Origin of the sequence: Frondihabitans australicus, from assembly GCF_003634555.1 — a bacterium.
Lineage (GTDB): Bacteria > Actinomycetota > Actinomycetes > Actinomycetales > Microbacteriaceae > Frondihabitans > Frondihabitans australicus.
Map to the genome: position 1 here is coordinate 3,952,159 of NZ_RBKS01000001.1, position 84,565 is coordinate 4,036,723.

At 71.9% G+C, this 84,565-nt stretch carries 73 protein-coding genes (1 of these 73 cut by a window edge); 35 read left to right on the plus strand and 38 right to left on the minus strand.

All coding sequences use genetic code 11. The features are described 5' to 3' along the window. A protein-coding gene (locus C8E83_RS18760) for a glycerol-3-phosphate dehydrogenase/oxidase (protein WP_121371586.1) crosses the window boundary here: on the plus strand, positions 1-792 show its final stretch. 999 nt of this gene lie to the left of the window's left edge; only the last 792 of its 1,791 coding nucleotides appear in the window; the start codon falls outside the window, past its left edge; its stop codon occupies positions 790-792. Positions 793-928: 136 nt separating this feature from the next. On the opposite strand, the gene C8E83_RS18765 is transcribed toward C8E83_RS18760, so the two are convergent. Then, positions 929-2,443: a SulP family inorganic anion transporter gene (locus tag C8E83_RS18765; protein ID WP_121371587.1), complete on the minus strand. Its 1,515-nt coding sequence runs from the start codon at positions 2,441-2,443 to the stop codon at positions 929-931. A gap of 109 nt (positions 2,444-2,552) precedes the next feature. Next, positions 2,553-3,116 (minus strand): helix-turn-helix domain-containing protein, encoded by a 564-nt coding sequence (locus C8E83_RS18770; RefSeq protein ID WP_121371588.1) that lies wholly within the window; start codon positions 3,114-3,116, stop codon positions 2,553-2,555. Positions 3,117-3,166: 50 nt separating this feature from the next. Between C8E83_RS18770 and C8E83_RS18775 the strand changes: the two genes are divergently transcribed. Further along, positions 3,167-4,180, plus strand: coding sequence for an NAD(P)/FAD-dependent oxidoreductase (locus tag C8E83_RS18775; protein WP_121371589.1), 1,014 nt, complete (start codon positions 3,167-3,169; stop codon positions 4,178-4,180). Positions 4,181-4,312: 132 nt separating this feature from the next. Here the strand turns inward: C8E83_RS18775 and C8E83_RS18780 are convergent, their stop codons facing one another. After that, positions 4,313-5,860 carry an MFS transporter gene (locus tag C8E83_RS18780; RefSeq protein ID WP_121371590.1) on the minus strand — a complete coding sequence of 516 codons (1,548 nt, stop codon included), beginning with the start codon at positions 5,858-5,860 and terminating at the stop codon, positions 4,313-4,315. A gap of 145 nt (positions 5,861-6,005) precedes the next feature. Next, complete coding sequence (locus tag C8E83_RS18785; RefSeq protein WP_121371591.1) at positions 6,006-6,578, minus strand: hypothetical protein; 573 nt, start codon at positions 6,576-6,578, stop codon at positions 6,006-6,008. 147 nt (positions 6,579-6,725) lie between these two features. Here C8E83_RS18785 and C8E83_RS18790 point away from each other — a divergent pair, with 147 nt between their 5' ends. Further along, on the plus strand, positions 6,726-7,244 hold the full coding sequence (locus C8E83_RS18790) for a DinB family protein (RefSeq protein WP_121371592.1): 519 nt from the start codon (positions 6,726-6,728) through the stop codon (positions 7,242-7,244). Positions 7,245-7,280: 36 nt separating this feature from the next. On the opposite strand, the gene C8E83_RS18795 is transcribed toward C8E83_RS18790, so the two are convergent. Then, positions 7,281-7,748 (minus strand): NUDIX hydrolase, encoded by a 468-nt coding sequence (locus C8E83_RS18795; protein WP_121371593.1) that lies wholly within the window; start codon positions 7,746-7,748, stop codon positions 7,281-7,283. Positions 7,749-7,958: 210 nt separating this feature from the next. On the opposite strand from C8E83_RS18795, the gene C8E83_RS18800 reads away from it, so the two are divergent. From C8E83_RS18800 to C8E83_RS18825, 6 genes are all read left to right on the plus strand, one after another. Continuing rightward, complete coding sequence (locus C8E83_RS18800; RefSeq protein WP_121371594.1) at positions 7,959-8,429, plus strand: hypothetical protein; 471 nt, start codon at positions 7,959-7,961, stop codon at positions 8,427-8,429. Between the two features lie 43 nt (positions 8,430-8,472). Then, the gene (gene cysE / locus C8E83_RS18805; protein WP_121371595.1) at positions 8,473-9,000 is read left to right on the plus strand and encodes a serine O-acetyltransferase; all 528 of its coding nucleotides are present in this window, start codon (positions 8,473-8,475) and stop codon (positions 8,998-9,000) included. 118 nt (positions 9,001-9,118) lie between these two features. Further along, positions 9,119-10,378 carry an acyltransferase family protein gene (locus C8E83_RS18810; protein WP_121371596.1) on the plus strand — a complete coding sequence of 420 codons (1,260 nt, stop codon included), beginning with the start codon at positions 9,119-9,121 and terminating at the stop codon, positions 10,376-10,378. 3 nt (positions 10,379-10,381) lie between these two features. Beyond that, on the plus strand, positions 10,382-11,698 hold the full coding sequence (locus tag C8E83_RS18815) for an aminotransferase class V-fold PLP-dependent enzyme (RefSeq protein WP_245981832.1): 1,317 nt from the start codon (positions 10,382-10,384) through the stop codon (positions 11,696-11,698). Then, positions 11,698-12,150 (plus strand): Fe-S cluster assembly sulfur transfer protein SufU, encoded by a 453-nt coding sequence (sufU, locus tag C8E83_RS18820; RefSeq protein ID WP_121371597.1) that lies wholly within the window; start codon positions 11,698-11,700, stop codon positions 12,148-12,150. Before C8E83_RS18815 ends, sufU begins: the two co-directional genes overlap by 1 nt. A 45-nt stretch (positions 12,151-12,195) precedes the next feature. Beyond that, positions 12,196-13,587, plus strand: a complete 1,392-nt coding sequence (locus C8E83_RS18825) for an FAD/NAD(P)-binding protein (protein WP_147430251.1) — start codon at positions 12,196-12,198, stop codon at positions 13,585-13,587. Positions 13,588-13,603: 16 nt separating this feature from the next. Here C8E83_RS18825 and C8E83_RS18830 read toward each other — a convergent pair whose 3' ends face one another. Beyond that, complete coding sequence (locus tag C8E83_RS18830) at positions 13,604-14,665, minus strand: LLM class flavin-dependent oxidoreductase (RefSeq protein ID WP_121371599.1); 1,062 nt, start codon at positions 14,663-14,665, stop codon at positions 13,604-13,606. A gap of 2 nt (positions 14,666-14,667) precedes the next feature. Further along, on the minus strand, positions 14,668-15,990 hold the full coding sequence (locus tag C8E83_RS18835) for an O-acetylhomoserine aminocarboxypropyltransferase/cysteine synthase family protein (protein WP_121371600.1): 1,323 nt from the start codon (positions 15,988-15,990) through the stop codon (positions 14,668-14,670). A 96-nt stretch (positions 15,991-16,086) separates the two neighbouring features. Between C8E83_RS18835 and C8E83_RS18840 the strand changes: the two genes are divergently transcribed. Then, positions 16,087-16,845 carry an alpha/beta hydrolase gene (locus C8E83_RS18840; RefSeq protein WP_211331735.1) on the plus strand — a complete coding sequence of 253 codons (759 nt, stop codon included), beginning with the start codon at positions 16,087-16,089 and terminating at the stop codon, positions 16,843-16,845. Positions 16,846-16,948: 103 nt separating this feature from the next. Next, complete coding sequence (locus C8E83_RS18845) at positions 16,949-18,334, plus strand: LCP family protein (RefSeq protein WP_121371601.1); 1,386 nt, start codon at positions 16,949-16,951, stop codon at positions 18,332-18,334. Positions 18,335-18,353: 19 nt separating this feature from the next. On the opposite strand, the gene coaBC is transcribed toward C8E83_RS18845, so the two are convergent. Next, a complete protein-coding gene (gene coaBC / locus C8E83_RS18850; protein ID WP_121371602.1) occupies positions 18,354-19,580 on the minus strand; it encodes a bifunctional phosphopantothenoylcysteine decarboxylase/phosphopantothenate--cysteine ligase CoaBC in 1,227 nt (408 codons plus the stop codon). A 49-nt stretch (positions 19,581-19,629) separates the two neighbouring features. On the opposite strand from coaBC, the gene C8E83_RS18855 reads away from it, so the two are divergent. Further along, on the plus strand, positions 19,630-20,406 hold the full coding sequence (locus C8E83_RS18855) for an NRDE family protein (RefSeq protein WP_170160015.1): 777 nt from the start codon (positions 19,630-19,632) through the stop codon (positions 20,404-20,406). A gap of 32 nt (positions 20,407-20,438) precedes the next feature. On the opposite strand, the gene C8E83_RS18860 is transcribed toward C8E83_RS18855, so the two are convergent. Further along, the gene (locus C8E83_RS18860) at positions 20,439-21,827 is read right to left on the minus strand and encodes an MFS transporter (protein ID WP_121371604.1); all 1,389 of its coding nucleotides are present in this window, start codon (positions 21,825-21,827) and stop codon (positions 20,439-20,441) included. Positions 21,828-21,948: 121 nt separating this feature from the next. Here C8E83_RS18860 and C8E83_RS18865 point away from each other — a divergent pair, with 121 nt between their 5' ends. From C8E83_RS18865 to C8E83_RS18875, 3 genes are all read left to right on the plus strand, one after another. Then, positions 21,949-23,310 (plus strand): LLM class flavin-dependent oxidoreductase, encoded by a 1,362-nt coding sequence (locus C8E83_RS18865; RefSeq protein WP_121371605.1) that lies wholly within the window; start codon positions 21,949-21,951, stop codon positions 23,308-23,310. A 66-nt stretch (positions 23,311-23,376) separates the two neighbouring features. Further along, positions 23,377-25,086, plus strand: coding sequence for a glycosyltransferase family 39 protein (locus C8E83_RS18870; RefSeq protein ID WP_121371606.1), 1,710 nt, complete (start codon positions 23,377-23,379; stop codon positions 25,084-25,086). 33 nt (positions 25,087-25,119) lie between these two features. Further along, entirely contained in the window at positions 25,120-26,598 is a 1,479-nt protein-coding gene (locus C8E83_RS18875) for an MFS transporter (protein ID WP_245981835.1), read from the plus strand. 262 nt (positions 26,599-26,860) lie between these two features. Here the strand turns inward: C8E83_RS18875 and C8E83_RS20120 are convergent, their stop codons facing one another. Further along, a complete protein-coding gene (locus tag C8E83_RS20120) occupies positions 26,861-27,262 on the minus strand; it encodes an antibiotic biosynthesis monooxygenase family protein (RefSeq protein ID WP_121371607.1) in 402 nt (133 codons plus the stop codon). Positions 27,263-27,363: 101 nt separating this feature from the next. Further along, positions 27,364-28,554, minus strand: a complete 1,191-nt coding sequence (locus C8E83_RS18885; protein WP_121371608.1) for a Gfo/Idh/MocA family protein — start codon at positions 28,552-28,554, stop codon at positions 27,364-27,366. 186 nt (positions 28,555-28,740) lie between these two features. On the opposite strand from C8E83_RS18885, the gene C8E83_RS18890 reads away from it, so the two are divergent. After that, complete coding sequence (locus tag C8E83_RS18890) at positions 28,741-29,706, plus strand: SMP-30/gluconolactonase/LRE family protein (protein WP_121371609.1); 966 nt, start codon at positions 28,741-28,743, stop codon at positions 29,704-29,706. A gap of 63 nt (positions 29,707-29,769) precedes the next feature. Here the strand turns inward: C8E83_RS18890 and C8E83_RS18895 are convergent, their stop codons facing one another. Further along, positions 29,770-30,393, minus strand: coding sequence for a superoxide dismutase (locus C8E83_RS18895; RefSeq protein ID WP_121371610.1), 624 nt, complete (start codon positions 30,391-30,393; stop codon positions 29,770-29,772). Positions 30,394-30,488: 95 nt separating this feature from the next. On the opposite strand from C8E83_RS18895, the gene soxR reads away from it, so the two are divergent. Continuing rightward, positions 30,489-30,938 (plus strand): redox-sensitive transcriptional activator SoxR, encoded by a 450-nt coding sequence (gene soxR / locus C8E83_RS18900; RefSeq protein ID WP_121371611.1) that lies wholly within the window; start codon positions 30,489-30,491, stop codon positions 30,936-30,938. A gap of 54 nt (positions 30,939-30,992) precedes the next feature. Next, positions 30,993-31,445, plus strand: a complete 453-nt coding sequence (locus C8E83_RS18905) for an acyl-CoA thioesterase (RefSeq protein ID WP_121371612.1) — start codon at positions 30,993-30,995, stop codon at positions 31,443-31,445. 29 nt (positions 31,446-31,474) lie between these two features. Here C8E83_RS18905 and C8E83_RS18910 read toward each other — a convergent pair whose 3' ends face one another. The 4 genes from C8E83_RS18910 to C8E83_RS18925 form a co-directional block, all read right to left on the minus strand. After that, positions 31,475-32,383: a cation diffusion facilitator family transporter gene (locus C8E83_RS18910; RefSeq protein ID WP_121371613.1), complete on the minus strand. Its 909-nt coding sequence runs from the start codon at positions 32,381-32,383 to the stop codon at positions 31,475-31,477. A 128-nt stretch (positions 32,384-32,511) separates the two neighbouring features. After that, the gene (aroD, locus tag C8E83_RS18915; RefSeq protein WP_121371614.1) at positions 32,512-33,288 is read right to left on the minus strand and encodes a type I 3-dehydroquinate dehydratase; all 777 of its coding nucleotides are present in this window, start codon (positions 33,286-33,288) and stop codon (positions 32,512-32,514) included. 9 nt (positions 33,289-33,297) lie between these two features. Continuing rightward, positions 33,298-34,140 (minus strand): shikimate dehydrogenase, encoded by an 843-nt coding sequence (locus tag C8E83_RS18920; protein ID WP_121371615.1) that lies wholly within the window; start codon positions 34,138-34,140, stop codon positions 33,298-33,300. A 32-nt stretch (positions 34,141-34,172) separates the two neighbouring features. Then, positions 34,173-35,045: an alpha/beta hydrolase gene (locus tag C8E83_RS18925; protein WP_121371616.1), complete on the minus strand. Its 873-nt coding sequence runs from the start codon at positions 35,043-35,045 to the stop codon at positions 34,173-34,175. A gap of 114 nt (positions 35,046-35,159) precedes the next feature. Between C8E83_RS18925 and C8E83_RS18930 the strand changes: the two genes are divergently transcribed. The 5 genes from C8E83_RS18930 to C8E83_RS18950 all read left to right on the plus strand — a co-directional run bounded on the left by C8E83_RS18930 (position 35,160) and on the right by C8E83_RS18950 (position 41,036). Next, positions 35,160-35,885 (plus strand): NUDIX hydrolase, encoded by a 726-nt coding sequence (locus tag C8E83_RS18930; protein ID WP_121371617.1) that lies wholly within the window; start codon positions 35,160-35,162, stop codon positions 35,883-35,885. Between the two features lie 70 nt (positions 35,886-35,955). Further along, positions 35,956-37,263, plus strand: a complete 1,308-nt coding sequence (gene nadA / locus C8E83_RS18935; protein ID WP_121371618.1) for a quinolinate synthase NadA — start codon at positions 35,956-35,958, stop codon at positions 37,261-37,263. 77 nt (positions 37,264-37,340) lie between these two features. Next, complete coding sequence (gene nadB / locus C8E83_RS18940; protein ID WP_245982016.1) at positions 37,341-38,987, plus strand: L-aspartate oxidase; 1,647 nt, start codon at positions 37,341-37,343, stop codon at positions 38,985-38,987. Then, the gene (gene nadC, locus C8E83_RS18945) at positions 38,974-39,864 is read left to right on the plus strand and encodes a carboxylating nicotinate-nucleotide diphosphorylase (RefSeq protein WP_121371620.1); all 891 of its coding nucleotides are present in this window, start codon (positions 38,974-38,976) and stop codon (positions 39,862-39,864) included. Before nadB ends, nadC begins: the two co-directional genes overlap by 14 nt. 11 nt (positions 39,865-39,875) lie before the next feature. After that, positions 39,876-41,036 (plus strand): cysteine desulfurase family protein, encoded by a 1,161-nt coding sequence (locus C8E83_RS18950; RefSeq protein ID WP_121371621.1) that lies wholly within the window; start codon positions 39,876-39,878, stop codon positions 41,034-41,036. Between the two features lie 4 nt (positions 41,037-41,040). Here C8E83_RS18950 and C8E83_RS18955 read toward each other — a convergent pair whose 3' ends face one another. The 3 genes from C8E83_RS18955 to C8E83_RS18965 are packed head-to-tail and all read right to left on the minus strand — an operon-like array spanning position 41,041 to position 44,942. Continuing rightward, entirely contained in the window at positions 41,041-43,140 is a 2,100-nt protein-coding gene (locus C8E83_RS18955) for a PTS fructose transporter subunit IIABC (protein WP_121371622.1), read from the minus strand. A 48-nt stretch (positions 43,141-43,188) separates the two neighbouring features. After that, positions 43,189-44,157, minus strand: coding sequence for a 1-phosphofructokinase family hexose kinase (locus C8E83_RS18960; RefSeq protein ID WP_121371623.1), 969 nt, complete (start codon positions 44,155-44,157; stop codon positions 43,189-43,191). Then, positions 44,154-44,942, minus strand: a complete 789-nt coding sequence (locus C8E83_RS18965) for a DeoR/GlpR family DNA-binding transcription regulator (RefSeq protein WP_121371624.1) — start codon at positions 44,940-44,942, stop codon at positions 44,154-44,156. The genes C8E83_RS18960 and C8E83_RS18965 overlap by 4 nt, the downstream gene beginning before the upstream one ends. Positions 44,943-45,085: 143 nt before the next feature. Here C8E83_RS18965 and C8E83_RS18970 point away from each other — a divergent pair, with 143 nt between their 5' ends. Both C8E83_RS18970 and C8E83_RS18975 read left to right on the plus strand, forming a co-directional pair. Next, complete coding sequence (locus C8E83_RS18970; RefSeq protein ID WP_245981836.1) at positions 45,086-45,769, plus strand: hypothetical protein; 684 nt, start codon at positions 45,086-45,088, stop codon at positions 45,767-45,769. Positions 45,770-45,778: 9 nt separating this feature from the next. After that, positions 45,779-46,141 (plus strand): VOC family protein, encoded by a 363-nt coding sequence (locus C8E83_RS18975; protein WP_121371625.1) that lies wholly within the window; start codon positions 45,779-45,781, stop codon positions 46,139-46,141. A gap of 12 nt (positions 46,142-46,153) precedes the next feature. Here the strand turns inward: C8E83_RS18975 and C8E83_RS18980 are convergent, their stop codons facing one another. Together C8E83_RS18980 and C8E83_RS18985 are read right to left on the minus strand one after the other, a co-directional pair. Next, positions 46,154-46,879, minus strand: a complete 726-nt coding sequence (locus C8E83_RS18980; protein ID WP_121371626.1) for a fumarylacetoacetate hydrolase family protein — start codon at positions 46,877-46,879, stop codon at positions 46,154-46,156. Beyond that, positions 46,876-47,829 (minus strand): D-2-hydroxyacid dehydrogenase family protein, encoded by a 954-nt coding sequence (locus tag C8E83_RS18985; RefSeq protein WP_121371627.1) that lies wholly within the window; start codon positions 47,827-47,829, stop codon positions 46,876-46,878. The genes C8E83_RS18980 and C8E83_RS18985 overlap by 4 nt, the downstream gene beginning before the upstream one ends. A gap of 241 nt (positions 47,830-48,070) precedes the next feature. Between C8E83_RS18985 and C8E83_RS18990 the strand changes: the two genes are divergently transcribed. From C8E83_RS18990 to C8E83_RS19005, 5 genes are read left to right on the plus strand one after another with little or no spacing between them, the layout of a single operon-like run. Further along, positions 48,071-51,166, plus strand: a complete 3,096-nt coding sequence (locus tag C8E83_RS18990) for an oligosaccharide flippase family protein (protein WP_121371628.1) — start codon at positions 48,071-48,073, stop codon at positions 51,164-51,166. Next, on the plus strand, positions 51,163-52,539 hold the full coding sequence (locus tag C8E83_RS20065) for a glycosyltransferase family 4 protein (RefSeq protein WP_121371629.1): 1,377 nt from the start codon (positions 51,163-51,165) through the stop codon (positions 52,537-52,539). Before C8E83_RS18990 ends, C8E83_RS20065 begins: the two co-directional genes overlap by 4 nt. Continuing rightward, a complete protein-coding gene (locus C8E83_RS19690) occupies positions 52,536-54,782 on the plus strand; it encodes a hypothetical protein (protein ID WP_170160016.1) in 2,247 nt (748 codons plus the stop codon). Before C8E83_RS20065 ends, C8E83_RS19690 begins: the two co-directional genes overlap by 4 nt. Further along, positions 54,782-55,696 carry a PIG-L family deacetylase gene (locus tag C8E83_RS19695; RefSeq protein WP_245982018.1) on the plus strand — a complete coding sequence of 305 codons (915 nt, stop codon included), beginning with the start codon at positions 54,782-54,784 and terminating at the stop codon, positions 55,694-55,696. The genes C8E83_RS19690 and C8E83_RS19695 overlap by 1 nt, the downstream gene beginning before the upstream one ends. Before the next feature lie 41 nt (positions 55,697-55,737). After that, positions 55,738-56,739 (plus strand): LLM class flavin-dependent oxidoreductase, encoded by a 1,002-nt coding sequence (locus C8E83_RS19005; RefSeq protein WP_121371630.1) that lies wholly within the window; start codon positions 55,738-55,740, stop codon positions 56,737-56,739. Here C8E83_RS19005 and C8E83_RS19010 read toward each other — a convergent pair. The 6 genes from C8E83_RS19010 to C8E83_RS19035 all read right to left on the minus strand — a co-directional run bounded on the left by C8E83_RS19010 (position 56,736) and on the right by C8E83_RS19035 (position 66,911). Beyond that, complete coding sequence (locus C8E83_RS19010; RefSeq protein ID WP_121371631.1) at positions 56,736-57,800, minus strand: LLM class flavin-dependent oxidoreductase; 1,065 nt, start codon at positions 57,798-57,800, stop codon at positions 56,736-56,738. The two genes, C8E83_RS19005 and C8E83_RS19010, sit on opposite strands and share 4 nt — an antisense overlap. Before the next feature lie 90 nt (positions 57,801-57,890). Beyond that, a complete protein-coding gene (locus tag C8E83_RS19015; protein WP_147430253.1) occupies positions 57,891-60,323 on the minus strand; it encodes an FUSC family protein in 2,433 nt (810 codons plus the stop codon). Between the two features lie 174 nt (positions 60,324-60,497). Continuing rightward, on the minus strand, positions 60,498-64,442 hold the full coding sequence (locus tag C8E83_RS19020; protein ID WP_211331736.1) for an ABC transporter ATP-binding protein: 3,945 nt from the start codon (positions 64,440-64,442) through the stop codon (positions 60,498-60,500). Beyond that, positions 64,439-64,879, minus strand: a complete 441-nt coding sequence (locus tag C8E83_RS19025; protein ID WP_121371633.1) for a MarR family winged helix-turn-helix transcriptional regulator — start codon at positions 64,877-64,879, stop codon at positions 64,439-64,441. Before C8E83_RS19025 ends, C8E83_RS19020 begins: the two co-directional genes overlap by 4 nt. Positions 64,880-64,940: 61 nt before the next feature. Continuing rightward, on the minus strand, positions 64,941-65,624 hold the full coding sequence (locus C8E83_RS19030; protein WP_121371634.1) for a hypothetical protein: 684 nt from the start codon (positions 65,622-65,624) through the stop codon (positions 64,941-64,943). A 45-nt stretch (positions 65,625-65,669) separates the two neighbouring features. Next, positions 65,670-66,911 (minus strand): beta-ketoacyl-[acyl-carrier-protein] synthase family protein, encoded by a 1,242-nt coding sequence (locus C8E83_RS19035; protein WP_121371635.1) that lies wholly within the window; start codon positions 66,909-66,911, stop codon positions 65,670-65,672. 176 nt (positions 66,912-67,087) lie between these two features. Here C8E83_RS19035 and C8E83_RS19040 point away from each other — a divergent pair, with 176 nt between their 5' ends. Then, positions 67,088-67,651 (plus strand): hypothetical protein, encoded by a 564-nt coding sequence (locus C8E83_RS19040; protein ID WP_121371636.1) that lies wholly within the window; start codon positions 67,088-67,090, stop codon positions 67,649-67,651. 3 nt (positions 67,652-67,654) lie between these two features. Here the strand turns inward: C8E83_RS19040 and C8E83_RS19045 are convergent, their stop codons facing one another. From C8E83_RS19045 to C8E83_RS19075, 7 genes are all read right to left on the minus strand, one after another. Beyond that, positions 67,655-67,957, minus strand: coding sequence for a hypothetical protein (locus C8E83_RS19045; protein ID WP_121371637.1), 303 nt, complete (start codon positions 67,955-67,957; stop codon positions 67,655-67,657). Positions 67,958-68,053: 96 nt separating this feature from the next. Beyond that, positions 68,054-68,674, minus strand: a complete 621-nt coding sequence (locus tag C8E83_RS19050; protein ID WP_121371638.1) for a TetR/AcrR family transcriptional regulator — start codon at positions 68,672-68,674, stop codon at positions 68,054-68,056. Positions 68,675-68,790: 116 nt separating this feature from the next. Continuing rightward, the gene (locus tag C8E83_RS19055) at positions 68,791-70,389 is read right to left on the minus strand and encodes an inositol monophosphatase family protein (RefSeq protein WP_121371639.1); all 1,599 of its coding nucleotides are present in this window, start codon (positions 70,387-70,389) and stop codon (positions 68,791-68,793) included. Continuing rightward, positions 70,386-71,483 carry an ABC transporter ATP-binding protein gene (locus C8E83_RS19060; protein WP_121371640.1) on the minus strand — a complete coding sequence of 366 codons (1,098 nt, stop codon included), beginning with the start codon at positions 71,481-71,483 and terminating at the stop codon, positions 70,386-70,388. The genes C8E83_RS19055 and C8E83_RS19060 overlap by 4 nt, the downstream gene beginning before the upstream one ends. Before the next feature lie 7 nt (positions 71,484-71,490). Then, entirely contained in the window at positions 71,491-72,327 is an 837-nt protein-coding gene (locus C8E83_RS19065; RefSeq protein ID WP_245981839.1) for an ABC transporter permease, read from the minus strand. Further along, complete coding sequence (locus C8E83_RS19070; RefSeq protein ID WP_121371641.1) at positions 72,327-73,277, minus strand: ABC transporter permease; 951 nt, start codon at positions 73,275-73,277, stop codon at positions 72,327-72,329. The genes C8E83_RS19065 and C8E83_RS19070 overlap by 1 nt, the downstream gene beginning before the upstream one ends. After that, complete coding sequence (locus tag C8E83_RS19075; RefSeq protein WP_121371642.1) at positions 73,274-74,446, minus strand: extracellular solute-binding protein; 1,173 nt, start codon at positions 74,444-74,446, stop codon at positions 73,274-73,276. The genes C8E83_RS19070 and C8E83_RS19075 overlap by 4 nt, the downstream gene beginning before the upstream one ends. A 166-nt stretch (positions 74,447-74,612) precedes the next feature. Between C8E83_RS19075 and C8E83_RS19080 the strand changes: the two genes are divergently transcribed. After that, positions 74,613-75,704 (plus strand): LacI family DNA-binding transcriptional regulator, encoded by a 1,092-nt coding sequence (locus C8E83_RS19080; RefSeq protein WP_121371643.1) that lies wholly within the window; start codon positions 74,613-74,615, stop codon positions 75,702-75,704. Here the strand turns inward: C8E83_RS19080 and C8E83_RS19085 are convergent. The 3 genes from C8E83_RS19085 to C8E83_RS19095 all read right to left on the minus strand — a co-directional run bounded on the left by C8E83_RS19085 (position 75,701) and on the right by C8E83_RS19095 (position 79,072). Beyond that, positions 75,701-77,707, minus strand: a complete 2,007-nt coding sequence (locus C8E83_RS19085; RefSeq protein WP_121371644.1) for a S53 family peptidase — start codon at positions 77,705-77,707, stop codon at positions 75,701-75,703. The two genes, C8E83_RS19080 and C8E83_RS19085, sit on opposite strands and share 4 nt — an antisense overlap. Positions 77,708-77,888: 181 nt before the next feature. Further along, a complete protein-coding gene (locus C8E83_RS19090) occupies positions 77,889-78,173 on the minus strand; it encodes a hypothetical protein (RefSeq protein ID WP_121371645.1) in 285 nt (94 codons plus the stop codon). A 308-nt stretch (positions 78,174-78,481) separates the two neighbouring features. After that, positions 78,482-79,072, minus strand: coding sequence for a TetR/AcrR family transcriptional regulator (locus C8E83_RS19095; protein WP_121371646.1), 591 nt, complete (start codon positions 79,070-79,072; stop codon positions 78,482-78,484). Positions 79,073-79,204: 132 nt separating this feature from the next. On the opposite strand from C8E83_RS19095, the gene C8E83_RS19100 reads away from it, so the two are divergent. Then, complete coding sequence (locus C8E83_RS19100; RefSeq protein ID WP_121371647.1) at positions 79,205-80,692, plus strand: MDR family MFS transporter; 1,488 nt, start codon at positions 79,205-79,207, stop codon at positions 80,690-80,692. 143 nt (positions 80,693-80,835) lie between these two features. Next, positions 80,836-82,998: a glycosyltransferase family 39 protein gene (locus C8E83_RS19105; RefSeq protein WP_121371648.1), complete on the plus strand. Its 2,163-nt coding sequence runs from the start codon at positions 80,836-80,838 to the stop codon at positions 82,996-82,998. 6 nt (positions 82,999-83,004) lie between these two features. On the opposite strand, the gene C8E83_RS19110 is transcribed toward C8E83_RS19105, so the two are convergent. Then, positions 83,005-84,147, minus strand: coding sequence for a YhgE/Pip domain-containing protein (locus tag C8E83_RS19110; protein WP_121371649.1), 1,143 nt, complete (start codon positions 84,145-84,147; stop codon positions 83,005-83,007). Between the two features lie 80 nt (positions 84,148-84,227). Here C8E83_RS19110 and C8E83_RS19115 point away from each other — a divergent pair. Continuing rightward, positions 84,228-84,565, plus strand: a 338-nt coding sequence (locus C8E83_RS19115) for a MarR family transcriptional regulator (RefSeq protein WP_170160018.1), incomplete at its 3' end; no start/stop codon positions are given.

An 84,565-nucleotide genomic window follows, 5' to 3' on the forward strand; every position in this document is an offset into this window, starting at 1 on the left:
ATCTGCACGGAGGAGGAGGTCGACTACTTCTTCGACCTCGTGAAGCACGTGTTCCCGACGATCACGATCACGCGCGACGACATCGTGTACCGCTACTCGGGCGTGCGCCCGCTGCCGAAGCACGACGATCTCGCCGCCGGCTTCGTCTCGCGCGACTACCGCATCGTCGAGACCGCCGTGCCCGCGCTCGGTCAGTCGAAGGTGCTCTCGCTCGTCGGCGGCAAGTGGACGACGTTCCGCGCCCTCTCGACCCACCTCTCGACCGAGGCCACGACCCGTCTCGGCGTGGCGCGCACGGTCGACACGGCCGGCATGCCCATCGGCGGCGGCAAGGACTTCCCGGTGCTTCCGGGCGACCGCGCCCGCTGGATCACCGACCACGCCGACGGCCTCTCGCGCGACCAGGTCGACCGCCTCCTGACCCGCTACGGCACCCGTGCCGCGGACGTGATCCAGGTGCTTCTCGACCAGCCGTCCGAGACGCTCGCCCACGACGCCGACTTCACGGCCTCCGAGATCGCCTACTTCGCCGAGCACGAGGACGTCGTGCACCTCGTCGACGTCGTGCTCCGCCGCACCAACCTCGCGTTCGTCGGCGGCGTCACGATCGAGCTCCTCGAGGAGCTCGCCGGGATCCTCCAGCCGGTGCTCGGCTGGAGCGACGACGACCGCGCCGCCGAGGTGGCGAACACGGTGTCGATCCTCGCGACCTTCCACGGGGTCGACGTCGCGTCGGCACCGGCCTCGACCGAGGCGGTGGCCGCCGAGGCCGCCGACCTCGCGAAGGCGTAGCCGCACACACTCGCGGCCGGGCATTCGGGTGCTCGACCACCGGCCAGGGCGCCTGGCCTCAGCGACTGCAACCGCTGGGGCCGGCGCCCTTTTCCGTGCTCGGGCTGCCCCGTGCCCTGGCTGCCTCGGGGGCGCCTCAGGCCGAGAGACGCCCGCTCAGCCGCCGGTGGAACGCCGAACTGCGCTCGTCGAGCCCCTCGAACGTCGCCTCGACGCCGAGCGCCCGGTACTTCGCCTCGATCGAGTCGAGCGCGGCCACCGTCGAGGCGTCCCAGATCTGCGCGTGCGTGAGGTCGATCACCACGCCGCCGGCAGGCGCGATGGCGGCGTCCTCGACGTAGGCGAAGTGCTCGACGAGGTCGTTGCTGGAGCCGAAGAAGAGGGGGCCGCGGACTTCGTAGCGCAGGGTGTCGCCGGCTCCTGCGCCCTGACGGGTCACGCCGATCACGTGGGCGACCCGACGGGCGAACAGGATCATCGCCAGCACCACCCCGACGAGCACGCCCAGGGCGAGGTTGTTCGAGACGACGACCACGATGACGGTGACGGCCATGACGATGGTCTCGGGCAGCGGCATGCGCCGGAGGGTGGACGGCCGCACCGAATGCCAGTCGACGGTCGTGATCGCCACGATCATCATGACGGCGGCGAGCGCGACCATGGGGATCTGCGCCATCACGGCCGACAGCCCCGTGACGAGCGCCAGCAGGAACAGGCCCGCGACGAACGTCGAGACGCGGGTGCGGGCCCCGCCGGTCTTCACGTTGAGGATCGTCTGCCCGATCATGGCGCAGCCCGCGATGCCGCCGTAGAAGCCGGCGGCGATGTTCGCGACGCCGAGCGCCCACGACTCGCGGCCCTTGCGGGACGGCGTCTCGGTGAGGTCGTCGACGAGCTTCGCCGTGAGCAGGGTCTCCATGAGGCCGACGAACGCGACCGAGATCGCCGTGGGCCAGACGATCTGCAGCGTCTGGACGTCGAGCGGGACCGCGAGCCTGGTCAGGCCGGGCAGGCCGCCGCCGAGAAGGCCCTCGTCGCCCACGTTCGGCACGGAGACGTGACCGACGATGACGATCGCCGTGACCAGCACGATCGCGACGAGCGGCGCCGGCACGACCCGCGTGAAGCGAGGCAGCAGGATCACGACGGCCAGCGTGAGCGCGAAGAGCACGTACGCGATCCACGGCACGCCGATCACGTGGCGGACCTGCGCCGTGAAGATGAGCACGCCCAGGGCGTTGACGAAGCCGATCATGACGCTGCGGGGGATGAACCGCATGAGCCGGGCGAGTCCGGCGAGACCGAAGACGAGCTGCACGAGACCGGCGAGGATCACGGTCGGGAGCACGTACTCGACCCCGTGCGCCGACACGAGGGGTGCGATCACGAGCGCGACGGATCCTGCGGCCGCCGTCACCACGCCGGGTCTGCCGCCGAGCACCGACATCACCAGGCAGAGCACGATCGAGGCGACGAGGCTCACCAGCGGGTCGACGCCGGCGACGATCGAGAACGAGATGACCTCGGGCACGAGCGCGAGCGTGGTGACGATGCCGGCGAGCGCCTCACGGGTGAGAAGCCGCGGCGAGCGGAGCACGGCGGCGACGGTCAGGGCGGGCGAGGGGGCGGGCAGCGGCGGGGCGGCGGTCATCGGGCTTCCGGGTCGGAGAGGGGCGGCCGCAGGAGCCCGGGAACGCTCGCGCTCGGCCGCGGGGCCGGCGCGTCGTCGCACCGGGCTCCACGCTAGTCGACCCGGCGGGTCAGCTCCGCACGTGCATCCGCTCGCCCTGCCGCCCGAACAGGCTGAGGAACTCCACCGCCCGGTCGTCCACCCGCCCGAACCAGTGCGGCGTGGAGGTGTCGAACTCCGCCGCCTCGCCGGCCTCGAGCACGAGGTCGCGCGGGCCGAGCACGAGCCGCAGCCGCCCCCGGATCACGTACAGCCACTCGTGCCCCTCGTGAGTGCGCGGATCGGGCCGCGTGCGATCGGTGCCCGCGGGCAGCACGTTCTTGAACACCTGCATGCCGCTCGCGCCGCGCGACAGCGGCAGGATCGTCATGCCGTGCGCCTTCACCGGCTTCACGTGGATCCGCGGGTCGCCCGTGGCCGGCGCCCCCACGAGGTCGTCGAGCGGCACGGCGTACGCCTGGGCCAGAGGCAGCAGGAGCTCGAGGGTGGCCCTGCGCCCTCCCGACTCGAGCCTCGAGAGGGTGCTGCTCGAGATCCCCGTCTCGGCGGAGAGGTCGGCCAGAGTGATGCCCCGGCGCTGCCGGAGGGATCGCAGTCGCGGGCCGACGCCCGAGAGGATGTCGTCGTGTGCCATACCGGCAAGAATAGTTGCCGAATCGGGGAGTCGCGCCGGATCCTGTGGCCATGACAGAGAACTCAGCCCAGCCAGGCCTGCTCGACGTCGTCGTGATCGGAGGCGGCGCGGCCGGCCTCAGCGCGGCGCTGACCCTCGCCCGTGCCCGGCGCAGCGTGGTCGTGGTGGACGACGGCACGCCCCGGAACGCCCGGGCCTCGGGTGTGCACGGTTTCCTCTCGCGCGACGGCATCGATCCGCGCGAGCTGCTCGACCTCGGGCGCGACGAGGTGCGGCGCTACGGCGGCGTCGTCCTCGACGGGCGCGTGGACGACGTGCGGCGCGGCGGCCCGGTGCGTGCGGCGATTCCGGAATCGGGCGCGGCGACGCCCGCGCCGACGTTCGAGGTCGTGCTCGGCGACACTCGGATCCTGCAGTGCCGACGCGTGCTCGTCGCCTCCGGCCTCGCCGACGAGCTCCCCGACGTCGAGGGCCTGGCCGAGCGCTTCGGACGCGACGTCGTGCACTGCCCCTACTGCCACGGCTGGGAGGTGCGCGAGCGGCCGATCGCCGTACTCGGCACCACCCCGTTCGCCGTGCACCAGGCGCTGCTCTTCAGCCAGTGGTCCGACGAGGTCGCGCTCGTGGTGAGCGACCCGGCCGCGGCGCCGTCGCCGGCCGAGCTGACACGCCTCCAAGCGCGCAGGATCCGGGTGGTCGCCGGCCGCGCCCGCCGCGTCGTGGTCGCGGTCGATGCCGTCACGGGTGTCGAGCTCGACTCGGGCGAGGTCGTCCCCGCGGCCGCGATCGCGGTCACCACGTCGACCCGTGCACGCTCGTCGCTCGTGGACGCCCTCGGGGTCGAGGTGGCGGCCCACCCCGTGTCGGGCGCTCCGCGCATCATCGCGGACCCGATGGGCCGGACCTCCGTGCCCGGGGTCTGGGCCGCGGGCAACGTCGTCGACCCGATGCTGCAGGTGGTCGCGGCGGCCGCAGCGGGCGTCGGCGCGGCCGCGATGCTGAACATGGACCTCATCGAGGAGGAGACGGACGCCGCGGTCGCGGCGCTGGCCGCGCGGGCGTAGCGAGGCGCCGGCGCCCGGCGTCCACCCGCCCCGGACGGGAAACGGGCCGACCAGACGCGGAACTGGCCGCCCCGAGCGCGGAACGGCCCGCCCACCGGAGGGTGAGCGGGCCGTTCGACGGAGCAGGGCGGGCTAGTGCAGCCCGGCCGGGATCTCGACGGGGCCGGTGACGGCGCCGGTCGTGTTCGCCGCCGCGGCGAGGCGCTGCTGGCGGTCGCCGTGGCGACGAAGCAGGGTGCCGCCGACGATGGCGATGATCACGAAGATGCCGACGGAGACCCAGAACGACAGGTGGTACCCGGCGAGGGTGGCGTTGGCCTGGTCGAGCTTCGACGTTCCGTGAGCCGTGATGTACGACGTGACGGCGTTCGCCGACAGGGTCGACAGCAGCGCGGTGCCGATCGAGCCGCCGATCTGCTGCATCGTGTTCACCGTCGCCGACGCGACGCCGGCGTCTTCACGGGCGACGCCCGAGGTCGCGGTGTTCATCGCCGACGAGAAGATGAGGCCCATGCCGAGGCCCATGACGATGAGGCCCGGCAGGACGACCGTCGCGTACGACGAGTCGAGGCCGATGCGCGTGAAGAGCGTGAGGCCCGCGGCGCCGAGGAGGCCGCCGATGAAGATCAGCAGGCGCGGCCCGACGCGCGGCAGCAGTCGGCTGCCGAACACGGTCGCGCTGAGCATGATCGAGAGCGGCATCGGCAGGAACGCCACGCCGGTCTTCAGCGACGAGAACCCGAGGGTGAGCTCGAGGTAGTACGTGAGGAAGAGGAACACGGCGAACATGCCCACGGCGGCGAGGCCGATGACGAGGTACGAGCCACCGCGGTCGCGGTTGAGGATGATGCGGAGCGGCAGCAGCGGGTGCGCGACGCGCATCTGCAGGACCACGAAGACCACGAGCAGCACGAGGCCGGCGGCGAGGCAGACGATCGTGAGCGGGGCGCTCCAGCTGTCGGTCTCGGCGTTCGAGAAGCCGTAGACGATGCCGACGAGGCCGGCCGTGACGGTGATGACGCCGGGGATGTCGACGTGGTGCTGCACTCCGCCCGCGGCCTTCGCCTTGAGGAACGCGAGCGCGCCGATGAGGGCGAGCACGGCGAAGACGACGTTCACGAAGAGGCAGAAGCGCCACGAGGTGTACTCGGTGAGGACACCGCCCAGGAGCAGGCCGACGGCCGCACCCGAACCCGCGATCGCGCCGAAGATGGCGAACGCCTTGCTGCGCTCCTTCGGGTCGGAGAACGTGGTCGTCATGATGCCGAGGGCCGACGGGGCGAGGAGGGCGCCGAATGCGCCCTGGAGGGCGCGCGCCGCGACCAGCATGCCGAACGACTGCGAGGCACCGCCGAGCACGGAGACCAGCGCGAAGCCGATGAGGCCGATGATGAACGTCGTCTTGCGGCCGAAGATGTCGCTGAGGCGGCCGCCGAGCAGCAGGAGGCTGCCGAACGCGAGCGAGTACGCGGTGACGACCCACTGGCGGTTGTCGTTCGTGAAGCCGAGGTCGGCCTGGGCGCTGGGGAGCGCGATGTTGACGATGGTGGCGTCGAGCACCACCATCAGCTGGGCGAGGCCCACGGTGGCGAGGAGCAGCCACTTGTGGTCGCGGCCGGCCGGCGCTGCGGAGCGCCTGGTCGGGAGCGAGCCCGTGACGGGGGACGTGGTCGTTGACATGGGGTCCTGACGATCGATCGATGGGAAGAGGAGACAACCATCGCGTTCGTCGTTGGACGCGGAGAGGGCCGGATGGCGGCGACGCCGACCGGCCCAACGTAGCAGCGGGCACCGACATTCCCGGCCCGCGGAAAAGAGGGCGGGACTAGCCGCGCGCCGACGCCAGGAGCTCTTTGAGGTCGATGTCGACGAGGTCGCGGAGGCGGAACTCACGACGCTCCTCGTAGTCGCCCTCGTCGACGACGACGTTCGTCACGCGGCTCATGATCGCCCCGCCGATGTCGTGCCAGGCCCGGTCGCGGGCGGCGAGGACGATCTCGTCGACGTAGGCGTCGTCGCCCTTCAGCTCCTCCAGCCGCTGCGCGATCGTCGTCGAGATGGTCTCGCGCAGCAGCAGCGGCTCGTCGTCCTCGCGGCGGTAGTCGAACTGGTGGCGCGAGCGGCCGCGCGACTTCACGGCCTTCGTGCGGGTGGACGCGAGTCTCGACGCGAGCTCCGTCTGCTCCTGCGCCAGCTTGGTCAGCTCGTCGCGCACCCAGGTCTCGGCCACGGCCTGGTCGAAGTCGCGGTTCTCGCGCAGGGCCCCGACGATGATGTCGTTCGCGACCGCGATCGCCGCGGCCTGGCGGGCGATGAGGAGGCCGTCGTCGACCGGGCCCTCGACCTGGGCGGGGTCGACGGACTCCGCCTTCCTGGCCTCGCGCTTCGACTTCCTCACCCCATGAATCTAGCGCGGCGCGGCGCCCGCCGCAGGCGCGCCGGAGCGCGGCGCGGGCAGGCGGGAGCGCCACGGTTGGCGGTTTCCCGGCGCACGGTGGCAGTCGCAGCTCTCGGCGATCCTGCGACCCGGCTCTACGCTCGCCACATGCCGATCACGCCCGACACGAAGAACTGGACCTGGGTCCTCGAGAAGCCCTGCACCGAGTGCGGGTACGACGCAGCGAAGGTCGCCTTCCGCGACGTCCCGGGGCTCGTCCGCGAGAACGCGGCGCAGTGGCCCGCCCGCCTCGCCGAGCCCGACGCGCGCCTCCGACCCGACGACGACACCTGGTCGCCGCTCGAGTACGGCGCCCACGTACGCGACGTGTTCCGCATCTTCGACACGCGCCTGGCGCTCATGCTGGGCGAGGACGCCCCGACCTTCGCCAACTGGGACCAGGACGCCACCGCGATCGACGACGACTACGCCTCGCAGGAGCCACGGGTCGTCGCCGACGAGCTCGTCGAGGCCGCAGAGACGGTCGCCGCCGCCTTCGAGCGCGTCGACGACGCCGACCTCGGCCGCACCGGCCTGCGCTCCGACGGCAGCGGCTTCACCGTCGACACCCTGGCCCGCTACTTCGTGCACGACCCCGTCCACCACCTGCACGACGTCACGCGCTAGCTCACGCGCCAGCCGCGCGGGTCTTAGCCGCAGGCGTCAGGATCCGAAGGCCGCCGCGACCTCGTCGCTCAGCGCCGCCGCCACCCGCGCCCCCATGTCGGGAGCCATCTCGGGCAGCTCGTCGCGGCCGAACCACCGCGCCTCGGTGTTCTCCCCGTCGGCCGGGAACGGCTCGCCGGCGACGTACTCGAAGAGGAACGTGAGGTCGAGGTACTGCGACACGTCGCCGTTGCCGTAGACCACGGGAGCGGTCACGTCGACCATGGCGAGGCGGACGGGGCGGGCGGTGATCGACGCCTCCTCGAGGACTTCGCGGGCTCCTGCGACCGCGGGGTGCTCGCCCGGGTCGATGATGCCCGTGACGGGTGTCCACGCGCCCGTGTCGGAGCGCTTGACCATGAGCACGTCGTCGCCGCGGACGACCACCGCGGTGACGCCGGAGAGCCACAGCGGGGCGTTGCCGATCTTCTCGCGGAGGGCCAGGACGAAGTCGGGGGTCGGCATGGCGGCAGGCTATCAGCGAGCGCCTCGCGGACATCGGGCGAGGAATTCTCGAGAAAATCGTCGAAAGGGGTCCCCCAAATGCCCCACAAAGACATATAATCGGCCCCTGAACTGGGGTAATGGCGCCCCGGACGGGGGCCTCCCGTCCCCCAGCGCTCCCCGCCACGATTGCAAGTGAGCCCGAGGGTCGGGCCAGGGGAGTTCCACACCGTGTCCATCATCAATCCCACCGCCGCGAACGCGCTGCGCGAGATCGAGCTGCCGCGCGAGACGCTGCGCTGCGGCAACGGCCGCGGACTTCCCCTGCGTCGCTACTCGATGCTCGACTCGACGCTGCTGCTCACCGCCGTGCAGTCGATCGTGATCGCCGCCCTCCTGCCGCTTCCCCTGGCCGCCAAGCTCGTCGTCGTCGCGGCCGCCGTCGCCTTCACCGTCGTCGCTCTCGTCATCAGCCGCCGCCGCGCCGTCCGCACCCGCGCGGTCCGCGACGAGCGCGCCGCGATCATCCGCTGGCTCGCGATCCACACCTCGCTGGACCACCGCGGCCGCCTCGCGCTCGCCTGGGCCGAGCCGCAGGAGATCGGCGACCGCCAGTACGAGTTCCGCACCATGAGCGACGGCCGACTCCTGTCGCTGATCATCGACCTCGACATCCAGGTCGCGTCGCTCGCGACCCTCTGACGCACTGACCCCTAAGTCGCCGACGCGGCCCTAGACTTTCCGGGTGCGACTCCTGGCGCGACTGCGCGACGACATCCGGGCGGCGAAGCGGCAGGATCCCGCCGCACGCTCCTCCCTCGAGGTCGCCGTGGCCTACTCGGGCCTCCACGCCGTCTGGGCGTATCGCGTCACGACCCGTCTCTGGTACGGGGCCACGTGGCCCGGCGCGCGCTTCGTCGCACGACTCCTCTCGCAGCTCGTCCGCTCGGCGACCGGCGTCGAGATCCACCCCGGCGCCCGCATCGGCGAGCGGCTCTTCATCGACCACGGCATGGGAGTCGTCATCGGCGAGACCGCGGTCGTCGGCGACGACGTGCTCCTCTATCACGGGGTGACGCTCGGCGGTCGCGGGCGCGGAGACTCCCTGCGACGGCACCCCACGCTCGGCGACGGCGTCGTGGTCGGTGCCGGGGCCGCGATCCTGGGCCCGGTGACCGTCGGCGCCGGGGCGAGGGTGGGAGCGAACGCCGTCGTGACGCGCGACGTGCTGCCCGGAACGACCGTCGTCGGGGTGCCCGCGAAGCCGCTCTGAGCCGTCGCGAGACCCTGCTCCCTCGCGCGAACGGGGTACACACCGAACCGGATGGTTCTGATCTGTTTCTTATGCTCCCGCTCAGGAACATCAAAGGTTGGCTGGTTGACTGTCTCGAATGGCAACGACGACGACCCTCACCGCGCCATCGCCCGCCCCTGCCCGTTCCGGCGCCGCGAGCGCCGAGTCCGGCGCCTCCACGAGGCCTGCGCAGGCCGCCGGCTCGAGGCTCCCGGCCCTCGACGGCGTCCGCACGCTGGCCATCCTCGGCGTCGTGCTGTACCACTTCCACGTTCCGCACTTCAACGGCGGTTTCGTCGGCGTCAATGTCTTCTTCGTGCTGTCGGGGTACCTCATCACCTCGCTGCTCCTCAAGGAGCACGTCCGCTCGAACACGATCAACCTCGCCCGGTTCTGGGCTCGGCGGGTGCTCCGGCTCTACCCGACGCTGATCGTCGTCGTCGCGGTCGGTGCGTCGCTGTGGTTCCTCGTCGGTGACGACGGAACCACGAAGAACCTCTCGGCGGGCGGCGCTGCCCTCATCGCCCTCACCTACACCGGCAATTTCGCCCGGGCGTTCGGCCACATCTCGCAGGGCATCTTCGCCCCGAGCTGGAGCCTCGCGATGGAAGAGCAGTTCTACCTCGTCTGGCCGCCCGTGCTCGCCCTCGCGCTCTTCGTCGGCCTCCGTCGCCGGACCATCGCCTGGACCCTGGCCGGACTCGTCGTCGTCTCCTGCGCCCTCGGCTGGCTGCTCTACACGACGCCGAACTCGGGCGCGACCGCCGACATCTACTTCAGCCCGGTGGCGAACGTGGCGCCGCTCCTGAGCGGCTGCATCCTCGCGCTGGCTCTCCAGAGCGCAGGAGCCCGCAGGCTGTTCGCGAGCCGGTTCGGCCAGGTCGCGACCTGGGTGGGCGCCGCGTACATCGTCGCCGTGATGTTCTCGATCACGTCCGGCGACTGGAACCAGCACGCCCCGTTCTTCGGCATGATCCTGCCGAGCATCGGCGTGGCCGCGGCCTTCATGGTGGGCGGGCTGGTCTCGCGCCCCACTCTCGTGAGCCGCGTGCTGGCGCTGAAGCCCATGGCGTGGTTCGGCGCGAACGTGTCGTACTCGCTCTACCTGTGGCACGTGCTCGTGATGAGCCTCCTGCTGCCCTACTTCCCCGGCCTGGGCGGCACCTTCGCCGTCATCGCGATCGCGGTCGGCGTGGCGATCCTCAGCCATTTCGTCGTCGAGAAGCCGTTCCTCGTCGTCAAGCGCCGGTTCGAGCCGAAGTCGTGGTCGCGGCCGGCGGCCGGGCAGGCGCAGGCTCGGCAGGCTCAGCCGGCGGCGAAACAAGCAGTGGCGGGTCAGGCAACTGTGTCATCGTAGATTGTGATCACCCGCACCGACTCCCGCAGCACAGCCTTGCGCGCCGACTTCCCGGCGCTCGCGCAGGAGGTGAACGGCCACCCGCTCGCCTACCTCGACTCCGGAGCCACGGCGCAGCGTCCGCAGGCCGTGCTCGACCTGGAGCGGGCGTTCCTCGAGACGACGAACGCCGCCGTGCATCGCGGGGCACACACTCTCGCGGCGATGGCGACCGAGGCCTACGAGGACGCACGTGAGCGAGTCGCCCGCTTCATCGGCGCGGCGACGCCCGACGAGGTCGTCTGGACCTCGAACGCCACCGACGCGCTCAACCTCGTCGCCTACGGCATCGGCAACGCGACGCTCGGCCGCGGCGGCCACGAGGCGAAGCGCCTCGCCCTCGAGCCGGGCGACGAGATCCTCGTCACCGAGGCCGAGCACCACGCGAACCTCGTGCCGTGGCAAGAGCTCGCGGCCCGCACCGGCGCGACGTTCCGCTACATCCCCGTTGGCGACGACGGCACCTGGAGCCTCGACGAGGCCCGCACCCTCATCACGCCGAAGACCCGCGTCGTGGCGTTTGCCCACGTCTCGAACGTCACCGGATTCGTCGCGCCCGTCGCCGAGGTGGTCGAGCTGGCCCACGCCGTCGGCGCCCTCGTCGTCCTCGACGCCTGCCAGTCGGCACCGCACCGCCCGCTCGACGTGCAGGCGCTCGGCGTCGACTTCGCCGCGTTCTCGGGCCACAAGATGCTCGGCCCGACCGGCATCGGCGTGCTCTGGGGCCGCGAAGAGCTGCTGAACGCACTGCCCCCGTTCCGCACGGGCGGCTCGATGATCTCCGTGGTGACGATGGAGACCACGACCTTCCTTCCTGCGCCCCAGCGCTTCGAGGCCGGCACGCAGCCCGTCTCGCAGATCGTGGGGCTCGCCGAGGCCGTCCGCTACCTCGAGACGGCGGGCATGCCCTGGGTGCAGGATCACGAAGAGAAGCTCGCCCAGAGGCTCCTGGCCGGCCTGGTCGAGATCCCCGGCATCCGTGTCGTGGGGCCGCCTCTCGGGATGCCCCGGTCGGGCCTCGTCTCGTTCGACGTGCAGGGCGTCCACGCGCACGACGTCGGGCAGTACCTCGACGCGCAGGGGATCGCCGTGCGCGTCGGGCACCACTGCGCCATGCCGCTGCACAAGCGCCTCGGCCTCACCGCCACCACGCGGGCGTCGACGTACCTCTACACGACCGACGACGAGGTCGACCGGTTCCTCGAGGCGACGGCCCAGGTGCGGGGGTACTTCGGGGTGGAAGGCTCCGCTGATCCTGCGACCTCGGGCGGGGGCCGCTGATGGCCGACGCGCTGGCAGGCCTGTACCAGCAGGTGATTCTGGACCACGCGAAGGCGCGGACCGGCGATCGGCCGCTGCCTGCGGCCGACGCCGAGCACTTCGAGAAGAACCCGACCTGCGGCGACGAGATCACCGTGCGGGTGACGCTCGAGCCGGGGTCGGACGTCATCCGCGAGCTGGCGTGGCAGGGCGACGGGTGCAGCATCTCGATGGCCTCGGCGAGCGTCCTGGCCGAGATGGCGCCGGGGCTGACACTCGCCGAGCTGGGGGAGCGCACCGACGCCTTCCGCGCGTTGATGCGCTCGAAGGGGCAGGGCGAGCCCGACGAGGAGCTCCTCGGCGACGCGGTCGTGTTCGAGGGCGTCTCGAAGTTCGTCATGCGGGTGAAGTGCGCGATGCTGTCGTGGGTCGCCGCCGAGGCGTGTTCCAAGGAGCTCTCCGTCAGGTCGTAGCCGGCCCAGAGAAATCCCCTAGGCGCCGCCAGTACGGTGATCGACATGGGAAGCCACGCCTCGTCCACGCCCGAATCCATCGTCATCGTCGGCGGAGGCGCGAGCGCCGTCTACGTGACGCACGCGCTGCGCGAGCGAGCCGCTGCGCTCGGGGTGCCGGCGCCCCGGATCACCGTCGTGGGGCGCGAGGCCGAGGTCGGTCGCGGCCTCGCCTACGGGCGTGCCGACGACCACCACCGCCTGAACAGCCCCGCGGGCAAGATGAGCCTCTCGGCCACCGATGACGCCGCGTTCCTCCGCTACCTCGACCGCGTCGGCTGGCGGGACGTCGACGGGTCGGCGGCCGGCGCCGGGACCTACGTTCCGCGCCGCGTCTTCGGCGACTACGTCGCTGAGGCGTTCGCCGAGCTGTCGGCGACTCCGGAATCGGGTGTCTCGTTCGTCCACGGCGACGTCGTCGACGTCGTCGAGGTCGTCGACGTCTCCGATTCCGGAGAAGCCGAGGCCACGGCCGCTCCCGTCTCCGTCACGCTCGCCGACGGCAGTGTCCTCACCGCCGACCGCGTCGTGCTCGCACTCGGCAACCCGTCGCCCGGCCCGGTCCCGGCGAACGCCGACCGAATCGTGGACGATCCCTGGGCGCCCGGCGCGCTCGACGGTGTGACCGGCCGCGACCGCGTGCTGCTGGTCGGCACCGGCCTCACCATGATCGACGTGGCGACCTCCCTCGCGCGGCAGGAGCCGGGCGTCCACCTGACCGCGACGAGCCGTCACCTGCTCCTGCCCGCCGTGCATCTCGCCGGCCCCGCGACGCCCGGGCCGGGCCTCGGCGACGAGGTCGCGACGCTGGGCGGCATGGCGTCGCTCTTCGCCGCTCAGTTGCGGGAGGCGAAGGCGGCGGGAGCGCCGTGGCAGACCGTCATCGACGGCATGCGCCCGCAGATGCAGGACCTCTGGCTGCGTCTCTCGATCGCCGACCGCGAGCGCTTCCTCGCACACGGCGCCCGTCGCTGGGACGTCCACCGTCACCGCATGGCCCCGACCGTCTGGGCGGAGCTCTCCGGCCTGATCGAGGACGGCACGCTCACCCTTCGCGCGGTCGACGCCGACGAGCGCTTCGACGTCGCCGTCAACTGCACCGGCCCGGCGTCGGTCGCGAGCTCCGGTTGGAACCCGCTCGTCGACGCTCTCCTCGCGACGGGAGCCCTGACCGCCGACCCGACCGGCATCGGCGTGGCCGCGACGCGGACCGGCGCGCTCGTGGGCTCCGACGGCACGGCCTCCGACCGCCTCTACACGATCGGTGCGGCCCTCAAGGGCGCGCTGTGGGAGACCGTCGCGATCGGCGAGGTGCGCCTCATGGCCTACCGCATGGCCGACGCGATGCTGGCCTCGGCGACCGCGTCGGTCGACGACGCGGCGGAGGTCGTCGCGTAGTCCGGGGCCGCAGGGCTCAGACGGTCGACGCGGCGAGCGACGGCACCAGCGGGAACACGTCGCGGGCGATGCGCTCGAGCTCGGTGTCGAGGGGCGACGACTGGATCAGGAGCAGCGTGAGCCCCGCATCCTGGTACGCCCTGATCCGCTCCGCCACCTGCTCGGGCGTGCCGACCAGGTTCGGGCGAAGGCCCCTGGTGCCCACCGAGTACTCGCGCTTCGACAGCTCGACGTCGAGGTTCGAGTGCGCCCGGAACTCCTCGAACGAGGCGTAGCCGGGGCTGTTCGGGTCGACGTTCGTGATCCGCTCGAGCTCCTTCTGGGCCTCGGCCTCGGTGTCGCGGACGATGACGTAGGCGGCCATGCCGTATTCGCGGAAGCGCTCGCCGTGGATCCGCAGGCGGCGCTCGTCCATGTCGCGGACCTTCTCGGTGACCTCGTCGACGGTGCCGCCGTGCAGCACGTAGCTGTCGGCGAAGTCGGCGATGGCCTCGCGGCCGGCCTCGCTCTCGCCGCCGGCGAAGATCGCGGGCAGGGCCACCGGCTTCGGCTCGAGGATCGCCTGCTCGACCTTCCAGAAGTCGCCGTCGTAGGTGAAGCGATCCTGCGTCCACATGCCGTCGAGGATCTTCACGAAGTCGGAGGCCTGCTCGTAGCGGCGGTCGTGCGTGGTGAAGGCGCCCGCGTACTGCTTGGCCTCCTCTGCCCACCACGCGGCCACGACGTTGAGCGCGAAGCGCGACGCGCCGTCGGGCGTGAGGCCGGCGATGTCGCTGATGGTCGACGTCGCCTTGGCGATCACGGTCGGCAGGTGGAAGCCCGGCCGAACCGCCGTCATGACGCGCAGCTGCTCGGTGACCGCCAGGATCGCGGTCGACAGCGACCACGCCTCGAGCGACGGGGCGTCGATGCCCTTGCGGTCGTTGAGGTAGAGCTCGGGCACGAGGGTGGTGTGGTAGCCGAGGCGGTCGGCCTCCTGCGACACCTGCTTGATGTACGACCAGGCGGCGGGCATTCCCTCGTCGCCGACGTTGCGGAGGAAGCCTCCGTAGACCGGGGTCCAGTAGCCGAAGTGCATGGTCAGTCCTTTCCGATGGACGCATCGACGGTGTCGAGCGCCTGGCCGAGGTCGGCGATGAGGTCTCGCACGTCTTCGAGTCCGATCGAGAGCCGGATCGTGGCACGGGAGAAGCCGGCCTCGCGCAGCTGGTCGGCCTTGAGGTGGCTGTGGGTCGTCGTCGCCGGCTGGATCACGAGGCTGCGGACGTCGCCGATGTTGGCGACGAGCGAGAACACCTTCAGCGAGTCGATGACCGTCGCAACGGCGCCTTCTCCCGCGGCGAGGTCGAACGAGAAGACAGCGCCCGCGCCGTTCGGCAGGTAGCGCTCCGCGAGCGAGCGGTACGGGCTGTCGGGCAGCCCCGGGTGGTTCACCTTCGAGACCGCAGGATGCGCGGACAGGAACTCGGCGATCGCCAGAGCCGAGTCGGACTGCCGCCGCACCCGCAGGTCGAGCGTCTCGATTCCCTGCAGGATCTGGAAGGAGTTGAACGGCGACAGCGACGGCCCCAGATCGTGAACCCACTTCGTCTTCGCGTAGACGAGGAACGCGCTCTTCTCGCGGCCGAAGCGCTCCCAGAGCACGACTCCGCCGACGCGCGTGTACGGCTCGGTGAACTGCGGCCACTTCGCGGGCTCGGCGCCGAAGTCGAACGTGCCGAGGTCGACGATGACGCCGGCGATCGACGAGCCGTGGCCGCCCAGGAACTTCGTGGCCGAGTGGACGACGAAGTCGGCGCCGAACTCCTTCGGGCGCTGCAGGACGGGGGTCGCGAGCGTCGAGTCGATGACGAGCGGCACCCCGGCGGCGTGCGCGATCTCGGCGACCTCGGCCATCGGCAGCACCGTGGCGGTCGGGTTGCCGATGCCCTCGGCGAAGAACGCCCGGGTGTTCGGGCGGACTGCGGCGCGCCAGGCGTCGAGGTCGTCCTGGTCGACGAGGGTGACCTCGATGCCGAAGTCGGCGAACGCATCCGTGAGCAGGTCGATCGTGCCGCCGTAGAGCTGCGCGGGCGCCACGACGTGCTGGCCGGTGCGGACCAGGCTGAGGAGGGTGACCGCGACGGCGGCCTGACCGCTGGCGGTGCCGAGCGCCGCGACGCCGCCCTCGAGTGCGGCCATGCGCCGTTCGAAGACCGACTGCGTCGGGTTGCCGTTGCGGCTGTAGAGGTTGCCGGTCTTCTCGAGGGCGAAGATGGCCTGCGCCGTGGCGAGGTCGTCGAACTCGTAGGCCGCGGTCTGGTAGATCGGCGTGGCGACGGTGTTCTGAGCCTCGCGGGGCACGACTCCGCCGTGGATCTGGGTGGTGGCGGGGCGGTCGGGCGCGAAGGAGTCGTCGGTCACCTCTCGAGTCTGCCTCGCCCGTGCGACAGGCGACAGGTGACGGTTGCATTTCGTAACAAACCACTTCTCTCGGTGTCGGAGAGAGACGATCGGTGTATGACTTCTTCCGCTTCGACAGCACCCCTCGCCCGCATCGAGCGCCTACCGGCCGCCGGCGTCGTCGTCCGCGGCACCGTCGTCGTCCTCGGCGGACGCGGCGAGACCCCCGAGGTGTACGAGCGCTTCGCCGACCGGATCGCCGTCGACGGCTACCGCGTGGTCGCGTTCGGAGACGTCGCCGTCGATCACTCCGGAATGGTGACCGCGGCCGCGGCCGAGCTCGACGCCACCGAGGCGGGACCGCGGGTCGTGGTCGCCTCCGACTCTGGAGTCGCCACCGCCTGGCGCGCGATCGCCGACGGCCGACTGGCCGCGACCGGCGTCGTCTCGGCCGGCGCGCTCACCGAGGCCGGTGCCGGAAGCGTCGACGCCGCGACGGAGATCGAGGAGCGCACCACCTGCCCGGTCCACCGCGGCAAGCTGGCACGCGAGGGCGTCCTGCGCGAGGGCTCGCTCACGAGCACCTCGGCGACCGACGAGGTGGACTTCGACCTCGCCCGCGGCGTCGAGATCCCCGCGCTGGTGCTGCACGGCGACTGCGACGTCATCTCGCACCCCCAGGACGCGTTCGCGGTCTACGACGCCCTGCCCGACGCGCGCCTCTACGCGCTGGAGAAGGGCAAGCACGACGTGCTCAACGACATCACACACCGGCAGGTCGCGGCGGCCGTCGTCACGTTCCTCGAGCGCCTTCGGACCCCGGAGCTCGGGCTCCGCCCGGTCGCGCAGAGCGAGTACGCGTCGCTCTGCGGCTGATCGCGCGGTCGCTCTGCGGCTGAGAGGCACTCCGCTTACACGTTTCTGGGGCGGTTGTCGCCTACTGTGAACTCGGATCACGTTGTTCACACGAGGGGCGGCAATGGCAGAAGACGGCACGAGCGCACTCCCGCGCGCCCGGAGGGCCGCCCGCTCCGGGCAGATCCGGCACGGCAAGCTCCACCACACGCACCCGATCGCCAACGCTCTGAAGCTCGTGGCCGTCGCAGTGGTCGTCGTGCTCGTCTCGACCGGCGGGGTCGCCGCCTACGCGCTCCAGGACGTCCTGGGGTCGACGAAGCCGACAGTCCACCTCGTCCAGCTGCCCGGGCACACCGCCACGCCGCTGCCGTCCGCCCCCGAGGGCGAGACGGTCGGCGAGGTCAACATGCTCGTGATCGGCAGCGACACGCGCTCGGGTCAGGCGGGCTACGGCGACGCGGCCGACCAGGCGGCGTCGTCGGGCGTCGGCAACAACGACGTCGACATCCTGCTGCACATCTCGGCCGACCATAAGAACGTGTCGGTGATCAGCTTCCCGCGCGACCTGGAGATCCCGATCCCGGCGTGCCCGACCTCCTCGGGCGGCTACTCGTACGCGACCGACAAGGCGATGCTCAACACGGCGCTCAGCCGCGGGGGCAACGAGCAGCTCGGCCTGCAGTGCGCCGTGCTCACGATCGAGAAGCTCACCGGACTCAACATCCCCTATGCGGCCAGCGTCACGTTCGCGGGCACGGCAGCCATCTCGACCGCGGTGGGCGGCGTCACGGTCTGCCTCGCGACGCCGATCGTCGACAACAACGTCACCCCGAACCTCAACCTCTCGGCGGGCACCCACACGCTCGTCGGCGGCGAGGCCCTCGCCTTCCTCCGCAGCCGCCACGGCGTCGGCGACGGGTCCGACCTCGGCCGCATCTCGAACCAGCAGGTCTTCATGTCGTCGCTGGCGCGGCAGCTGACCTCGAGCGGCACGCTCACCAACCCGTTCACGCTCTACAAGATCGCCAAGGCCGTCACCGAGAACACCGTCACCTCCGACACGGTGAACGCGAACTTCCTGCTCGGCGTCTTCCAGGCGGTGCGGGCGACCGGTCTGTCGAACATGGTGTTCCTGCAGTACCCGACCGGTGCTGATCCTGACAACCCGAACCGCGTCGTGCCGAACGAGTACGCGGCCCAGCAGGTGAACCAGGCGCTTCTCGCCGACCAGCCGATCGAGCTCTCGGGCACCACGGGCGACGGATCCACCGTCGAGCCGGGGTCGCCCTCCACGACGACGCCGACCACGCCGGCCACGACGGGCACAGGATCGGGCACGTCGACCGGCAGCGGCACCTCGACCGGTTCTGGCACCTCGACCGGCACCTCGACCGGCGCCGCCACGACGCCGCCCACGACCGGCTCGACGTCGACCGTGACGCTGCCGCCGTCCGTCACCGGCCAGACCGCCGCGCAGAAGACCTGCTCGAAGAAGATCCAGTACTGATCCGGGGCCGGCCAGCCGCTCAGGCGGGAGCACCCCGCACGCCGAGGGCCGCCGTGAGCAGCGCGTCCGCCACGTCGGCCTTCGTCCCGGCCGCTTCCGCGACCACGTCGCCCGCGCCCGTGACGAGCACCACCGCGTTCTCGTCGGTGCCGAATCCCTGCGACCAGCCCACCGCGTTCAGGGCGAGCAGGTCGGCGCCCTTCCGTGCGGCCTTCGCGCGGCCGAGGTCGAGCAGCTCGTCGCGTGACGCCGCCGTCTCGGCGGCGAACCCGACCACCACCTGCCCGGGGCGCTTGTCTCGGGCGAGCCCCGCGAGGATGTCCGGGTTCTCCACGAGCCGCAGGAGCAGCGGCCCCCCACCCGACTTCTTGATCTTCCCGCTCTCGACGTTCTCCGGCCGATAGTCGGCCACCGCCGCCGCCATGACCACGATGTCGGCCTCCGTCGCCGCCGAGCGCATCGCGTCGGAGAGGGACTCGGCCGTCGACACGTCCACCACGGAGAGTCGCGGGTGCGGCGCGGGCGGCGGCACCTCCAGGTGCGCGGCGACGAGCGTGACGCGCGCCCCGCGCGCGAGCGCGGCGTTCGCCAGGGCGACGCCCTGCTTGCCGCTGGAGCGGTTGCCGAGGAACCGCACGGGGTCGAGGGGCTCGCGGGTGCCGCCGGCGGACACGAGCACGTGGAGGTTCGCGAGATCCTGCGCCCCGGCCCCCTCGCCGACGAGCGCGAGCGCGGCCTCGACGATCGCCTCGGGCTCGCTCATGCGCCCCGGGCCGGAGTCGGCGCCGGTCAGCGCGCCCGAGTCGGGGCCGACGACCGCGTAGCCGCGCGAGCGGAGCGTCGCGACGTTGGCCTGCGTCGCCGCGTTGGCCCACATCTCGGTGTGCATCGCGGGCGCCAGGAGCACGGGAGCCTTCGTCGCGAGGATCGTCGTCCCGAGCAGATCGTCGGCGAGCCCCGCGGCGAGCTTCGCGAGCGTGTTCGCCGTCGCGGGCGCGACGATGACGAGGTCGGCGGACTGTCCCAGAGCCACGTGTCGGACCGCGGCGACGTCGTCGTAGAGCGACGCGGTGACGGGGTTGCGGCTCAGCGCCTCGAGGGTCGGGAGCCCGACGAACTTCAGCGCCGCCTCGGTCGGCACCACGTGCACGTCGTGCCCGGCCTTCACGAGCAGCCGGACGACGCCGACGGCCTTGTACGCGGCGATGCCGCCGGTGATGCCGACGACGACGGTGAGGCGGTCCATGGGTCCAGTCTGCCCGCTCCGCGCGGCGGCGCCCGCTAGCGTGGACACCGTGTGCACCGTCGTCGTGAGCCTCGAACCCGATTCCGCCTGGCCGGTCGTGCTGCTGGGTCTACGCGACGAGGCCGTCGACCGTCCCTGGGACTCCCCGGGCGCGTGGTGGCCGGAGCTCCCCGGCGTGCGGGGCGTCCGTGACCGCGAGGCCGGCGGCGCCTGGCTCGCGGTCGACGACGCGTCGTCGCGCGCGGCCGTCGTCCTCAACCGCCACGAGCAGGTCGCCGAGCCCGAGGGCGGCTACACCACGAGGGGTGTGCTGCCCCTCGAGGCCGTCTCGGGGCGCACCCGGGCGCAGGAGCCGACGACCCGCGCCTTCAACCTCGTCACCGCGTCGCCCGACGGAATCCGCTTCACGTCGTGGGACGGCCGCACCCTCGCGTCGCACGACCTCCGCCCGGGAGTGCACATGATCACGCACGAGGGGCCTGATGTCGCCACCGTCCCGCGGGAGCTGCGGTGGCTGCCGCGGTTCCGGGAGGCGTTCCGGCCCGAGGTCGCGCCCGCGCCCGACGCCGCGCCGAGCGGCGTCGCGCCCGCCAGCAGCGCGGGTGACGACGCCGGCTCGTGGACCCCGTGGCTCGACGTCCTCCGCGAAAGCTCGTCGCTGCCGACGGACGACGACGAGGCGCTGTTCCGCAGCGACGAGGTCGACGGCCACCGGTACGCCTCGCTCTCGGTGTCGCTGCTCGCCCTGCGCCCCGGCGAGGTCGTGCTCCGGCACGCGCGGCTGCCGCACCCCGGGCATCTGGAGGGGCCGCTCGACTGGCAGTGAGTCCCGCGGCGGACCGCCCGGAAGGCGCGCGCCTACGCCGTGGCCCGCAGCGCCCGCGGCACTGCGCGCCCGCTGACCCCGAGGGCGACGAGCGCGAACACCCCTGCGACGCCGAAGCACGCCACGAACGCCGCGGGCGACCCCGCACCGCCGAGCACGCCGAACGCGGCGCCCGTGACGGCGAGCACGACGGCTCCGCCCGACGACTCCGAGATCGTCAGCGCCGACGAGTTGAACCCCTTCTCGTCGTCGCCCGACCAGCGCAGCGTCAAGACCGAGAACCGCGGATACATGAACCCCATGCCGAACCCGGCCACGGCCCAGGCGACGATGATCACGCCCGGCGTGAGGTGCCACAGGGGAGTGGCGAGGGCGGCCGCGATGCCGATCACCACGAGCGAGACTCCGATCCTGATGCCTCGAAGCTGCCCAGGCCGCGGCCCGAGCCGCCCCTGCACCCAGCTCGCGAACGCCCAGCTGACGGCGCCCGCGGTGAGGGTGACGCCGGAGGCCGCCGGCCCGAACCCGTAGAGCGACGACAGCAGGTAGGGGATGTACACGTCGCCGCCCGTGAACGCCGCGCTCACGAGGCCGCGCAGCAGCACGAGCGTCGGCACCCCCGCGCCCGCCAGCAGAGCCCGCCGCGGCAGGAGAGGCCGCAGTGCGACGGCGAGGAGTGCGACGGCCAGGACGATGACCGGCACGGTGGCCCAGGCGGGCACCTCCGACAGCAGGTTGAGGGCGACGACTGCGGCGGCCGCGGCGAGCGACCACAGGATCCGGCCCGCGCTCCACGGCACACGCTCCTCGCCCGCGGCGGTCGCCGGGCCCGCCACCCGGCCGAGGCTCGGCGCGATCATCGCCACCGCGGGCACGCAGGCGGCCAGCGCGCCGAGGAACACCCAGTGCCAGCCGAAGGCCTGGGTCACCGATCCTGCGATCACCGGCCCGACGAGCCCCGGGATCACCCACGCGGCCGCGAACCCCGCGAAGACGGAGGGGTGCAGCTCGGGCGGGTAGAGGCGGGCCACCATCACGTAGAGGCCGACGATCATGGCGCCGGATCCGAATCCCTGCACCAGACGGCCGATCAGCAGCACCTCCATCGTCGGCGACCCCGCCACGATGAGCAGCCCGCAGCCGAACGTGATCATCGACGAGATCACGACGACGCGGGGGCCGGAGCGGTCGGCCCAGTTGCCGGCGACGACCATGCCGACGACGCTCGTGGCGAGCGGGGCGGCGAACGCCAGCGAGTAGAGCGCCTCGCCGTGCAGCTGACGCGCGACCGTCGGCATGACGGTCGTGACGGCGAGCTGCTCGAACGCGGCGATGCCGATGAGGGCGCACATGCCGAGCGTGACGAAGAGGTGCTCCCGGCTGAAGACCCCGCGTGGAGGGGCTACAGCGGCGGTGCTCATGCGGCCAGCCTACGTCCCGTGTCACACACGGTCACATTGGGGAGCCGCTTATGCGATTCATAGACCTGGGGAGAACACTCATGAGCGTACGAAATCGTCCGGAGACGAGCGGAGAGACCCGATGACCGATCGACAGCTGCACCTCGGCGTGATCCTGACGGGCGCCGGAGGCCCCGGCCGCCCCAAGACCTGGCTCTACGACGACCTGCCCCTCGACTCCAGCGTCAACGTCGACTGGTACATCGAGCTCTCGCAGCTGGCCGAGAAGGGCAAGCTCGACCTCGTCTTCATCGTCGACAGCCAGTTCATCACCCCGAACTCGCCGCCCCACTACCTCAACCGGCTCGAGCCGTTCACGCTCCTCGCAGCGCTCGCCGTGTCGACGAAGAACATCGGCCTCGTCGGCACCGCGACCACGTCGTACAACGACCCGTTCAACCTCGCCCGCCGCTTCGCCTCGCTCGACAACATCAGCCACGGCCGCGCCGGCTGGAACGTCGTCACCTCGGGCGACTCCGGCACCGCGGGCAACTACGGCCGCGACGAGCACTACGACTACGACACCCGCTATGGCCGTGCCCACGAGGCGATCGAGGTCATCCAGGGCCTCTGGGACTCGTACGAGGACGACGCGTTCCCGCGCGATCGCGCGACCGGGCAGTTCTTCGACCCGTCGAAGCAGCACGCGCTGAACCACGAGGGCACGTACTTCCCGAAGGTCGTCGGGCCGCTCAACATCCAGCGCTCCGAGCAGGGCTGGCCGGTGATCTTCCAGGCCGGCGACTCCGACCAGGGGCGCGACCTCGGCGCGGCGCTCGGCGAGGGCATCTTCACCCACGGCGAGAGCTTCGAGAAGACGAAGGCCTTCCGCACCGACCTGCGATCTCGCGCCGAAGCCAAGGGCCGCGATGCCGACTCCGTCATCATCCTGCCCGGCGTCCGCTTCTTCATCGGCGACACCGACGAGGAGGCTCGCGCTCTCGAGCAGCGCGCCAACGACATGAACTGGGACTTCGACCGCGCCCAGGCCGAGTTCGGCCGGGCGTTCGGCTGGCACGACTTCAGCCAGTACGACCCCGAGGCGCCGTTCCCCGACGTGCGCGAGATCGCCACGCTCGCCTGGAAGACCCAGGCCGACGAGGTCACCGACACCGCGCTGCGCGAGGGTCTCACCCTGCGCCAGACCGTGGAGCGGTTCGCCGCACCGCGCCGCGGCCACTTCGTCGGCACGGCGCAGCACGTGGCCGACCTCATCGAGGAGTGGTTCACCGGCGAGGCGACCGACGGCTTCAACATCTACGTCGAGCAGCCCGCGCAGTTCCGCCGCTTCGTCGAGGAGGTCGTGCCGATCCTGCAGCAGAAGGGCATCTTCCGCACCGAGTACGAGGCGTCGACCCTCCGCGGAAACCTGGGGCTGCCGATTCCCGCGAACCGCTACACGGCCGCCCGCGAGGCGTCTCGCGAGCACGCCGCGATCTCGTAGGCGACTCCCAGCCGATCCATCGACTCTCGAAAGGCCCCGTTCTACGACGGGGTCTTTCCTAGTCTCATGACGACCTACGCCACCCGCGCCGACACCCGGGTGGCGACCGGGTCGCATCCTGCACCCTCGGGCCCGGCTCCCGTCGAGCGCGGCGGCGCGGCGGACCGCAGGATCGGGTGGCTCCTCGGGGCCGTCGTCTTCACGGCCGCCTTCGTGCTCTCGTGGGTCCCCTCGCTGTGGGGCGACGAGGCCGCGAGCATCCTGTCGGCCGAGCGGCCGTTGCCGAGCCTCTTCAGGATGCTGGGGCACGTCGACGCCGTCCACGGCACCTACTACCTGTTCCTGCACTTCTGGATCGACGCGTTCGGCGCCTCGCCGCTCTCGGTGCGGCTGCCCGCCGCGATCGCGACCGGCGTGGCCGCCGCCGGGCTGTACTTCGTCGCGCGGATGCTCACGACGCGGCCGGTCGCCGTCGTCGCGGTGCTGATCTTCGCGATCCTGCCGCGGACCGCCGCCTTCAACGACGAGGCCCGCTCGTACGCGTTCGGCGCGGCGATCGCCGTGTGGCTGCTCTTGCTGCTGCTGCGGCTCGTCGCCCGACGGACCCTCGCCGCCGGCTGGTGGGTCGCCTACGGCGCCCTGCTGTGCCTGGGCGTCTACACGTTCCTCTACTTCGGGCTCTTCGTCGTCGTCCACGCCGTGCTGCTCGCGCGTGCGCGCGTCGGGCGCCGCGTGTGGCGACGATGGGCCCTCGCCACGGGCGCCGCCGTGGTCGCGGCCTCGCCGGTCGTGTTCTTCAGCGTCGCCGAGCGCAACCAGGTCGCGTTCCTCGCCGGCCGCTCGACCGACAGTCCGTTCTCGGTGCTCGTCACGACGTTCTTCACGACGACCTCTCTGGCAGTCGTGTCGTGGGGGCTCGTGCTGGTCGCCGTGGCCTTCGGCGTCGTGGCGGAGGTGCGGCGGCGGCGCTCGGCCCGGCGATTCGCCGCGCGGGGCGGCGTGGGCGGGCCCCGGGCCGGGGCGGGCGAGCGCGAGCTCGACGGGCTCACGCGGCCACTGCTGCCGGGAGCGACGCTGGTCGGGGTGGTGTGGTTCGTCGGCCCTCTGATCCTGCTGTTGGTCGGGAACCTCGCCATCGCCGACTACAGCCCGCGCTACCTCTCGTACTCGGCGGCGGGCGGCGCGCTCCTCATGGCGCTGGGGCTCGCCCGGCTGGCCGACGTGGCCGCCCTGGGCCTTCACCGGGCCAGTGCCCTGGGCGCAGGAGCAGGCCTCACGTCTCTCGGCCGACGCTCCGCGCGCTGGTTCGTCGTCTTCGGGGTGGCGAGTGCCCTCGTGCTCGCGCTCGAGGCGCCCGTCTACGCCGCCACCCGCACCCCGAACGCCAAGAACAACAGCGACTGGCAGCAGATCAGCGAGGTGATCGGGAAGCACGCCGCCGCGGGGGAGGGCGTGGTCTTCGACGACACCGTGCGGCCGTCGCGGCGGACTCGGCTGGCGATGGAGACCTACCCGGCCGGATTCACGGGGCTCACGGACCTCACGATCAAGACGCCCGTGGCCGCCGGCGACACCTGGCACGACACGGCGTACAGCGTCGACCAGGCGCTCGCGCTCGGGCGGTTCGACGGAGTGAGGACGGTCTGGCTGATCGACTACGCCGTCGGCGGGAAGTCGGACGACCACTCGCTGGCCGCACTGGAGGCGGCGGGGTATCGCGTCGTCACGACCTACTCGACGCACCGGTCGGCGATCGTGGAGCTGACGCGCGGCTGAGTCGGCGCGGAGACCCGGGCGGATAATCGTCTGGTGACCCTCGCCTCCGCCACCGGCCCTGCCCGAACGCTCCCCTCGAGGTACACGCACCGCTACGGGATCCTCGCGATCTGCTGCATGAGCCTGTTCATCGCGTCGATGGACGCCACCGTGGTCAACGTCGCGCTGCCGTCGATCGGGCGCGAGCTGCACTCGACGATCTCCGGGCTCCAGTGGACGATCGACGGCTACACGCTCGTGATCGCCAGCTTCCTCATGCTCTCGGGGTCGACGGCCGATAAGTTCGGGCGACGCAGGGTCTTTCAGATCGGATTGACGGTCTTCGTGATCGGCTCTCTGCTGTGCAGCCTCGCGCCGTCCGTGCCGATCCTGGTGGCCTGCCGGATGCTCCAGGCGATCGGCGGATCGATGCTCAACCCGGTGGCCCTGTCGATCATCTCCGCCACCTTCACCGACGGCGCTCAGCGCGCCCGGGCGGTCGGCGTGTGGGGTGCAGTCGTGGGCATCTCGACGGGCTTCGGCCCGCTCATCGGCGGCGCGCTCACCGACAGCGTCGGGTGGCGGGCGATCTTCTGGATCAACATCCCGATCGGCATCGCGGCGATCGTCCTGACCTTCGCGTTCGTACCCGAGTCGAAGGGCGGTCGTGCGCGGAAGTTCGATCCCGTCGGACAGGCGCTGGTCATCGTGCTGCTCGCGTCGGTGGTGTCCGCGCTCATCGAGGGGCCGCGCTTCGGGTGGGCCTCCGGCGTGACGATCGGGCTGTTCGTCGTCGCGGCTCTCGCGCTCGTGGCGCTGTGGCGGTACGAGGGCTCCCGCGACGACCCGCTGCTCGACTTCCGGTTCTTCACGAGCATCCCGTTCTCGTCGGCGATCCTCACGGCCGTCTGCGCGTTCGCCACCCTGGGCGGATTCCTCTTCCTCACCGCGCTGTACCTGCAGGAGGTGCGCGGCTTCAGCCCGTTCGTCGCCGGGCTCTGCACGCTCCCGCTCGGGCTCGGCCAGCTGGTCTGCGCGCCGCTCGCCGGGCGGCTCGTCTCGGTGACGGGAACCCGTCGGCCGCTCGTGCTCGGCTCCTCCGGGCTGGCGGTCGGCGCGATCCTGCTGCTGCTCACCGGGGCGACGACGCCGATCCCGTTCCTGCTCGTCATCTACGCCCTGATCGGATGCGGTCTCGGGCTCATCAACCCGCCGCTGACCAACACGGCCGTCTCGGGCATGCCGCGATCGCGCTCGGGATCAGCCGCGGGCGTCGCCTCCACGGCCCGCCAGACGGGCGTCTCGCTCGGCGTCGCGCTCGCCGGGACGATCACCCGGGTGAGCGGAGCGACGAGCGTCGGGGCGGGGTTCACGCAGTCGACGACGGCCATGTGGTGGGTGATGCTGGGGTTCGCCCTCGTGATCCTGGCGCTGGCGTTCTGGTCGAACTCGGCGGCGGCGACGCGGTCGACCCAGCGGATCCAGGCGCTGCTGACGGACGGCACCGGGGCGGTGCGAGCGCAGCGCCCGTGAGACCCGGCTCGCGCCCTCTCGTGCGGGCGCGCTACAGGGCCGGGTCGGAGTCGGGCTCGTCGAGGTAGTCGTCGAGCTCGAGGCTGGTCGGGTGCTCGGGCTCCGTGCCGTCGGGCACCGGATCGTTCGAGACTCGCGGTGACATGGTGTGACCTTCGCTCGAGATGGTTGTGCGCGTCCACGCTAGACGCGACTCGGCCCCCCCGGCAAGGGCGGCTGGCCGCGAGGCGACAGGGCGACCGTCGGCCGAAGGCCTCCGGAGCTAGAGCTCGACGACCTCGAACTCGAGGAGGTCGGCTCCGGTGGCCACGGGCCGCTGGGCGCCGGCACCGCCGTGGTGCTCGTCGCTCGGCGCGGGGCCGTCGCCGTGCTGGCCGCCGTGGTGCGGCGCTGCGGCGTGTGCGCCCGATGGCGCGGCGTGCGCGCCCGAGGGGGCGGCGTGCGCCGCCTTCGCGCCGTCCGCGGCCCAGGCCTGGAAGCTCTCCTCGTCCTTCCACGTCGTCACGACGAAGTACCGCTCGTCGCCCTTCACCGGCCGCAGCAGCTGGAAGCCCTCGAAGCCGTCCGCCGAGTCGACGGCGTGCTTCCGCGCGGCGAAGCGCTTCTCGAGCTCGGCTCCGTGCCCCTCGGGCACGTGGATGGCGTTGATCTTGACGACGGACATTCAAGGACTCCTTTGCGGGCGGCGTCCACCGAGCGTATCGGCGGCGGCTGGCAGGAGTCTCGGATCCTGCGCCCGCCGGGTCGACGCCGAGACCTGCGGGGTCAGCCGCCGATCGACTCCCACGAGCCGGCGTCGGCCGACGCGAGGACGGCGTCGATGATGCGTGCGGCGCGGAGCCCGTCGCGGAACGTCGGCAGCCCCTCCGGCAGCGGCGCTTCCGAGTGCGCCTGCCGCGACCTCACCGCGGCGTAGGTGTCGCCGAGGAACGCCGAGAAGGCGTCCGGGTAGCCCTGCGGGTGCCCCGCCGGCACCAGGTCGAGCCGCTGCTGGTCGCCCGCGACGGCCCCGGATGCCCGCTCGAGGATCCTCGCGCCCTCGTCCGTGCCCATCCACACGCTGTTGGGGTTCTCCTGGTCGAAGGCCGCGCTCCCGGCCGTGCCGTCCACTTCGACCCAGAGCCGGTTCTTGCGCCCCGCCGACACCTGCGAGATCACGGTGTTCGCGGTCACGCCGCGCGCGGTCACGAACGTGGCGACGGCGGTGTCCTCCGTGGTGACGGGCATGGTCGCAGGAGCAGCGGGGCCGCCCGACGAACCTCCCGATCCTGCGCCCTGAACCTCGCTCGCGGAACTGAACGACGGCCCCGACGGGACGGGACGCTCGGGGTACGCGATGCTCGTGACGGCCGACACCCGCTCGAAGCGCTCACCGGAGATGAACTCGGCGAGGTCGCACCAGTGCGAGCCGATGTCGGCGAACGCGCGTGACCGGCCGCTGGCGGCGGCGTCGACGCGCCAGGAGGACGACTTCGGGTCGAGCAGCCAGTCCTGCAGGTACGAGCCGTGGACGAGCAGGACGTCGCCGAGCTCTCCGGCGGCGCGGCGCGCCCGGAGCTCGCGGACGAGCGGGTGGTAGCGGTAGACGAACGGCACGGTCGCCACGACGCCGGCGCGGTCGGCGGCGTCGACGAGCTCCTGCGCCTGGGAGGAGTCGAGAGCCAGCGGCTTCTCGCACACGACGTGGACGCCGGCCTCGAGAGCGGCGAGGGCGTAGCCGTGGTGCGTCGCGTTCGGCGTGCAGATCTGCACGACGTCGGGCTTCGCGGCGAGCACTTCGTCGAACGACGAGAAGGCGCCCGGAACGCCCCACTCGGCGGCGAAGCGCTGCGACTTGGCGGCGCTCGAGCCGAGGACGCCGATGACGTCGGCCCCCGCGTCGCGCGCCGCTCGGCGATGGACCGCGCCGATCATGCCTGTGCCCACGATCGCGACTCGCAGAGGTGAGTGAGTCATGGTGCTCCTTGGGGTCGGCGTCGCGTCATCGAGATCGCTCTCGTCGATCCTGGCCGGACTTCTGGCGACTGTCAAACAAAAGTACCGTTTGCGGCGTCAGAAGTCGTGTCGCCCGCGCGTCCGCGATACGTTCGACGTGCCGGGCGTCCCGGCGCATCGTCGACGGAGACAGGAGACCCCCGGCTCATGAACGCACCCGACCCCGATCTCGCAGGACTCGTGAGCCACGGGTTGATTCCTCCGGGGGCCGAGCCGGAACGCGTGAGCACGGGCTGCATCTGGTCGGAGGGGCCGGTCTGGATTCCGGAGCTCCTCGCCGTCCGCTGGAGCGACATCCGCACGAACCGCATCATGCAGTGGTCGTGGGAGTCGGGCGACACGGTCGTCTACGACGCCGACCCGCAGTTCACCAACGGGCGCACCCTCGACCTCGACGGCAGCGTGCTGCAGTGCTCGCACGGGCGTCGCCGCGTCGAGCGCGACCGCGGCGGCGAGGTCACGGCGATCGCCACGCAGTGGCAGGGGCATCGGCTCAATTCGCCCAACGACATCGTGGTGACGCGCGACGGCGCGATCTGGTTCACCGACCCCGACTACGGCATCACGCAGCCCGACGAGGGTCACGCCGGGGAGCTCGAGTACGGCGACCACTGGGTGTTCCGGGTGGCGCCCGGGTCTGCCACTCCGGAATCGGACCCGGTGCCGGTCGTGACGGACTGCGTCAGGCCCAACGGGCTGGCGTTCTCGCCCGACGAGTCGACGCTCTACATCGCCGATTCCGGCGACGGCGCCCAGCGCATCGTCGCCTACGACATCTCGCCGGCGACACCCGCTGCGGCCACCACGGGCGAGGGCGACCAGGGCGCAGGATCGGCGGCTCCGACCGTGGGCCCGCCGCGCCTCTTCGCCACGCCGCGCCCCGGCACCCCCGATGGCATCCGCGTCGACGTCGACGGCAACGTCTGGTCGTCCAGCGCGGCCGGCGTGCAGGTGTACTCGCCCGAGGGCGAACTCCTCGGCGGGATCCCGGTGCCCGAGGTGAACTCGAACCTCTGCTGGGGCGGCCCGGACGGCACGACGCTGTTCATGACGGCGTCGACGAGCCTCTTCCGGATCCCGACGCTCACGAGGGACGCCCATCAGCGCTGGTGACGATGCCCCGCACGCCGAAGCGCCCGCCACCGGAGGGTGACGGGCGCTTCGAGACGCGAGGAACTACAGGGTGATGAGGCCCTGGGTCTTCGTGGTGGCTGCCGTGTAACGAGCCTGGACGTTGTCCCAGGAGACGATGTTCCAGAACGCCTTGACGTAGTCGGCGCGGACGTTCTTGTAGTCGAGGTAGTAGGCGTGCTCCCAGACGTCGAGCATGAGCAGCGGGACGAGGCCGAAGGGGACGTTGCCCTGCTGGTCGAACAGCTGGAAGATCGACAGCTTCTCGCCGAGGATGTCGTAGGCGAGGACGGACCAGCCGGAGCCCTGGACGCCGAGCGCGACGGCGGTGAACTGGGCGGTGAACTTGTCGAACGAGCCGAACTGGTCGTCGATCTGGGCGGCGAGGTCGCCGGTGGGCTTGTCGCCGCCGTCGGGCGACATGTTGGTCCAGAAGATCGAGTGGTTCACGTGTCCGCCGAGGTTGAACGCGAGGTCCTTCTCGAGCTTGTTGATGGTGGCCAGGTTGCCGGACTCGCGGGCCTCGGCGATCTGGGCGACGGCGGTGTTCGCGCCGGTGACGTAGGTCTGGTGGTGCTTGGAGTGGTGCAGCTCCATGATCGTGCCCGAGATGCTCGGCGCGAGAGCCGAGTAGTCGTACGCAAGGTCAGGAAGGGTGTATTCAGCCACGTTTCCGCTTTCTCTCGATTGTGATTCCAGCCTAGGATCTCAAGTGCACTTGAGGTCAAGCATTCGCCCAGCTAGGAAGAAAAAATGAGCGACAGGTGACGAAGAACAGCCACGACTCCCTCACTATCGGCGAGGTCGCGCGCCGTTCGGGCGCCACCGTCGCGACCATACGCTTCTACGAGTCGAAGGGTCTGGTGCACTCGGGCCGCACGGTGGGCGGCACGCGCGTCTTCGCGCGACATGCGCTCCGCCGCGTCTCGATGGTGCGTCTCGGCGTGCAGCTCGGGATCCCGCTCGCCGACATCGCGACGGCGTTCGAGTCGCTGCCGGTCGACCGTGCGCCGAGCCGCGAGCAGTGGCAGACGATCTCGTCGGCGTGGAACGCCCAGGTCGAGGAGCGGATCCGCACGCTCGCCGCGATGCGCGCCAAGCTCACGGACTGCATCGGCTGCGGGTGTCTCTCGCTCGGCACGTGCTCGCTCCTCAACCCCGACGACGCGCTCGGCGACGAGGGGCCGGGGCCGCAGCGGGTGCTGAGGGTGTGAGGCGGAGCGCCGAGCGGGCTTCCCGATCCTGCGCCCGTCTGCCACTATGTAAGTATGTCAGAACATGAGCGGCGCGTTGTCGACGACGGCGAGATCACCTTCCGCACGCGCAAGTGGGTGCGGCCCGAAGACCTCAACGCCAACGGCTCGCTGTTCGGCGGCAGCCTGCTGCGCTGGATCGACGAGGAGGCGGCGATCTACGCGATCCTCCAGCTCGGCAACGGCTACGTCGTCACCAAATACATCTCCGAGATCAACTTCGTCTCGAGCGCGCGGCAGGGCGACCTGGTCGAGATGGGGCTGCGGGCCACGCACTTCGGCCGCACGTCGCTCACGATGCGGGCCGAGGTGCGCAACATGGTGACGCGGCAGTCGATCCTGACCATCGACAAGATGGTCTTCGTGAACCTGGCGGCCGACGGCACGCCCCTGCCCCACGGCTACACGAGCATCACCTACGACCGCGACCGCCTGCCCGACGGCGCCGCCGACGCGACGGTCCGCTAGCCGGGCGCAGGATCAGACACCCGCTCGCCTCAGGCGTGCTCGACGTGCTCGTGCTGCTCGTGCGACTCGGGCTCGAGCTGGAACGTCGAGTGCTCGATGGGCACGCTGAAGTGCTCGAGCACGCACGACTGGAGATCGTCGAGGATCCGCGGCGCGTGGCCGTCCTCGAAGCAGCCCTGCGACACCACGACGTGCGCCGAGATGACGGGCAGGCCGGTGGCGATCTGCGAGGCGTGCAGGTCGTGGACGGCGCGGACGTGCGGCAGCTCGAGCATGTGCCGACGGACGTCGTCGAGGTCGAGGCCGCGCGGCGTCGACTCGAGCAGCACGCTCGTCGTCTCGCGGAGCAGCAGGACCGTGCGCGGGACGATCAGCATCGAGATCACCATGCCGGCGAGGGCGTCGGCCGGCGCCCACCCGGTCGTCGCGATGACGATCGCGGAGACGATCACCGCCACCGAGCCGAGGGCGTCGTTGACGACCTCCAGGAAGGCGGCCCGGAGGTTCATCGTCGACGAGCGCGCCGAGGCCAGCACCGCGATCGACGCCAGGTTGCCCGCGAGCCCGATGACGCCGAAGACGAGGAGTGACCCGGAAGGGATCGACGGCGGCGCGAAGAGCCGCTGCACGCCCTCGACGAAGGCGTAGATGCCGACGGCCAGGAGCACGGCGGACTGCCCGAGCGCGGCGAGCACCTCGGCCCGGCGCCAGCCCCACGTGCGCGACGACGTCGCCGGACGCAGGATCAGCCGCGCGGCGATCAGCGCCACTGTGAGCCCGCCCACGTCGGTCAGCATGTGGCCGGCGTCGACGAGAAGCGAGAGACTGTCGGTCAGGATCGCGCCGACCACCTCGGCCACCAGGATCACCGACGTGATCGCCAGCGCCACTCCGAGTCGCCCGGGACTCGACGACGGGCCGCCGTGATCGTGCGCCATGTCGGCCTCCTCTCGCCTCGCCCAGCGGATGCGTGTCCGGATGCGCCTCGCCCGGATCGTTCGCGCATGAAGAGTACCGCCCACGGCCGACGGGGCGTCGGGCGAGGCGGTGCCTGTGGACAACCCGGCTACTGCGCCTCGTGCACCACGTCGAGCACCTGTCGCAGCGCCACGGCGTCGACCTGGCCGGGCGCGCTCGCGGCTCCGGCGGACCCGAAGGTGAGGCAGGATCCGAAGGTCTCCCCGGCGAGACGCGACACGACCCCCAGAGGCCCCATCGCCATCGTGATCGCCGGGCGGACGCCCTTCGTGGCGACGTACTCCGCCGTCGCGGTCAGCAGCGTGAGGACGTCGCGGGGGGACTCGGGCATGACGGCGATCTTCACGACGTCGGCGCCGAGATCCTGCTGCAGGAGCAGCCGGGCGACGATCTGCTCCTCGTGAGGCGTGTGCTCGAAGTCGTGCGACGACATGACGACGGCGCAGCCGAGCTCGTGGGCACCGTTGACGATGCGCTCGAGCGGCCCCAGCTCGGTGAACATCTCGACGTCGATCGCGTCGACGGCTTCGTTGCCGGCGGCGAGCAGGAGCAGGCCGACGTACCGGTCGGGGTCGATGTCGCGCTGCCCGCCCTCGGGCTTCGACCGGAACGTGAAGAGCAGCGGGGTCTCGTCGGGAAGGGCGCCCCGGACGACGTCGATCGCCGCCTCGACCTCGGAGTCGTCGTCGACGTCGTCGAAGAAGTCGATGCGCAGCTCGACGACGTCGACGACGTCGAAGGGCAGGGCGGCCGCGGCGGCGGCGAGGTCGTCGACCGTGGCGGCGACGAGGGGGACGCAGATCTTCGGCCGACCCTCGCCGAGGACTGTGCCGCGGAGACGGACGGGGTGCGGAGAGTCGGTCACGCCTCGACCCTAATCGACCGGGAGGCCCACGGAATCGCGGAGGGCGCGGCGGATCGCGGGCTCGTCGGGCAGTTCGCGATCCTGCGCCCGACCGGTGAAGAGCCGGATCTGGCCGATCGCCTGCTCGACCAGCATGTCGAGGCCGCTGACGGCGCTGCCGCCGCGGGCCTCCCAGGCGCGGGCGAGCGGGCTGGGCCACGGGTCGTAGGCGACGTCGAGGAGGACCGACGTCGGTTTCTCCGGAATCAGGTCGGGCACGGCCACACCGCCGGGGAGCGTGCTGATGACGAAGTCGTGGATTCCGGAATCGCCGACGGCAGCCAGCGGCTCGACGGTCAGAGCAACGCCCAGCACGCCGGCCAGGGCCGCCACGTCGCCGCCCCGGCTCGTGTCGCGGAGGTGGAGCGTCGCCGACGTCGCGCCGAGCGCGGCCGCCGCGGCGAGAGCCGACGCCGCGGTCGCCCCGCCGCCCAGGATCGTCGCGTGCGACGGCGACACGTCGTGCAGCGAGCGGATCGCGCGCACGATGCCGTCGACGTCGGTGTTGTGGCCCGCGAGTCGGCGGACGCCCGTCTCGGAGGTCTCGAACACGAGCGTGTTCGCGACTCCGAGCCGCTCGGCGAGCGGCGACACCTCGTCGAGGAGGGGCATGACCTCGCGCTTGAGCGGCATGGTGAGGCTGAGGCCGCCCCAGTCGGCGTCGAGGCCGTCGACGAACGCGGCGAGCTCGCCCGAGCGCACCTCGGCGCGGACGTAGTCGGCGTCGAAGCCGAGGATCCGGTAGGCGGTTTCGTGGAGGACGGGCGAGAGCGAGTGCTCGATCGGCGATCCGAGGACGGCGAAGTGGCGCACCCCGCGAGCCTATCGAAGCGGGGCCCGGGCACTCACCCGCGCAGCGCGGCCGCGATCCGCCGCACGGCCAGCCGCGACTCGGGCAGCGCGCCGACCGCGGGGAAGACGTGGAAGCCGCCGCGAGTGACCCGCAGCTCGACCGGGGAGCCGGCCGCGTGCATCCTGCGGGCCAGTTCGACCGCGTCGGGGTGGAGGAGGTCGTGGTCGCCCTGCACGACGAGGGTCGGCGGCAGCCCGCCGAGGTCGCCGTGGAGGGGGCTCACGAGGGGGTCGCGCACGTCGAGGTCGCCGGCCCAGAGGCGACCGGCCTCGCGCAGGCCGTCGGGCGCGAGCAGCGGGTCGAGTGCGGCGACCTCGGCGATCTGCGCCGGCGGCAGCGTGACGTCGAGCCACGGCGCGATGAGCACGAGGCCGCGGGGGAGCGGGCGCCCGGTGTCGCGGTAGCGCTGCGCCTGCCCGAGGGCGAGGCCGCCGCCGGCCGAGTCACCGCCGAGGAACACGCGCGGGTGCTCCGCCGTGGCCGCGTCGTAGACGGCGTCGAGCAGGCGGTAGGCGTCGGTCGCCGTGTGCTCCGGAGCCAGGCCGTAGAGCGGCACGTCGACGCTCACGCGGGCGGCAGCGACGATCCGCGCCAGAAGCCCCCAGTGCAGCCCGCGCAGCGGGAACGTGTAGCAGCCGCCGTGCGTGTAGATCAGGTGGGCGCCGCTCGGCCGCTTCGGCGTCAGCGTCACGACCCGGAAGCCCTCGACGCTCCGCTCCGCCACAGTGGCCACCCGCCGCACCGCGTCGGTGACCGGCGCCTCGCCCTTCCGCGACCGGATCGCCTGGTGCAGCGAGAGCGCCGACTCCGTCGAGCGGGGCAGCAGGGGCAGGAGCCGGCGCACGGCCTCCAGAGGGAGCGACATGCGCCGAGGCTATGCCCGCTCACCCGAACCCGCCGGTGCGCGACATTAGGTTTTTCCGACCTTAAGGCATAGTGTCTCATCAACCTTAAGTCGTCGAGCGAGAGGAGCACGCCGATGGAGCAGCCGAAGCTGGCCGTCTCGACCGTGATCTTCTCCCTCCTGCCCTCCGAGACCACGGGCCGCATGGCCCTCCACCTGCCCCTGGTGCGCAGGATCCGAGAGCCCCACCGCGGCAGGTGGGCCCTGCCCGGCGGCCCCCTCGCCCCCGACGAGGACCTCCCCGACGCCGCCCGCCGGCACCTCCACGACACGACCGCGCTCTCGCCGACGTACCTCGAGCAGCTCTACGCGTTCGGGGCTCCGGCGCGAGGCGGCGAGGAACGCGTCGTCTCGATCGTGTACTGGGCTCTGGTGTCGCAGGAGTCGGCGTCTGGGCGGCCGGCGGGAGCCGATCCTGCCGCCCTGTCGTCGGCCGCCGCCGCACTCGTGTCGGGCGACCCCAACGTGTGCTGGTTCGACGCCGACGACCTGCCGCCGCTGGCCTTCGACCACCGCACGATCGTCGACTACGCGCTGTGGCGCCTCCGCACGAAGATCGAGTACTCACGGATCGCCCACGCCTTCGTCGGCGACACGTTCACGCTCACGCAGCTGCGCGAGGTGCACGAGGCCGTGCTGGGGCGGGCCCTCGACCCGGCGAACTTCCGCCGGATGATCGAGGCGAGCGACTCCGTGATCCCCACCGGCGAGCACCTGCTCGGCACGAAGCACCGGCCGCCGAAGCTCTACCGCTACAACTCGGCCGTCGACCTCGCCGACACGAATCCGCTGCGCGGGTGAACTCAGGCCCCTCGAGCCACCCGGCACCGCGCCTGCGCGACCCCGCACCGCCACGACCACGAGAGAACCCATGACCAGCGTCGACACCACCATCCGCCGCATCACGAACGGCCAGGCTCCGGGAGAGGTCTGCACCGTCGACCTCCGCGAGGCCCCGTGGGAGTTCGACACGGGCGTGCCGAGCTACGGGCCCGGCTCGTCGATGTTCGACGTGGTGCCGCCCGGGTCGCCGCTGCAGGGCGAGATCTCCGTCGAGTACCGCACGGCGACCCCCGACGAGCTCGACCGCCGCATCCGCGCCGCCCGCGAGACCCTCGGCGACCGCGTCCTGATGCTCGGCCACTTCTACCAGCGCGACGAGGTCGTGCAGTACGCCGACTACGTCGGCGACTCGTTCCAGCTCGCGGTCAAGGCGAAGGCGTCGCCCGAGGCCGAGGCGATCGTCTTCTGCGGTGTGCACTTCATGGCCGAGACCGCCGACCTGCTGACGCGGCCGGAGCAGGCCGTGATCCTGCCGAACCTCGCCGCCGGCTGCTCGATGGCCGACATGGCCGACATCGACAGCGTCGAGGCCGCGTGGGCGCAGCTGTCGGAGGTGTACGGAGACATGGACGCGGTCGACGAGACCGGCCGCGTCCCCGTGATCCCCGTCACCTACATGAACTCCGCCGCCGACCTCAAGGGCTTCTGCGGGCGCCACGGCGGGATCGTCTGCACCTCGTCGAACGCGACGACGGTGCTCGAGTGGGCCTTCGCGCGCGGCCGCCGCGTCCTCTTCTTCCCCGACCAGCACCTGGGCCGCAACACGGCGAAGGCGATGGGGGTGCCGCTCGAGCGGATGCCGCTGTGGAACCCGCGGAAGCCGTTCGGCGGCGTCGACCGCGAGGTGCTCGACGACGCTCGCGTGATCCTGTGGAACGGGTTCTGCTCGGTGCACAAGCGCTTCACCGTGGGCCAGATCGAGTCAGCCAGGGCGCAGTACCCCGACGTCCACGTGATCGTGCACCCGGAGTGCCCGATGCCGGTCGTCGACGCCGCCGACTCATACGGCTCGACCGACTTCATCGTGAAGGCGATCGAGGCGGCGCCCGCAGGATCGACCTTCGCCATCGGCACCGAGATCAACCTGGTCCAGAGACTCGCCCAGCAGTACCCGCAGCACACGATCTTCTGCCTCGACTCGGTCGTGTGCCCCTGCTCGACGATGTACCGGATCCACCCGGGCTACATCGCGTGGGCCCTGGAGGCGCTCGTCGGGTCGGCGCAGCGCCCGTCGGAGGTGCTGAACCGCATCACGGTGCCGGCCCACGTCGCCGAGCCCGCCCGGCTGGCGCTCGAGCGGATGCTCGCCGCCAAGCCCGGGCCGGTGTCGGTGTGAGCGGCGCCGCCGGCACGGCTGCGGCCGGGGCTGCCTCTGCCGGGCGCGCTCCGCGGGCCTCGCGCCGCGCGGTCGTCATCGTCGGCTCGGGCCTCGGCGGGCTGACCGCCGCCCTGCGCGCCCACGCTCTCGGCCACGAGGTCACCCTCGTCAGCAAGGGCGACCTCGACGAGAGCAACTCGCGCTGGGCCCAGGGCGGAATCGCCGCCGCGGTCTTCGACGACGACTCGGTCGACCTGCACGTCGGCGACACGATGGTCGCGGGCGCCGGGCTGTCGGTGCTCGACGCCGTCCGGGTGCTCTGCGGCGACGGTGCGTCGAGGATTCAGGATCTCGTGCGCTGGGGCGTCGAGTTCGACCGGGTCGGCGCATCGGACTCCGGAGTCGCCGACGCGGCCGGCCACGTGGAGCCCGCCTGGGCTCGCGGCCTCGAGGCGGCGCACAGTCGCGCGCGAGTGCTGCACGCCGGCGGCGACGCCACGGGGGCCGCGATCGTGCGTGCGCTCGCGGGGAGCGTGGAGGCGGCAGGCATTCGGATCCTGCCCCACACCCTGGTCACCGACCTGCTGCTCGCGGCCGACGACCCGCGGCGCGTCGTGGGCGTCTCGCTGCTCGGAGACGGCGACGGTGACGCGACCGAGCTGCGCGCCGACGCCGTCGTGCTCGCCTCGGGCGGCGCCGGGCAGCTGTTCGAGTTCACGACGAACCCGGCCGTGGCGACGGGCGACGGGCTCGCGGCGGCGTGGCGGGCCGGGGCGACGGTCGGCGGTCTCGAGTTCTTCCAGTTCCACCCCACGGCGCTCGCGGTGCCCGGGTCGTTCCTCGTCTCCGAGGCCGTCCGCGGCGAGGGAGCCGTGCTGCTCGACTCCGCCGGGCGGAGGTTCATGCCCGCCGTCGACCGCCGTGCCGAGCTCGCGCCCCGCGACGTCGTCGCGCGCGGCATCTTCGACCTCATGCAGCGGCAAGCGGGCCTCCCGGCGCTCCTCGACGCCACAGGCATCGGGGCGCAGGAGCTCGCGGCTCGCTTCCCCACCATCACCAAGGCGACGCTCCGAGCCGGCTTCGACTGGACGCGCGAGGCGATCCCGGTGACTCCCGCGGCGCACTACTTCATGGGCGGCGTCGCCACGGACCTCGACGGGCGAACGTCGCTCGAGGGCCTCTACGCCGTCGGCGAGGTCGCCAGCACGGGCGTGCACGGCGCGAACCGGCTGGCGTCGAACTCGCTGCTCGAGGCTCTCGTCTTCGGCTGGCGCGCGGCCGACGCGATCGAGTCCGACACGACCGGCTCGTGGATGCTCGACGACGCGTCGACGCTCGATGCCGTTCGGCCTCCCTCCGGCGCGCCGCTGGGAGTCGCCGACCGCGGTGAGCTGCAGCGGCTGATGTGGCGAGCGGCGGGTGTGAAGCGCGATGGCGCGACGCTGGCCGCGGCCGCCGAGACGCTGGCCGGCTGGGCCGGCGACGGTGCCGGAGTCGAGGACCGCGACGAGACGCCCGCCCGGAGCAGCGCCCCCGACATCGCCGCATCCGCACGCGCCGCCGCCCGCGAACGTGTCGAGACCGCGAACCTCCTCGACGTCGCCCGCCTCGTCGTCGACTCGGCGCTCGCCCGCGAGGAGTCGCGCGGCGCCCACTTCCGCACCGACTTCCCCGAGACCTCCAGTGATCCGGCGCAGCCCTCCACGCTCGCCCGAAAGGTGTTCGACCATGCTGACCGATGACGCCATCACCGCGGTCGTCCGCGCCGCCCTCCGCGAGGACGCGCCGTGGGGCGACGTCACGAGCGAGGCGCTGATCCCCGCCGACGCGAGCGCGACGGCGAGCGTCGTCGCCCGCGAGCCGGGCGTGCTCTCGGGCACCCGCGTGCTCGTCGCCACGGCCCGCGAGGTCGACCCGCTGATCGAGGTGACCCTGCGAGCCGAGGACGGCGACGCGTTCGCCGCCGGGCAGACCCTCGCGGTGCTGCGCGGTTCTGCCCGTGGGATCCTGCGCGCCGAGCGCGTGGCCCTCAACCTCCTCCAGCGCCTGTCGGGGATCGCCACGCTGACCTCCCGCTACGTCGCCGAGACCGCGGGAACCGGGGCCCAGATCGTCGACACGCGCAAGACCACCCCCGGCCTGCGCGCGCTTGAGCGCGATGCCGTGCTGGCCGGCGGCGGCCGCAACCACCGGTTCTCGCTGAGCGACGCCGTGCTCGTGAAGGACAACCACCTCGCGATCCTGCTGGCCCAGGGCCTCAGCGTGACCGAGGCTCTGCTGGCCATGAAGGCCACGCTGTCGCACACGACCCACGTCGAGGTCGAGGTCGACCGCCTCGACCAGATCGATGCGGTGCTCGCCGCCGGCGTCGACACGATCATGCTCGACAACTTCTCGCCCGACGACCTCGTCGCCGGCGTCGCGCGCGTGAACGGCCGCGCGCTGGTCGAGGCGAGCGGCGGGGTGAACCTCGACACGGTCCGCAGGATCGCCGAGAGCGGCGTCGACCTCATCTCCGTCGGGGCCCTCACGCACTCGGTGCGCGCACTCGACCTCGGGCTCGACATCGCCATCGACGTGAACGCCGGCCGCGCCCCCGCGGGCTTCGCGGCCGTCTAGCCCCTCGACGCATGCTGTACCTCGACGCCGCCGCCACGTCGCCCGTCCGCCGCGAGGCGCTCGAGGCGATGTGGCCCTACCTGACCGGCGACTTCGGCAACCCGTCGAGCCGCCACACCGTGGGGGAGTCCGCAGCGCGCGGGCTCGCCCGGGCGAGGGCGCAGGTGGCGGAGTTCCTCGGCTGCCGGCCAGCCGAGGTCGTCTTCACCGCGGGAGGCACCGAGGCCGACAACCTCGCCGTCAAGGGCATCGCCCTGGGGCAGCCGCGCGGCAGGCACGTGGTGACGACGGCGATCGAGCACGAGGCCGTGCTCGAGTCGGTCGATCAGCTGCGGCGGCTCCACGGGTTCGAGGTCTCGTTCGTGCCGCTCACGCCCGAGGGCCTCGTGACCCCTGCCGCCCTGGAGTCGGTGCTGCGAGCCGACACGACGCTGGTCTCGATCGCCCACGCGAACAACGAGATCGGCACGGTGCAGGATCTGGCGGCACTCTCGGCGGTGACCTCCTCGGCCGGCGTGCCCCTGCACACCGACGCCGTCCAGTCGGCGGGGGTGCTCTCGGTCGACGTCTCCGGAATCGGGGTGCAGGCGCTCTCGCTGTCGGGCCACAAGCTGGGGGCGCCGAAGGGGATCGGCGCCGTCTTCCTGAGTTCCCGGCTGGCCGTCGAGCCCGTGCTGAGCGGCGGCGGGCAGGAGCGCGGCCGACGGTCGGGCACCGAGAACGTCGCGGGCGCCGTCGCCCTCGGGGCGGCTGTCGAGCTGCTCGGCCGGGAGCGGGCCGCCGAAGCTCCCGGAGCCGAGGCGCCCGACGCCGCCTCGCGCCCCCGCGACGCTCTCATCGACGGCGTGCTGTCGGCGATACCGGAATCCGCGCTGACCGGCTCCCGCACCTCACGCCTTCCGCGGCACGCCTCGTTCGTGTTTTCGGGAGTAAGCGGCGAGTCCGTCCTCCTCGAGCTCGAGCGCCGCGGGGTCGTCTCGTCGAGCGGCTCCGCCTGCGCGGCGGGGAGGGACGAGCCCTCCCACGTCCTCACCGCGCTCGGGCTGGAGCCCGACCTCGCGGGCACGGCGGTCCGCTTCAGCTGGGGCGCCGACGTGAGCGGCGAGCAGCTCCACGGGGTCGTGGGGCTGCTCGCCGAGTCGGTGGCGGCGGTGCGGGGCATCGCCGTCTGACCTGTTACGCCGCGACAGGCTCCCGCACGTCCGCCGCCGTGGGCGCCGCCGCGCCGGCCTCGGCCTCGGCCGCCGTGATCGTCCCGGCCCGGCGCACGAAGCGCTTCAGCCCGACGAGCACGAAGGCCGACACGACGGTCCCGGCGAGGATCGCCACGATCCACATGAGCAGGTTGCCGATCGCGAAGAAGACGAAGATGCCGCCGTGCGGGGCCTGCGAGGTGACGTGCGCGCCCATCGAGATCGCGCCGGTGACGGCGCCGCCGACCATCGAGGCGGGGATCACGCGCAGCGGGTCGGCCGCGGCGAACGGGATCGCGCCCTCCGAGATGAACGACGCTCCGAGCAGCCAGGCGGCCGCGCCGTTGTTCCGCTCCACCTGGGTGAAGCCCTTCCGGTAGAGCACCGTCGACGCGAAGGCCATCGCCAGGGGCGGCACCATGCCGGCGCCCATCACGGCGGCCATGATCTCGAGGGGTGCCGGGTGTGCCGCGGATCCTGCGGACAGACCGGCCACCGCGAACGCGTAGGCGACCTTGTTGACCGGGCCGCCGAGGTCGAAGCACATCATGAGGCCGAGGATGATGCCGAGCACGATGGCGCCGGAGCCTGTGAGCGAGTTCAGCCACAGCGACAGCTCTTTGGTGAGCCAGGCGATCGGGCCGCCGAGCACGAGCAGGAGCAGGCCGGACGCCACGATCGAGGCGAACAGCGGGATGATCACGACGGGCATGAGGCCGCGGACGAAGCGGGGCACCTGGATCCTGCCGATGGCGTAGGCGATCGCACCGGCGAGGAGGCCGCCGACCAGGCCGCCGAGAAAGCCGGCGCCGAGGAAGACGGCGACCGATCCGGCGACGAAGCCGGGCGCGATGCCGGGCCGGTCGGCAATGGCGTAGGCGATGAAGCCCGCCAGCGCCGGCACGAGGAACCCGAGCGACAGCCCACCGATCTCGAACGCCGCGGCGCCGAGGTACCAGTGGAGGCCCTGTGGCGGCAGGTGCAGGAGGTTGTAGTTCGTGAGCGCGTACACGGCGTTGTTGACCGTGTTGCCCGCCGCCGTCTTGGCGATGTTGTCGCCCGCGAGGAGGAATCCGAGGGCGATCAGGAGGCCGCCGCCCGCGACGAACGGGATCATGTACGACACGCCGGTGAGCAGCCAGGTCTTGAGCGACGAGCCGAAGCCGCGGCGCCCGGCCTGCATGGCCGGGCCGGTCGCGACGCCGGCGGCGCTGCCCGAGACACGTGCCGCGCGGGGGTCGCGGGCGGCGACGAGCGCCTCCTCGACCATGCGGTCGGGCTCGTCCACTCCGCGCTTGACCGGGCCCTGGACGACCGGCTTGCCGGCGAACCGCGCCTTGTCGCGGACGTCGACGTCGACGGCGAAGATGACGGCGTCGGCGGCGGCGATGACGGCAGGATCCAGCGGCGTCACCTGGCCCGACCCCTGAGTCTCGATCTGCAGGTCGGCGCCCGCCCGGGTCGCCGCGGCCACGAGGGCGTCCGCCGCCATGTAGGTGTGCGCGATGCCGGTGGGGCACGCCGTGACGCCGACGAGTCGGATGCGGTCGGCGGAGGCCGCGGGGCCGCCGGTCGCGGCGGCGGCAGCCGTCGGCGCCGCCGTGCCGGTCACGCCGCGGGCCGCGTCGACCTCGCCGCCGACCTCGGAGTCGACGAGCGCGACGATGTCGGCCGGCGTCGCGGCGGCCCGCAGGGCCGCGGTGAAGTCGTCGCGGATGAGCGCGCGGGCGAGGGTCGAGAGCACCGTCATGTGGTCGCCGTCGGCGCCCTCGGGCACCGCGATCATGAAGACGATGTCGGCGTCGCCGTCGGGGGCGCCGAACGGCACCTTCCGGGCGAGGCGCGAGAACGAGAGGGTCGGCTCGGTGACCGAGGCGGAGCGGGCGTGAGGGATCGCGATGCCGCCGGGCACGCCCGTGCCGACGGAGGCCTCGCGGGCGATGGCGTCGGCCGCGAGCGAGTCCGCCGATCCTGCGCGACCGGCTGCGGCCACGCGCGCCGCGAGGGCGTGGATGACGTCGGACGACGTGCCGCCCAGGTCTTCGTCGAGACCGACGAGGTCGGTGCTGATGAGGGTGGACATGGGGTGAGCTCCTTTGCTGCGGGGGAGGTGTGAGGTGTGCGGGGAGGGTCAGGACGCCGTCTCGCGCTGCACGGCGACGACGTCGATCAGCTCGGGGTGGGTCTGGTCGAGGGTGGGCACGACGCTGCCGGGCAGCGACGCGGCCGCCGCGCCGGAGGCGACGGCCTGGGCGAGGCGACGGGGCGGGGTGGCCCCGGCGGTCTCGGCGAGGAGGTAGCCGGCGAGCGACGAGTCGCCTGCGCCGACGGTCGAGAGGGCTTCGATGCGGGGCGCCGCGGCGAACCACGCGCCGGCGCCGTCGCCCTCGACGAGCACGGCCCCGTGCGCGCCGAGCGTCAGCAGTACCGTGCCGACGCCACGGGACTGCAGGAGCCGAGCCCCCGCCACCGCGGCGGAGCGATCGGCCTCGTAGACGGCCGGGTCGCCCCCGACGATCTCGGCGAGCTCCTCGGCGTTCGGCTTGACGAGGTCGACGCGCAGCCCCGAGTCGATCAGGGCGCGGAACGGCGCGCCCGACGAGTCGACGGCGATGCGCGGGGCCTGGTCGCCGCAGACGAGGCGGACGGCCTGCACGATCCCGGCGAGGAAGTCGTCCGGCAGCCCCGGCGGAAGCGATCCGGCGAGCACCAGCCAGTCGGCCGAGCGGGCGTGCTCGACGACGAGGTCGAGCAGGGCGATCGCGTGCTTTCCGAGGTCGGGCCCGGGCTCGTTGATCTTGGTGGTGGTGCCGTCGGGCTCGGTCACGGTGACGTTGGCGCGCAGGCGGCCCTCGATGGGCAGCGAGACCGTGCTCACGCCTCGGGCCCGCAGACCGGCCAGCACGGGGTCGTCGAGACCGCCGGGCAAGATCGCGACCGTGTCGGCTCCTGCGGCCGCCAGCGCCCGTGAGACGTTCACGCCCTTCCCGCCGGGCTCGTCGGTGGTGCGGATCGACCGCTGCACCGCGCCGCGCACCAGGGGCGACGACAGCTCGATCGTACGGTCGAGGGAGGGGTTCGGGGTGACGGTGATGATCACGCGACGATCACCTCCACGTCCGACTCGGCGAGGGCTCCGGCGAGGTCGGCGGGCGGGGCCGTGTCGGTGACGAGCGTATCGACCTCGTCGAGGCGGGCGAAGCGGGTGAGCGCCTCGGCGCCGTGCTTGGTCTGGTCGGCGAGGGCCACGACGCGTCGGGCGGCGCGGACGTAGGCGGTCTTCACGGCGCCCTCGAGCTCGTCGGGCGTGGAGAGGCCGAAGCCGGCCGAGATGCCGTTGGTGCCGACGAAGGCGATGTCGGGGCGGAGGGCCGAGATCTGCTCGACCGTGGCGGTGCCGACGGCGGCGCTGGTGAGTCCGCGCACCCGGCCGCCGAGCAGACGGAGGTCGATGTGCGGGCTGTGCTGCAGCGTCGCCGCGATCGGCACGGCGTTCGTGATGACGGTGAGAAGGCGGCCGGGCTCGGCGGGCTCCCACGAGGCGAGGTGCACGGCGACGGCTGCTGTGGTGGTGCCGGCGTCGAGCGCGACGGACCCGGCGAAAGTGGGCGGCACGAGCCTCGCGGCCGCCAACGCGATCGCGGCCTTGCCGGGGGTGTGCTGCGCCTGCCGCTCGTCGAAGCTCGACTCCGAGACGCTCGAGTGACCCGCGGCGACGGCACCGCCGTGGACCCGCTGCAGCACCCCGGCCTGCTCGAGGGCGTCGAGGTCGCGGCGGATCGTCTCGGTCGTGACGTCGAACCGCGAGGCCAGGTCGGCGACGACGACGCGCCCTTCGTCGCGGAGGAGCTCGGTGATCGAGTCGTGTCGCTCCAGTGCGTACATCCGGTGACCTCCGCGTCGCCTGCTCGTGTGGTTCTCGTTGCGTTTCACGAGACGATAGGCCTCTTTCACAACTAAAGCAAGATGAACACAGAAAGAACCACATGTGTCGATCGGGTCGCAGGATCCCCACGTACGCTCGCCCCATGCCTCCCGCCGACGATCGCTTCACCGGCCGCATCGCCGGCGTGGGCACGCGGCTGGCCGGCTCCGGCGCCCCTGACCGAGCCGACGGCGCACCCGGACCCCGGTTCGTCGTCGGCATGTGGGCGGAGTCGCCGCTCGGACGGTTCTGCGACGTGATGGTCGAGACCCCGGCGGGCCGTCGGATCCTGCTGGCGCCTCGCGACGACGTGGCGGACTACGTGTCGGGCACCTACACGTTCGACGAGGTCCGCGTGATGCCGGTCTCGTGGCGGAAGATCGACGGCGGCCTCGGCGTGACGGCCGGCGACGTGCTCGACCTGAGGCTCGGCATCGGCGCGATCACGCCGCTCGGGATGCTGCTGCGAGCGGTGCCCCGACCACTCGCGACGTCGCCGGCGTGGCTGACCGCGATCGACCCGGTGGCACGACTGCTCGTCCCAGGCGCGGCGACAGCCGGCTCGGCCGGGGGAGGCCGCCGCGAGTTCTACGGCGTCACGCTCGCGCGCCGCATCACCTCGTTGACCGGCACCGTCGTGCTCACGCACGGCACAGCGGCGCAGGAGCTGACGGGGCCGGCGCCCCTGGCACCTCCCGTGCGGTTCGGCTTCGCGTCGGCTCCTGCGGCCCCCACGCTCGTCGACGTGACGACCACCATCCGCACCCCGCGCGCTCGACCGGAGTAGACACGGCGCATGAGCGTGCGCTGGTACAGCATCGTGATCGACACCCCGGACCCCCTCGGGCTCGCGACGTGGTGGAGCAAGACCCTCGGCTGGCCGGTGATCTACGAGGGCGACGGCGAGGCGGTCGTGTCGGAGTCCGAGACGCACGAGCCGGGGCTCTGCTTCGTGAAGGTCGACGACCCGAAGACGGTCAAGAATCGGCTCCATATCGACCTGGCGTCGTGGCCCGACGACGATCAGGAGGCCGAGGTGCAGAGGCTCCTCGACCGCGGGGCGACCCGCGTCGACGTCGGGCAGGGCGACGTGAGCTGGGTGGTGCTCGCCGACCCCGAGGGCAACGAGTTCTGCGTGCTCACGCCCCGCGACGTCTGAGCGCGTTCGGCACTACGCGGCGGGCGCCTCGCCCACGACGAACGAGAACTCGCCGAGCCCGTCGATGCCGCCGGTGACCGTGTCGCCGGGAACGATCGGTCCGACGCCCGATGGCGTGCCCGTGAAGATCAGGTCGCCGGGCGCGAGCTCCCAGGCGCGGGAGGCGGCGGCGATGACGTCGGCGACCGGCCAGATCATCTGGTCGAGGTCGCCGTCCTGCTTCACGGCGCCGTTGACCGCGAGCCACACCCGGCCGGCGGCGGGCACCCGGCCGGCGTCGGCACCTCCGGAAACGGCTCCGGCGGGCACCAGTGGCGCCACCGGCGCCGAGGCGTCGAAGCCCTTCGAGAGGTCCCACGGCCGCCGGGTGTCCTTGGCTTCCTGCTGCCGATCGCGACGGGTGAGGTCGACCCCGACGCCGTAGCCCCAGACGTGGTCGAGAGCCGATTCCGGAGTAATCGACGCGCCGCCGACCCCGATGGCCACGACGAGCTCCACCTCGTACTCCAGCTGCGCCGTCACGGTCGGGTAGGGCACGGTGCCCGAGGCCGGGACGACGGCGTCGCCCGGCTTCGCGAAGAAGAACGGCGGCTCGCGGTCGGGGTCGGACCCCATCTCGCGCGCGTGGTCGGCGTAGTTGCGGCCGACGCAGAGGATGCGTCGCACGGGGAAGCGCGCCGACGACCCGGCGACCGCCACCGAAGGAACCTCGGGCGGCGTGACGACGTAGTCGCTCATGCCGAAAGCTCCCGGATCGGCGCGCCCGACTCGAACGCGAGGATGTCTTCGACGCTCTGCCCGTAGAAGTCGCGGTAGACGTCGTGCACCACGTAGCCGATGTGGGGCAGCAGGATCACGTTCGACAGGCTCCGCAGCGGATCCGCCGCCGGCAGCGGCTCGACGTCGAACACGTCCAGAGCCGCCCCGGCGAGCGTGTCGACCATGAGCGCCATGACGAGCGCCTCGGCGTCGACGATCGGCCCGCGCGAGGTGTTCACGAGGTAGGCGGTGCCCTTCATGAGCGCGAGGTCGTCGGCGCCGATGAGGCCGCGCGACGACTCGGTCAGGGGAACGTGCACCGAGACGAAGTCGCTGGTCTCGAACAGCTCCTGCTTCGACACGGCCTGGACGCCGAACTCCGCGGCGCGCGACGGGGTGAGGTGCGGGCTCCAGGCGACCACGTGCATCCTGAAGGCCAGGGCCAGCTCGGCCACCCACTGGCCCTGCTTGCCGAGACCGACGAGACCCAGCGTCTTGCCCTCGAGGCGCGTGCCGATCGTGTGCTGCCAGCCGCCCTCGTGCATCGAGCGGTCTTCGGCGACGACGTTGCGGGCGAGGGCGACGAGGAGCCCCATGGTGAGCTCGGCGACCTCGCGGCCCGAGCCCGTGGTGCCCGAGACCACGATTCCCCGGGCCCGGGCGGCCGCCACGTCGATCGAGGCGTTCGCCATGCCGGTGGTCACGAGCAGCTTGAGCGCCGGCAGCCGGTCGAGCACCGAGGCCGGGAAGGCGGTGCGCTCGCGCATGGCCACGACGATCTCCGACGAGGCCAGCCGCTCGATCAGCTCGTCGCCCTCGAGATGGGAGGTCACGACGTCGATCTCGTACCTCTCGGCGACGCCGCTCCAGTCGGCGGAGGAGAGGGCGACGCTCTGGTAGTCGTCGAGGATGGTCACTCTGGCGGGCATGATGCCAGGGTAACGGCCAGGTGAATCCTTTCCCCGGGGTACAGGGGTACAAGGCAGACAAACCTGTCTGTCACCCCAAAGCGTCATTGTGGCTCACAGGTGCCTCCCCTAGCGTGGAACCACCGATGACGGCCCCGCCTCTCGGGCCACACCCACGAATCGGCAACTGCCTCGGAACCCGAACCGACAGGACACCAGCGCGAATGCGGCACCACGACCAGAGCCTCCGGACGACCATCCGATGAGCGCCCCGACCGTGGCACCCGTCGACACCGCTCACGACGACACAGAGCCCGCCCAGCACGACCTCTTCGGCCGCGGCCTCCTCTACGTGGTCGTGTTCTCGCTGCAGCTCGTCGTCGGCTCGCTGATCTCGCCGTTCCTCACGCACATCATCAGCCCCGCGCAGTTCGGCGCCCTGTCGTCGGGCATCGCGCTCTTCCAGGTGCTGAGCGTCGCGGCGCTCATCGGCCTCGACGAGGCCCTGGTGCTGCAGCGCGCGGACGACCGGAAGTCCGGCGGCGACGACCGCTCCGCGCGCGGCCTGGTCACTGTGGCGATGGCGGTCGCGTTCGGGGTCACCGGTCTCGCCCTGCTCACGCTTCCGCTCTGGGCCGGGGCGCTCGGGTTCGACGGCTACCACGTCCTGCTCATCGCGGTCATCCTCTGGACGGCGCCGTCGGCGTCGGTCACAGCGATGCTCGCGCTGCTGGTGGCGCAGGATCGCCTCCGCCCGTTCGCCATCGTGTCGATCATCTCGGCAGTCGGCGGGTCCATCGTCGGCATGGTCCTCCTGCTCACCGTCCACCGCGACGCCACCACCTACGCGTGGGGCGGCGTCGTCTGCCAGTTCGTCGCGATGGGCATCGGCATCGCCGTCGTGCGGCCGACGTTCGAGGGCTTCCGCCAGTGGGCCGTGACCACCCGGGCGGTGCGCCTCGGCGTGCCGCTCGCCCTCGGCAGCCTCGCCTTCTTCGTGCTGAACGCGGGCGACCGCATCGTGATCCAGCGCGAGCTCGGGTCGGTGCAGGTGGGGCGCTACCAGGTGGCGTACACGATCGGCTCGGCCGTCGTGATCCTGCTGAACTTCACCAACAACGCCTGGACCCCGCACTTCGCCGCCCTCAAGAGCGACGTGTCGAGGTACCTCCTGGCGATGCGCTCGCGCGACGAGCTGTACCGCCTGCTGGTGCCGATCGTGATCGCGGTCACCCTCGCGTCGCCGCTGGCCCTCCGCATCGTCGCTCCCGCCTCGTACGAGCAGTCGGGCCTCACGCTCGTCGTGCTGCTCGTGGCGCTCACGGCGTTCCCGGTGGCGGCCTCGGGGGCGGCTCAGCGCCTGCTCGTCGTGCAGCGCCGCGGCAAGACCGTGGGGCTCACCGCGGGCATCGCCGCCGTCGTGAACATCGTGGTCAACCTGATCCTCGTGCCGCCGATGGGCATCACCGGCGCGGCCGTCGCGACCCTCGTGTCGTACACGCTGCTCGCGGTGCTGCAGGTGCAGCTGCTGCCGGATCGCCGGATGTGGAAGGGCGCCCCGCCGCGCCTCGTTCTCGCCGTCGCCGCCAGCATCGCGATCGCGGCCGCGTCGATGCTGATCCCCGAGACCCTCGACTGGAACATCGCGAAGGCCGCCGCCGCGGTCGCCTGCATCCCGTGGTTCGTCGTGCGACTCCTCGCCGCCCGTCGCGGCGCCTCCGAGGCGGTGCCCGGCGAGGGCGTCGTCACCCTCGACGATCTCGTCGCCGAGGAGCCCGTCGCCGTCGCTCCCGACGCTCGCGACGACCTCGTCGCCGAGGAGACCGTCGCAGACGCCCCCGACGACCTCGACACCCTCGCCTCCCTCTTCGACGCCGACCCGACCGGCGCCACCACTCCCGACGACTCTTCGCCCCACACCACCCACCCGAAGGGGGCGGCCATGGACCAGCTCACCCGCGCACAGCAGCTCGAGGCCGAGGGCCCCGGCCCTCGCCGCATCGTCAGCGTCGACCTCGCGCAGCCGCTGCCCGCGCTCACCCGCGACTACCGCTACGAGTCGGCCATGGTGGTCGGCTACCGCGGCCGCATCGCCGTCGGCACGGTCGACATCGTGCTCACCGACGACCCGGCGGACGCCGCTCGCGCCCTCGAGCACCTGCAGAGCATGCCGCTGCCCCGCTCGGCGTCGCCGGTCGCCGTTCCCGACGCCGAGCTGCCCTCGATGTCCGTGGTCGTCTCCACCGTCGTGGGTCGCACCGAAGACCTCGGCCTGCTCCTCGACGCGTTCGAGCAGCTCGACTACCCCGACGTCGAGTTCATCATCGTCGACAACCGGGTGACCCTCCCCGAGAACGACCCGCTGCCCGGACTCATGGCGGGGCGGTCGCGCATGCGGTTCATCCGCGAGTCCCGTCCGGGCGCCGCCGCGGGCCGGAACGCAGGAGCCGAGGCCGCCCGCGGCGAGATCGTCGCCTTCACCGACGACGACGTCCGCGTCGACGACCAGTGGCTCCGCGTCATCGGCACGCGCTTCGCGCAGGCCGACCGCATCGACGCACTCACCGGCCTGATCCTTCCGGCCGAGCTGGAGACGCCCGCGCAGATCTGGTTCGAGGGCTACTACGGCGGCTTCGCCGGCGAGCGCACCTTCGCGCCGCTGCTGCTCGAGCGCGCCTCCGACGTGCCCGCCGTCGCCCGCGGCTCGAAGATCGCCGTCACCGACGTCGACGGCCGCGAGACGACCCGCTTCCCCGTCTACGGGGTCGGCGCCTACGGCGCCGGCGCGAACATGGCCTTCCGCCGCTCGTCCCTCCAGCGCGTGCGCGGCTTCAACCCGGCGATGGGCCCCGGCACGCCGTCGCTCGGCGGCGAGGACCTCGCGACGTTCGTCCGCCTCCTCTGGGAGGGCGGCCGCATGGCGTTCGAGCCCACCGCGATCGTCCACCACCGTCACCGCCGCTCGCTGAAGGAGCTCGAGAAGCAGCTCCACGGCTACGGCCTCGGCTTCACCGCGATGATCACGTCGTCGGTGCTGCAGGACCCTCGGCACCTCGTCTCCCTCGGGTGGCAGGTGCCCGGGGCGGTCGGGCGTCTCGCCGGGAAGGCCGTCGGCCGGCTCCTGCACCAGGGGGATGCCGCCGAGACGGCCGCGACCGTGGCGCCGATGGCGTCGGAGGACCTCTCGGGGTCGTTCCCGAAGTCGCTGGTGTCGACCGAGCTGCGCGGGTTCCCGCAGGGGCCAGGCGCCTATCTCCGCAGCCGCCGCTGGTGGCGCGAACTGGACCGGAAGCACGAGGGGGCGGGTGCGGCATCGGCCGGCGCCCGCGTGGAGAGGGAGACGGGGGCTGCGACATGAGGATTCTGACCGGCACGGAGGTGCTGTCGCCGCAGGGCGGGCTGGAGGTGTGCGTCTTCGAGGACGCCATCGCGCTCGCCGACGCGGGGCACGACGTCACGCTGCTGTACACGCGCGACGGCTCGCAGCGGCCGTTCTTCGAGCGCGCCGGCGTGCGGCTCTGGGGGCCGGTGCGGTTCCTGTTCGACCCGCGTCGCGCTGTCAAGGACCTCGCACGCTTCGTGCGCTCCGCCCTCCGCACGCGCCGCCTCGGCGTCGACGTGCTGTGGCTGAACCGCCCCGAGAACATCATCTGGGCCCAGGTCGTGTCGCGGCTCGCGCGGGTGCCGCTGGTGGTGCACCTGCACCACGCGCCCAACTACCGGTGGGAGCGCCTGCTCATGCGCGGCGTCGCCCACTCGATCGCCGTCTCGGACTACATGAAGACCGTGTGGACCGACGCTGGCGTCCCCGCCGACCGCATCTCGGTGGTGTCCAACGCGCTGCCGGCTGGCAAGTACCGCCCGGCCACGCCAGCGCAGAACGCCGCCGCCCGCGAGCGTCTCGGCGTGACCGGCGACGCGCGCGTCGTGCTCTACTACGGTCGCATCACGCGGAACAAGGGCGTCCTCACGGCCCTCGAGGCGTGGAAGACCCTCGGCCTCGATCCGTCGCGAGCCGTGCTCGTGCTGGCCGGCAATCGCGTCGGCGCCGGCTCCGACGACGACCAGGCCATCGGCGAGGCCCTGGAGGCCCTGCAGCCGGGCAGCGTCGTGCGGCTGCCGAACCAGGACGACGTCTCCTGGCTCCTGCACGCCGCCGATCTGGTCGTCGCGCCGTCCTGGGAGCCCGAGTCGTTCGGGCGCACCGTCGTCGAGGCGTTCTCGGCCGGGCTCCCGGCGATCGGGTCCGACCTCGGCGGGGCGCACGACATCCTGAGCGGCCCGCTCGAGCGCTTCAGCGTGCCGTCGCGCGACTCCGGCGCCCTCGCGGCGAAGATCGAGAGCCTGCTCGACTGGCGCGTCGCGGAGCCCGCGCTCGGCCGCGTCGTCACCTGCGAGGTCGCCCGGCGGTTCTCCTACGACGACCACCTCGCCGGCATCGTGCGGATCCTCGAGGCCGCCGCCGGCGGCGGACGCGCCCGCGGGCGACGCTCGCCCGTCGGCAACTCCGGAGACGGCGTCGCCCCGGCGCCGTCCGATGCCCCCGACGCACCCGTATCCGGAGTCGCCGCCGCCCTCGCCGACGAGCGGGCCGCCGCGGCCGCCGGTGACGAGCGCGCCGCCGCCGGCGACGAGCGACCCGCACGCGCCTCGCGCCCCCTCGACTCCGTTCCCGCCGCCCTGCGCGACAGCGCCCTCCGGCAGACCAGGACCAGTGTGACCATCCGATGACCCTTCAGACCGCCAGACCGCTCTCCGTCACCCCGCCGCCGCCCCGCCCCTCGGCCCTCCGCGCGGCCGAGATCGGCCTCGCCGTCTTCGGCATCATCGCCGCCGTGCTCATCGGGCTCGACGCGCAGGGCGCCGTCCGCACCTGGATCGTCTTCGCGGCGCTGCTGCTCGTGCCCGGGTGGACGCTCCTGCGCCGCTTCCCGGCGATCGAGCCGGCGACGAGACTCGTGTTCACGGCGATGGGCAGCATCCTTCTCCTCACGCTCGTGGCCGTCACCATGGTCTGGACGCACTTCTGGCATCCCCGACCCGCGGTCATCGTGATCCTCATCGTCGCCTCGGTGCTCATCGCCCGGAAGCCCGCATTCGACCTGGTCGTCGACGACCCGGTCACCGAGCTCGACCCACCGGTCGAAAGCCGCACGCGCGCGGCCGTCCGCTCGGAAGAGCGCTCCGCCCTCGAGAAGCGGGCATGGCCGCTATCGAAGACCGTCACGGCCGCCTGGGCGACCCTCGTCGTCGCGCTGGGCCTGTGGATCACGGGCATCGCGCTCACGCACGCCACCGACCTCGGCGACTACGGCCTCCTCACCGCCTTCCCGGCCGTCTGGTACGTCTCGGTCGCTCTGGCGTTCGTGGTCGTCCTGATCGGCCTCTTCGTCCGCCGCCAGGCGCACGGGCTCCTCGCGGCCGGCATCAGCCTGCTCATCGTGATCCTCTACGCCTCGGCCAACCTCGTCGAGACCGCCCCGCGCCTTCCCTGGGTCTACAAGCACATCGCCGTGACGAACTACATCTACGCGCACGGCAGCGTGAACCCGTCGATCGACCTCTACAACCGCTGGCCCGGGTTCTTCTCGTTCTCGGCGCAGCTCTCGGCCGCCATCGGCATCCCCGACGCCACCGACTACGCGGCCTGGGCCGAGGTGCTCTTCGCCCTCATCGACGGCGCCCTCGTGCTCGCGATCGCCCGCACAATCTCCCGCCACCGCCGCTGGGCCTGGACCGCCGTCATCGTCTTCACAGTCGGCAACTGGGTCGGCCAGAACTACTACTCGCCGCAGGGCTTCGCATTCATGCTCTACCTGGCGAGCGCACTGGTGGCCGTGCACGCCCTGGGGGGCGAGCCTCGCCGGCTCCTGCGCAGGATCGAGGGGTTGCTCGCGAGACCCGCGATCCGCCTGGGCAGAGCCGTCAACACCGAGGTCCTCGGCGTGACCGGTTCGCGGCGCGCGCGCTGGATCGCCATCGCCACGCTCATCGGGCTGCAGCTCGTCATCACGATGGCGCACCAGCTGACGCCGTACGTGCTGGTGCTGGCGCTGCTGCCGCTGTTCTTCTTCGGGTACCTGCGGCCGCGCTGGGTCGGCATCGTCGTGCTCCTGCTGCCCGTCGCGTACCTCGTGCCGAACCTGTCGTACGTGCAGCAGCACTTCGGGCTGTTTTCGAGCTTCGACCCGCTGGCGAACGCCACGACGAAGTCGGTCTCGACGGTCGGCGTCTCGGAGGCGGCGACCCTGCAGAGCCACGGCGTGATCCTGCTCACGGGGCTCGCGGTGCTTCTGGCGATCGCCGGGTTCGTGCGCAGGATCCTCAACGGACAGGTGCGCACCACGCTGATCGTCGCGTGGCTCGCGGTCGCCCCGGTCTTCACCCTGTTCGGCCAGTCGTACGGCGGCGAGGGCAAGTTCCGCGTCTTCCTGTTCGGCCTGCCGTTCTACGCGATGGGGGTGTCGTGGCTGTTCTGGCCGGGTCGCCGCCCCAGGGTCCGCCTGGTCGGCATCGTCGCCTCGCTGACGGTGCTGCTCACGCTCTTCGTGGCGACGTACTTCCAGCCGGAGGCCTCGCTCGTCATCTCGCGCTCCGACGTCCGCGGAGCCCAGTGGCTCGACAAGCGCTTCTCGGCGAAAGACAGCCAGATCAGTCTCAACGACGACTTCCCGGCGCTGATCGGCCCGAACTACAACCGGTACACGCTGCGCTACAACCAGCAGGTGTCGTTCGCCGACCTCCAGGCCGAGGCGCCGAAGGTCCTCACCTGGAAGGACTACCTGGAGCAGATGAACGCCGCGACCGCGAAGGGCGGCCACATCTGGTTCACCTTCTCGACGGCGCAGACCCACGCCGTGCTCGTCGCCGGGACCTTCACGAAGGCCCAGATCGCCTCGTTCGAGCGGAAGGCCGCGGCCATGAGCGTGCTCCGCTACGACCGCGACGGCGTCACGATCTACGAGAGCAAGTGATGCGCCGGTTCTGGTTCCTGGCCTGGCGTCGCGTGCGCCGCGCCGCCGCACGCCTGCGGGCGTGGCGGCAGCGCTCGTCGCTCGCCGCGGTCGCCGTCTCGTCGCTGCCGTCGGGCTCGACCGTCACCGGCGGCACCCTGCGGATCGTCGCGCACCAGGACGACGACCTGCTCTTCCAGAGCCTCTCGCTGCAGGCCGACGCCGAGGGCCGCTCGCCCATGACCACGGTGTACCTCACCGCCGGCGACGACGACGACGAGGAGTGGTACTGGCGCGCCCGCGAGGCCGGCGTCCGCGCCGCCTACGCCGCGATGCTCGGCGTCGGCGACGTGTGGCTCGACGAGGTCCGCTCCCTCGGCGGCGTCGACGTCGCGCAGGCCACCCTCGCCGCGGCTCCCCGGGTGCGGCTCGTCTTCGTGCGGCTGCCCGACGGCGGGATCGAGGGCCACGGCGGCTCGCGCTCGGGCGGGGCGTCGCTCCGCAAGCTCTGGGAGGGCGCGCAGGCGACGATCACCTGCGTCGACGGCAGCGCCACGCACACCCTCGCGAGTCTCACGGCGCTCCTCGGCGAGCTCGTGGCCGAGACCGCACCGCGCAGGATCCTCACGCTCGACCACGTGGGCGAGTTCGGAGACGGAGACCACTCCGACCACCACGTCGCGGCCTACCTCGCCGAGCAGGTGCACGCCGGCCTCGAGGCCTCAGGCGGGCCCTCGTTCACCGGCTACCGGGGATACACCATCGAGCGGTTCCCGGCCAACCTCAGCGCCGAGCAGATCGCCGCGAAGGAGGCCGCGTTCTTCGCCTACGCGGTCTCCGACTACAAGACCTGCTCGTCGATCCGCACCTGCAGCGTCCGCCCCGAGTCGCTCTGGCTGGCGCGCGAGTACGAGGTGTCGCGGGTCACCGCGTAGCGCCCGGGAACGATCCGGCGCCCGCGGGTGTTGGCACCGGTATGAACGCACCGCGCCTGTCGATCCTGGACCTCGCCCCCATCACGCCCGGCGAGACCGTCGCCCAGAGCTTCGAGAACTCGGTGGCTCTGGCGCAGGCCGCCGAGCGGCACGGCTACGAGCGGGTCTGGTACGCCGAGCACCACAACATGCCGACCATCGCGTCGAGCGCGACGAGCGTGCTGATCGGCCACGTGGCCGGCAAGACGGAGTCGATCCGGCTCGGCGCCGGTGGCATCATGCTGCCGAACCACGCGCCGCTCACGATCGCCGAGCAGTTCGGCACGCTGGCGACGCTCTACCCGGGCCGCATCGACCTGGGGCTCGGCCGCGCGCCCGGCAGCGACCAGGTCACCATGCGCGCCATGCGCCGCGACCCGATGTCGGCCGAGGGGTTCCCGCAGGACGTCCTCGAGCTCCAGGGCTACCTCCGCGGCGAGTCCCGCGTGGCCGGGGTGCAGGCGACGCCGGGTGCGGGCACGAACGTGCCGCTGTACATCCTGGGGTCGTCGATGTTCGGCGCTCAGCTCGCCGCGGCCTACGGGCTCCCGTACGCGTTCGCGTCGCACTTCTCGCCCGACCTGCTGCACCAGGCGGTCGAGTTCTACCGCCGCGAGTTCTCGCCCTCGGCGCAGCTCGCCGCCCCGTACGTGATCGCCGGCGTCAACGTCGTCGCGGCCGTCGACCCGCAGAGCGCCCAGGACCAGTTCGACTCCACGCGCCGCACCCGGGTGCGCGGCATGATCTCGCGGACCCCGGGCTCGCCCGACTACACCGACGAGCAGATCGACATCTTCCTCACCACGCCGAACGGCCGCCAGATCGCGAACATGATGAAGTACGCCGCCGTCGGCACGCCCGACGAGGTGCGGGCGTACCTCCTCGAGTTCGCCGAAGAGGCCCAGGCCGACGAGCTGATCATCGCCCACCAGTCGCCGCGGATCGCCGAGCGGCTCGAGTCCGTCGCTCTCACCGCGGACGCGATGCGGGGCGCGGCCGTCTAGGCGGTCGGGGCTCCCGATCCTGCGCCCTGCAGTGTGGGGAGGTTCGGCGACCAGCCGAGCGCCGGAGCGATGTGGTCGGCGACCGTCTGCAGCAGCCGGGCGTTGTAGTCGACGCCCAGCTGGTTCGGAACGGTGAGCAGGAGCGTGTCGGCGGACTGCACGGCGGCGTCGGCCGCGAGCTGCTCAGCCAGCACGTCGGGCTCGCCGGCGTAGGTCTTGCCGAAGCGGGCGAGCTCGTCGCCGATGTAGCCGACCTGGTCCTCGTCGTCGCCGCGGCCGCCGAAGTACATCCGGTCGATGTCGGTCGTGATCGGCATCACGCTCCGGCTGACCGACACGCGGGGTGTGCGCTCCCAGCCGGCCGCCTTCCAGGCGTCACGGAACACCTCGATCTGCCCGGCTTGGAGGTCGGCGAACGAGTCCCCCGTGTCTTCGGTGAGGAGGGTCGACGACTGCATGTTCATGCCCTGCTCGGCCGCCCACTTCGCAGTAGCGCGTGTGCCGGAGCCCCACCAGATCCGCTCGCGCAGCGTCTCGGACTGCGGCATGGTCCACAGGCCTCCGGTCTGCCCGCCGGTCATGGTGGGGTTGGCCCTGGCGACCGCCACGCCCTCGATGGCGCGAAGGAAGACGGCGGTGTGCTGTCTCGCCATGTCGGCGTCTGTCTGACCCTCGCCCGGCACGTACCCAAACGACTCGTACCCGTGCAGCGCGGTCTCGGGTGACCCCCGGCTCACGCCGAGCTGCAGTCGCGAGTCGCTGATGAGGTCGGTCGCCGCGGCCTCCTCCGCCATGTAGAGCGGGTTCTCGTAGCGCATGTCGATGACGCCTGTGCCCAGCTCGATGCGCGACGTCCGCGCGGCCATGGCGGCGAGCAGGGGGAACGGCGAAGACAGCTGCCGGGCGAAGTGGTGCACGCGCACCGACGCGTTGTCGATGCCGATCTCCTCCGCGGCGACCGCGAGCTCGATGGTCTGGGTGAGCACGTCGCGGGCCGTGCGGGTCTGCGATCCGGGCACGGGCTGGTAGTTCCCGAACGACAGGAATCCGATGCGCTTCATACGCGGCACAACCCGCCCGGGCTCCTGCCCATTCCCGAAATCATGCAAACGCATGTACCAGATCGGGGCGCAGGAGCCGAGGCACTCGCCTCACACCGCCGGGAACCGCCGCCGCACGTGCGAGGCCGTCACTCGAGCACGCCGCTCGACCAGATCGGGCGTGGTCGCCCCCGCTTCCACGCGGAGCCCGTACAGGCCCGCGAGGCGCGACAGCGCCTCGTCGACGCGCAGCAGGGCGTGCAGACGGTAGCTGAGCAGCGTGTCGTCGGGGGAGTCGCCGAGCGACTCATCGAGGGCCGTGATGAGGCCGGCGGGGCTCCGCCACACCCGCGGCGCGGCGGACTTCGACCCGGCCGCCCGCGTCGCGGCGGCGCGCGGCGCGGCGGGAACCCGACGCGCCGCGTTGCCTGCGTCGGCTTCTCCGGAATCGACGACGCGAATCGCCCCGGTGGCCGTCGAGACGGCGCGGGCGACACCGGATTCCGGAGTTCCCGACCGAGCCACGCCCTCCGAGAGCGCCGTCAGCGACCCCGAGAAGACCTCGACGATTGCGCGCACCTGGTCGGCGTGCGCCTCGGTCAGCGCCCGGTTGCGCTCGCCGCGGTAGGCGATGCCCCGCAGCGTGACCGCGACGCCCGCGAGGGCCGTCCGGGTGGCGTCGTCGCGGCGATCGCCGCCGCCGGTGGGGAAGCGCACGATCGGCTGCAGCACGGAGTCGAGCTGGTACGTCGCCTGGTCGACGGCGCGCGAGGCGTTCCGCAGCAGGGCGGCGCTCTCGGCCCCGTCGCCCGCGGCACCTGCGGTGCGGGCCGCTCCCGTCACGGCGAACCCGCCGGCCGCCTCCAGGAACCCGCGCACGGACGCCAGCTGACGGATCACCGCGCGCCGGATCATCGCGCCGGTCGCGATCGGCAGCACGACCGCGCTCACGATCACGGCGACGAGACCGCCGAGGAGGTTCTCGACGAGGCGGTACGCGATCAGCGAGTCGCTGAACTGGCCCGAGTAGTTGTAGACCTGGCACAGCGTGACGACGAGGCCGATCACCCAGAAGACGTAGGCGCGCCCGAATCCGTACATGCCGAGCGTGAGGGAGGCCACGACGATCACGAGGGTCCACCACGGGTGGTCCAGCCCGACGAGGTCGACGAGGGAGACGCCGATGACGCCGCCGATGACCGTGCCCGCTCCGCGGCTGATCATCTTCCGCACCCGGTCGTGGGTGGAGTTCGTGCCCGCGAGCACCACCATCACGCCGATGACGCCCCAGTAGAACCGCTGCCCGTCGAGCAGCAGCGCGATCGGCTCGACGAGCGCGACCGAGATCGACGCCTGGATCGCCGTGCGCAGGGCCGGCGAGACCTTGAAGCGCTTCCACGGCCCGCGAAGCCCACCCGAGGCCAGCTCGTCGCCCAGCACCGGGCCGGCGCCCGACGGTCGGCCCATCATGAGCACCACGGGCGACTCGAACGGCACGCCCTCGCCCGACGACTCGAGGTCGCGGCGCACCTCCTGCCAGGCGGCGACGGTCGAGTGCAGGTCGCTCAGGAGCAGCGCCACCCGGTGAACGGCGTTCGCCCAGCGCGCGTCGCCCAGCACCTCGGGCTCCGAGTCGGCCCACGCCAGCAGTCTGCGGGCCGCTCTGTCGCCCTCCCGCCCCGACCGCTCGAGGACGAGCCGGACGGCGCCGGCGACGCCCTCGCGGACGACGGCGGGCGCACCCGCCGCGTGGAGCTCGGTCGCGACGCGGGCGATGCCGTCGACGGCCTGCTCGGTGTCGAAGAGCAGCGAGTGGAGGCGCTGGGCGGTCTCGCCGGTCGGGCCGGACCCGGGCTGGGCGAGGAGGCCGTCGGCGATGAGGGCGGCCTCGTGGGAGCGGGCGCGGCGGCGTCTCAGGCGGGCGAGCTCCCGCGATCCTGCGCCCCGGCCGCTGGTCGCGTGCTCGCCCGAGGAGGCGCCCAGAACGTCGACCGCGGACTCGAGCACGCGCGTCTGCCAGGCGAGGAATGCCCGCCGCGTCCGCATGAGCGACCGGTAGGCGTCGGGGTGGAAGACGGCGCTCCGCACGACGATCGTCGCGGCGAGCGACACCGCGAAGATCAGCGCGAGCGCCGGGAACGACGCCAGCGGCAGCGGCAGCAGCAGCCCGCACAGGTAGGCCGCGAACAGCCCCGCGCCGAAGTCGCCGGCCAAGACGCCGAACTTCGACGCGTAGAACTGCACGAACAGCAGCAGGACGATGAGCACGAGCTCGAGCACCCGGAACTCGCGGAGCGCGATGCTGCAGAACAGCGCGACCGCGAACGGCACGTAGAGCGCGGCGCAGCGCGCGGCGACGCGCGACGTCTTGACGTCCACGACGACGAAGCAGCTGAGGAAGGCCGGCAGGGCGCCGAGCATGATCCCGACGATCGCGGGCAGCCCGAACAGCAGCGACACCGCGAAGCCGGCGGCCATCGAGGCGGGCAGGCAGAGCAGCACGCGCCCCGCGGCGTCGAGCTTGACGAGGCCGATGTCGTGCATGAGCACGCGATCCCAGAGGGACACCCCGTGCGTCGCGGGCGACCGATCCGACCGATGGGCTCGTGGTCGCCTGGGCATCAGGTGTCGTCCTTCCTCTACCCACCCATACTACCCGGTTCGGCTCGGCTCGGTCCCAGCGCCTCCACAGCGGGTCGCAGGATCGCGAAGGACGCCCTACGACACCTCCACGGCCTCGTACGCCCGCCACATCGCCGCGTAGTGCCCGTCGAGCTCGAGCAGCTCGTCGTGGCTGCCGACCTCGGCGAGACGGCCGCCGGCCAGCACCCCGATGCGGTCGGCGGCTCGCGCCGTCTGCAGCCGGTGCGCGATCACCACCGTGGTGCGCCCGGTCGCGACGGTCTGCATGGCCGCCGTCACGCGCGCCTCGGTGAGCAGGTCGAGGTTCGAGGTGGCCTCGTCGAGCAGCAGGATCGCCGGGTCGACGAGCTCGGCCCGTGCCAGCGCGATCAGCTGCCTATGCCCCGCCGACAGCGACCGGCCCCGCTCGGAGAGCACGTGGTGGTACCCGCCGGGCAGCTCGGTGACGAACTCGTGGGCGCCCACCGCTCGGGCGGCGGCCTCGACCTCGGCATCCGACGCGTTCGGCCGGCCGTAGGCGATGTTGTCGCGCACCGTGCCGGTGAACAGGAACGCCTCCTGCGGCACATACCCCAGCTGTCGCCGGAACCCCACGAGGTCGAGCGACCGCAGGTCCATGCCGTCGACGAGCACGCCGCCGGCGTCGGGGTCGTAGAAGCGCGCGATGAGCTTCATCACGGTCGACTTGCCGGCGCCGGTCTCGCCCACCAGCGCGACGGTCTCGCCGGGGGCGATGTCGAGCGCGATGTCCTTCAGCGCCTCGGGGGCCTTGGGCGCAGGAGCCGGGGCGAGACTGAGCGACCGACGGTCGTTCGGGCCCCGACGCTCGCCCGCCCCGGGTCGCGGCGACACCGTCGGGTACGAGAAGCGCACGCCCCGGAGGGTGATCGCGCCCGACAGGCGGGGCGGGGTCGTGGGCTCCTGCGCCTCGGGGGTGAGGGTCTCGAGCTTCATGAGGTCGGAGATGCGCGACACCGACACTCTGGTCTGCTGCCACGAGTCGAAGACCTGCGAGAGCTGCTGGATCGGCGAGAAGAACATGTCGATGTAGAGCAGGAACGCGATGAGGGCGCCACTCGTGAGGTGGCCGTGCGCGATGAGGGTGGCGCCGACCCCGAGGACGATGACGTCGGCGATCCCCGAGAGGAACTGGACGAACGGGAAGTACGTCGCCACGAGGCGCTGCGCCGCGATCCTGCTCTGGAGGTAGCGGCGGCCGAGCCCGTGGAAGTGCTCCGTCGTGGCCCGCTCGTGCGTGAAGGCCTGCGACTCGCGGACGCCCGAGAGGCTCTCCTGGAAGTCGGCGTTGACGATCGCGATGCGTTCGCGCGCCTCGTCGTACAGGCGCGACGACCGGTTGCGGAACAGCACGGTGGCCGCCGCGAGCGGCACGACGACGATGAGCACGAGGCCGCCGAGCTCGGGGTTGATGAGCACGAGGGCGACGCCGACGCCGACGAAGGTCACGATCGACACGAGCGCCGAGAGCAGGCCGTTCTCGATCAGCGACTCGAACTGGTCGACGTCGGTGGTCATGCGGGTCATGATCCGGCCGGCCATCTCGCGCTCGTAGAAGTCGAGGGAGAGCCGCTGGAGCTGCGCGAAGATCCGCACCCGCAGGTTCAGCATGATCCGCTGCGCCACGCGCCCGGTGACGAACGTCTCGGCCATGCCGTCGGCGAGGTCGGCGAGCGTGACGACCAGGAACAGGCCGGCCGCGGCGAACAGCACCACCTCGGAGCCCTGCTGCACGCCGCCGTCGATGCCGGTCTTCACCAGGTACGGGCCGACGAGGCCCGCCACCGCGTCGATCACGACGAAGAGGAGCGAGAGCAGGAGCGGCTTCCGGAACTGCCGCAGCAGAGTACCGAGCGAGAAGTCGCGCTCCTGCACCGACTCGGCGTCGACGTCGACGCGGGGGACGTCCTTGATCGGGCCGAGGGCCGCCACGCGGGCCAGGAGCTCGGGGGTCGCCGCGAACATCGCAGCCATGCCCTTGCCGCCGCCTCCTCGGCCTCCGCCCCCGAGGCCCATGCCGAGGCCGCCGCCCGGGCCGGCCGCTCCGCCGGTCGCGCGCGCCGCCGACGGATCGTCGCCCCACGCGCTCGCGGTCGTGCCGCCCGCCCCGTCGCGAGCGGACGCCGCGGCCAGACGGCTCAGCGCGTCGATGTCCCCGGAGGCGGCCGCGGCCGCCGTGTCGTCGGTCTCGTCCTCGTCCAGGCCGGTGATGAGCGCTCGGTAGACAGCGCTCGACTCCGCGAGCTCGTCGTGGGTGCCCTCGTCGACGACGCGGCCGTGGTCGAGCACGACGATGCGGTCGGCCAGGTGCAGGGTCGACTCGCGGTGCGCGATGAGCAGGACCGTGCGGTTCCGGAGCTCGTCGCGGAGGGCGTCGTGGATCGACTGCTCGGTCGACGCGTCGATGGCGCTCGTGGCGTCGTCGAGCACCAGGATGCGCGGGTCGGCCAGGATCGCCCGCGCGAGCGCCAGCCGCTGCCGCTGGCCGCCCGAGAGGCTGAGGCCGCGCTCGCCGACGACCGTGTCGAAGCCCTTCGGCAGCGCGTCGATGAACGCGGTCGCGTGGGCGACCTCGGCGGCGTGACGGATCTCCTCCTGCGTCGCCGACGGACGGCCGTAGGCGATGTTCGCCCCGACGGTGTCGGAGAACAGGAAGCTGTCTTCGAAGACCATGCCGATCGACGAGCGGAGCGACGGCAGCGTCACGTCGCGGAGGTCGTGGCCGTCGAGCGTCACGCGGCCGCCCGTCGGGTCGTAGAAGCGCGCCACGAGCGACGCGACGGTCGACTTGCCGCTGCCGGAGGGCCCGACGAGGGCCACCCGCTCGCCCGCGGAGATGCGGAGGTCGAGCCCGTCGAGCGCGAGATGCGTCGGCGCGGCGTCCTCGTCGGCTTCTCCGGAATCGGCGGCGTCGGCCACCGGGTCGTAGCCGAACGACACGCGGTCGAAGACGATTTCTCCGGAGATGTCGACCAGGTCGACGGCGTCCGGCGCCGACTGGATGGCGGGCTCGCGGTCGATGAGCTGGAAGATGCGCTCGATTCCGACCTGGGCCTGCTGGCCGATCGTGAGCACGCCGGCGAGCTGGCGCGCGGGCGCCATGAGCGACGCGATGTAGCTCGTGAAGGCGAGGAAGGTGCCGATGGAGATCTGACCGTGGAGCGCCAGCCAGCCGCCGAGCGCGAGGATCGCCACCTGCCCGAGCGTCGGGATCGACTCGAGCAGCGGCTGGAACCTCGACTGGATCCGCACCGATCGCATCTGCGAGCCGTAGAGTCCCGTCGCGACCGACGCCATGTGCTCGACCTCGCGGCGCTCGCGGCCGAACGCCTTGACGACGCGCACGCCGTTGACGTCCTCGTCGACGATCTGCGCTACCTCGCCCTCGCGCTGCTGGGCGTCCCAGGTCGCCGGCATGATCTTCGCGCGCATCCGGTACGCGGTCACCACGAGCACCGGCACCATGACGAGCGAGATGATCGCGAGCAGCGGCGACAGCGTGAACATGACCACCACCGACAGGATCATGAGGATCACGTTGCCGCTCATGATCGGCAGCATGTTGAGCAGCCCCTGCACGAGCGTGGAGTCGGAGTTGGCGCGGCTGACCAGCTGGCCGGTGGGCATCCGGTCGAGCGACGCGAAGTCCATCTTCTGCAGGTGGTCGTGCATGTCGTTGCGCAGGTCGTTCTGCACCTCGAGGGCCACCCGGCCGCCGCGGTAGCGCCGTAGGTAGGTGAAGCAGAAGGTGGCCAGGGCCAGCGCCACGAGCAGGACGAGCCAGGGCATCAACGGGCTCGTCTTCTCGACGATGACGCCGTCGACGATCTGTCGGGCGACGAGGGGCACGGCCACCTGGCACAGGCTGCCGGCGAGGGCTGCCCCGAGCGAGATGAAGACGCTGCGGCGGTGGCGCAGCATGTAGCGCCAGAGCCGCCGGATCCACCCCTCGGCCTGGTCGGGCGTCGTCGTCGTGCGCGCCCGGCGAGAGACGCGGCTCACGCCTGCGCCTCCTTCGCGCGACGCTCGGCCACGGCTTCCTCGACGGCGTCCCCCAGGGTCGCGAGGCTCGAGATCAGGGCCGCAGGATCAGGAGCCCGCTCGGCCAGGAGCTCGAGCTGCCTCGCCATCCTCCCCTCCATCCGCTCGAAGAGCTCGCGCCCCTCGTCGGTCACCGTCAGCGAGGTCGCGCGGGCGTCGCCCTCGACGGCGTCGCGGCGCAGGAGCCCGCGCTTGCTGAGCGACTCGACCGTCGCGCTGATCGCCGGCTTACCCACGGCGAGGCGGGCGGCCAGCCGTGAGGCGCGCTCCTCGCCGCTCGAGACGGCCGCGAGGACGCGGTAGTCGGCGAAGCTGAGGCCGTCGCTGGCCCGCTCGACCACACGTGAGGCGCGAGCCAGGGCGCGGACGGCGGCGATGAGGGTGTCGTGATCGACCATGCGACCCACTGTACGCCTGATGGTTCGATTCTCGAACCAACTGTCTTCGGGTGCGCGGAGGTCAGAGAGCGAGGGCGATCGCCCGGACGACGACGACGCCGGCGAGCGCGAAGAACGTGAAGGCCTCGACGATCGTGAGGGCCTTGGCTCGGGGTGAGGCCGGGGTCGTCCCGCCCGGCAGCAGCAGGAGGGTCGAGAGGGCGAGCCGGAGGTAGTCGAGGTACGCGGGCATCCAGGTGCGGCGCGCGGCGGCGCGGCTGCCCTCCGGGCGGTACCCCGAGTGGTCGATGTCGCGGGAGAAGAGGAAGTCCGGTCGCCCCGGCCAGCGGCCGTGGAGTCGGCGGGCCACCGGGCCGTCGCGGTCGACGTCCCAGTAGACGAGGCCGAAGGCGAGGACGTGGATCACGGCGATCTGCAGGGCCGCGAGGAAGAGTCGGCCTGCTCCTGCGCCCGTCGTCGCCAGGAGCAGCCAGCTCACCAGGCCCATCGCGGCGAGGTTCGCCGCCGCCAGGACGAGCACCGCCCCCCGGGCGAGGACTCGCGACCAGCGGGTCTCACGCTCGAGCCTGCGGGGGTTGAGGAGGACGAGGGGGATGCCGACCGCGACGAGGGCGAAGAGCACGGCCGCCCGCGCGAGCGGCGCCAGCTCGACCGGGAGTGCCGCGAACAGAGCCAGGGCGACGGCGTACGCCAGCACGGGCCACGCGGGGTGCTCCGCGGGTGCACGTCGGTCGGGCAGGCTCATCGCGTCGAGTCTAGGAGCCCGGAGCCGGTCGGCCGGGCGGCTGCGTCAGGCGACCGGGGAGAAGACGATCGACCCGTTGTGCCCGCCGAAGCCGAAGCTGTTCGAGAGCACGGGGCCGGGGGTCCAGTCGCGACCCTCGGTCGGGATGTCGAGGTGGATCTCGGGGTCGAGGTTCTCCAGGCCGATCGTCGGCGGGATCGTCTTCCGCTCGATCGTCAGGGCCACCGACACGGCCTCGATGGCGCCGGCGGCGCCGAACGAGTGCCCGGTGACGCCCTTGATGCTCGTGACGACGGGCGACGTTCCGGCGAACACGCGCTCGACGGCCTCGCTCTCGGCCTGGTCGTTGAGGCCGGTCGCCGTGCCGTGCGCGTTGATGTGCGTGATCTGGTCGGGGGTGAGGCCGGCGTCGTCGAGGGCCAGGCGCATGGTGCGCTCGGCGCCCGTGCCGTGCGGAGCCGGCGCGGTGACGTGGTAGGCGTCGGTCGTCGAGGCGGCGCCGTCGATCGTCATGTAGACGTGGGCGCCGCGGGCCTGGGCGGCCTCGAGCGGCTCGAGGATCAGGATTCCGGACGCCTCGGCCGCCGCGAAGCCGTCGCGGTCGCGATCGAACGGGCGCGAGAAGCCGGTCTTCGACATGGCGCGCATGTTCGAGAACCCGGCGAGGCACACGGGGGTGAGGCTGGAGTCGGTGCCGCCGGCGATGACGAGGTCGGCGGAGCCCTGGGCGATGAGGCGTGCGCCGGCCGCGATGCCGTCCGTGCCCGCGGCGCAGGCGGTGCTGATCGTCGTCGCGCCGCCCTCGAAGCGGTACCGGATGCTCAGGGCGCCGGCGGGGGCGTTCGGCATGACCATCGGCACGAGGTGCGGCGACACCATGCGCGCGCCCTTCTTGTCGAGGATCAGGATCTGGTCGGCCAGCGTCTGCACGCCGCCCATGCCGTTGCCGATCGAGATGGCGGCGCGCTCGTGGTCGATGCCGTCGACGAGCTCGGCGACGTCGGACTCGGCGGGGTTCGGCGCGTCGGGGTCGATCTTCAGCAGGCCGGCGTCGCGCAGGGCCTCGTCGGCGGCGACGATCGCCATCCGCGTCACGATGTCGGAGTTCTTGGCGTTCTTGTGGGTCATCAGGCGACGGGCGTCGAGGGCCTCCTCGTCGACGCGCCGCACGTCGACGTGCGGTGCGGGCTCGAACAGGCTCTTCCAGAACGCGTCGACGCCGATCCCGTTCGGGGTCACGACACCGATTCCGGTCACGGCGACTCGGCGGTTCAGCAGCGGCTTCATGGGGATCTCCTCGGACTGGTGCGACTCCTGGGGCGACAACCATTCAACACTGGCGCGCGCGGTGCGCCCGTCGCGGACCTGTCCAAGAATCCGGCCCCGTCTTTGTTCCGTCCGTGTCCTCCAAGCTGGCGGGTGCAGAATCGAGGTATGCACATGACTTCGGGAGCAGCGCGCTGATGGTGTCTCCGATCCTCAAGACCCTCGGCGCGGTCGTCGTCGGCACCCCGGTCGCCGTGGTCCTCGGGCTCACCGCCCGCTCGATCCGCAAGCAGGAGGACGCCCAGGTCCCCGTCATCCGCAGCGTCGAGTCACCGCTCGCCGTCACCGTCTTCCGCAGCTGGCTCGATCGCCGCACGCACGAGCACCTCGCCGCGACGTCGTTCAAGAAGGGCTACGTGTCGTACGGCGTCCGCGTGGAGAACCACTCGGCCCACGACGTCCGCGGCATCCACGTCGAGCTGCTGGACACCGCGGGCGACGTCGTGTCGTCGGTCCGCGTCGGCGAGATCGACGCGCACGCGAGCACGGTCGTGCCGGTCAAGCGCGCCTGGACGAACGCCTTCGAGGCGCATCGCGCCGCCGAGTCGGTGCCGCCGGTGGTCCTCACCTGGCGCAGCGCCTCGGGCCGCCGCCGGGTCGTCCTGGCGCCGTCGCTCCGTCGCGATCTGGGCGTCACGCCCTCGTCGATCCGCCAGGGCCGCCGGGAGCGCCCGACGGTCGACTCGCCCGTGATGAGCTAGCGCCTAGCCTCGGCGCGCAGGCCTCGGCTGGGTCTCGCCGCGGATCGCCGCGCCCGCGTCGAGCCGTCGTGCGGTCGGGGTGCGGTCGGCTCCTGCGCCCCGGGTCCGCCGGATCGACCGCATGAGCGTGAGGCTCGCCGCGAGAATGATCGCCGCCGCCAGCGGCCAGAGCCCGGTCTCGCCCGTGACGAGGGTGCGGACGACGCCCGTCACCAGTACGGCGCCCGAGGCCACCGCCAGGACGATCAGAGCGATCTCGGCGGGGCGGGGAGCGACGGGACGCTCGGAAGGTCGGTGATCGGGCATTCCGCAAGTGTGGCGGGAGCGCCGGTCGCGGGCCAGACGGCAAAACAGAGGACTTGACGAACCATCACGATTCGTCGCAGGGGCGGAGGCGCGCGCTCAGCCCAGGCGGTCGAGGAGCGTGCGGACGAGCTCGATCGCTCGGGGCTGCACCCACTCGACCGGGACGTCGTCGCCGAGCGCCACCCACTCCTTGACGGCCGCGCGGACCGCGCCGCCGCAGAGGCTCAGCAGCACCTCGGCCTGCTGGCGGTCGACGACCCGCTCGTCGCCGTCGTGCTCGAGCACGGTGGTCACGGCGTCGAGCAGCGGCTCGACCATGCGGGTCATCTGCGCCATGTGCCGACCGAACAGCTGGGGGTGGCGCCGGAGCACCTCGTGGCGCTGCTCGTGCAGGGTCTTGCCCTCGATGGTGGGGCTGATGAGCGACAGGAGCAGCGTGACGGTCGACTCGACGACGTCCGCCCCGTCGGAGCGGTGCATGTGCTCGGCCACGATCTCGGGCGTCAGATCGATGTCCTTGATGCCCAGGATCGCGTCCTCCTTCGTGTCGAAGTAGTTGAAGAAGGTACGGGGCGACACGTCGGCCATCGAGCTGATCGAGTCGACGGTGGCGTGGTCGAGACCGTCGCGGAGGACGAGGGTGACCGCCGCCGCCTCGAGACGGTTGCGGGTCTCCTCGCGCTTTCGGTCGCGGAGGCCGAGCTGTTCGGGTGCCATGCGTCAATTATTGCCTGCAGTGCAAATTTCCACAAGTGAAAACGTGCAGTCGTGCAACGCGAGGTGCGACGACCTGCGGGATGCGTGACGTCTGCAGGCGCCGCCCCCTCGACCTCTCAGCCGCGCGACGCGTCGCAGGCGATCCCGTTCCTCCACAGCGCGAAGAGCGCCTCCGCCGTCCGCCGGTCGCGGGCCGCGAGGATCCCGCCCCACGACGGGAAGAGCGTGTCGCGCCCGTTCTCGTCGAGCACGACCCCGCCGGCCTCCCGCACGATGAGGGCCGCCGCGAGGTGGTCGACCGCGCCGAACGACCCGATCACCGCGCCGGCTCCGTGTCCGAGGGCGACTCCGGCGAGGGTGAGGGTGCCCGAGCCCATGATCCTCGTGGTGCAGAACCGGTCCGCCAGAGCGTCGACGAGGTCGAGCATGCCGTGCCAGGGTCGGTGCCCGGCCAGCTCGGTGCTCACGATGGCTCCGCGCAGCGGGTCGACGCTGCGATCCCAGTCGGCCTCCGGCAGCAGGAGCCGGCGAGAGCCGACCCACGCCCCCTCGCCCGCCTGCGCCTCCACGACCACCCCGCGCCAGGGGTCCGCGACGACCGCGACGACGGGCACGCCCCCCTCGACGAGCGCGAGCGAGAAGCTCGTCCACGGAACGCCGTTGGCGAGGTTCGCCGTGCCGTCGACCGGGTCGAGGTACCAGCACGGCCCGCCGTCGGCGCTGCCGCCGTACTCCTCGCCCACGAACGAGTGCTCGGGGAACTGCGCGCCGATCACAGCCCGCACGCCGCGCTCGATGGCGCGGTCGATCTCGGTCACGTGGTCGGCCGGGTTCTTCTTGGTCGCGACGTCGCCGACCGGGTGCGTGCGCACGTACTCGATGGCCCAGGATCCGAGGGCGGAGGCGACCAGACGGGCCCGTCGACGGGAGTCCGCCGGGCTCTCCGCCGCCTCCGCGGCCGGCGTGCCGGTCGCGAGGGCGCCGTCGCCGAGGGCGTCTCGGAGATCCTGCAGCCTGTTGGTGGTGATCGAGTCGACGCCGATGGCCTGCAGGTGGCGGGCCTGGACGACGTCGTCGACGGTCCAGCAGCTGACGCGGGCGCCGAGGGCGTGGACCGCGTCGACGAGCGCCGGGCCGACGACGAGGTGGGGGAGGTTGACGACGGAGGGCGCGAGGCCCTCGAGGTCGGCGGCGGTGGGCGGTTCGGAGTCGGCCCACGGCATCCAGATCGCAGCGTCGGCGTCGGCCTCGCGGATCAGCCGCATGGCGTCGAGGAGGCCGCACCAGGCCACGTTCGCCGGGGACGCACCGCGCTCGCGGGCCGCCGCGGCGCACGCGGCCACGACCGCCTGCGCGGCGAGGGCCGGGCCGGTCGAGTCCATGTCGATGAGGAGCGTCGACGGCGACCCCTCGAACAGCGGCAGCACGTCGGCGAGGCGCGGGATCCGCAGGTCGCCGCCGCCCAGCTCGCAGACCTCGGGCCAGGTCAGGTCGGCGATGCGGGAATCGAGTCCCCAGAGGCGCTCCAGGGTGGCGTCATGGAGCAGGATCACCTCGGAATCCTGCGTCGTCCGCACGTCGATCTCGATCGTGGGCGCGCCCGCCTCCAGCGCCGACTCGATCGCGGCGACGGTGTTCTCGCGGAAGCGCGACGAGTCGCCGCGGTGCGCCGCGAGGGCGGTGGTGGCCCGGCGGGCTTCGGTCGGGGCGGTCACTCGGCGGCTCCTGCGGGTGCGGTCGGGGCCTCGGCCTCGACCAGCCGCCCGTCGCGGTAGTGGCGGACGTTGTCAAGGGTGACGTGGCCGCGGTCGCCCGGGGCGGGGAGCGCGCCGGTCGCGACGGAGCGCAGCTCGAGGCCGTCGACGTCGAGCACCAGCTCGGCGAAGTGCCCGTGGGGGAGGACGCGGCGGACCTCGCACGGGGTCGCGTCGGTGGGCTCGGTCGGGTTCTCCGGACTCCAGCGGACGTCCTCCGGCCGGACCGCCCAGCGGTCGGCCCCCGAGCCGGCGGCGCGCGCCGCCGCCAACGTCGGCCCGTCGAGGAAGTTCATGCTGCCGATGAACCCGGCCACGAACTCGGTCTCGGGCCGGGCGTAGAGCTCCGCGGGCGCCGACACCTGCTCGATGCGCCCGCCGTTCATCACCGCGACCCGGTCGGAGATCGCGAGGGCCTCCTCCTGGTCGTGCGTGACCATCACGGTGGTGATGCCGAGTCGCTGCTGGATGTCGCGGATCTCCTCGCGCACTCGCACGCGCAGCTTCGCGTCGAGGTTCGACAGCGGCTCGTCGAGCAGCAGCAGCTCCGGCTCCTGCACGATCGCCCGCGCGAGCGCTGCACGCTGCTGCTCGCCGCCCGAGATGTGCGCGGGGCGCGAGTTCGCGTGGTGCGCGAGGTTGACGGTCTCGAGCGCGGCCATGACGCGGGTGCGGATCTCGGCCTTGGGCAGCCGCTTGATCGCCAGCGGGAAGGCGACGTTCTTGTAGACGGTGAGGTGCGGCCAGAGCGCGTAGTTCTGGAACACCATGGCGCTCGGGCGCTTCTCGGGGCCGTGCGCGGTGACGTCCTGCCCGTCGATGACGACGGCGCCGGTGTCGGGCTCGAGGAACCCGGCGATCATGCGGAGCGTGGTGGTCTTGCCGCAGCCGGAGGGGCCGAGCAGGGCGACGAGCTCGCCGCGGGCCAGAGTGAGGTCGAACGAGTCGACGATGGTGCGGCCCGAGAGCACCTTCGAGATCCCGCGGATCTCGAGTCCGGGGGCCGCGTCGACGCCCGACGTGCGGGCGGTCGGGGGAGCGATGGTCGTGGTCATGAGGGGCCTATCGGATCTGGAAGCCCTCTGCCAGGCGCCCGCCCATGATGTACTTCCGGGCGACGAGCAGCAGGACGACGGAGGGGATCGAGAGCAGGATCGCGAACACGGCCGCGACCTGACGGGGGTAGTTGAGCACGAGCGTGTACATCTCGGTCGGCATGGTCAGGTACGTCGGCGCGCCCACGAGGTAGGTGCCCTGCGCCTCGTCGAACGAGGCGAGGAACGACATGAGCACGGCGACGAGGATCCCGGGCAGCGCCATCGGCAGCGTCACCCGCAGGAACGTGCCGAGCCGCGAGGCGCCGGCGTCGCGCGCCGCCTCCTCGAGGTTCCGGGGCACGGCCGAGAACGCCGCCGCCGGGATCCAGGTCATGAAGACCACCGTCCCGATCAGCTGCACGATCACGATGCCGAGCACCGAGTTCATGAGGTTCAGCCCGTAGAAGAGCGACGCCATCGAGACGAACAGCCCCATCTTCGGGAACGCGTTCGTCGCGAACAGCCCGATCAGGAAGAACCGCCGACCCGGGAAGCTGAACCGCGAGAACGCGTACGCCGCCGGCAGGCAGATCACCATCGAGCAGATCACGACGATCGGCGTGAACCAGAGCGAGTTCTTCACGGCGGCCGCGAGCGACGGGTTGTCGAAGACGACTCCCCACCAGCGCAGCGTGAAGCCGGTCGGGGCGAGCGCCGGGTAGTTCCAGGTCACCGCGAACGCGTGCGCGGCGAGCCACACCAGCGGCCCCAGGATGAAGACGGCCACGATCGCGAAGACCACGGCGGTGACGATGCGGCGCAGGATCCGAGAGCCTGCCCGCGGAGGTGTCATCGCGCTCATCACACCCTCCCCTCCTTCTTGGCGGTGCGGAAGTTCGCCCAGACGTAGAACACGGCGATCCCGGAGGCCATGAGGAACACGATGACCGCCATGACCACCGACTCCTGCGGCCGGTTGTACGACTGGAAGTAGCTGGAGATGTCGACGCCGAGCATGCTCGGCGCGTTCGGCCCGATGAAGTACGGCACGGTGAACGAGCCGATGACGCCGATCGCCGTGAACGTGCCGGCGATGACGAGCGGTGTGCCCGCCATCGGGATCAGCACTCGGGCGATCACGGCGCGGGTCGAGGCGCCGGCGTCGCGGGCGGCCTCGATCATCGCGTCGGGCACCGCCTGGATGCCGGAGGTCGCCATGAGGGTGGCGAACGGCAGCGAGGTCCAGATCGAGCCGATGACGACGCCGGTGGTGGTGTAGCCCCAGATCGGCGCCGAGATGCCGACGTGGATCAGGAGTGTGCGCAGGAACCCGTCGCTCGCGTAGAAGGTCAGGATCGCCCACGACGCGATGACGACCGGGATGAACATCGGCACGACGGCGAGTCCGACGAACACCGACGCGAGGCGTCCGCCGCGCAGGCGGAGGTTCAGGGCGAGGGCGACGGAGACCACGAGCGTCACCGCCGTGGAGATCGCGGTGACGGCCAGGGTCACGCCGAGGTCGCGGAAGAAGCGGGGGTCCGAGAAGACGTCGCCGTAGGCGGCGACCGTGCCGAACCAGGTGGTGGCGGTGCGGGTGCCGGTGCCGATCGCCGCGATCGTCGAGTTCAGGCCTCCGGTGAACCCGAACGTGAAGCCGATGGCGAGCAGCACGGGGAAGCCGACGAAGACCGCCAGCAGGACGATGGGCGGCAGCGCCATGAGGAATCCGACGCCTGCGCGGCGGGTCTCGGTGGAGACCCGCCGCGAGGTGCCGATCCGGGCGGGGCTGCCGGATCGGAGGGCCGTCACTTGCCGGGGACCTTGGAGTTCCAGAGGTTCGACATGTCGGCCGAGGTGGTGCTGTAGTAGCTCGGGCGCAGCGTCGAGGGCGACGCCGCGGCGAACTGGGCGCGGGTCGAGGCCGGCACGTTGTCGAGCGAGATGACCGGGTACCCGGCGATCGACTTCGCGATCAGCGCCTGGCCCTTCGACGAGAGCACGAAGTTCGCGAGCTTCTCGGCGACGGCCTTGTGGGCGGCCGTCTTCGGGATGCCGAGGTACGACGCGCTGCCGGTGAACGACGGGTTCGAGATCTGCGTGTACTTGATGTTCGAGCCGAGGGTGCCGCTGTTCTTCGCGGTGATCACCTGGTCGCTCCAGACCGGAGCCATCTCGATGCCGCCGGTGCCCAGGAGCTGCAGCACCGCGTCGTTGCCGTTCGGGTAGACGCCGTTCTGGTACATCGACTTGTTCAGCGAGGCGAGCTCGTCGAAGCCCTTGTCCCACTGCGACTCGTCGTCCTTGTCGTACGTCGTCTCCATCTTCTTCCGGGTCGACTCCGAGAGGTACTTGTCGAGCACGGTGGTGACGAAGGCGCCGCCGGAGCCGCCGGTCGACGGCGAGTTGTAGGCGAACTGGCCGGGGTTGGCCTTGATCCACTTCAGGAGAGCGTCGAGCGTCTTCGGCGGGGTCTTCACCTTGTCGGCGTCGTAGGCGAGGAGCACGGAGGAGGCGCGGTAGGGGATCCCGTAGCCGTCGCCGGCCTTCACGGTCGCGGCCGGGACGGTGGCGAGGTTCGAGATCTTCGTCGACGAGACGTTCTCGAGGAGGTTCGCCGATCCCGCGGCCTGGATGAAGCCGGCGTCGATGAGGTCGTAGCCCGGGTCGTCGCCGGCCTTGACCGCGCTGGTGAGCTTGGCCAGGGTCTGCGCGTCGTGCTCGCCGTGGAGGTCGAGCTGGGTCTTGACGGTGGCGCCCGGGTTCGCCTTCTCGAAGGCGGGGATGATCGCGTCGTCCCAGAGGCTCTGCACGTTGGTGTCACCCGAGATGAAGACGGTGACGGTGCCCTTGGTGCCGGTGACGGCCTGGGAGGTGGCGGCGGTTCCGACGGAGGCGGAGGTGGTCGGTGCGCACCCGGCGAGGGCGAGCGTGGCGGTCGCTGCGGCCGCGAGGGCCACGAAGGTACGGCGTCTGGTCACGGGGATGTGAGTCCTTCGGTCGGGGGAATGCGAATCGCATCGTTTCGATGCGTGCGAGGAGAGTGTGCGCAGGCGCCGTGACCTCCGCGTGAACGAAACGTTGCGATCGAGTGAGATCGGCGCGAACACGGGCCTCGGACGCCGCTTCCCTCAGTACTGTGACCGAATGACCACCACAAGCCGTCGACGCGGAGTGACCATCGCCGACGTGGCCAAGCGCGCGGGCGTCTCCACGTCGACGGCGTCGCTCGCGTTCAGGAGCACCGGGTCGATCACCGACGAGACGCGTCGCCGGATCCTGCTCGCCGCCTCCGAGCTCGACTACGCCGGGCCGAACCCGACGGCCAGGTCTCTCAAGAGCGGGCGCTCCGGCATCGTGGGCGTCGTCGTGGCCGAGAGCATCCGCCGCGCGTTCCAGTCGCCGGTGACGATCGCCACGATGGACGGCCTGAGCGAGGTGCTCGACGAGCTCGACGTGGGGCAGCTCCTGCTCCCGGGCCGGGCCGACTCGCTCGGGCGGGGCCGGCCGCTCGACACCATGCCGGTCGACGCGGTGGTCTTCGTCACGCGCGGCGAGGAGTTCGACTCGCTGCTGGCAGGTCTCAAGGCCCGCAGGATCCCGATGGTCGGCATCGAGGGCCCCCACCTCGACGGCATCGTCCTCATCGACATCGACGACGCCCGCGGCACGGCCGAGGTGGCGCACCACGTGCGCTCCCTGGGCCACGTCGACGTCGGAGTGGTCATGCGCACCACCCGCGTCGGGGAGCACGTGCCCCCGGGCGCCCCGGAACCCGTCGCCCGGGGCCTCGAGGCGATCGGCAACCGGACGATCCGCGAGCGCCTGCGGGCGACCGCGTCGGTGTTCCCCGACGCCCGGCGGGTGGAGGCGGGAGGCCGCGACCTCGAGGCCGGGGCGGTGGCCGCGGGGCGTCTGCTGGACGAGCCGGTGTCGGGTCGACGGCCCACGGCGATCCTGGCGCAGAACGACATGCTCGCGGCGGGGGCACTGCGGGCCGCGGCCGCCCGGGGGCTGCGCGTGCCCGAGGACCTCACGGTCACCGGCTTCGACGGGGCCGACCTGCCCTGGCTCGAGCAGCGCCTCACGACGATCGAGCAGCCCCTCCACGAGCGCGGCCGGCGTGCCGGCCTCGCGGTGGGGGAGCTGCTCGCGGGAGGGTCACCGGCGAGCGTGGTGCTGCCGGTGACCCTCCGTGTCGGCGAGACCTCGGGGCCCGTGCCCCGGGGCTCGCGCTAGTTGTTCGACGGCGGCGTCGCGAAGCCCGAGACGTTCGTCAGGTTCAGATCGCCCAGACCGGTCTGGTTGTCGTAGCCGGTGCCCACCTTGAGCGACGAGTCGGCGCCGAAGGTGACGACGTAGCTGCGGTCGCTCGCGGTGTAGGCGGCGAGAGCCGGCTTGGCGCGGCCGAGAACGTCGGTGAAGGTCGACGGCGACGACGAGTGCAGCGAGTAGAGGATCGGGTTCGCGAAGCCGATCCGGGCTCCGGTCGCCTGCTGGATCGCCGCCATCTGGGCGACCAGGATCGGCGTGGCCAGCGAGGTGCCGCCGGCGACGGCGCCCTTCCACGAGCCGGTCGCGTAGGTGACGCTCGAGGTGAGGGGGTGGTAGCCGATCGCGAAGCCGGTGTACGGGTCGGCGAGAGCCGAGACGTCGGGCACCTGGCGGCGGGTGGAGGTGGTGACGCTCGCCTGGTAGGCGGGGCGCGAGGTGATGTTGCTCGTGCCGCCGCCGGCGCCGCCGGTGAAGACGCCGGGCAGGGCGTAGCGGTACTTCTTGTTCTTGCTCGGGCCGACGATCACCTGGTCGAGCGAGTCGCCCCAGCCGGTCTCCCACGCCACGGTGTTGTTCTTGACGACGGCCGCGGCGGTGCCGCCGACGGCGGTCACCCACGGCGACGAGGCCGGGAAGTCGGTCGAGATCTTGCCACGGAGGTTGATCGACTCGTCACCGCTGTCGCCCGAGGCGAAGTAGAGGCCGACGCCCTCGCCCGCCGCCTGGAGCTGCAGGTTCTCCTCGCCCTGGATGATCGGGTCGTCCAGCAGCGGCTCGCCGACACCGCCGTAGCTGTTGCTCACGAGGTTCGCGAGGCCCTGGTCGAGGACCTTCGAGAGGGCGAGGTCCATTCCGGCGCCGCAGTCCGTGGCTCCCTGGTAGACGACGTTGGCTCCCGGCGCGACCGCGTGCACGGCCTCGACGTCGAGGGTCTGCTCGACCTGCCAGCCGCCGACCCCGCCGCAGGCGGTCTGCGAGGTGAAGGTGCTGCGCGAGGGCGTGAGGTCGACGTACTGGCCGGCCGCGAAGCCGTTCTCCTTCTTCAGGGCGGAGTACGTGTTGGCGTCGCGGAGGACGCTGGGGGCGCTGTAGGCGTCGATGATGGCGACGGTCTGACCGGTGCCGCTCGTCTTCGTCGTCTTCGTGATCGCGCGGAGCTGGGTCGGCGTGTAGCCGCAGTTCGCGGTGCCCGCGCTGGTCGAGCCGTAGGCGGTCGGGATCTTGACCATCTTCTGGCCGGCGTAGGCCGAGCACGGGGTCGACAGCAGCGGGGTGCCCTTGGGCTGGCTCAGGGTCGCGGCCAGATTCTGGAGTCCCGTCGTGCCCGTGGCTCCGCCGGACTGCGTCGCGGTCTTGGGGCGGGTGAGCAGACGACTCTGGCTGAGGCTGATGCCGGAGATGTGAGCGGCGTAGGTGCTCGGGATCGACGGGGCCGTCGACGGGGCGACGACGTCCTGGCCGTCCACCGAGTACGTCTCGAGCTTGGTGCCGAAGGCGGCGTTCACCTGCGCCTGGGTGCCGGTGAAGACGATGTACTGGCGGCTAGCGGGGGAGCCGGTGACCGTGAGGCCCTTGCTCTGCAGCATCGAGAGCTCGGAATTGAAGGTCGCCTGGGTCGGCGCGTACTTCGCGATCCAGTCGGAGGGGCTGAGGTACTGGCGGTACTGCGAGCTCGTCGGGTCGGACACGGCCGCGGCGAAGGCCTCGGCGCCGGCCTGGTCCTGCAGGGAGAGGAAGACCTCGCCCTGGACCCGGGCGGTCGAGGAGGCGCTCGACGACGTCTTCGGCGACAGGTTCGCCTTCGTCGCCCAGCTGGGCACGGCGTTCGCGTAGGCGGTGAGAGTCGAGGCCTGGGCGCTCGAGGCGCCGATGGCCGAGAGGCCTCCGGCGGTGAGGGCGGCGAGCGCGACGACGGCGGCGGTGCGCCTGGCCGTGCTTCTCGATCTGAGCGAACGACGAACGTGCATGGATGTGGTCCCTTCCCCTGGACTACAGGGGTGGATCCCCTCGCCGAGAACCGTAATCGGGGCCGTCAGGGGCCAGTAGGCCCCAATGCGAGCGCCCCCCGAAGGGGCCCTCCCCGGGTTGGGGGGAGCCCTTCGAGGGGCGCTTTGCTAGGGGTGCCGCGTTGTCCGGCGGCGCTCGGGATTACGCCGCGAAGGCGTAGCCCGAGGGCTGGACGTCGGAGGCCTGCAGGATCGTGCGGCTCGGCTCGGCGACCCAGGTGCGGCCCGGGATCACCCAGCCCTCGGCTCCTGCGGCGCTGACGCGCTCGCCGATGTGCAGCGGCGCGCCGAGGTCGGTGCGCGGGATCCGGACGACGAACTCGCGGGCGGCGTCGTCGACGACGACGAACTCGACGAGGTTGTCGTGGGTCAGGACGGGCGTCGAGGCGACTGCGCCTTCGATGCGGAGGAGGTTGATGGTTGTCATGGTGCTGTCTTTCGATGTCGGTGGCGACGGCCGGCGCGTGAGCGCGTGTGCTGTCGCGCACGCCGGAAGTCGGCGTGCTGTGGGCCGGTCTCGCAAGACCTGCCGGTGCTCGGTGGAATGCGCGCGACGCGGGGTTCCCCGCGAGTCGTGATCGACTCCGCAGGAGGCCCTCGTCTGGCGGACGAGCGTGGTGTGGCGGTCAGAATGGCCGCGGCGCAGGGAGAGAGTCTGCGTCAGAACACCAACCAAGAGACTAGCACACGGCAACGTCTGTGTCGAATCTGGAATGCCACCCCACATCGGGGGCCTCAGGAGCCCGGCGTCGCCAGCAGCGAGAGCATCGTGCCGAACGCGGCGCTCATGTCCACACCCGGGTCGTGCATCCACTGCAGCTGGAGCCCGTCGCTCATCGCCACGAGGAGCCTCGCCGCCGCCTCCGGGTCGATGTCGCCGCGGACCTCTCCGGCGCCCTGGCGCTGCCGGACGGCGTCCGCGAGGTTCGCGACGATGTCGGCGTAGCGCTCGCCGATGTAGGCGTGGCCCGGGTGCTCCGCGGCCTCGGACTCCACGACGAGGCGGGAGTACAGCTGCACGAGGCCGGGAACGGTCTGGTTGTACTGCACGGTCGCCGTGAGCAGCGAGAGGCTGTCGCCGCCGGGCGGGAGGAGGTGGGCGGCGTCGGCCGCGTCGCGCTCGCGGAGCACCTCTTTCAGGAGGTCCTCGCGCGAGTCGAAGTAGTGCAGCACGCCCGCCTTGGTGAGCCCGACGGCATCCGCGATCTCCTGCAGCGAGGAGTTGCGGTAGCCGCGCTCGGCGATCACGCGCAGGGCGGCCTCGAGGATCTCCCGGCGCTTCGCGTCGCCCTTGGCATAGCGGCGGATGGGGGCGTCACTGGTCACCCGTCGAATGTACAGGCGCCCGATCCTGCCCTCGAAGGTGAAGCCCTGGTGAATGTCGGTGGCCGGGGGAATACTGATTGTCACGACCCGTTCGAGCTGTAGACCGCTGCCACGATCACTGTCAGGACTCCTGTGACGAACACCACCCTCTCGACCGACTCTCCGACCACCGCCGCGTCGCCCGACGCCGACGCCGGGCGCAACCGCCTGGTCATCGGCCTCCTGCTCGTGTCGGCGTTCGTCGTCATCCTCAACGAGACGATCATGAGCGTCGCGCTGCCGCGGCTCATCGTCGACCTCCACGTGACGGCGGCGACGGCGCAGTGGCTGACGACCGGCTTCATGCTGACCATGGCGGTCGTGATCCCGATCACGGGCTTCCTGCTCCAGCGGTTCACGACGCGCGCTGTCTTCATCGCCGCGATGTCGTTCTTCAGCGCGGGCACGCTCATCGCGGTGGTCTCGCCCGCGTTCCCCGAGCTCCTGGCCGGCCGGATCGTCCAGGCCTGCGGCACGGCGATCATGATGCCGCTGCTCATGACCACGGCGATGACGCTCGTCGCGCCCGAGCACCGCGGTCGCGTGATGGGCAACATCTCGATCGTCATCTCGGTGGCGCCCGCGATCGGCCCGACCATCTCGGGGCTGATCCTGCAGGCCTTCAGCTGGCGCTTCATGTTCATCTTCGTGCTGCCGATCGCGATCGCCGCGCTGGTGCTCGGCACCGTCAAGATGAAGAACGTCACCGAGGTGCAGAAGCACAGGCTCGACGTCGTCTCCGTCATCCTCTCGGCGTTCGCGTTCGCCGGCCTGCTCTACGGGCTCTCCAGCGTCGGCGAGGCGGCCTCGGGCACGCCGCAGCCCGTTCCGCCGATCGTCCCCGTGGTCGTCGGCGTCGTCGCGCTCGCCCTGTTCGTCTGGCGGCAGCTGCGGCTGGCTCCGCGCGGCGTCGCGCTCCTCGACCTGCGCACCTTCACGTCGTCCACGTTCACCGTGTCGATCGTCATGATGGCCATCAGCATGCTGGCGCTGTTCGGCACGCTGATCATCCTCCCGATCTACATGCAGAGCGTCCTCGGGCTGTCCACTCTCGACACCGGTCTGCTGCTCCTGCCCGGCGGCGTGGTCATGGGCGTCCTCGCCCCGTTCGTCGGGCGGCTGTACGACCGGGTGGGGCCGACGCCGCCGCTGATCGCCGGCTCGATCCTCACCAGCGGCGCGCTGTGGATCATGGCGATGGTGCTCCGCGAGGGCACGCCGGCCTACGTGATCCCGTTCGTCCACGTGCTCCTGAGCATCGGCCTGGCGCTGACCTTCACCCCGCTGTTCACGGCCTCGCTCGGCTCGGTGCGCCCCGACCTCTACTCGCACGGCTCCGCGATCCTGGGCACGGTCCAGCAGGTCGCCGGCGGCATCGGCACGGCGCTCTTCGTCACGCTGCTGTCGACCGGGGCGGCGGCCGCCGCGAAGGGCGGCGCGAGCGTCGTAGCTTCCACGGCGTCGGGTGTTCAGACGGCGTTCCTCGTGGGTGCGATCATCTCGCTCTTCGCCGTCGCCGCGTCGTTCTTCGTCCGGAGGCCGGTCGTGCCGGAGGGCGCCGCGGTGGTCGTGGGCCACTGACCCTAGGCACGTCGCCCGCGCGCTCCTGCGCCCACCTCTCGTCGATGCGCCTCCTGGGAACCTTCCAGGAGCCGCATCGTCGCGTCATCGGGGCCGCATAGCGTCGGGCGCGAGGCTCGGAGTCCACTTCTCAGGAGGACTCCATGACCGCACACGCCGGCCCGTACCGCGGGCACGTCGAGCGCACCGAGCGATCGGCCGTCGCCCGGGTCGTGCTCGGCCGCCGCACCGACCCGCAGTGGGTCCGCCCCTCGCTCTGGGCGCTGCTCGTCGTCACCGCCCTGCTCTACGTCGTCGACCTGTCCGCGAGCGGCACCGCGAACAGCTTCTACGCGGCGGCAGTGCAGGCCGGGTCGAAGAGCTGGAAGGCGATGTTCTTCGGCTCGCTCGACTCCTCGAACTTCATCACCGTCGACAAGCCGCCGGCGTCGCTCTGGGTGATGGACCTGTCGGCGCGGATCTTCGGCTTCTCGTCGTGGAGCCTCCTCGTTCCGCAGGCCCTCGAGGGGGTGGCCAGCGTCCTCATCGTCTTCGCGACCGTGCGGCGCACGCTCGCGATCCTCGGTGCGCGCCTCGCCGCGGCCGGCGGGCTCCTCGCGGGCGCGGCGCTCGCGTTCACGCCGGCCGCGGCGCTCATGTTCCGCTTCGACAACCCCGACGCGCTGCTGGTGATGCTGATGAGCCTCGCCGCGTACTTCACCGTGCGCGCCCTTCCCCGGGCGAGCTGGAAGTGGCTCGCCGCAGCCGGTCTCGTGCTCGGCTTCGCGTTCCTCACCAAGATGCTGCAGGGGCTCCTGGTCGCTCCCGCCTTCGCGCTGGTCTACCTGCTGGCGGCGCCCACCGGCGTCTGGCGGCGGCTCCTGCACGTGCTCGGTGCTATGGCCGGCGTGGTCGTCGGCGCGGGCTGGTGGGTCGCGACCGTCGCGCTCTGGCCGGCCGACGCGCGGCCGTACATCGGCGGGTCGACGGACAACTCCGTGCTGCAGCTCGCGTTCGGCTACAACGGACTCGGCCGGTTCTTCGGATCGGGTGCGGGCAACGGCGGAGGCGGCGGGATGGGCGGCACGGCCGGGTCGTCGTTCGGCGGCTCGACCGGCCTCACCCGGCTGTTCTCGAGCGAGATGGGCCTCGAGATCTCGTGGCTGCTGCCCGCGGCGCTGCTCTTCACGGTGCTCGGCATCGTCGTGGCCGGGCGCCGGTCGCGGGTCGACCTGGTCCGCGCCGGATTCGTGATGCAGGGCGCCTGGCTCGTCGTGACCGGGCTGGTGTTCAGCTACACGAGCGGCACGATCCACCCGTATTACACGGTGGCCCTCGCGCCCGCGATCGCCGCCCTGGTGGGCTCTGGCGGCGTGCTCCTGTGGCATCGGCGCTCGTCGTGGCTCGGGCGGCTCGGGCTCGCCGTCGCGGTGGCGGGGACGGGTGCGTGGTCGTTCCGCCTGTTGAGCGAGAACGCGTCCTGGCTGCCGTGGCTGCGCTGGGTGCTCCTCGCCGGGTCGATCGTGGCCGCGCTGGCCTTCGTCGTCGGCTCGATCGCCGCGTGGCGACGAGTGACCCTCGCCGCCGCGCTGTCGGGCGCTCTGTTCGCGCTCGGCGGCTCCGGCGCCTACGCCCTCGCGACCGCGTCGGTCGCCCACTCGGGCTCCATCCCCAGCGTCGGGTCGACGTCGTCGAGCGGGTTCGGCGGCGGCGGAGGGGCCGGCGGCCCGGGTGGTGCGGGCGGCTTCGGGGGCGCAGGAGCAGGCAGCACCGACTCCGGCGACACGTCCGGCGCCGGCTCGACCGGCTCCCGCCCGAGTGGCGAAGCGCCCTCGGGCGAGATGCCTTCGGGCGAGATGCCGTCCGGCGCAGCTCCATCGGGTTCCGACGGCGCGGCCCCGTCCGATTCCGATGACGCGGCCCCTTCCGGTTCCGACGGCGCGGCCCCGGAGGCTCCGGCCAGTGGCTCGGGCGGGAGCACTTCGTCCTCCTCAACCGCGCTCGACACTCTGCTGAAGAAGTCGACCGCTCGGTGGGCGGCCGCCGTGAACAACGACCAGTCGGCGGCGACCCTCGAGCTGTCGAGCGGCACCGCGATCATGGCCATCGGCGGCTGGAGCGACGATCCGACCCCGACGCTGTCGCAGTTCGAGGCCTACGTGAAAGCCGGAGACGTCGGCTACTACATCGTCAGCGGCTCCGGCATGGGCGGCGGCACAGGAGGCACGTCGACCGCCTCGAAGATCGCGGCCTGGGTGGAGGCGCACTACACGGCGAAGACGGTCGGCGGCTACACCGTCTACGACCTCAGCAGCCCGACGTCCTGAGTGCCTCTACGCGGCGACGACCGCCTCCTCCTCGCGGGTCGCGACGGCCTCGTTGGCGAGGCGCACGCGGCGCCGCGAGAGCAGGTGCGTGATGAGCGCCAGGCCGAGGCCCGCCGCAGCCCACAGGCCGAGGCGCACGATGTCCCACCCGAAGGCGTGCCCGGGGAAGTACTGCAGCGTTTGAGCCGCATCGAGCCATGCGGCTCCGTTCCAGAAGGTGTTCAGCCCGGCGAAGAACCGCGGCATGAGCGCCGGCGCGAAGATACCGCCCGACGAGGTGAAGTTGAGCATGACGAAGAGCATCGTGAGCGCGGCGGTCGTCCAGTGCCGCAGGAGCGGGTGGAGCCCGACGCCCAGCAGCACGATCGCGAGCGAGTAGAGCCAGCCGACGGCCCAGATGCTCCAGACCTGCCCCTCCACCACGTGGTAGATCGGGCCGGCGACGGTGAGGGCGATGCCGGAGACGATGCCCGACATGACGAACGAGGTCACCAGGCTCCAGCGGATGCCGAGACGCGAGGCGAAGGCCGCGACCGCGGCCGCCGTGGCGTACGAGCCCACGCTGAGGCCGACGAGCAGGAAGAACAGCCCCTGCCCGGTCGAGTCGTGCTCGGCCGAGGGCACCACGTCGACGACGGTGAAGGGCAGCTTCGACTGGTAGGCGATCGGCAGGAAGATCTTCTGGGCGACCGACGCCGACGTGTCGCTCGCGGCCGTCGAGACCAGCAGCGTGGCCGAGGTCGCCGTCGGCTCGTAGGCCGCCGTGATCGTGCGCGACTCGATCAGCCGACGGGCCTCGGCGTCGGTCGCGACGGTGCGCACGCTGAGTTCGTCGGGAGCCCGGTCGGACAGCGTCTGCGCGAACACCTGCGTCGCGGGCTCGTTGCCGACGATCGCGACCGGCAGGTGGTGCGGCGTCGGCTGGTGGAAGGCGCCGAGGTACGCCAGCGACATCCCCACCGCGAGGAAGAGCGGCACCAGGATCGCCGCGCCGAACGCCCTGAAGACAGCGACCGGCGTGCCGAGGAACATGCGTGGTCCACGTGGCTCCGACGGCTCCAGCCGGTGGGCGCTGTGCGAGTCGTCGTGCGGCGACGGCGCGCGCAGCGCGACGGTCTGGGTGGGACGGGTGGACAGGTGGCTCGACACGGCATTCCTTCGACGAAGCGGGTTAGTGTTGCATAATGCAACAAAGAGCCAGCGTACACCCGATCGGTAGGCTCGTGAAGGTGACGGAACGACCCGGCGTCGGCACGCGCGACGAGCGCATGGAGGCCGTCTACGCCCAGATGGAGGCGATCTCGCGCCGCGCCGTCGCCCGCAACCGACGCACGTCCGCGCCCCTCACTGTGGTCCAGCACACGCTGCTCACCTTCATCGCCTCGACCCCCGCCTGCCGCTCGATCGACATCGCGCAGGCCCTCCGCCTCAACCGCTCGACGATCTCGCGTCAGGTCGGCGACCTCCTCGAGCTCGGCCTGGTCGAGATCGGCGACGACGTCGGGTCGGGCGCCGAGTCCGGCTCAGCTCAGGCGACCAGGGGGGCAGGAGCCGAGAGAACCGCCCG

Coding starts and splice junctions, on each gene's coding strand:
- C8E83_RS18845 (WP_121371601.1), top strand. CDS start 16,949: ATGGCAGAAGACGGCACGAGCGCACTCCCGCGCGCCCGGAGGGCCGCC.
- C8E83_RS18925 (WP_121371616.1), bottom strand. CDS start 35,045: ATGTCGCTCCCTCTGGAGGCCGTGCGCCGGCTCCTGCCCCTGCTGCCC.
- C8E83_RS18910 (WP_121371613.1), bottom strand. CDS start 32,383: ATGGCGCACGATCACGGCGGCCCGTCGTCGAGTCCCGGGCGACTCGGA.
- C8E83_RS19005 (WP_121371630.1), top strand. CDS start 55,738: ATGAACGCACCGCGCCTGTCGATCCTGGACCTCGCCCCCATCACGCCC.
- C8E83_RS18885 (WP_121371608.1), bottom strand. CDS start 28,554: ATGACTCACTCACCTCTGCGAGTCGCGATCGTGGGCACAGGCATGATC.
- C8E83_RS19060 (WP_121371640.1), bottom strand. CDS start 71,483: ATGACCACGACCATCGCTCCCCCGACCGCCCGCACGTCGGGCGTCGAC.
- C8E83_RS19015 (WP_147430253.1), bottom strand. CDS start 60,323: ATGCACGACATCGGCCTCGTCAAGCTCGACGCCGCGGGGCGCGTGCTG.
- C8E83_RS18905 (WP_121371612.1), top strand. CDS start 30,993: ATGTCAGAACATGAGCGGCGCGTTGTCGACGACGGCGAGATCACCTTC.
- C8E83_RS18955 (WP_121371622.1), bottom strand. CDS start 43,140: ATGTCCACCCTCATCAGCACCGACCTCGTCGGTCTCGACGAAGACCTG.
- C8E83_RS18860 (WP_121371604.1), bottom strand. CDS start 21,827: ATGAGCACCGCCGCTGTAGCCCCTCCACGCGGGGTCTTCAGCCGGGAG.
- C8E83_RS19065 (WP_245981839.1), bottom strand. CDS start 72,327: ATGAGCGCGATGACACCTCCGCGGGCAGGCTCTCGGATCCTGCGCCGC.
- nadC (WP_121371620.1), top strand. CDS start 38,974: ATGCTGACCGATGACGCCATCACCGCGGTCGTCCGCGCCGCCCTCCGC.
- C8E83_RS18930 (WP_121371617.1), top strand. CDS start 35,160: ATGGAGCAGCCGAAGCTGGCCGTCTCGACCGTGATCTTCTCCCTCCTG.
- C8E83_RS18870 (WP_121371606.1), top strand. CDS start 23,377: ATGACGACCTACGCCACCCGCGCCGACACCCGGGTGGCGACCGGGTCG.
- C8E83_RS19695 (WP_245982018.1), top strand. CDS start 54,782: ATGCGCCGGTTCTGGTTCCTGGCCTGGCGTCGCGTGCGCCGCGCCGCC.
- C8E83_RS18775 (WP_121371589.1), top strand. CDS start 3,167: ATGACAGAGAACTCAGCCCAGCCAGGCCTGCTCGACGTCGTCGTGATC.
- C8E83_RS18975 (WP_121371625.1), top strand. CDS start 45,779: ATGAGCGTGCGCTGGTACAGCATCGTGATCGACACCCCGGACCCCCTC.
- C8E83_RS20120 (WP_121371607.1), bottom strand. CDS start 27,262: ATGTCCGTCGTCAAGATCAACGCCATCCACGTGCCCGAGGGGCACGGA.
- C8E83_RS19105 (WP_121371648.1), top strand. CDS start 80,836: ATGACCGCACACGCCGGCCCGTACCGCGGGCACGTCGAGCGCACCGAG.
- C8E83_RS18765 (WP_121371587.1), bottom strand. CDS start 2,443: ATGACCGCCGCCCCGCCGCTGCCCGCCCCCTCGCCCGCCCTGACCGTC.
- C8E83_RS18770 (WP_121371588.1), bottom strand. CDS start 3,116: ATGGCACACGACGACATCCTCTCGGGCGTCGGCCCGCGACTGCGATCC.
- C8E83_RS19025 (WP_121371633.1), bottom strand. CDS start 64,879: ATGGTCGATCACGACACCCTCATCGCCGCCGTCCGCGCCCTGGCTCGC.
- C8E83_RS19080 (WP_121371643.1), top strand. CDS start 74,613: ATGACCACCACAAGCCGTCGACGCGGAGTGACCATCGCCGACGTGGCC.
- C8E83_RS18795 (WP_121371593.1), bottom strand. CDS start 7,748: ATGCCGACCCCCGACTTCGTCCTGGCCCTCCGCGAGAAGATCGGCAAC.
- C8E83_RS18840 (WP_211331735.1), top strand. CDS start 16,087: ATGACTTCTTCCGCTTCGACAGCACCCCTCGCCCGCATCGAGCGCCTA.
- C8E83_RS20065 (WP_121371629.1), top strand. CDS start 51,163: ATGAGGATTCTGACCGGCACGGAGGTGCTGTCGCCGCAGGGCGGGCTG.
- C8E83_RS19045 (WP_121371637.1), bottom strand. CDS start 67,957: ATGCCCGATCACCGACCTTCCGAGCGTCCCGTCGCTCCCCGCCCCGCC.
- C8E83_RS18825 (WP_147430251.1), top strand. CDS start 12,196: ATGGGAAGCCACGCCTCGTCCACGCCCGAATCCATCGTCATCGTCGGC.
- C8E83_RS19030 (WP_121371634.1), bottom strand. CDS start 65,624: ATGAGCCTGCCCGACCGACGTGCACCCGCGGAGCACCCCGCGTGGCCC.
- coaBC (WP_121371602.1), bottom strand. CDS start 19,580: ATGGACCGCCTCACCGTCGTCGTCGGCATCACCGGCGGCATCGCCGCG.
- C8E83_RS18990 (WP_121371628.1), top strand. CDS start 48,071: ATGAGCGCCCCGACCGTGGCACCCGTCGACACCGCTCACGACGACACA.
- sufU (WP_121371597.1), top strand. CDS start 11,698: ATGGCCGACGCGCTGGCAGGCCTGTACCAGCAGGTGATTCTGGACCAC.
- C8E83_RS19690 (WP_170160016.1), top strand. CDS start 52,536: ATGACCCTTCAGACCGCCAGACCGCTCTCCGTCACCCCGCCGCCGCCC.
- C8E83_RS18810 (WP_121371596.1), top strand. CDS start 9,119: ATGGCAACGACGACGACCCTCACCGCGCCATCGCCCGCCCCTGCCCGT.
- C8E83_RS18970 (WP_245981836.1), top strand. CDS start 45,086: ATGCCTCCCGCCGACGATCGCTTCACCGGCCGCATCGCCGGCGTGGGC.
- C8E83_RS18965 (WP_121371624.1), bottom strand. CDS start 44,942: ATGTACGCACTGGAGCGACACGACTCGATCACCGAGCTCCTCCGCGAC.
- C8E83_RS18980 (WP_121371626.1), bottom strand. CDS start 46,879: ATGAGCGACTACGTCGTCACGCCGCCCGAGGTTCCTTCGGTGGCGGTC.
- C8E83_RS19010 (WP_121371631.1), bottom strand. CDS start 57,800: ATGAAGCGCATCGGATTCCTGTCGTTCGGGAACTACCAGCCCGTGCCC.
- C8E83_RS18780 (WP_121371590.1), bottom strand. CDS start 5,860: ATGTCAACGACCACGTCCCCCGTCACGGGCTCGCTCCCGACCAGGCGC.
- C8E83_RS18830 (WP_121371599.1), bottom strand. CDS start 14,665: ATGCACTTCGGCTACTGGACCCCGGTCTACGGAGGCTTCCTCCGCAAC.
- C8E83_RS19035 (WP_121371635.1), bottom strand. CDS start 66,911: ATGAAGCCGCTGCTGAACCGCCGAGTCGCCGTGACCGGAATCGGTGTC.
- C8E83_RS18790 (WP_121371592.1), top strand. CDS start 6,726: ATGCCGATCACGCCCGACACGAAGAACTGGACCTGGGTCCTCGAGAAG.
- C8E83_RS19050 (WP_121371638.1), bottom strand. CDS start 68,674: ATGGCACCCGAACAGCTCGGCCTCCGCGACCGAAAGCGCGAGGAGACC.
- C8E83_RS19090 (WP_121371645.1), bottom strand. CDS start 78,173: ATGACAACCATCAACCTCCTCCGCATCGAAGGCGCAGTCGCCTCGACG.
- C8E83_RS18890 (WP_121371609.1), top strand. CDS start 28,741: ATGAACGCACCCGACCCCGATCTCGCAGGACTCGTGAGCCACGGGTTG.
- C8E83_RS18985 (WP_121371627.1), bottom strand. CDS start 47,829: ATGCCCGCCAGAGTGACCATCCTCGACGACTACCAGAGCGTCGCCCTC.
- C8E83_RS18865 (WP_121371605.1), top strand. CDS start 21,949: ATGACCGATCGACAGCTGCACCTCGGCGTGATCCTGACGGGCGCCGGA.
- C8E83_RS19085 (WP_121371644.1), bottom strand. CDS start 77,707: ATGCACGTTCGTCGTTCGCTCAGATCGAGAAGCACGGCCAGGCGCACC.
- C8E83_RS18950 (WP_121371621.1), top strand. CDS start 39,876: ATGCTGTACCTCGACGCCGCCGCCACGTCGCCCGTCCGCCGCGAGGCG.
- nadA (WP_121371618.1), top strand. CDS start 35,956: ATGACCAGCGTCGACACCACCATCCGCCGCATCACGAACGGCCAGGCT.
- C8E83_RS19040 (WP_121371636.1), top strand. CDS start 67,088: ATGGTGTCTCCGATCCTCAAGACCCTCGGCGCGGTCGTCGTCGGCACC.